This window comes from Mycobacterium sp. NGS49 (assembly GCF_059812565.1).
Genome location: NZ_JCALCX010000016.1, coordinates 1 through 111436, shown reverse-complemented (window position 1 = coordinate 111436; position 111436 = coordinate 1). Strand labels below are relative to the sequence as shown.

The following is a 111436-nucleotide window of genomic DNA, read 5'->3' as shown; positions in this document are numbered from 1 at the left end:
ACCGCTGCTCTGCCAGTTGAGCTACGCCCCTATTTCCGGGGCTTACATGACGCGCGCGCCCCCCGTTCGGTGATCGCGAACCGACGGACAGCGCGCTTGTGATGGGAAAACCCCGAGGTCCGAGTGTACATGTGAGCGGGAGTCAGATACTAATTAGCCGGTTCTGACGACCTGCCCGGTTTCCTTGTCCCACTTGAGCTGGATGGAGTTGTCCCCTTCGTGGCCCATCAGGGTCGTATAGGCCTCCAAGACCAGCACGCCATCCTGGTTGTGACAGAAGTTCTTCGTCATAACGATGTCGGCGCCGAAACGCTCGTTCACGGATTCGACGCGCATGCTGCCGTACAGCTTGTCGCCGACATGGATCGGCGCGTGGTAGACGAACTTCTGGTCCACCTGGACGATCTGCATGGTTTCAAAGCCGACGTCGACGTTGCGGAAGAAATCGTCCTGAATGAGTTTTGCCAGAATCGACACGAAGGTCAGGGGCGCGATGACGGTGGGGTAGCCGAGTTCGGCGGCGGCCTTCTCGTCGAAGTTGGCCCCGTCGCTGGACTTCACCGATCGCGCGAACGCGCGAACCTGTTCCCGGCCCACCTCGAAGTAATCGGGATAGACCCATGTCATCCCGCGGATATCGGTTTTGAGGGCCATCCGCTAAGCCAGCTTCGCCGAGGCGACAGCCCGGCCGAAGATCTTCTTTCCGCCGGTGGTGGCGGTCAGCGCGACGGTCACTGACTTGGTCTCCGGGTCCACGGACTTCACCCGGCCGCTGAACACCAGCTCGGCACCCTTGCCGTCATTGGGCACCGGGACCACCGCGGTGAACCGCACGTTGTACTCGGTGACGGCACCCGGATCGCCCACCCACGACGTGACATAGCCGCCGCCGATGCCCATCGTCAGCATGCCGTGGGCGATCGCGGTGTCCAGCCCGACCATCTTGGCGATCTCGTCGTCCCAGTGGATCGGGTTCAGGTCACCCGAAACGCCGGCGTAGTTGACGAGATCCTGACGGGTCAACGGGTAGGTCCGCTCCGGGAGCTGGTCACCCACCTGCACCGAACTGAACTCACGCAGAGGCATCGGCAAATCCTACTTCCCCGTCTTCACCGGCACGGCCCGCCAAGGTCGTGTAGGTCTCCTGGACAATCTCACCGGCATCGTTGGTGATGATGTTCTTGGTCACGATGATCTGGGTGCCGTGCGCCTCACGCACCGCATCCACGTGCACGTCGCAAAACAGCTTTTCACCCGCGACGATCGGCTTGTAAAACTTCAGCACCTGGTCGACCTGGACGATCTGCTGATCGGTGACCGCGATGTTGGCGTCCCTGAAAAAGGCCGACTGTGCTTTATAGCCGAAAACGGAGATGAAACACAACGGCGCCGCCAGGCCGGCGTAGCCAAGTTCGGCTGCCGCGTCTTCCCCGAAAAAAGCCGGATCGTCATTCTGGACGGCAATCGCGTATTCGCGGATCTTTTCCCGTTCCACCACGTAATGGTCGGGGTACCGGTAATGCATCCCGACGATCTTTTCGGACAGGGCCACAGTTCTCGAACCTACCTAGTCGACTCTCTGTAATTGGGTGTGCGCGCTTTTAGCGCGTTTCGCGGTGCCCCTGGTGCTTGCCGCAGTTCGGGCAGAACTTTTTCAGCTCGAGCCGGTCCGGGTCGTTGCGGCGGTTCTTCTTGGTGATGTAATTGCGGTGCTTGCACACCTCGCACGCCAAGGTGATCTTCGGCCGCACGTCGGTACTGGAAGCCATGACGGTTCTCTCTCAAATCTCTCGAAGTCTCAATATTGAATTGTCGTGCTGGTGGTGTCTTGTAGCGATGGCCGGACTCGAACCGGCGACCTAACGATTATGAGTCGTTCGCTCTAACCAACTGAGCTACACCGCCTCTGGGGCCGCGCACCTGCTCGGCGTCCGCCGAGCCCCCTAACGGAATCGAACCGTTGACCTTTTCCTTACCATGGAAACGCTCTACCGACTGAGCTAAGGGGGCCGTTCACCCGTGGCGACGAGACCTGCCGCGGGCCAAAAAGAGGGTACAGCCTGGCACACAGCGTCTCCAAACCACGTGCGCCCGGCTACGGCCGGGTGCTCACCCAGGGTCGCTGTTGCGGTGCAGAGTCCAGGCGCTGAGATCACTGAACTCGTCGTACTCCCCGGACTCGGGGTCGGCGTTATCCGCCACATCCACTAACGCCCGCATGGCCAGGTTGACCGCCTCGCGCGCGTCGGCGACGTGGTAGCGGCGAATGATCTCTTCGACCAGGTCGACGTCTAGCAAGATTTCGACCCTCTTCAACATGGACTGATATTAGCGGCTTAAGCCCAGGTAGGCACCGCCAAGAAGGCCGAATCTGTGGCATTTTCGGACGACCCCATAGTCTGGTGGTCGTGTCAGATTCGGACCGGTTGTATTTCCGACAGTTGCTTTCCGGCCGCGACTTCGCGGCCAACGACCCGATCGCGGCGCAGATGCGCAACTTCGCCTACCTGATCGGCGACCGCGACACCGGTGACTGCGTGGTGGTCGATCCGGCCTATGCCGCCGGGGATCTCGTCGACGCGCTCGAGTCCGACGGCATGCGCCTGTCCGGAGTGCTCGTCACGCACCATCATCCTGATCACGTCGGCGGATCGATGATGGGTTTCGAGCTCAAGGGCCTGGCCGAGCTGCTGGAGCGGGTGAGCGCACCGGTGCATGTGAACACCCACGAGGCCCGGTGGGTGTCCCGTATCACCGGAATTCCGATGAGCGACCTCACCACCCATGAGCACCGGGACAGAATCAGCGTCGGCGACATCGAGATCGAGCTGCTGCACACGCCGGGTCATACTCCGGGCAGCCAGTGCTTCCTGCTGGACGGGCGGCTGGTCGCCGGCGACACGCTGTTCCTGGACGGCTGCGGACGCACCGATTTCCCGGGCGGCGATTCCGACGAGATGTATCGCAGTCTGCAGCAACTCGCTGCGCTACCGGGTGACCCGATGGTGTTTCCCGGGCACTGGTACTCGGCCGACCCGAGCGCCTCGCTGTCGGAGGTCAAACGGTCCAACTACGTGTACCGGCCCGCCAATCTCGACCAGTGGCGAATGATGATGGGCGGCTGACGGCTCGGCGAACACAGATGGCTTTACTGCGCACGGCCGATAGCCCCGTCAGCAATACACAGCAAGCCCCTTTACGATCAGTTCAGCTGAGTTCCAGATCCGAGGATCAAGCGGAGGGTTAATTCCATGGGGTGGGTCCAAGGAAGCTGGCGGGAGAGCTGGCAGGGCATCGACAACGTCGAGTCCAGCACCTGGTTGGCGTGGGCGGCGTGGGGGGCGCTCGCCCTCGGCGTCGTCGCGCTGATCTTCACTCACCGCCAGCTGCAGCGAAACCGGACACTGGCCGCGGAGAAGACGCGACCGCACGTCGCCATGTTGATGGAGCCGCACGTCGCGGACTGGCACGTCATCGAGTTGGTGGTGCGCAACTTCGGGCGGACCGCGGCCTACGACATCCGGTTCAACTTTCCCAATCCGCCGACCGTCGCCGAGTACGAGAACGCCTCGGACGGCTACGCCGACGTCGTCGAATTGCAGCTGCCGCGGCAGTTGCCGACGTTGGCACCCGGGCAGGAGTGGCGGATGGTGTGGGACTCCGCACTCGACCGGGCGGAGATCGGGCATGGCGTCGAATCTCGCTTCGAGGGCACCGTGACCTACTACGACCGCCCCGAGCGGCCCCGCGGGTGGAAATTCTGGCAGCGCGACCGCCGTCCGCTGGAAACCAAGGTGGTGCTGGACTGGGATGCGCTGCCACCCGTGCAGCGCATCGAGCTGATGACGACGCACGACCTGGCCAAGCGGGAGAAGCAGAAGCTGGAGCTGCTGCGCAACCTGTTGACGTACTTCCACTACGCAAGCAAGGAAACTCGCCCGGAGGTGTTCCGCAGCGAGATCGAGCGGATCAACCGTGCGGTCCAGGAAACCCAGGACCGGTGGCGGACCCGGCAACTCGACGAGCCGACCGACGTGAGTCTGCGTTGGGGCGACGCCGAGAGCGAACTGGGTAAGCATCGCAGCCAGCGGGTGTGAGCCCGCGGGCACGATCTGGTTCAATCGACTGTCCGTAGCGAAGGAGTCACCACCCATGAGCGGTCCGGTCGTCTATACCAGCGACGAAACCATCGGAGTCATCCGGATGGACGACGGCAAAGTCAACGCGCTCGGGCCGACTATGCAGCAGGCCCTCAACGACGCGCTCGACCAGGCCGATGCCGACAACGTCAAGGCGCTGGTGATCACCGGGAACCAGCGGGTGTTCAGCGGCGGCTTCGATCTGAAGATCCTGACCTCCGGTGAGGTACAGCCCGCGATCGACATGCTGCGTGGCGGCTTCGAGCTGTCCTACCGGCTGCTCTCCTACCCGAAGCCGGTGGTGATCGCCTGCACCGGCCCGGCGATCGCGATGGGTTCGTTCCTGCTGTGCTCCGGTGATCACCGGATAGCGGCCCACGCGTACAACATTCAGGCCAACGAGGTCGCGATCGGGATGGTGATTCCGTGGGCCGCGCTGGAGGTGTTGAAACTTCGGCTGACCAAGTCGGCGTACCAGCAGGCCACCGGCCTGGCCAAGACGTTCTTCGGTGAGACGGCGCTGGCCGCCGGCTTCATCGACGAGATGGCCCTGCCGGACCGGGTGATCGTGCGCGCCGAGGAGGCAGCGCACGAATTCGCCGGGTTGAACCAGTCAGCGCACGCCGCAACCAAACTGCGGGCGCGCTCGGACGCGCTCAAAGCGATCCGCGCCGGGATCGACAACATCGAGAAGGAGTTCGGGATCTAAGGGCCTCTGGCCAGGCATTGCCTCGGTGGTGCGGCTGCCCGAACAGCCGCTGCACACCGGCGCCTCCTCCATCTAAAATTTTGACACCCTCGCGCCCCCGCGTCATTGGAACTGCCGGAACCGCTCCAAATATTCGACCCAGTTCCACGTCGCGAGAAAAGCCTGCGCCGCCTCGCGCCCCTTGTCGTACAGCGCCTCGGCATCCGCGCGCGAAATGCTGAAATCCAGGAAGTTGACCGCAGTCGAGTCGACCCGGATGGCTCGGGCGCTCACCCACGGCTGGTTGAGATAAGTCTGGTCGTGGCCGACGAACATGGTGGTGATCAGCTGCTCGAGCAGCACCGACGGCGGGCCCAGGAGTCGCAACGCGCCCACCCCGGGAATCAGCTGGTCGTTGCCTTCGGGCAACTCGGGCACCACCGTGATGCCGAAGGTGGGCCAGCGCGGCGATCTGCGGTCCGGCCGGTCGAAGGAGTCGATGGGAAAGTTCGACAGCACGCCGCCGTCCACCAGGGTGGATGTGCGCCCGGCGGCACTGGTCAAGCTGACCGGCCGGAAATAGAACGGGATCGACATCGAGGCGCGCACCGCGTCGGCCACCGGCTGCTCGTCGGGATCAAGTCCGTACAGCCTCCGGTAGTCCCAGGGCAGCCGCACCAGCTGACCGGTCGTCAGGTCGGTGACGGTGACCACCAGCCGGTAGCGGCGCTCGGCGGGCATCTGCCGGTCGCTGAGCGCCAGATCGCCGAAGGTCTGCACACCCAGGTTCTTCAGCTCGCCGCGGATCCATGCGTGGGCGAAATCGCCTCGGTACATGCCGTTTTCGCGTAGCAGACCCCACGCCGGGCCGACGACGGGCAGCTGCCCGACGGCACCGGTATCGCGGAATTTCTCGTACGGCAGGGTGAGTGCGAGCTCTTTGATCTGAGCGGTGGTCAGCTGGTCACCGTTGGAGGAAGCGGCCAGGATCGATCCCACCAGCGAACCCGCAGAGACACCGGAGACCCGCTTGAGCGAGTAGCCGGCGTCCATCACGGCGACCACGGCGCCGACCAGTCCGACACCCTTGACTCCGCCACCCGAGAGAACCATGTCCACGGGTTTGCGCCGCGTGGTCCCGCCCCGCCGCTCCGCCATCAGCGCCCCTTCAGTCCTGGGCCGAAGTCCATTGGTAGGGAAGGAATTTCCCGTCGAACGTAACCACGACCCGGTCACCCGATTCGTGCGATTTCTTCTGCAGGTCGACGCTGAAGTTGATGGCGCTCATGATGCCGTCGCCGAACTGTTCGTGGATCACTTCCTTGATGGCACCGCCGTAGACCTGGAGTGCCTCATAGAACCGGTAGATGGTGGGGTCGGTGGGCACGGCGGTGGGCAGCCCGCCCCGCATCGGCGGTGCCGCCAGGACCGCGACGGCGGACTCGTCCAGCCCCAGCATCTCGACCAAGACCTTCCCCTGATCCGCGGGGATCGGTTGCTGGCCCAGCAGCGCCGACGTCGTCCACAGCAGCGGCCGCTCGATGGCGTCGGCCAGTTGCTGCCAACTGAGCCCCTTCGACAGCCGGGCAACGACGATCTGTTCGGTGATCTCGTTTCTGTTCACGGACCCAGCATGCACGCTGGGGCCGACAGTGCGGGACTCGGCTCAAGCACCGCGTCATTCCACAAGGCGCCGAAGGTTTTTCAGGCTTTCATCCAGGGAACGCCCCACCCATCGCGACGCGACGCGGTCGGCGATCAGCCCGAGCAGCCCGCCTTCGGAGTTGTACGCCAGGCGGAACGTCACGGTGGTCCGCCCCTGCCCCGCATCACGCAGCCGGAACCGGCCCCGCTGGGTGACGCCGGTGATGTTGATCCAGGCGAGGTCGCGCGCCCTGTCGAGCTCCACCACTTCGGCGATACCCCCCACCGGGATCGAGCCCACCTTCCACAACACGGTATAGCGGGCGCCGATCCGGACCGGGCCTTCGGTCAGCGTCTCCCAGCGCTCCAGGTGAGCCAGAAAGGAGGGGTAGCGGTCGGGGTCGCTCAGCACTTTCCACACGGTGTCGCGGTCCGCGTCGACGACGATCCGGCGTTCGACGCGCATCAGCCGATCACCGGGAATCGGCGTTCGGCCGCGAGCCGGTCGACTCCGGCCTGCAGGCTGGCGATCACTTCGTCGTAGACCGCCTGGTCGTCGTCGTGCATCTCGACCGGCTCCTGCACCTCGATGACGATCTTGGCCGGCAACGGGATATGCCCCAACATGTCGCTGATGTTCAGCCCCCACGGTAAGGCCAGCGAGATGGGCACACTCTTCAGGCGCACCACCTTGTCGAGCAGCAGCAGTTTGGCCAGCCACTGCGCACGCCCGAGGAACAACGCGGTCTCCTGGCCGCCGACGCTGGCCACCGGCACGATCGGCACACCGGTCTCGCGGGCGAGCCGCACGAAGCCTCTGCGGCCGCCGAAATCGACGACGTGCCGCTGCCACGAGGGACGGAAAACCTCGTAGTCGCCGCCCGGATACACCAGCACGGCCGCACCGGAATCCAGTGCCAGACGGGCATTTTCGGGGCTGGCCGCAACGGTGCCGAACTTGCGCAGCCAGCGCAGCGGCGGGTAGAGCGTGACCAGGTTGTGCGCCAGCTGATAGAAGGGGCGTTCCACGCCGAAATACGAGCAGAACGCCAGCGTGAAGACGAACGTGTCGGGCGGTACGTTGCCCCCGCTGTGGTTGCCGACCAGCAGTACCGGCCCGGCCGGGGGTATGCGGTCGAGGCCGCGAACATCGGCGCGGAAGTAGAGCGAGGCCAGCAGCCACGTTCCGGGCAGCTGGTCGCGGATGAAGTCCGGGTCGCGCTGGTCCAGGTCCGCCTTGGGCACCCGGTCCATGAGCTGCCTGCTTGCCCATCCGAGGGCATCCGCCATGCCGGCCATCGTTTCAGCCTGGCACACGGCGCGCGCCTTCTCCTGGCCGCCCACCGGGCCCCGCCCCGCGCCCCGTTGCCCACCCGTAGCGCCGCCGGTGTCGGCGGGGCGGTCTAGGGTGGCCCGCAATGGCGCTTCATCTCCACCGTGCCGAACGGACCGATCTGCTTGCCGACGGTCTCGGCGACCTGCTGGCCCGGCCGCTCCCCGACCCCTTCGCGCAGGAGCTGATACTGGTGCCGGCACGCGGGGTGGAACGCTGGCTCAGTCAGCGGCTCTCCCACCGGCTGGGCGCCGCGCCGGATCGCGGCGACGGGGTCTGCGCGGGCGTGTCGTTTCGCAGCCCGGCGTCGCTTATCGCCGAGATAATTGGCACCGTCGACGACGACCCCTGGTCCCCCGAGGCCATGACCTGGCCGCTGCTGCAGGTGATCGACTGTTCGTTGACCGAGCCGTGGTGCCGGACCCTGGCAAAGCACCTGGGGCACTTCGACATCGGTGATGAAGCCGAATTGCGCCGGGGACGGCGGTATGCGGTCGCTCGCCGCCTGGCCGGGCTGTTCGCCTCGTATGCCCGGCAACGCCCCGGACTGCTGATCGACTGGCTGGACGGCAACGTCGGCAACCTGGATGCCGACCTGCACTGGCAACCCGAGTTGTGGCGCGCGCTGGTCGCGGAGATCCCTGCAGACCCTCCGCACATCCGGCACGCCAAGACACTCAGCCGGTTGCACGAAGGTCCGGCGGCTCTACCGTCCCGCTTGTCTCTGTTCGGCCATACCCGCCTGGCGCGCACCGACGTGGAACTGCTCGAAGGGGTCGCCGTCCACCACGATCTGCACCTTTGGCTGCCGCACCCCAGCGACGCGTTGTGGCGGGCGCTGGGCGGCGTGCGGGGCACCGTGGCGCGGCGCGCGGACACCAGCCATCGGGAGGTCGGGCATCCGCTGCTGGCGACGTTGGGACGGGATCTGCGTGAGCTGCAAAGGAGCCTGCCGGCCGATCCCGCGACCGACGAGGCGCTCGACGAGCCCGAGCGCCTGGACACCCTGCTCGGCTGGCTACAGGCTGACCTCGCCGCCAACGCTGTCCGGCCGAACGGCCGCATGCTGTCGGACAATGACCGGTCCGTACAGGTGCACAGCTGCCACGGGCCGGCCCGGCAGATCGACGTATTGCGGGAGGTCCTGCTCGGCCTGCTGGCCGATGACCCGACCCTCGAGCCACGCGACATCTTGGTGATGTGTCCCGACATCGAGACCTATGCACCGTTGATCGTCGCCGACTTCGGCCTGGGCGATGTGGTGAGCGGGGCGCATCCCGCACATCGCCTGCGGGTTCGGCTCGCCGATCGGTCACTGCTGCAAACCAATCCGTTGCTGGGTGTGGCGTCGCAGTTGCTGGCTCTGGCCGCTGGCCGGGTCACCTCGAGCGAAGTGCTCAACCTCGCCCAGTCCGCGCCGGTGCGCACCCGGTTCGGCTTCAGCGACGACGACCTGGAGGGCATCACCCGCTGGGTGCGGCAGTCGAACATCCGCTGGGGCTTCGACCAGGAACACCGGATGCCGTTCGGCGTCGACTTCGTGCACAACACCTGGCGATTCGGTCTCGACCGGGTGCTGGCCGGGGTCGCGATGTCCGAGACGGCACACACCTGGATCGACTCGACGCTGCCCCTGGACGACGTCGGCAGCAACCGGGTCGAGCTGGTGGGCCAGTTCGCCGAGTACGTCGACCGGCTGCAGCGCGCCGTCGACTCGCTGACCGGAGCGCAGCCGCTGCGGCAGTGGCTGACCGCCCTGGCCGACGGTATCGGCCTGCTGACTCAGACCGGCGAGGACGACGCCTGGCAGACCAGTCAGCTGCAGCGCGAATTCGCCGACGTGTTGCGCACCGCGGGTACCCGCGATCGGACCTTGATGCGCCTGCCCGACATCCGCGCCCTGTTGCACAGGCACCTCGCCGGACGTCCCACCCGCGCCAACTTCCGCACCGGCACCGTGACGGTGTGCACGATGGTGCCGATGCGCTCGGTCCCGCACCGGGTGGTCTGTCTGGTGGGCCTCGACGACGGCGTTTTCCCGCGGCTCGGTGTCGTCGACGGCGACGACGTACTGGCCCGGCAACCGTTGACCGGCGAGCGCGACATCCGCTCCGAGGATCGGCAGTTGCTGCTCGACGCCATCGGGGCGGCCACCGGCAACCTGGTCATCACCTATACCGGTGCCAACGAGTACTCGGGCCAGCGCCGGCCCCCGGCCGTCCCGCTGGCCGAGCTGCTCGACGCCCTGGACATGACCACCGGCGAGCCGGTGCGGTCGCGGATCGTGGTCGAACATCCGTTGCAGCCCTTCGACATTCGCAACGTGGAGCGCGGTGCGCTGGTACCGGGTGTGCCGTTCAGTTTCGATCCGACGGTGCTGCGCGCGGCCCGCTCCGCAACCGGCGAACGGTCCGAGCAGCCGAAGCTGGTCGGTGGTCTGCTGCCGGCGCCGGCGCCGGAGGACGTCGCGCTCGCCGATCTCGCCGCCTTCTTCAAGGATCCGGTGAAGGGCTTCTTTCGGGCCCTCGAGTACACGCTGCCGTGGGACGTCGACGGTGTCGAGGATGCCATGCCGGTCGACAGCAACGCGCTGGATGAGTGGACGGTCGGCGACCGGATGCTCGCCGACATTCTGGGTGGGCTGGCTCCGGACGCCGCACGCCAGGCGGAGTGGCGGCGCGGCACCCTGCCACCGGGTCAGCTGGGCTGGCGCAAGGTGACCGAGATTCGCGACCAGGCCGCCCTGCTGGCGTCGGCGGCACTGGGACACCGCCGAACCGACAGCGCCACCTACGACGTCGACATCGATCTCGGTGGACGGCGCGTGACCGGCACCGTGTCCGGGGTGTTCGGTGACCGCCTGGTGTCGGTGACCTACTCCAAACTCGACGGCAAACACCTCCTTCAATCGTGGATCCCGTTGCTGGCGTTGCACGCTCACGAACCCGGCCGGGACTGGTCGGCCGTCTGCATCGGCCGGCCGAAGCGCGGCACCACGCCGCGCGAGGAACACCTGGGACGTCCGGGACCGGCCGCCCTGGACGTCCTACGGGACCTGGTGGCCATCTACGATGCCGGGCGCCGCGAGCCGATCCCGTTGCCCATCAAGACGTCCTACGCGTGGGCGGTGGCCCGGCACTGCGGCGACGACCCGGTCAAGCAGGCGGAATACCGGTGGCGAAGCGGTCGCTACCCCGGCGAGGATGAACAACCGGCGCAGGTACGTGCCTGGGGCCGCCACGCAAGGCTCACCGACCTGATGCAACCGCTGCGCCCGGACGAGCAGTCCGCCGGAGAAGAACATCGCCTGGGCGCCTTCGCCGCGCGCCTGTGGCTGCCGCTGCTGCAGGCGGAGTCGCGCGCCGAGCGGAGGCTGCGGTGATTCCCCCATTCGATCTGCTGGGCCCACTGCCCGCCGAGCGGTCGACCACCGTGCTGGAGGCCAGTGCGGGAACCGGCAAGACTTTCGCGTTGGCCGGTCTGGTGACCCGCTACGTCGCCGAGGGCCACGCGACGCTCGACCAGATGCTGCTCATCACCTTCGGCCGGGCGGCAAGTCAGGAGCTGCGAGAGCGGGTGCGCTGCCAAATCGTGGACGCGGTAGCCGCTTTCGGCGACCATTCGATCGCCGCCGGCAACGATCTGGTGGCGCACCTGATCGACGGCACGGACGCGCAACGCAACGCACGCAGGCAGCGACTGCGGGACGCCCTGGCCGGCTTCGACGCGGCCACCATCGCCACCACCCACCAGTTCTGCCAGCTGGTGCTCAAATCCCTTGGTGCCGCCGGAGATACGGACGCCGGAGTCACCCTGCTCGAAGACCTCAACGACTTGGTCACCGAGATCGTCGATGATCTCTATCTGGCACATTTCGGGCGGGAGCGCGATGACCCCGCGCTGACCTATCGCGAGGGGCTGCACATCGCGCGCACGGTGGTCGCCAACCCGTCCACCCAGCTGCGGCCGCGCGACCCGGAACCGGGTTCACGCGCCGCGCTCTGCGTCGCCTTCGCTAAAGACGTTCTGGCCGAACTGGAACGACGGAAACGACGCCGGGGCGTGCTTGGCTACGACGACCTGCTCATCCGGTTGGCCGCGGCGTTGGACACCGACGACTCGCCCGCCCGGGCCCGGATGCACCAACGCTGGCCCATTGTCATGGTCGACGAATTCCAGGACACCGACCCGGTTCAGTGGCAGGTGATCGACCGGGCCTTCAGCGGGCGGTCCACGCTCATTCTCATCGGCGATCCGAAGCAGGCGATCTATGCGTTTCGGGGCGGCGACATCGTCACCTACCTCGATGCGGCCAGGACCGCCGGTGACAAGCGCACGCTGACAACCAACTGGCGCAGCGACAGCGCACTCGTCGAGCGGTTGCAGGCCGTAATGCGCGGAGCCGAACTCGGTGACCCCGCGATCGTCGTGCACGACGTTGCGGCCTCGCACCACGGTCATCGCCTCGCCGGTGCTCCGCACAACGATCCGTTCCGGCTGCGGGTGGTGCGCCGGGCAGCGCTGGGCCGCAAGGGGACCCAGAATCTGCCGATCGACGAACTGCGCGAGCACATCGGCCGCGATCTCGCCGCCGACATCGGCGCACTCTTGGCCGGCGATGCGACGTTCGACGGCAAGCCTTTGGAAGCAAGGCATGTCGCGGTCATCGTCGAGAGCCACAAGGATGCCCGCGCCTGCCACCGCGCACTCAGCGAGGCCGGTATCGCCGCCGTCTACACCGGCGACTCCGACGTGTTCAGCTCCGAGGCCGCCGACGACTGGCTGTCGCTGCTGGAAGCGTTCGATCAGCCGCACCGTCCCGGTGTCGTCCGCGCGGCCGCGACCACGATGTTCTTCGGGAAGACGGCCCACGATCTGGCGGCCGGCGGTGATGCGCTCACCGACGACGTCGCCGACACCCTGCGGGAGTGGGCGGACCATGCCCGCGACCGGGGCGTCGCCGCCATCTTCGAGGCCGCACAGATGAGCGGCATGGCCGACCGCGTGTTGTCGTGGCACGGCGGCGAGCGGCATATGACCGACCTGGCGCACGTGACGCAGCTACTGCAGGAGGTGGCGCACCGGGAGCGCTATTCGCTACCCGCGCTGCGCGACTGGCTTCGCGGTCAACGGGAGGAACGGGCCGGCGCCACCGAACGCAACCGCCGGATCGACAGCGATGCCGCCGCGGTGCAGATCATGACGGTCTGGGTGAGCAAGGGCCTGCAGTATCCGGTGGTGTACCTGCCGTTCGCATTCAACCGCAACGTGGGTGACCGCGACCTGGTGCTCTTCCACGACCGCGGAGACCGGTGCCTGCACATCGGCGGCAAGGACAGTCCCGACTTCGCTGCCGTGGAGCAACTCGGCCGCAAGGAAATGGCCAATGACGACAGTCGGTTGACCTATGTCGCGTTGACCCGGGCCCAGTCACAGGTGGTGGCGTGGTGGTCGCCGGCTCACGGTGAGCCCAACGGGGGCCTGTCGCGGCTGGTGCGGGGCCGGCGTCCCGGAGAGTCAGTGGTCCCCGACCGCTGCGAACCGTCCAAGATCACCGACGACGAGGCCTGGGAGCGACTGAGGCAGTGGCAGGACGCCGGCGGACCGGTCGTGGAAGAGTCCGTGATCGCCGCAGCCCCCGCGATGTCCGGCCACGCCGCGCCAACCGACCTCGGCACCCGGCACTTCCACCGCGCCATCGATACGGCGTGGCGACGCACCTCCTACTCGGGCCTGATCCGCGCCGGGGAGCAGGCCGTCGGGGTGAGCAGCGAACCCGAGCTCACCGAGCTCGACGACGAAGTCCACGACATTCCGCTCACCGGGGCGGCCTCCGGGTCGAACGTGCCCTCGCCCATGGCCGAGCTGCCGACCGGCGCGCAGTTCGGCACGCTGGTGCATGCGGTACTGGAAACCACCGACCCCTTCGCGGCCGACCTCGCCGCCGAACTCGGGGCGCAGATCGGTGTTCACAAGACGTGGTGGCCGGTCGACGTGCCCACACCCCAACTCGCCGCGGCGATGGTCCCGATGCACGACACTCCCCTGGGTCCACTGGCGGGCGGGCTGACACTGCGGCAGATCGGCCTACCGGACCGGTTGCGCGAGTTGGACTTCGAATTTCCCCTCGCCGGTGGCGACGTTCGCGGCGCCGCCGCAGAGGTGCGGCTCGCGGACGTCGGGGGGTTACTGCGCTCCCATCTTCGGGCCGACGACCCGCTGGCTTCCTACCCGGACCGGTTGACTGGTGACGCACTCGGCGGGCAGGCGCTGCGCGGCTACCTCAGCGGTTCGGTCGACGTCGTGTTGCGGGTTCCCCACAAGTCGGGGCAGCGCTTCCTGGTCGTCGACTACAAGACCAACTGGCTCGGCGAGCCGGACCGGCCACTGACCGCCGCCGACTACACGCCTCAGCGGATGGCCGAGGCGATGCTGCATTCGGACTACCCACTGCAGGCGTTGTTGTACAGCGTTGTCCTGCACCGGTTCCTGCGCTGGCGGCAGCCGGGTTACCAGCCGGCGCGCCAGCTGGGCGGTGTGCTGTATCTGTTCCTGCGCGGGATGTGCGGGCCCGATACCCCGGTGCTGGACGGCCATCCGGCCGGGGTGTTCAGTTGGGCACCGCCGCCGGAGTTGGTGACCGACCTATCCGATCTGCTGGACGCGCGCAGGGCGGCCGCATGACTGCCGAGCCGATCGACCCTGCCGACCGCCGGCTGGCCGTCAGCGCCACCGGCCTGTTGCGCACCTTCAACGAAGCGGGCGTACTCGATTCTGCCGATGTTCATGTCGCGCAGCGCCTTACAGCCATGGCGCGCGAGTCCGACCCCGCGGTCGCGCTGGCGCTGGCGCTGGTGGTGCGTGCGTTGCGCGGCGGTTCGGTGTGTGTAGACCTGACGTCGGTCCAGGCGCAGGTCGCCGTCTCGGGCCTACCCTGGCCGGCGCCGGCGGAGTGGCTCGCGGCGGTGCTGACCAGTCCGCTGGCCGGCCAACCGGCGGTACTGCGCGTGTACGACGGCAAGCTGCTTTACCTGGACCGGTATTGGCGCGAGGAGCAGCAGGTTGCCGACGATTTCTCGGCCCTGCTGTCCACTCCCGGACGGTCGGCGGTTCCCGGCATCGACCGGTTGTTCCCGCCGGGCTACGAGGAACAACGGGAAGCCGCCGGCATCGCCCTGCGGCAAGGACTGACCGTGCTGACCGGCGGTCCGGGAACGGGCAAGACCACCACCGTGGCCCGCCTGCTGGCGCTGTTCGCCGAGCAGGCCGAGCTGGACCGAAGGCCACCGCTGCGCATCGCGCTGGCGGCTCCGACGGGCAAGGCGGCCGCCCGGCTGCACGAGGCCGTCCAGCTCCAGGTTAGCGAGTTGGAAGCGGTTGACCGGCAACGGATCTCGGGACTGCGTGCGACCACGCTGCACCGGCTGCTGGGCAGCCGGCCGGACACGTCGTCCAGGTTTCGTCATCATCGGGGCAACAGGCTGCCGCACGACGTGATCGTGGTCGACGAGACGTCGATGGTGTCACTGACCATGATGGCGCGACTGCTGGAATCGGTGCGCGCGCAGACCCGGCTGCTGCTGGTCGGCGATCCCGACCAACTGGCGTCCGTGGAGGCCGGTGCCGTGCTCGCCGACCTGGTCGACGGGCTCGGATCGCGCGCCGACGCCCGGGTTGCGGCGCTGCTCACCTCACATCGGTTCGGGGAGTCGATCGGCCGGTTGGCATCGTCGATTCGCGACGGAGACGCCGATCTCGCCATCGACCTGCTGCGGACGGGCGGCACCCACATCGAATGGGTCGACACCGAGGACCCTACCGAGACGCTTCGCAGAGTGCTTGTGCCGCATGCCCTCGCGTTGCGGCAGGCCGCGATGCTGGGTGACGCGAAGGCCGCCCTGTCCACCCTCGACGAGCACCGGCTGCTGTGCGCGCACCGCCGTGGCCGCTACGGGATCGCACACTGGAACCGCCAGGTGGAGCGGTGGCTGGTGGAGGCGACCGGTGATCCGATCTGGTCGCCGTGGTATGCCGGAAGACCGGTGCTCGTGACGAACAACGACTACGGATTAGGGGTCTACAACGGCGACACGGGAGTGGCCGTCGTTGCCGGGGCGGGCCGGCAAGGCACGCTTCGAGCGGTCATAGCCGGGGCTGACGAGCTCCTGGAGTTCGCAACGAGCCGGCTGTCCGATGTCGAGACGATGCACGCCATGACGATTCACAAGAGTCAGGGCAGTCAGGCCGGCGAGGTGACTGTGCTGATGCCGCCCGAAGATTCGCGGTTGCTGACGCGGGAGTTGTTCTACACCGCCGTCACGCGGGCCAAACGGAAGGTACGGGTGATCGGTCCGGAAGTCTCGGTGCGCGCCGCGATCGGGCGGCGGGCGGTACGGGCCAGCGGGCTGGCGCGGCGGCTGGCCGGCCACGATGATTGACGACGACGGCACCGCCGGCACGTCCCGGCGACCCCACATCATGCGACTCGCCATATGCGTGGCCTTCCTGCTCACCATGTTCTATCTGGTGGCGATCGCGCGAGTGATCGACGTCGACGCGGTGCGCCGCACGGTTACGGCGACGGGACCGATGGCGCCGCTGGTGTACGTTCTCGTGTCGGGTCTTCTCGGCGCCATGTTCCTGCCGGGTTCGATGCTGGCCGCAGGCAGCGGGCTGTTGTTCGGTCCCGTGCTGGGTCTCTTCGTGACGCTCGGCGCGGCAATGGGCACGGCCATCGTCGCAAGCACTGTCGGCCGTCGGGCCGGCCGGGACAGCGCACGAGTACTCGTAGGCCCCAAGCGGGCCGAACGAATCGACTCGGTGATCGAACGAGGCGGGTTGTGGGCGGTCGTAGGCCAGCGCTTCGTTCCCGGTATCTCTGACGCCCTTGCCTCCTATACCTTCGGAGCTTTCGGAGTTCCGCTGTGGCAGATAGCAATCGGATCCTTCATCGGCTCGGCGCCGCGAGCATTCGTCTACACCTCTCTGGGGGCGTCGATCCGCGATCGCTCGTCGCCGTTGGCCTATGCAGCGATCGCGGTGTGGTGCATCACGGCGGTTCTCGGCGTGTTCGCCGCGCGGCACACGTACCGGCATTGGCGCAGCCACCCCGGCCGGGACGACGAAGACGGTGCGGTTACCGATGCAGGGGACGCGTAGCGCCCCCCAAGTCGGGTCGGGCGGTCGGGAGGAGTACTGCGACGTCGTTGTGCAGTTGCACCAAGCCGCTGTCGAGAGTTGCGAGTTGCCCGCTGTTGCTGCGCGCGAGCTGAGCAAGGTAAGCATCGGTCACCTGCCGGTGACCCACCACACCACCGAACCCCACATCGGCGAACGAGATTCGGTCGGGCCAGAATTCGTGGCGGTCCAGCGCCTCAATCGCAACCACCACATCACGCGCTGCCGATGCGGATTGCCCCGATCGAAGGAGAAATCGGACGAGGCTTCCCTGCGTCACCGGGCAAGTGGCGATGGCCGCGTCCGATGCCGCCAGCCAATCGGTAGCGGCATCATGATGCACGTGTTCGGCGACGGCGAGTGCGACGAGTACGTTCGCATCCAGCAGCGCCGTCACTCCTCGTCCTCCAGAGAGCGCACATCCGCTGACGTAACGACCCGACCGACGCTGACCACCGGGAACCCTGTCCTCGGATCTTCCGAAATCCTTGCTGAATTTCCGGACGCCAAGCCGCGTCGAACTAGATCGGCGACCGTTTCGCTCAACGTACGGTGAGTGTCGCGAGCTATGGCCTGCGCCAGTTTATGCAGTTCGTCGGGCAGATCGATGGTGGTTCGCACGCCCGATCTTATCATCACCGCATCATGATGCAGAGGTGCGCAGCGGCTCGCACTTCACTATCCGGATGTTGCTGGCGGTGTCGGCAGCGTGCTCCGATGAAAGCGTCGATTACGCGGTCCGGGCGCCCCGACGAAGCGTTCACCGCGATCATCAAGGACGGCCGCCTGGTCAAAGGGGCGGTCAGTAAGCCGAACGCACCGCTGACACGAACTGGGTGCGCGGGGACGCGTCCTCCACCCCATCGGGTACGCCGCGCCCGTAACCGGCCATCAACTGCGCAGACTGGGTCACCGTCGCCTCCCAACCGTGCCGGCGCAACCATTCGCCCACGTCTTCGCGCTCCTCGAAGTACCACAGCTCGTCGGTGCGGGGCATCTCGCGCTGCGGATCGACCTTGGCCATCACCGCGCGGATCCGATCCACCCGCTCCCGCTGCTGCGCGCGCACACCCTCGTCTAGCCAGTCCGCTCCGGGCGCCTCCACCGCAATCCGGCTGCCGGGTGCGGCGAGCGTCTGAATGCGTTCGAACAACAGCTCGTGAGCGGTCGCGGGCAGATACGGCAACAAACCCTCAACCGACCACGCACTGGGAGCCGATGAATCAAACCCATTGTGCTGCAAGGCTGCTGGCCAGTCGTCGCGCAGGTCCACGGCCACCGGAACGCGCCGGCAGGCCGGCGCAAAACCGCGCTCGGTCAGCGTTGAGAGCTTGAAGTCCAGCACCCTGGTCTGGTCGAGTTCGTAGACCGTGGTGCCGTCCGGCCACGGCAACCGCCACGCCCGCGCATCCAAACCGGCCGCCAGGATCACCACCTGGCCCACGCCGGCCCGCGCCGCATCCAGGAAGAAGCTGTCGAAGAAAGCCGTTCGGGCGGCCATGTAGTCCACCATCGACTGCATCTGCACGGGCAGTTGAGGTTCGGCTTCCAGCAGCTCTTCCGGTAATTCCGGAGCGGCGAACCAGTTCCAGATCCCGTCGCCCACGACGTCCAAAAAGACCCGCGCGAAGGGATCGCTGATCAGCGGATTCTCACTCTCGGTCTCCGCCGCGCGTGCCGCGGCCACACCCAGCGCCGTAGCGCCCACGCTCTCGGTGATCTCCCAGGTGTCGTTGTCGGTCCGCGCCATGCCCATCCTCCTCTTCGCAACACACAATGCTGCCGACACTACGTGAGCAGCATGGGAACGAATCGGCACGTTAAGTTGTCGTAGAAACGCCGACGGCGGCACCGGAGAAGACGGATCTCGAGGATCTTGAGGGACTTTGCACATGCGAGTTGACGGCCGCGACATCACCGTGTCCGGCAGCTTGCTGCAACCACTGACCCGACGCACCAACGACATCATCCGGCTGGCACTGGCCGCAGCGGCCCTCGTGGCGGTGATCACCAGCTCCCTGATCACCCGCCCTCGTTGGGTGGCGCTGGAGAAATCGATCTCTGAAATCGTCGGAGTCCTCACCCCGACACAGTCCGACCTGGTGTACCTGGTGTACGGCATCGCGATTCTGGCGCTGCCGTTCGTGATCCTGATCGGGTTGATCCTGTCCCGGCAGTGGAAACTACTCGGCGCGTACGGGGCCGCCGCGCTGATGGCCGTGCTTCCGCTGTCCATCAGCAGCAACCGCATCGCGGCGCCGCGATGGCACTTCGACCTGAACGAAAAGCTCTCCACGGTTCCGGCTCAGTTCCTCGACGACCCGCGCTGGATCGCGATGCTCGCGGCGGTGCTCACCGTCTCCGGTCCCTGGCTGCCGGCCCGTTGGCGGCACTGGTGGTGGGCACTGCTTCTCGCCTTCGTCCCCATCCACCTTGTCGTCAGCGCCATCGTGCCGGCCCGCGCGGTCGTGGGCCTTACGGTGGGCTGGCTCGTCGGCGCATTCGTGGTACTGGTCGTCGGCACTCCGGCGCTCGAGGTGCCGTTGGACGGCGCGGTCCGCGCGATGGCCCGGCGCGGGTTTCTGGTGTCACGGCTCCTGGTGGTCCGGCCGGGTGGACCGGGGCCGCTGGTGTTGTCCGCCGAATCGACCGACCCCGCCGGCCGTGCGGCGGTCGAGTTGTACGGCCCGCATCAGCGCAGCGGCGGCGCAGTGCGCCAGCTGTGGCGCAAACTGCGGTTGCGCGGTTCGGAGACCGCACCCTTGCAGGCGTCCATGCGCCGCGCCGTCGAGCACCGCGCGCTGATGGCCATCGCCATCGCCGACACCGGCGTTGCCAACAGCTCGACCATCGCGCTGGCGGCGCTGGACCGCGGCTGGACGATGTATGCCCGCGAACCCGTTGAGGGGGTGCCGCTCGACGAATGCGCCCACCAGACGCCGGTCGCCGCCGTCTGGGCATCGCTGCGTGTGCTCAACGACCATCAGATCTCACACGGCGACCTGCGCTGCAACGAGATCACGATCGCCGACGGCAAGGCGCTGTTCGGCGGGTTCGGCGCCGCCGAGTACGGCGCCACCGACGCCCAACTGCAATCCGACATCGCTCAACTTCTGGTGACCACGTCCGCGCTGTACGACGCGGAGTCCGCGGTCGGCGCGGCGATCGAGTCCTTCGGCAAGGAAACCATCTTGACCGCCTCCCGCCGACTCACCAAATCTGCTGTGCCCAAGCGGATCCGGAGATCGGTGGCGAACCCCAAGGCTGTGATGGCCGAAGCGCGGGCCGAGGTGAAACGCCAAACCGGTGCCGATGAGATCGAATCCGAGACCATCACCCGGTTCAGCCGCAGCCAGTTCATCCAGCTGGTGCTGATCGGTGCACTGGTCTATGTGGCGTACCCCTTCATCAGCACCGTGCCGACGTTCTTCCACGAACTGCGGACCGCGAACTGGTGGTGGGCGCTGTTGGGCCTGGCGGTATCGGCGCTGACGTATATCGGGGCCGCGGCGGCGTTGTGGGCCTGCGCGGACGGAGCCGTGACCTTCTGGAAGCTCTCGATCATGCAGGTGGCCAACACTTTTGCGGCGACGACCACGCCGGCCGGGGTCGGCGGCTTGGCGCTGAGCACCCGATTCCTGCAGAAGGGCGGACTGACCGCCCTACGCGCTACCGCGGCGGTGGCGCTGCAGCAATCGGTGCAGGTGATCGTGCACCTGGCGCTGCTCATCTTCTTCAGTGCCGTGGCGGGAACATCGACGGACCTCTCGCATTTCGTGCCCAACGCCACGGTGCTGTACCTGATCGCCGGTGTGGCGCTCGGCATCATCGGCACCTTTCTATTGGTGCCCAATCTACGGCGTTGGCTGGCAACGGAATTGCGCCCGAAACTCGGCGAGGTAACCCGCGACCTCGCCGATCTGGCCCGCGAGCCCAAACGCCTGGGCCTGATTGTGTTGGGCGCTGCGGGAACAACCCTGGGCGCGGCCCTGGCACTGTGGTCGAGTGTCGAGGCCTTCGGCGGCGGGACGACGTTCGTCACCGTCACGGTCGTGACCATGGTCGGCGGGACGCTGGCTTCGGCGGCACCCACCCCGGGCGGCGTCGGCGCGGTGGAGGCCGCGCTGATCGGTGGGCTCGCCGCCTTCGGAGTGCCCGCCGCGATCGGTGTGCCCTCGGTGCTGCTGTACCGAATTCTCACCTGCTGGCTCCCGGTGTTCGTGGGCTGGCCGGTGATGCGCTGGCTCACCAAGAACGACATGGTCTGAGCGCCAGTACTATTCGGCAGCACCACCCCCGGAGACGTCGATCATCACGGTCACATACCGCCGGCTGTCGCCCGCCGCTGCGGTCAGATAGATCAGGTAGTACCCGTCCGGCACCGACCGCGCAACCGCGATCGGGACCTCGACCTGCGCCGCACCGTCGTCGGCGAATCGTCCGGTGACCGACTCGACGGCGATCGCGGTCCCGTAAGACGTACCGCTGACCGTGTATTCCGACGGTCCGTCGATCATCCGCTGCGCGTCGAGCCTCATCGTCCCCTTGGTCCCGGGCGCAATCGCCACCAGCGGATGCGGAACATTGATGGTCACAGCCGAACTACCCGCCGAGAACGACGGCGGCGCCGACGCCGCACCGGTACCCCAGCCGTTGAGCCGGGCCCCGAGCGAAAAGGCAACGTCGCCGCCGGTTTCGATGAACGATTCCGGCAGGTAGGTCCGATCGCTCGGTACACCGTCGATGCGCATGTCTCTGATGTACTTCAGCCGGTTGAGCCCGGAGGCGCCCGGGGCGGTGATGCGAATGGAAGACCCAGTCGGCAGGGCGATTACCGCACGATCGAACAACGGCGTGTTGACGGTGAGTATCGGAGTGCCCGGGGTACTCGGGTACAGTCCCAGGGCGGCCCAGACGTACCAGCTGGACATCGCGCCGAGGTCGTCGTTGCCCGGCGCGCCGTCCGGCGTCGGCCCGAACAGCCCACGGACCCGGTCGACGGTGCGCTGGGTCTGCCACGGCTGACCGATGTAGTTGTACAGCCACGGCACGCCGAAGCCCGGCTCGTTGCCGGCCCACAGGTAGGGTTCGTTGGGACCGACGTTGAGCCGCTTGGTGAATCGATTGAGCCGGTCGGCGGCCGCCTTGCGGCCACCGAGCGCGGTAACCAGCCCGGCGACGTTCTGCGGTACCAGCCAGAGATACTGTTCGGCGTTGCCCTCGTCGAAACCGGGCTGGCCGAAGGCCGACCCCGATCTGAAGAACCCTGGCCCGTCGCGGAAGAGTCCGCTCGGGCCCCGCGGTGAGATGTAACGCGTCGTCGGATTGAACAGGTTCTGCCAGTACTGCGCCCGGTTCTGAAACTCCGCAGCGATGCCGTCCTGACCGAGAGCGGCCGCGAATCGGGAGATGGCGAAGTCAGCGATCGACCACTCCAGCGTGATCGAGGCACCAGGACCGAATTGGGTGAGCTGAGGGAGGTAACCCAATTGCAGGTAGGCGCCGATGCCCGGCCGCTGCAGGTAGCCGTCTCGGCCGACACCTCCCGCGGTCGCACCGTCGACCATGTAGCGCAGTGCGGCCTGCACGTCAAAGTCCTTGGCCCCGAACATATATAGGTTCACCATCAGCGGGACCACACTGTCGCCGGTCATCTGGCTGGTGGCGGCATTGGCCAGCGCCCACCGGGGAAGCGCACCGCTGTGTTCGGCGTCGGTGACCAACGATTGGGCCATGTCCCCGGCTTCCTTCGGGAAGAGCAGGCCTTGCAGCGCGGCCAAACTCCGGTAGGTGTCCCAGTCGGAGAAATTGGCATAGTGCGTGCGGCCCGCCGCCACGCTGTGGATCACGCCGTCGAAACCGATGAAAAGGCCGTCGGCGTCGTTGAAGGTGTTGGGATGCAACAGTGAGCGGTACAGGCACGTGTAAAAGGTCGTGACGTCGCCGGGGCTGCGGCTTGCCACCGTGATGCGCGACAACGCCTTGTTCCACGCGCCCGCCGCGGCCGCGCGGATGCCGTCGAAGGTTCCCCGCTCGGCGGCCAGATTGCTTCGAGCGCCCGCGATACTCACGTAGGAGATTGCGGTCCGCACCTCGAGCACGGCGCCCGCGGGAAACTCCACATAGCCACCGCTGTACGGCGAATTCGCCTGCCGGGCACCCGCGTACACCGAATAGCCATCCCAGGTCCCATGGGCGACGAAGGGCTGGTTGAACTCCATCGCGAAGTACACCGTGTAGGTGTTCTGCTTGTCGCAGAACGAGCCGCTGGTCGCCCATCCCGTGATCGTGGTGTTGTCCTCGCCGATCTGGATGGCCGCACGCGAATTGCCCGCCAGCGAAGCACCCGAGCGCACATGCAGCAGCGCCGGCTGGTTGTCCCGCGGATAGCTGAACCGGCCCACCCCGCTGCGAGTGGTCGCGGAGAGTTCGGCTTTCACCCCGGTGTCGGGAAACCGCACCGTGTAATAGCCCGGCACACCGGACTCGGTGTTGTCATGGGCGATTCGTTCCCAGGCGCGCCAAGGCCGGGAGCCCACCGGGCTGGTCGTGGGCAACATCGAGATGTCGCCGAAGGCCGGGCAGCCCACCGACGCGTGGGTCATGCTGAATCCGGTGGCACGCTCGTTGGCGTGGTCGTAACCGGCGTAATCGTCGACGGTATCCGGCGAGTACTGGACCATGCCGAACGGCATGGAGGCTCCGGGAAAGTTGTTGATCTCCCCCACGATGTCACCGCCGGTACCCGTGCCGACCAAGGTGTCGACATGTCGGACCGGGTCGGTCACCGCTGATGGTTCGCCATCGTAAGCGGTGGGGGACAGTAGGAAGAAAGGCACGAACAGGGCCAGCGTCGCGACGACGGCGACGATGACTCTCGGGCCTGCCAGGCCTTTTGCCGACCTACTGGACCGCATAGATGTCTCTTACTGCACGCGGTGTGTTCCAGTGGCCTTTTCGTCAAACGACGCGCCTGGTCCTGCGAAACAAACCGACAGCGTCTCGCCCGGTTCGGCTACTCTCATCTCCGACGTCACCGGCACAGATACCGGTGCCAGAACTTCTGGAGATGCGATAGATGAAGGACCTCACGGCGGTAGTCGCGACTGTGGCACTGAGCCTGACCCTGGTGGGCTGCCACACCGAAACCAAGACCGAAGTCAAGACGTCGACTTCCACGAGCACGTCGACCTCCACGTCGACGGCCACCTCCTCGGCGACCACCAGCGCAACGCCGGGAGCGCAGACCAACAAGACCATCGCCGACTACATCAGGGAAGCGAACATCAAAGAAACCCCGGTGCACCACGGTGACCCCGGCTCGCCGACCATCAACCTGCCGGTACCCAACGGCTGGCACACGGTCCCCGAAGGACAGGGCGCGCCCTACGGCGGCATCGTCTTCGACGCGCCGGCCGACCCTAACGACGCCCCCACCATCGTGGCGATCGTCTCCAAGCTGGAAGGCAACGTCGACCCGAAGAAGATCCTGGAGTACGCGCCCGGCGAGTTGAAGAACCTGCCCGAGTTCGAAGGCGGCAGCGCGAACGGACGGGAGTCGACACTCGGCGGATTCCAGGCGTGGCAGTTCGGCGGCTCCTACACCAAGAACGGCAAGAGGCGCACGGTTGCCCAGAAGACGGTGGTAATCACCGGGCCGAACGGTCTTTTCGTGCTCCAGCTCGACGCCGATGCGCTCGATGCCGAGGCCGGTCCGCTGATGGACGCAACGGCCGTCATCGACGACCAGACCACGATCACCCCCTGATCGTCCCGCCGACGCCGAGCGCCGCGGAGCGCCTCCCGTCCCGGGCCGCGATTGTCTACGGTGAAACCCATGACAGAACAGTCGTACGCGGTTGACGTCGGGCATCCACCGTCGGCATTGCTCAAGGCCGTCAATCCGGCCTTGAGCTTCTTGCTGGGCACGCCGCTGGGTGGTTCGTTCCTCAAGCCGTTCATGGTGCTCAATTTCACCGGCCGCAAATCGGGCAAGCAATTCAAACTCCCGGTCAGCGCCCATGTCATCGACGGTGACCTCTACGCGCTGGCCAGTGCCGCCTGGAAGTTCAACTTCCGCGGCGGCGCCCCCGCCCGGGTGGTCCACGGCGGCAAGACCATTGACATGCGCGGCGAACTCGTCGAGGACCGAAACCTCACGCGTGACCTCTACGTGCGCTGCGCGCGGTCCTATGACGTCAAGGCCGCGCAGCGTCAGATGGGACTGAAGTTCCGCGACAACCGGATGCCGACACCCGAAGACTTCGGCGAGGCGATCGAACGGCTGAAATTGGCCGCGATCAAATTCACCCCGGCCGCCTGAGCAGCCACCTTTGCGATTGTGGAAACGGGCCGTGCGAAGTTGGGCGCCGGCCTGCCAGCTGTGCGCCGTCCTGGTGGCGGACCTGCTCGCCGGCTGTTCGGACACCCCGCCCAGCCGAATCTCCTATGCGGGCACGCCCTGCCCGCAGCCCAACTTCCCGGGCGTGCCGCAGGCCGACCTGGGTTCGAATTACAGCTGCGGCTTTCTCACCGTGCCGGAGAACCGTGACGATCCCAAGAGCCGTACGATCCGGATCCTCGTCGCACGGGTGAAAGCCGCCGGCCGGGCACCCAAACCGGACCCCATCGTCTTCCTGGCCGGCGGCCCGGGCGGCGCAGGAACACTGAACGCACCGAGTGTGGTGGCCGCGGGAATGAACGCCGACCGCGACGTCATCTTCGTCAATCAGCGCGGCACGGTGCACAGCGACCCGCACCTGAGTTGCCCGGAGATGGACGACTTCACAAGCCGCGCAGTGCAATTGGTCTTGCAGGCGCCGGGGACCGCAGATCTCGACGCCGCCGCCGTCAGCGCCTGCCGCAATCGGCTGGCATCCTCTGGTGTCGACTTCGCGGCCTTCAACACCAGAGAGAACGCCGCCGATATCGCCGACCTTCGGGAACAGCTGCGCATCGATGAGTGGAACGTCTACGGCGTCTCCTACGGCACCGACCTGGCGCAGCAACTGTTGCGGAACCACCCCGAGGGCATTCGGTCGATGGTCCTGGATTCGGTGGTCGCGCCGCAGGTCAACATCGTCGACCACTGGTGGGAAGCGCCGGCAAGCGGGCTGGCCGCGATTTTCGCGGCCTGCGCGGATCAACCGGCGTGCGCTACCGCCTACCCGGATCTGGCCACCGTCTTCCTCGACACCGTGAACAAGTTGACCAAGGACCCGATCGAGGTGACCACGTCGGCGCCGACGGGTGAGCCGACGCGCGTCACCATCGACGGATCGAAGGTGGTCCCGCTGGTGCTGGAATGGAGCGCCGACCCCGCCAAGGCCGTCGACATCCCCCGGATGATCCACAACCTCTCCCGCGGTGACGGCGTCCTGGCCGGCGCCGGTATAGCGGCCGGCGCCCCGTCCGGATCCGAGCGTGGCCTGTTGGGCGCCGGGCTGGCACTGGGCGCGTACTGCCAGGAGATGGCCAACTGGACCAATCCCGATCAGGCGCTGTCCCAGGCGCGTCAGGCGATGCCCGGTCTGCCCGACTCGGTGCTGCGGATCACCCCGACCGGCAGCTGGATCTTCCGCGAGTGCCAGGCATGGGGCCTGGGCAGGTCGGACACCGCCGACACCCTGCCGGTACGGAGCAAGGTTCCCACCCTGATCCTGTCGGGTTCGTTTGACGCCAGCACCGCGCCGCAGTGGGTAAGGCAGGTGACGCCCGGCCTCACCAACTCCCTCGCGTTGCGGTTCCCGGGCGTCGGCCACGGCCTGATACCGACGTCTGCCTGCGCCCAGCAGATCATGACCGCGTTCGTCGACAACCCCCGCACCGATGTCGACCAGTCCTGCATCGCGTACATGAACATGCCGACCTTCAGCCTGCCCGAGGGATGAAGACCACCATCGTCCCCGACGCGATGACGCAGCGGTTCCGGCGCGCACGCACGTGGACGATCGGATCCGACCCGGGGCTGCTGCGGCTGAGGCTGGCCATCCGCACCACGATCGCGTTGGCCTGCTCCCTGCTGCTGATGTATGCGCTGACGAGCGCGGCCCACCAGCCGTTGACGGTCGCGCTGCTGGGCGCCATGATCACCATGATCGCGGCGCGGTCGGTCAACGAGCCGGACCCGCGCCGGCAACGGATCACGATGGCGCTGCTGCCGTTGCCGGCGGCGCTGTCCATCAGCGCCGCCGCACTCCTCTCGCCCTACCAGTTGTTGACCGACATCGTGTTCGTCGTCGTCGTCTTCGTCGCGGTCTACGTGCGTCGCTTCGGCGCCCGCGGGCAAGCGCTGGGGATGGTCGCGTTCATGGCCTACTTCTTCAACCTCTTCCTGCACGCCGGTGTGCACGAGTTGCCGTGGATGATCCTGGCCGTCGTGGTGGGCACCGTATGCACATTCGTCATGACCGCCTACCTACTGCCCGATCGCCCAGAACGCCTGCTGCAGGCCAGCATTCGCTCACTGCGGGCGCGGATGGCCATCGTCGTCGATACCACCGCCGATGTCCTGCGGGTGGGCCTGGACGAGCGGCGCCGGCGCCGGCTGCGCGTGCGCGTCGCCCGGCTCAACGAGACGGCGTTGATGGTGCAGGACCAGATCGAGGATAAGGCCAATCCGGCCGCCCTGTGGCTGGGAGATGGTGGCGATCACCTGGCGCCGTGGCTTTTCGATGCCGAACTCGCGGTGGAATGGATTGCGATCGCCGGGCAACGCCTCGTGTCGGAGGCATCGGCGATTCCGGCCGCCACGCGGGCCGAACTCGCCGCGGCGCTCAACGAACTCGCCTGGGCCATCGGGGTTGTCGACCCGTCCGGGCTGCGCCACGCGGCGGATAGGGCACAGCACATCGTGGATCGGCAACCCACGTTGCCCGGGGAGCCTGACCAAGCCGCGGTGCGTCGCCTTGCCCTGGCCATCGTCACCGCTGCGACGGCGACATCTGAAGTGGGAGAACAGATCGAACACGCCGTCGTCGAAGGCGTCGCCGCCCGGGATGCAGACGACCCCGCGACCGATCCCGAGGGCGACGGCGACGCGCAAGAGCCTCCGAGCCGGTTGCTCCCCACGACCCGGCAAGCCATCCAGGCGTCGGTGGCGGCGTCGTTGGCGATTGTGACCGGTGACCTGGTGTCACCGGCGCGCTGGTACTGGGCGGTGATCGCGGCGTTCGTGGTGTTCGCCGGGACCACCACTTGGGGTGACACCCTCACCAAGGGCTGGCAACGACTCGTGGGCACCGTGCTGGGCGTGCCATGCGGCATTCTGGTCGCCACGCTCGTCGAGGGCGATCGCACCGCTTCGCTGGTGATGATCTTTGTCTGCCTGTTCTGTGCGATGTATTTCATGCAGGTCACGCAGAGCCTGATGGCCTTCTGGATCACCACGATGCTGGCGCTGCTGTACGGACTGCTCGGTCAGTTCAGCTTCGACGTGCTGCTGGTGCGGATCGAGGAGACCGCGGTAGGCGCGGTGATCGGGGTTGCCGTCGCGATCCTGGTGCTGCCCACCAACATCGGCACCGTGCTGCGCAGCGACACCCGCGAGTTCCTGGCCGAGCTGTCCGCTTTGATCGGGACCTGCATCGCGACCATGTTCGATGCGCAGCCACCGGAGAGTCCCACCGAACAGGCGCGCCGCCTCGATCGCAAGCTGCAACAGGTTCGCGCCACCGCCAAGCCGTTGTTGGCCGGCGTCGCGGGATTGGCCGGCCGGCGCAGCGTGCAGCGCAGGCTGCGCTTGTTCCGGGCTTGCGACCGCTACGCGCGGATCCTGGTCCGCCGCAGTGCGCAGTCACGCAACCCGGACTGCCCGCGGGAAATCGCCGCCGCGGTGGGGGCTGCGGCCACTCAGATTCAGCACAACGTCGATTCGTTGGTCGCAACCCTCGACGGCGCCCGGACCGGCGCAGTCGTCTCCGCGGCCGATGCCTTGGACGCCGCCGAGGCGCTGACGCGACAGCATGACAGCAACCCGGCGGCTTCCGGGCCCGAAACGCAACGACACCCCTCAGTGTTTCACCCGTTGCGTCAGATCGACCGCGCAATCGTTGCCGCGGCAGCCCACCTCGATACCGAGGCAGGAATCAAAAGACCATTGCCCGAGCAGAACTGACCTCAGGGGAACGGCCACTCTCGCCGGAGGATATCGGCCAGTTCGAGGGCCACCAGGCTGAGCCTGGCCTGCACCTCGGGCCGTTGCTCCGGCGGCATACTATCCACCTCGTTCTGCACGATGGTCGTCTGCCGCTGTAACTGGGCCAGCTGCTGGTTTCGCTGCTCCGGGGTGAGATTGTCCCAATTGGCATGCAATTCGGAGGTCTGCCGTTGCAGCTCCTGCACATCGGCCAGCGCATCTCCGGACGGAGGTTGCAGCGGATTGACACGCGCCGGCACGGGCGGCGCGGTGATATCGGCCTGCGCCGGACTCGCTGTCACCAAGGCACCGGCTGCCAGCGCAGCCATGGCGATCGTCGCGATCTTCATGCGTCTCACTGTGCGGCTTCTCGCTTGCCAGATGCTCGCGGATTTCTTGCGTGACTCTTGCGTCTCCGCGCTGCGTCGTCGTTACCATCGCCCCATGGTCGCCCCGGCGGAGCTGCGGGCCACGGCACCGATCTGGTGAAACGAGCAGCCGCCGGATCAGGGCGGGTTCGGCGACGGCGGTTACTGGGTGGTGAGCAAACATCGCGACGTTCGCGAGGTTTCGTTGCGCAGCGACATCTTCTCCTCGGCCGCGAAGTCCGTGGTGCCGCGCTACACCCAGGAGGCGGCGCAGACCCAAATCGAACTCGGCCGCGCGTCGATGATCATGATGGACGATCCGGAACACAGCCGGCTGCGCAAAATCGTCGCGCGCGGGGTCACCCCCCGCGCAGTGGAAGGGTTGCGCGCCGATCTCACCGGGCGGGCCCGCCAGATCGCTGAACGGGCCGCCGCGCAGGGTTCGGTGGGAGTCAATCGGGTTCGTCGTCCTCGGGTGTGAACAGTTTCTCCGGGTGGTGGAAGGTGTTGATGCGGGGTTGGCCGCGGTCCAGATGGGCTGGCGGGAGCCATTCGGTGTCGCCGTGGGCGTTTTTGCGGGTGGTCCAGCCTTTTTCGGCGAGGCGGTTATCGCATCCGCAGGCAAGGGTGAGGTCGTGGATGTCGGTGCAGTGGGTGGTGGTCCAGCCGGTGATGTGGTGGGCCTGGCAGTGGTAGGCCGGCGCGTCGCAGCCCGGCCTGGTGCAGCCACCGTCCCTGGCCAGCAACATCATTCTCTGTGCGAGGTTGGCGAAGCGCTTGGTGTGGAACAGGGCCAGCGGCTTGGCGTGGTCGAAGATCGCTAAGTAGTGGTGGGCCTCGGCGGCCCAGCGGATCAGCTGGGACATCGGCACCCGGGTGCCGCCGCCGGTGCGGGCGCGGCCGGCGCCGGCTTCGAGGTCTTGCAGGGTGGTGGTGACGATGACGCTGACAGGTAGGCCGTTGTGGGTGCCCAGGGTGCCGGAGGCCAGCAGGCTCTGCAGCCCGGTGACCATGGCGTCGTGCTGGCGTTGGGGTTGGCTGCGGGTGTCGGGCTCGGCGGCTTGATCGTCGGGCTCGGTGGCGCCGGGGGCGGCCAGCTTGGCCCACGCCGCTTCGATCAGGGCCCGTAGCTCGGGGGTGATCAGGCCGTTGATGCGTGACATGCCGTCGCATTCCTGCTTGCCCAGGACCAGGCCGCGTTTGCGGGCGCGCTCCTCTTCGGTGTAGTCGCCGTCGGGGTGCAGCAGGGCCATGACTTCGTGGGCGTATTTGGCGACCTGGTCGGGGCGGAAGTCACACGCCTTGCCGGCCAGGTCTTTCTCCGCGGCTTCGCGGGTGCCCGGGTCCACCTCGGCGGGCAGGTGGGCCAGGAAGCCGCGGATCACCTTCACATGCGCGTCGCCGATCCGGCCCTGGCGTTGGGCGGCGGCGGTTGCGGTCAAGGTCGGCGGCAACGGTTCCCCGGTCAATGCCCGTCGCTGGCCCAGGTCGTCGGCTTCGGCGATGCGCCGGTGGGCGTCGGGCTTGGTGATGCGTAGCCGGTCGGCCAGCGCCGCCGGGAGTTTGCCGCCGAGTTCTTCTTCGGTAGCTTGGGCGGCCAGCGCGTTGATCAGCGCGTGCCGCGGCACCCGCAACCGGCACTCGACGGTCTCCAGCCGTTCCAGCGCCCGCATCCACTCGCGGGTGGTGAAAGCCTCAAAGGTCAACCCGCACAACCGGTCCGCGACAGCATCGAGGGCGTCGAAGACCGCCACGATCTCTTCGCGCGAACTCGCTGCCATACCTCAGATTCTACGAAGACCCACCGACAAGCGCGCCTCGCCCAGACGCCGACAGATCAAGCCACACAGCACATTTCGCTCACCGCGAACGGCCTAAGTCGCCCGGTACTTCCGCGCCCTGCTCTCGCGCTCCCACAACACACCGTCCCGTGCGCCGGGGCCCTGCTTGGTGAGTTCGCGTTTGAGGATCTTGTTGGTCGCGGTCCGCGGCAGCGAGGCGGTGATCCACACATACCGGGGCCAGGCCTTCGGCGACAGATCGCGTTGAGCAGCGAGGAAATCGGCGAACTGCTCGGGCGTCACGGCAGCGCCATCGTTGAGCACCATCGCCGCCATCACCTGGTCACCGACATTCTCGTCCGGCACCGCGTAGACCGCGACCTGGTTGACCTGTGGCAACCGCTGCAGCACCCGCTCGATCGGGCCCGCCGCCATATTCTCACCGTCCACCCGCAACCAGTCGGCAGTGCGGCCGGCCAGGTATATCCAGCCATCGGAATCGCGGTACGCCAGGTCACCCGACCAATACATGCCGTGACGCATCCGCTCATCGGTGGCGCCGGGGTCGTTGTAATAGCCGGTAAACCCGCCGGCGCCATAGGTATTCACCAGTTCGCCGACGGCCTCGTCGAAATTGACGAGCGTGCCGTTCCGATCGAAAATCGCTGGCGCGCATTCGGTTACGGTGTCCGAGTGGTACACGCTGACGCCGGGGTACCCCTTGCCGATGGATCCCGGTGGCGTGCCGTCCTCGCGCATCACGACCACGGCGAACTCGCTGGAGCCGAAGCTGTCCACCACCCGGCAGCCGAAACGCCGCGCGAACCTTTCGAGATCGTGCTCGGTGGCTTCGTTACCGAACGCCGCACGTAGCGGGTTGTCCGCGTCATCGGGCTGTTCAGGAGTGGCCAGCACCAAGGCCAACGGCTTGCCGACGTAGTTCATATACGTCACTCCGTAGCGGCGGATGTCCGCCAGGAACCGCGACGGCGAGAACTTGGCCGGCACCATGGTCGCGCCGCAGGAGATCGCCACCGCCCACCCCGCCGCCACCCCGTTGGAGTGAAAGAGCGGCATCGCGAGGTAACACACGTCGGCGGAGGACAATTCGAACCGCTCGACCAGGCTGGCACCGCACATGACGCCCATCGCGTGCGCAAACCGCACCGCCTTCGGATCACCGCTGGTGCCGGAGGTGAAGATGATCACCACCGGGTCCGCACCGCTGACCTCAACGGGCAGCTGCGGTTTCGCGGCTGCCACGGCATCCTGGTAGACGGCCCCGTCGACGTCGAGAACGGTGACATCGCGCAAGTCGAGACCGTCGAGCAGGCCGCGGTGCTCGGTGTCGACGAACAGCAGTTGGCAATCGGCCCGGCGGATGTCGGCTGCCAGCCCTTCCCCGCGGCGGGTCGTATTGATGCCGCACAACACATACCCGCCGACAGCTGCCGCCGCCATGGACCGCAGCATCGCGGGGGTGTTACCCAGCAGAGCACCGACGTGCAACGGGCGGTCGGTTGCCACCAGCGACAGCGCGAGCGAGGCCTCCGCGGCCGCCTCCTGCAGGTGCTCTCGCCACGTCCACCGCCGGTCACCGTGCACCACCGCCAAGCCGTCGTCGTCCATCCGGGAGCGCAGCAACTGCTGAACGGTTTCGAAAGGCATCACCCAACAGCCTCTTTGGTGTAATACAACAAAGTCACTGGTTGGCCGGGAAGATCGTGGAACACCGGCGACACCCGCATACCGATGCGTATCTGCCCGGGATCGACGTCGACCAGCTCGGTGCTGACCCGGGGCCCGACATCCCATTGGACGACCGCAAGCAGTTGCGGCACCCGTCCGGCCCAGGGTGGGCCGGTCGGGCGACGCGCAACGGTGTAGGTGTAGAGCGTTCCGGCGCCGTGTATTTCGCGCCACTGCAGATCGTCGGCGAGGGTTCCCGGCGCGAGCGTCCGCGGGTAGAAGACGTAACTGCCCGACGACGGCGAGTACTGGATGCGAATGCGATGTTCGCGCAACGCGTCCCAGTACGGCTGCGAAACGGGTGTCGGCTCGGGCAACGGTAGCGATTGCGTCATCTCAGTCGCCCCCCAACACCAGCGCGACCTGCTCGCTCATGATGCCGCCGGTGCCGGTCACGAACGCCGTGTCGCAGTCGCGCACCTGCGCCTGTCCGGAGCGGCCCATGATCTGGCGAGCCCCGTCGACCACATGGTGCATTCCGCCGGCCATACCCGCCTGTCCGAACGACAGTTGCCCGCCTGCAGTGTTGAGCGGGAAGTCCCCGCCGAAGGTGAGGTCGTGCTCGGAGAGCCAGCCCATCCCCTGCCCCTTGCCGCAGAATCCGGCATCTTCCAACGTCATCAGCACGGTGATGGTGTAGCAGTCGTAGATGGAGGCCATATCGACGTCGGACCGGTCAAGTCCCGCCATCACGAAGGCCTTCTCGGCGGCACGGGCTACCGGGGTGTGCAGGAGATCGTCGGCATAGGTGGGCGTCTTGAAGCGGATGTGCTCCCCGAAACCTTTGATCCACACGGGTCGGTGGCGAGCACGACGGGCCACGTCGGCATTGGCGACCAGCACCCCGGCACCGCCCTGCACACGCATCACCGTTTCCAGCATGTGAATTGGATCGGCGATCACCGGACTGTGCAGCACGTCGTCGACGGTGATCGGCTTGCCGTGGAACACCGCGGGCGGGTGGACACCGGCGTTGGTCCGCTGATCGACGGCGATTCTCGCCAAAGCCCGCTCGTCATAACCGTATTCGGCCGCATAGCGCTGTGCGATCTGCGCATACGGAGCGTTCTGGCCGACATTGCCGTAGGGGATCTCGAATTCCGCCTGCGGTGAGCCGTAGTTGTTGCTCGACGCGCCGTACCAACCGAGGCTGCGCGCGGGCCGCAGCTGGGACCGCGGGATCTCCTGCGATCCCGGCACCACCGCCAGCACCGCGTCGCAACTGCCCAATTCGACCGCCGCAGCGGCGCGCCACACCATGCCGGCCGCGGTCGCCCCGCCCAGGTCAACCCGGTCACCGAAGTCCAGTGGGAGCCCCAGGTACTCCGAGAGCGTGGCCGGCGCGAACATGTCCGATTCCGCAATGCCGTGGCACGACAGGCCGTTCACCACGTCGGGCTGCACACCGGCGTCTTCGATCACCAGCCTGGCCAGTAGCGCGTACTGATCGAGGGTGAACGACGGTGGCGCACTCTGGTGCCGCTGCGGCGGCAACTCGGCGATTCCGATGATCGCGGCCTCGCCCCGCAGGCCGGTCACGGGGTGTTCCTGCGCGGCAACCGGACGGTCGCGGTACCCGGCATCAACACGTCGTCGCCGCGCCGGCAGGAGATGTCGAGGTCTACCAATGCCTCGGCATCCCGGGTGCCGGTGACGACCCCGCCGAACCGAAGTTCCTGGCCGGGATAGGCGACCGCACGGTTCTGCACCGAGAAGGACACCAGTCGGCCCGCACCCCCGATCCAATCGGTGAGTGCCCGGGACAACAACGCCGCCTGCAGGGGCCCCTGCACCAGCACGTCGTCGTAGCCTTCGACATTGCGCGCCCAGTCCTTGTCATAATGGATGCGATGCCCGTTGTACGTCGCGGCACTGAACAAGAACATCTGGGTCTCGGTGACGGCGACGGTCAACACCGGTATCGCATAACCGATCTCGATGTCCTCCAGATAGATCTGCCCGGTCATGCGGGGCGCGCGATCATCGACATACCGGCCTCGGCGAGCAGCTCGCGGTGCTGGTTGCGGTATTCGCTGCGCCAGGTCACCAACACGAATCTTCCTGATCGGCCTTGCTTCTCCACGATCGAGGAGATGGTGCGCACCATCTCGACTTCGTCGCGGTGGTAGGCAGGCGCGCCGAAGGTGATGCTGTCGCCGCCGGCCATGCGCCGCGGGGCCCGCGGAAACGCCAAGCCGCCCGTCACCGCACCGGATGACCCGTCGGGCCGCAGGTCACCCAATGCACTCACGCCGAGGATCGCGTACTGCAGGAACAGCGGCGGACAGATCACGTCGCGGTAGCCGCACGACCGCGCGTAGTCGGTGTCGAACCACAACGGGTTGAGGTCGTCGACGGCCGCGGCCCAGCGTTGCCAGTCCCGCTTGTTCACCTCGCCGGTGGCGATGGCGACCACGGTGCCCACCCGCGCAGCGGATTCCGGGTCAATCAGGCTGTCCACTATCCCCCCAATCCATCTCGCCTTCGAGCCATTTCGCGGCCACATCGGTGCCGCCACCCCAGGTCGACAACACCCGGGCGCGCTCGGAGAACAGGTGCAGGTCGGTGTCGACGACATACCCCATCCCACCGTGCAGCTGGTGGGCGTCCAGGGTGATCTGCTTGACGGCCCCGGCGTGCATCCTGGCAATCGCGGTTTCCCGGGTTGCGGTGTGACCGCGACCGATCCGGAACACTGCCGAGTGGGCGGCCAGCCGGGCGGCGGAGAGCGCGATGCGCATGTTGGCCACCAAGTGCTGGGCCGCCTGGAAAGAAGCGATCGGCCGGCCGAATTGCTCGCGTATCTTCGTGTAGTCGACGGTGCGTTGCAGCACCGCCTCGCCCACCCCGACCAGATCCAGGCACAGCAACGCCACCGCGGCATTGGCTACCCGGCGCAGCTCGACGGGGCCGATGCCCACACCCAGAATTCGGGATTCATCGTCGACCGGCACGTCGTCGAACGTGACCGCGGACGCGCGGTGTCCACCCATCATCGGCAGCGGTTCGATGGTGATCCCCGGCGCGGCCGCATCGATCACGAAAACCCCGGTAGCCGAGCCGATTCGGGCGGCGACGACGATCAGGTCGGCCACGTCGGCGTCGGCGACGAAGTCGGCCACGCCGGACAGCCGCCACCGGCCGTGTCCGTCGTCAACGGCGCGCACCAGTGTAGCCAGCGCCGCCGCGTCGCGCGGGTGCCACAACGCCGTTGTCGCGCGGGCATTTCCGGATGTCAACGCCGGCAGCCAGGCGGCGCGCGGGCCCGGCCCGGCCAACCAGTCAATGGCCAGCGCCGCCTGCACGGTGCCGTGAACCGCGGTGGGGCACAGCGAACGTCCGGCCTCGACGCAGAAGACGCCGAGATCGTTCAACCCGCCGCCCGAGCCGCCGTGCGCGTCCGAGATCCCCAGCCCAAGCACGCCGGCCTCGGCCAGCGCCTTCCACAGCGCCGGCGAACTGTGGTCCACGCGTGCCAACACTCCGCGGCACATCGCGGCCAGGTCGCGCTCATCCTGATCGGGAAGCAGTCGCATCCGGTCACCGACCGTAGGAGGGCATGCCGTAGCCGCGCTGGGCGATCACATCGCGCAACACCTCGTTGGCGCCGCCGCCGAAGCGCATCAGCGGCGACACGCGATAGAGGCGCTCGAAGTATCCGCCCAGCGGCGCCTGCGCACTGCGATGTGCCAGCAACCCGTCCGGGCCCAGCAGGTCGAGCGCCAAATCCGCAATGCGCTGGCGTAATTCGCTGGTGAAGATCTTCTCCACGCTCACCTCAACCGAGGGTATGCATCCGTCGTCCAGCATGGATGCCGCCTCGTAACCCATCAGCGTGGCGACTTCGACGTCGGCCTCGGCCTGAGCCAGGCGGCGGCGGAAGGCCGGCTGGTGTGCGGGCACCGACCCGTCGCGCAGCGGTGCCGCCGCCAGTGCCACCAACCCGCACAGGGCCCGCCGCAGATCGCCGGCGTTGGTCAATGCACCCCGCTCCAGATCCAGTGCCCCGGTGATGTAGGCCCAGCCCTTGTTCACCTCGCCGATCAGGTTGCCGGCCGGTACCCGGACATCCTGGAAGAACGTCTCGTTGGTGCGGTAGCCCGACCACGCGTACAACGGCCGCACGGTCACACCGGGACTGTCGATCGGCAGCATGATCACCGAGATACCGCGATGCCGTTGCGCATCGGGGTCGGTACGCACGCAAAGCCATTCGTGCGTGCAGCGCTGAGCCCCGCTGTTCCAGATCTTGGCGCCGTTGATCACCCATTCATCGCCGTCGCGGACGGCCCGGGTGCGCAGGCCGGCCAGGTCGGTGCCGGCATTCGCCTCGGAATAGCCGACGGCGCAGATTATTTCGCCCTTCGCGATGGCCGGAAGGAACTCCTTCTTGTTCTGCTCGGTGCCGTGGCGCATGATCATCGGCGCTACCGAGGTGACCGTGAGATCCGGCCCGGGCACCCCCCAGTATTCGAATTCGCTCATCAGCAAGTGTTGGTGCATCGCGGTCAGTCCGAGGCCGCCGTACTCGCGCGGCCAGTTCAGTCCGAACCAACCGCGTGCACCGATCTTGCGGCGGAATGCAGTCAGCTCGCCGCCCTGGAACTCGAGGTCGTGCTCGGCCATCTCGGCGCGCAACGCGGGGGTGACGTTCTCGCGCAGGAACTGCCGCACCTCGGCCAGCCAGGCCCGCTGCTCGTCGTCGAGCTCGAACTCCACAACCGCGACACTAACCCCGGCCGCACGGTCGCTGACGGCGTGGCCCGTATGTATGGAGATAGAGCACCGGACCGTCGGGTAGTCGGCCGCTGGGGAGCAGGTCGAGCAGCGCTGCCACCGTCTTGGCGGTGTAGACGGGTTCGAGGTGGAGGTTCTCGCTGTCCCGTGCGATTCTCAGGGCGTGCGCGCCCCGGCTGGTCGGGTGGCCGTAGCCGGCGCCCAGCCAGTCACGCAACAACATCAGGCGCGCTGCCGGCGGCGGTGTGCCGGGCAGGCGTGCACCACGGCTTTGCAACAGGCGTGCCGCCCTGCGCGCGAGCGAGGTGATCGAGCGATGATCGAGCCTCAGCTTGTCGTTGACGACCACGCCGATCACCCGGGTGTCGGCAAGACCGGCCAGTGCGAGGCCAAGGTGCAGGCCGGCGATGGTGCCGCCCGATCCGACCGCGGTGACGACGGACGCCGGCTGCGGCATGGCGCCCGCTTCCACCTGTGCGGCGATTTCGAGCGACGCTTCGACGTACCCGAGCACGCCCAGGGGTGACGACCCGCCGGCGGGGAGCAGGTAGGGCCGGCGGTGCCGGAAGTACAGGTAGGGCGTGGCCGCGATCGCCCCAAACTTGTTGTGGGTGAAGGACATGTCGGCGCCCGAGGCGCGCAAGCGGTCGAGTTGAGCCTCGACATGCTCGTCGACCGGCTGATCGATGAGTGCGAGCGCGGTCCGCAGGCCGAATTCCCTGGCGTACAGCGCGGTGGCCAGACCCCAGTTGGTGCCGAGTGCGCCGAACGTCAGGATGGTCCGGCATCGCCGCCTCTTCGCCTCGGGCAGCAGCCATTCCAGCTTACGTACCTTGTTGCCGCCCCAGCCCCCGGTGCCGTAGGCGCCGTCATCCTTGATCCAGAGCGGAGGACCGTCATCGGTCAAGCCGGAGAGTGGACGCACCGGCGTGGGTCCGTCGCCGAGGTTGACGCGGGGCAGTGTGCCGCTTAACTGGGGGAAGCGTTCATGCAGGTAGGCGGTCACTTCGCAACCGCGGGCACCGATCGGGCCGGCGATCCCACCCGGTTGAGCGAGCGGACGCTGGCCCGGGCGCCCCGGTGCGGAATGAAGATGACGTGCTTGAGCTTCTGACGTTCGCCGGCGGCGGTGGTGGTGTCCAGGTCGGTGCGGAGCAGGATCTCACGCAGCACGACCCGCATTTCCATCATGGCGAAGGTGGCGCCGAGGCAGCGGCGGTTGCCACCGCCGAACGGCAGCCAGGTGCTCGGAGTCAGCGTCGCGCCGAGCATCCGATCCGGTTCGAACCGCTCGGGATCCGGATATACCGCGGCGCTGGCGTGCACCAGCACCATCCCGGGGACCAGCATGACGCCGGCCGGCAGTCGGTAACCGGCCAGGTCGACCGGCTCGGTGAGCACCCGGCCCACATCGAACACCACCGGCCGGACGCGCAGCGTCTCCTTGGCCACCGCGTCGAGGTACTCATCCCCCGCCTGGTCACCGGCCGCGCTCGCATGCGCGGCCTGCACCGCCTTGGCGAGGATGGCGGGGTGCCGAGTCAGGCGTTCCAGCGCCCACGACAGCGCGGTCGCGGTGGTGTCGTGGCCGGCCACCAGCAAGGTCATCAGCTGGTCACGCAAATCCCGGTCGGTCAGACCGCTGTCGGCTCGAACCAGCATGGCCAGCGTGTCGGTCCGCTCCGACAGGTGCGGATCGGCGCGGCAGTCGGCGATCTCGGCGTAGAGCAGGCGGTCGGCCTCGGCGATGGTGCGCCGCAATCGCCGCCACGGCCACCGCGCGAGCAGCTTCGGGTTGGCGATGGCGATGCTCTCCCATGGCCCGAGGTTGAGAAGCCGCGGCATGATCGTGCGCAGCGCGGTCAGGCGGTGGGGGTCGGAGGCACCGATCACCGTGCGCAGAATCACCTCGAGGGTGATCTCAGACAGCTTGGGCGCCAAGGCGAATGGTTCCCCCACCGGCCAACCGGCGATGTTCTCCGCTGCGATGACGGCCATCAACTCGGCCTGTCGGGCCACCGCGTCGCGGTGGAACGGCGGCAGCATCAGCCGGCGCCGCTCGCGGTGCACGTCGTCGTCAATCACCAGCAACGAGCTGTCACCCAGCAGACCGCGCAGGATCCTGTTGGCTTCACCGGCATGAAACACGCCGGGATCGCCGGCAAACACGGTCTTGATGTCAACCGGGTCACCCAAATAGACCATGGTGCCCACCAGCGCCACGCGCAGGGTGAATATGCTGCCATAGCGGCGCTGGCAGGCAGCAACGATCGACGGCCCGCGTCCCATCATCAGCGCGGCCAACACCCAGCCGGGCAAGCGGGGACCGGGTGGCAGCGTCGCAGAGTTTCCCGTCGGCATTGTTCGATCGTCGACGCCGAGGGCTACCGGGTCAACTGCCGCGCATGGCGTACCAGCTCAGCCGATCGCAACCATCTGGTCGATCTCGTCGGTGGGAAGCTCTCCGTCGACGATCGCGGTCACCATCATGGTGCTCAAGCTGATAGCACCCCGATAGTTGGTCAGGAAGGCGAGATCGGCGGCGTCCCGGCCGGTGGCGATACGCACCAACGACTGCCTCGGAGCCAACAGTGTGCCGTCTACCGCCCACCACTCGCCTGCGACGAATGCCTCGGCGACCGCGTGAAAATCCATGGGGTACAAGCCAGGAGCGTATACCGACACCATCCGGGCCGGTACATTGACCGCCCGCAGCAGGGCGACCACCAGGTGCGCGAAGTCGCGACAGACGCCGGCACCGGCAAGCAGCGTCTCCACCGCACCGTCGATCGGATCACTGCTTCCGGGAACGTAATTAAGCCGGGAGCCGACCCACAGCGACACCCTCTCCAGCAGCGCCGTCGAGTTCAGGTAGTTCCCGAACTCGGTCGCCGCGAACCCGTACAGCTTGTCGGACTCGGCGTATCGGCTTGGTCGCAGATACATCGAGAGATCGTGCTCGGCGACGGGCGCCGGCCCGGTCGACCCTACGATCGTGGCCTCGTAGCGGACCGCCAGGTTGCCCGCAGGGGCGTCCAAGATATGGATCCGGTTGCCGTGCGTACCTTGGATCTCGCGTGCCTCGACCGGACGCCCGTCCAGCACGAACGACAATTGTTCTGACACTTCAGCATTCGGATGCGGTGCTACCGCGATCTGGAACTCCAGCCTGGCCGGCTCGCAGATCTGGACCTCCAGCGCCGACCCGACATGACGCTTCATCACCAGATCCCGCTGCGGTGCATCAATCGGCCAGGACCGGATCTGCAGCGCCATTGTGCTGGTCGATCTCCGCGCCCAGCCGCCCGTCGAGCGATTGGCTTTCCGCACGGGCCGCGCGCACGATGTGATCGCCGGCCCGGAACGTCTGGGTGGTCAATTCCGACGGCATGATCGGAAGGTCCGCGGCCTGGCGCAACAACATGAGCGCCAGCGTGCTTGAAGTTCGGCAGGGCACCACCAGGAGGTTCGCGCAGGCATGGCTGCCGCTGACCACCATGAGACGTTGCCGGGTGACGCCCCCGCCCGGCAACGAACCCTTTGCACCACAGAGCGAATCCAGATCCGGCGACGCCTGCAAGGACGTCCAGTTGACACTGATCGCGACGACCTGACCCAATCGTGGCGACAGAACCTCGATCAGCTCGGGAAGCTCGCCGGCGATGGAGGCCGAGTGCGGCCACCACGCCCCGTCCAGGGCCGCGCCCAACTCCGTTGCCAGGGTGAGCCGGACCGGGCTGGCCAAGCGCCGGGCGGACAACCCGCTGTACGTCACGAGAAATCTCGTTGCAGCACTCGGAATTTCATAGACGACCCTTCTTCCGGCTGAGCCAGTACATCAAGGTGAGGATCGACAGAATGAAGCCAATCACACACGATCGTTAAGCTGTAGGGATACGGGCAGATCGGCGTTGGCTAATCGAACGTTCACCATAGATGCTACACCGTGGGTGAGTAAGTCGGCGGTTCTTTCGCGGCGTCGTCAGATACCGCTCGTGACAGCATGATTCGATGGCCAACCGACGAAGGAAGGCGCGCCTGCGTGATATCGGGCTTCGATCGTGGGATTTCGGCGGCGACCCGAAGGTGACGACAGGCGGGACCGACCGTGCTAGTCTGACGGGGGATGCTTCTCGGCATCCGTTCAGAATGAGAGAGTAGATCAACGTATGACACAGGGAACTGTGAAATGGTTCAACAGCGATAAAGGTTTCGGATTCATCGCACCCGACGGCGACACCGGAGACGTGTTCGTTCACTATTCCGAGATCAGCGGGAATGGTTACCGTTCGCTGGAGGAAAACCAACGGGTTCAATTCGAGATCGGCCAAGGCGCCAAGGGTCCCCAGGCTACGGGAGTGACCCTCATCTAGCCAGACAGATTCTTCACACATGGGCCGGCAGGCGATGTCCTGCCGGCCCATGTTTGTCCGGTGCCGACGCCAGCAGCCCCTGCGCCATCTGTTGCGCATACCGGTCATAAGCGCCGCTGCGCCAACGGTTTACGATGCCGATCTGGCGGCCTAACTCTCTTCGAACGTCACGGAACCGCGGGATGGTGTCCTGACCACGGGTGTGCCGATTCCAGTTGAGCGGCAACGCGAATCAATACGTCTTCCCGTCCGTATCCGGCGACGAGCTGAATGCCGATGGGCAGCCCACGGGCATCACGGTGCAACGGCAGGCTTATTGCCGGCTGGCCGCTCATGTTGAACGGCGGTGTGAACGAGGCGAATTCGCCGCCGCGGCGCATCGGCGCGGTCGGATGCTGCGGGTTGTTCTCGAACTCCGCCAGTGCGGGCGGCGGTTCCGACACCGTCGGCGTCAGCAACAGGTCCCAGCCGTCGACCCACCACTGCTGCAACGCGCGGCGGAACGCATACACCGCGTTTTCCGCCGCGGCGTACTCCACCGCGGTCACCTGCTTGGCCCGCTCGATCAGCACCCAGTTGACCGGCTCGATGTCCTGGGCCGTCACCTCACGACCGAGCGTCTCACCGAAGCCGCGCGCCGCCATCGCCATCTGCGTCACCCACAACGCCATGAACTTCTGCTGCAGGGTGGGATCTGCCAGACACGACGGCCATGCCGGTTCGACGTGGTGCCCCAGGCCTTCCAACATCGACGCGGCCGCACGCACTGCGGTAACGCAGTCATCGTGCAGGAAACCGCCGCGCGGGTGGACGTCAAGCAGTCCGATGCGCAAACGGCCCGCGTCGGCGCCGAGTTCGTCCAGATAGGGCCGCTGCGGCTCGGGCGCGATGATGGTATCGCCGACACCGGGACCGCGCACGGCTTCGAGCAGACCGGCCGTGTCGCGCACCGTGCGGCTGACGCACAGTTCCACGCCGAGTCCCGCTTCGGCGCGCTTGGGCCCCACGGTGATGCGGCCCTGGCTCGGTTTCAAACCGACCAACCCGCAGCAGGACGCCGGAATCCGGATGCTGCCGCCGCCGTCGGAGGCGTTGGCGAACGGCACCATCCCGACCGCAACGGCGGCGGCCGCACCACCACTGGACCCGCCCGGCGTCCGGTCCAGCTCCCACGGGTTTCGCGTCGGCCCCCAGGCCAGCGGCTGGGTGGTCGGCAGGCTGCCCATTTCGGGGCTGTTGGTCCGTCCGGCGATCACCAGCCCGGCCGCCTTGAAGCGTGCCACCAGCGTGGTGTCGGCGGTGTCGATCTTGCCCGCCTGTTTGAGCGCCACATTGCCATTGGAGAGCGTCTGCCCGGCGAAGCTGGTGTAGAGGTCCTTGAGCAGGAAGGGCACGCCGCGGAACGGGCCGTCGGGCAAGCCGGGGCCGGCGGCGACCGACCGGGCGTGCTCGAACCATTCGATGACCACCGCGTTCAACGACGGGTTGGACCGCTCGATGCGTTCGATCGCGGCTTCCAACAGCTCGCCGGGCGTCACCTCACCCTTGGCCACCAGCGCCGCCTGGTCCGTTGCGTCCATCCAGCGTGTCTCTTCGGCGAGCCCAGTCATGGCACTCGGTCTACCACGACAGAGTCCGGCACGACACATGCGCTCGCCGGTAGCCGCTGTCCGGTCAATGCGCCGGCGAACGGGACAACCGAACCGGTGATCCCCAGCCGCGCATCTTTCTTTCGAGTTATCGCTCGATTCGCAGTTCGCCGCGCGCCCCATTAGGCTCAAGGAACACCGGACTTAGCGGGGGGAACGCTGATGACTGTGCTGAACAGGCTATTTGTGTCCGCTGGCAAACATTCGCTGGCCACCTTGGCCGCTGCCGCCGCGCTCGTTGGATGCGCCACGTCGGCGACCGTGACACCGCCCGCAGCGCAAACGACGCACACCACCGTCAAACCACCACCCAATACCGTTGCGCCACCACCGCCGCACATCAGTCCGTTGGCCAAGGATTGGAAAACCTACGGCGACACGGTGTACTTCGGCTGCCCCACCGAATTCTCCGTCGGCAAAACCGCTATAGAAGACATCCGCCCGAAAATCCTCGATCCGGCCAGCGCGGATCTGATCGTGCCGGCGGTGCCTATGGTTGCCACAGGCGAGACCGTCACCGGCGCAATGTGCGCCCTGTCGAACAACGTCAGCGACATGAAGGTGGTCTACGTAGTCGCGACTATAACTCTCGGGGCCGCCAAGGCCACCGCGTACTTGTTCGACCTCAAATCCAGTCAGCCGCTGGTAACCAGGGATCTGCTCCCGCCCACGCCCGAACTCGCACTCGCCCCCGCCAAAGACTGGCGGCTTGCTCCGACTACCACCGGCGTGGCCTGGGTCAACGCTTTCAGCGACGGGCGCGGCGCCCAGTCCGCCCCGAAGACGACCGTGTTGTCCAATACCGACCTGGCCACGCTGTGGGACGATGCGCAGCAGGGCCGCGTCTGGCCGGACGTCCTGTCCTTCCCGCGCGGCCCGGGCGCCGAATTGCGGCTGCCCACCGGCCAACCCGTCTACCAGGACGACGACGTCGCGACCATCGATGCCGAATTATCAGACGGGCCCGACAAACTCGTGCAGATCACGCACTGGGAATCGCACAACCCGCCGGTGATGTCCACCACTTTCTTCGACCTGACATCCCGGTCCCTGGTGAAACTCGTTGACACCGAACGGATTTCCGGCGGCGCGCTGGCGGCAACACTTTCGGACGGAAAGCTTTTCATCGACGGGCGCGGCTCGGCTAGTTCTCAGTTCGGCTACGGAGTCTGGAATCTGCGCACCCAGCACTGGGATCTGCTCACCGCGCGGGACGAGGCGAAGAAGCAACCGATCTCGAAGCTGGCGTTCTTCAGCGACCACCTGTACGTCACCAATTCCGGCAGCACGTATTCCGTGCTTGCGCTGCCCGGCACCAACCCGGTCGCACCGAACTGGTCCGACCGGCCGTTCGGCCGGATATCCGGCTGGACCCTGGTATGCCGCGGCGAAACCGCCCCCCAGCAGAACGGGGACTGCCGGGAAATTCTGTTGGTGCGCGACAACGACGGCCGCTACCCGGGTCCCTGGTTCTGAGCCATGAAGGCCTCCACCAGCCCGAGGTCGTAGGACCCCGCGTCGGTGCCGACGCCGCCCGCAACCTGCGCCGCGGTGGCACAGCCGAGACGTGCCGATTCGGTGAGGTCACGTCCCAGCGCGCGACCGAGGATGAACCCCGCCGAGAACGCGTCGCCACATCCGGTGGTGTCGACGACGTCGACGGCGTGCGCGGGCACCGCGATGGTTTCGTCCGCAGCGACGACGAGAGCGCCGTCGGCGCCACGGGTGACCGCGACGCAGCCGGCGCCGGCTTCCAGCAGGGCCCTGGCGCCGGTCTCCAGATCGGTGGCACCGGTGCAGCCGAGAACCTGCTCGTCGTTGGGCAGCAGGTAGTCGGTGTGCGGCAGGGCGTCCGCGATCCACGCCAGCAAGCCCGGGTTGCCACCGGCGAGGATGTCGACCGACGTCGACAACCCGTGGTCTTTGGCGCGCTTGAGCAGTGTCGCGGCGGCCGGACCGCCGAGGAATTCCGGGCCGCCCAGATGCAGGTGGGATCCGCGGGCGATGTCGTCGAGGTCGAGGGCATCGAGACTGAGGGTGGTGTTGGCGCCCGGACAATGCCAGGCGGGCCGGTCGCCGTTGGGGCGCACTGGGATTACCGACGCCGAGGTCTGGCTTGCCGCGGCGCGCACCAGGCCGCCGACGTCGACGCCGTTGGCACCGAGCAACCCCAGCAGCACGTCACCGAGCGCATCGGCGCCGACGGCTCCGTAGGAACGGACCCGGGCGCCCAGGCGGCTCAGGACGACAGCGGTGCCGCCCGCGGTACCGGCCGGGGAGATTTTGATGGTCTCGACCAACTGCCCGTCGGAGCCGTCCGGAATGGACGTGACGCCGATGACGTGAGTGTCGAGGACGTGCACGCCGACAACGGCAATGTCGACCTGGCTCAGCATGTGTCTTCCTTCCTGATGCGGGACCCGCCGCGGCAGCCGGAATGTTCCGGAGCCTAATGGTTGTTGACGACGACACCGGCATAGGGAAGGAATGCACATGACCGACCGTGTCGCCATCATCACGGGCGCCTCGCAAGGAATCGGCAGCGCTCTGGTCGACGGATACCGCCGACGCGGCTACGCCGTGGTCGCCAACTCGCGCCGCATCTCGCAGAGCAGCGATCCGCTGCTGCTCGCGGTGCCCGGCGACGTGGCGCGGCCCGGTGTCGGCGGCCAAATCGTGGAAGCGGCGCTGGAACGGTTCGGGCGGGTGGACACCGTCGTGAACAACGCCGGGATCTTCGTCCCCAAGCCGTTCACGGAATACACCGACGAGGACTACGACGCCGTCACCGGGGTGAATCTACGCGGCTTCTTTGAGGTTTCGCGTGCCGCGATCGCAGCGATGCTGACCCGGGAGGAAGGCGGCCACGTGGTGAACATCTCCACCAGTCTGGTCGACCATCCCAATTCCGGGGTGCCCGCGGTGCTGGCGTCGCTCACCAAGGGCGGCCTCAATGCGGCGACCAAGGCGCTGGCCGTCGAGTATGCGGGCCGGGGCATCCGCGTCAACGCCGTCGCACTGGGCAATATCCGCACACCCATGCATGACCCGTCGATCCACGACGTGCTGGCGAAGATGCATCCACTTGGCAGACTGGGCGAGATCGGCGAAGTCGTGGACGCGGTGCTGTACCTGGAAGGCAACTCGTTCGTCACGGGCGAGATCTTGCACGTCGACGGAGGCCAAAGTGCCGGGCACTGAACTCGAAGACGTCGTCCGCGCGGTGTTGGACCGGTGGAAGGCGGGGATCGACAGCCACGAACCCGATCGAGTGGCCGAGCAGTTCACCGAGGATGCCATCTTTCAGGGGCTGCGCCCGTACAGCGTTGGGCGACAGGGTGTTTCCGATTATTACGACACACAACCGCGCGGCATGACGGTGTCCTACCGCGTGCTGGAGACCCGAGCTGTCGCGGCCGGCGCCGTACTCGGTTACCTGTACGCCGACTTTTCTTTTCCCGATGGGTCCGTCACCAGCGTGCGGATCGGCGTGCTGGTCACCCGAGGCGTCGACGGCTGGCGCATCGCGTATTACCAGGCTTCCCGAACCGACTGATTCTCAGCTCTTTTCAGCCCGCCGCGCCCGGGCGCGTCGCTTGCCTTCGTGCATCGCAGCGACCCGGGCGACCGGGATGGAGCGGCCCTGCTCGATGAGATCGCTCGGCAACCGTTGCGGCGCAGGCATCGACTCGGCCCAGGCGTCGCGCCCGCAGAGGGCATCGATCGCGGTGTGCACCGTGAAGTCAGCCGGGTTCACCCGATCCAGGTCCGACCAATCCAGTGGAAACGACACCGGGGTTCCCGGGCGCAACCGCGGGCTGTACGGGGCCGCAACTGTGGCGCCACCGGCGCGCGTCGCATCGACGAACACCTTCCCCGCGCGGTCCTCCACGATGAAAGCCGTTGTCGCAGAATCGGGGTCGAGCGCCTCGGCCCGAGCGGCCAGCGCCCGGGTGGCCGCCGCGACGTCGTCGACGGGCGCGTGGCTGTCGATCGGCACGAAGACGTGCAGGCCTTTGGCGCCGCTGGTCTTGACCGCGCCTGCCAGACCGCAATCCTGCAGCGCGTGCCGGACGAGGTGGGCCACCTTGACCACCGCGGCGAAATCATCGTCGGCGGGCGGGTCGAGGTCGAGCACGAGGTGCGTCGGCCGATAGATGTCGTCGGCCAGACCCAACGCGGGGTGGTACTCGACCGCTCGCTGATTGGCGAGCCACAGCAGGGTGCGCCGGTCGTCGCACACCGGGTAATGCACCTGGCGGTGGGAGGCGTCCGCCCAGATCGCAACCGTGCGCACCCACTCCGGGGTGTACTTCGGCACGTTCTTCTGCATGAAGGGCGCCCGTCCGCGCAGCACTCTGAGCACGGTGAGCGGTCGTCCGGCCAGAGCCGGCAACATCCTGTCTGACACCGCGTCGAGGTAGTCGACCAGATCGCGTTTGGTGGCAGCGGCATCGGGACTCAGCGGCTGATCCAGATTTGTCAGCTCAACCCCCGCGCGCTGCTCGCCGGCGCTCATATGCAAAGCGTATGCGCTTGTTCTCGGCCGGCTCCGAACCGCGCGCCGCGCGCTATCGTTGACCTTGCATGCAGTTCGCTTCAGAACCATGCAGTTCGCTAGAGGACAGAGTCAGATGATCGCAGCCAAGATGTTCATCGCAGCAGCGCTGACCGCAGGGGCGTTGGTGGCGGCCCCACCGGCCCAAGCGGACTACGGCCCCGGCGATCCGCCCTGTCCGGCCACCGGATGCCAGCCGCCACCCAAAGCCACCCCGCCACCCGTTCGGGGCGTCCTGGGATGCGTGCGGGGTGTCTGCATCCCCAATCCCCGTCCGCCCTGGCAGCGCCGCTGACCTGAAGAGCTCCCGGCGTCACTGGTTTCGCGGCCGGGGGCTAACGTCGGCGCCATGGGCGCTTTGGCTGGCCGGGTTGCACTGATCACCGGAGGGGCCCGCGGGCAGGGGCGCGCACATGCGCTGGCGCTGGCGGCCGAAGGTGCCGATATCGTCGCCGCCGATGCGCCCGGGCCGATGGCGGACCTGACCTACCCGCTCGGCACCGAGGATGACCTGCGCGAGACTGCCAGGCTTGTCGAACAGCTGGGACGGCGCTGCCTGCCGCTGACCGTCGACGTGCGTGACTCGCCGCAGGTCAACGGTGCGGTCGAACAGACGGTTCGCGACCTCGGCCGTCTCGACATCGTCGTGGCCAACGCCGGCATCGTCAGCACCGGGCCGTTGGATCAGGTGAGCGACCAGATGTGGCGGCAACTCGTCGACACCAACTTGACCGGCGTGTTCCATACGCTGCGGGCGACCATCCCGGTGTTGCGGCAACAGCGATTCGGCAGGATCGTGGTGACTTCCTCGATGGGCGGCCGGATGGGGATCCCCGATCTGGCCGCCTACAACGCCACCAAATGGGGAATCATCGGACTCGCCAAGTCCGTGGCCCTGGAGGTCGCCAAAGAGGGCATCACCGTCAACGTCATCTGCCCGACGACCACCCAGACGCCGATGGTGCAGCCCGCCGGTGGCGAAGACGTGCCCGATGATCTGGTGCGGCGCATGATGAGGGCCAATCCGATACCCCAACCGTGGCTGCAGCCCGACGATGTCAGCCGGGGCGTCGTGTACCTGGTCACCGACCCGGGGGTCATCACCGGCAGCGTGTTAGAAGTTGGGCTGGGCGGCAGCGCCCGCATCCACTGATCAGAACCTTTCCGACTCGCCACCTGACATGGAAGGCTCAGCACATGCCTGACCTCGCAGACCCTCGCTTTCTGGATGACCGTCTGGCCCACTGGGCTGCCACCAAGCCCGACGACGAGGCGATCGACTATCTGGACCGGAAGTGGACCTGGGCGCAGTGGAACGATCGGGTGCGCCGGCTGGCCGGTGCTCTGAGCGCATTCGGTATCAAGCGCGGAGATGTGGTGGCGTTTCTGGACAAGAACCATCCGGCGTGTGTCGAGCTCACCTTTGCCGCGGCGTCGTTGGGCGCGGCCAACGCAATCATCAACTTCCGGCTTGCGGCCGACGAACTCGACTATGTGCTCAACGATTCGGGCGCCAAGGTGCTGATCGTCGGTGCCGAGCTGAAGCCGAGTATCGACAAGATCCGCGGCGACCTCACCCATGTCGAGCACGTCATCACGGTCACCCCCGAAGGCGGGGACGGCGACGAATACGAAGCCCTGCTGGCCGGGGCGACGCCGGTGGGAAGAGCCGACGATGTCGAACCCGACGACGTGTGCATCATCATGTACTCCTCGGGTACCACCGGGCGCCCCAAGGGAGTCCAGCTGACGCAGGCGAACATGATCGCGCACACGATCAACGCCCACGAGGGTTTCGAATTCGAACCCGGCGACAAGAGCATGGTGTCGATGCCGCTGTTCCACGTCGGCGGCTCGTCCTATGTCCAGTTCGGCATCCACGACGGGGTGCCCAGCGTGATGACGCGTGACGTCGACGGCATCACCTTGGCGGGCGCGATCCTCAAGGGCGCCAACAGAACATTCCTGGTGCCCGCGGTGCTGGCGAAGGTGCTGGAGTCCGGTGCGGACGCGGTGAAGCTGTTCGGCGCGCTCAAGACGTATTCGTATGGCGCGTCACCGATGCCGCTGCCGCTGCTGCGCGCGGCGTTGGAAGCATGGCCGAACACCGACTTCATCCAGGCTTACGGGCTGACCGAATTGTGTGGTGTGATCAGCCATCTGCTGCCCGAGGCCCACCGTGCCACCGACCACCCGGAGCGGCTCAGCAGTGCCGGAACGCTGGTGCCGGGTGCGGAGGTGCGCGTCGTCGACCCGTACACGCTGAAGGACGTGCCGACCGGCGAGCAGGGTGAATTGTGGTTCCGTTCACCGCAATTGATGAAGGGCTATCACAACAGGCCGGATGCGACGGCCGAGGCGATCACCGAGGATGGCTGGTTCCGCACCGGCGACATCGGGCGCGTCGACGACGACGGCTACGTCTTCGTCGAGGACCGGCTCAAGGACATGATCATCTCGGGCGGCGAGAACATCTACTCGATCGAGGTGGAGCAGGTATTGGCCGAACATCCGGCGGTCGCCGACGTCGCGGTCATCGGGGTGCCCGACGACAAGTGGGGCGAGGTGGTGAAAGCCGTTGTCTCCCTTGAGGGTGAAGCCACCGCAGAGGAGATCATCGCCTTCGCCCGCGAGCGGCTTGCGGCCTACAAGTGCCCGAAGACGATCGACTTCGCCGATGAATTGCCGCGCAACCCGACCGGCAAGATCCTCAAGAAGGAGTTGCGCAAGCCGTACTGGGAGGGTCGCGACCGCGCGACCGTGTGAGCAGCGCGCCGCGGCCACCTCCGACGCGGGGTTTGCACCCCCGAACTGGGCGCTCCCGCGAACGATTGACCGTGCCCGATTTCGGGTATCTCCCGCAACAATCCCGGGTGGGGATTCGGCAGAACGTGAAACGAGCGGCGATGGTCGGCTGGCTGGACAGATTGCAGCAACGCAATCGCACGGTGGGCGTGGCCATCGCGGTCATCTACAAATACGTCGACGATCAGGGCGGCTATCTCGCGGCGCTGATCACCTACTACGCCTTCGTGTCGCTGTTTCCGCTGTTGTTGCTGCTGACTACCGGCCTCGGGGTGTTGCTCGCCGGCAGACCCGACCTGCAGGCACAAGTGTTGCAGAGCACACTGAGTCAGTTCCCGGTGATCGGCAGCCAGTTGCATCAGCCGGAGGGACTCAGCGGCGGAGCGGGCGCGGTGGCGGTCGGCGTTTTCGGTGCGCTCTACGGAGGTCTGGGCGTCGGGCAGGCGTTGCAGAACGCGATGGATTCGGTGTGGGCAGTGGAACGGCACCAGCGTCCCGACGTGATCCGATCGCGGTTGCGTAGCTTGCTGCTGCTGTTGGTTCTCGGTTCGGCGGCGATCGCGACTACCCTGCTCTCCGCCTTCGCCCATGCCAGCAGCACGCTGGGCGTGTTCGGCAGGATCGGCGCCACCCTCGCCGCGGTCGCGATCAACGCGGTCATCTGCCTGGTCGCATTTCGGGTCACCACCGCACGGGAACTCACCTACCGGCAGGTGTTGCCAGGGGCCATCGCGGCGGCCGTCGTCTGGCAGATACTGCAGTGGTTCGGTGCCGGCTACATCGGGCACGTCGTGCGCACCTCCAGCGCGACCAACAGCGTGTTCGCACTGGTCCTCGGGATGCTGGCCTTCCTGTTCCTGATTTCGTCGACACTGGTGCTGTGCGCGGAGATCAACGTCGTGTTGGTCGAAAACCTGCACCCGCGCTCGTTGCTCACGCCCTTCTCCGACGACGCGGACCTCACCGCGGCCGACCGGAAGACCTACGCCAGCAAGGCCAAGGCCGAGCGGGTCAAGAGCTCGCAGCGCGTCACCGTCAGGTTCGACGATTCCGATCCCGAGTCCACTAAAGTACCCTGAGTCGTCGGTGCCGCTATCCCGTTGCGGTGCAAAGAGATACCGAAGGAAAACATGGACTTCCGGGCTTTCGTCGAGCCACAACAAGGCGCCACCTACGCCGACCAGTTGGCAGTGGCCCGCGCCGCCGAGGACCTCGGCTTCGATGCGTTCTTCCGCTCCGATCATTACCTGGCCATGAGCGGTGACGGTGGTCCGGGACCGACCGACTCGTGGGTGACGCTGGGCGCGATCGCCCGCGAGACATCGCGCATCCGGTTGGGCACGTTAGTGACGTCCGCGACGTTCCGCTACCCGGGACCGTTGGCGATCGCCGTGGCACAGGTTGACGAAATGAGCGGCGGCCGTGTGGAATTCGGCCTGGGCAGCGGCTGGTTCGAAGCCGAGCACCAGGCATACGGGATACCGTTTCCGTCGGTGCGGGAACGCTTCGACCGGCTGACCGAACAACTCGCCATCATCACGGGTTTATGGAGATCAACGGAGGGCGAGACGTTCGACTACGCCGGTGAGCATTACACGATCACCGGCTCACCGGGGCTACCCAAACCGGTGCAAGACCCGCATCCCCCGATCGTGATGGGGGGCACCGGCGCCAAACGGACGCCCGCGCTGGCGGCGGAGTATGCGGCCGAATTCAACGTGCCCTTCGCGACCATCGATGTGGTGCGGACACAATTCCAGCGAGTGGCCGATGCGGTCGCGGCGGCTGACCGCGCCGCCGACTCGATCGTCTACTCGAGCGCCTTCGTGCTCTGCGCCGGCCGCGACGAATCCGAGGTGGTCCGTCGCGCAGCGGTGATCGGGCGCGAGGTTGACGAGATGCGGTCCAACAGTCCCCTGGTCGGCACGCCGAACGAGATCGTCGACAAATTGGGGCCGTGGGGTGAGTTGGGCGTGCAACGGGTCTACGCGCAGCTGCTCGACATGTCGGACTTGGCGCACCTGGAGCTGTTGGCCAGTGAGGTGATGCCGCAGCTGGGGTAGCCCTCAGCCGTAGAACGCGTCGATGGTCTCCTTGTTGTTCTGCTCGACGACCGACCGCTTGAGCTTCAACGACGGCGTGAGTTCCCCTGTGTCGACCGATAATTCGTGGTCGATCAGCTCCCACTTCTTGATGGTTTCCCAGCGGTTGAGTTCGCCGTTCAGCTGCTGCACATATCCGTCGACCATCTCGCGCACCTGGGCGTTGCGGGTGAGTTCGGCGAACGACGTTTCCGAGATTCCTTGTTCCTGAGCCCATTTCGTCAAAGAGTCGTTGTCCAGGGCGATCAGCGCAACGCAGAAATTGCGGGCTTCCCCGAACACGATGAATTGGCTGGCGTAGGGGCACAGCGCCATGAACTTCGCTTCGATCGCCGGGGGCGCGACGTACTTGCCCCCGGACGTCTTGAACAACTCCTTGATGCGGCCGGTGATGGTGAGGAACCCGTCGGAATCCAGGCTGCCGCGATCACCGGTGCGCAGCCACCCGTCGCCGGTCATCGCCTCTGCGGTCTTGTCGGGCAGGTGGTGATAACCCGTCATGACCAGTGGGCCGCGCAGCTGCACTTCCCCGTCGTCGCCGATGCGGACGTCCGTGCCGTCGAACGGCAACCCCACGGTGCCGAGCTTGTAGTTGTCGGGACGGTTGATGAAGCCGGCGCCGGCGGATTCGGTGAGTCCGTAGCCCTCCAGCACCAGTACTCCGGCGGCGTGGAACCATTCGGCGATCTCACGGTTGAGCGGCGCCGAGCCGGATACGAAGAACCGCAGCCGGCCGCCGAAGACGTCGCGAACCTTGCCGAACACCAGGCGGTCGAACAGCTGATACTGCAGCTGGAGAGCCAGCGGCACCGGCCGGCCGTCGCGGCGGCGACGCGACACCTCCAGGCCGGCCCGGAAGGCCTGCTCGAACAGCCGGGCCTTCATGCCGCCGCCGCTCTGGCTGGTCATGACGATCCGAGCGTGCGCCTTCTCGAAGATGCGGGGCACGGCGGCCATGAAGGTCGGTTTCACGGTGCCCATGTTCTCGACGATCTTGTCGACGCGGCCGTCGACCGCGCTGACGAACCCACATGCGAGCTGGCTGGCGAGCAGTACCTTGCCGAAGGAGTGGGCCAGCGGCAACCACAGCACATGGAGGTCGTCGTCGCCGAGCAGGCCCTCGCCGCGGATGAACTCCGCCGCCGACGTCCATGACCGGTGCGCGAGCCGAACCCCTTTGGGGCGGCCGGTGGTTCCGGACGTGTAGATCAGGGTGGCCAGCGATTCGCTCGTCACCCCGGCCGCGGCGTCGACGACCGAGGCCGGGTGCTCTTGCAAGTGAGCGGCTCCGCGGCGGGCGAGTTCGTCGAAGGTGATGACCCAGTCGCCGTCGCCCTCGCCGTCCATCAACACGATCAGGCGCACATCGGGCAGGTCGCCGCGATTGTCGGCGAGCTTGGCGACCTGGGAAGCGTCCTCGGCGAACACGATCTGCGACTCCGAGTCGGCCACGATGTAGGTGGCGTCGGCGGCGTGCGTGCTGGGATAGACCGTCGTGGTTGCCGCACCGGCGCACATGACGGCGAGGTCGGCCAAGATCCACTCGTACCGGGTGCCAGACATGATTGCGACGCGCTGTTCGGGTCCGATGCCTGCGGAGAGCAACCCGGCCGCGAGCTCCAGGACGCGATCCGCGGTCTCTTGCCAGGTGACCGGCACCCAACGGTCGTCGCGCAGGAGCCGGAACGCCTCCTTGCCGGCCGACGCGCCGACCCGATCGAAGAACATCTTCGCCAAGTTGGTCGATGTCTTGGGTTCAGTGATTACCGACGGCACTGTCATCCCTCCTTGTTACCTCTCTTCGAGGCAAGTATGGAAGGTGCTGCCGCGGCGCGGCGCCGGATGCCACGTTTGGCACGAACCTGGTGGTGGCAGGTACAGGATTCGAACCTGTGAAGCTTTCGCGACGGATTTACAGTCCGCTCCCATTGGCCGCTCGGGCAACCTGCCGCCTAGCAGGGTACAACGACCGGGTAGACAGTTCACAAACGGGCAGCACTGAAGAAGGGACGCAACGCATGGCGGACTCATCGTTCGACATCGTCAGCAAGATCGACCGGCAGGAAGTCGACAACGCGCTCAACCAGGCCGCCAAGGAACTGTCCACGCGCTTCGACTTCCGCGGCACCGACACCAAAATCGCCTGGAAGGGCGAGGAGGGCATCGAGCTGACCTCGTCCACCGAAGAGCGGGTCAAGGCAGCGCTCGACGTTTTCAAGGAGAAGCTGATCCGTCGCGACATCTCGCTGAAGTCCTTCGAAGCGGGCGAACCGCAGCCTTCCGGCAAGACCTACAAGTTGACTGGCACCCTCAAGCAGGGCATCAGCAGCGAGAACGCCAAGAAGATCACCAAGCTCATCCGCGACGAGGGTCCCAAGACCGTCAAGACCCAGATCCAGGGCGACGAGGTGCGGGTGACCAGCAAGAAGCGCGACGACCTGCAGGCCGTTCAGGGCCTGCTCAAGCAGGCCGACCTCGATGTGGCGCTGCAATTCGTGAACTACCGGTAGCCGGCGCCGACCCTGCGGGTGCCGCCTTCGATTCTGCGCTAGGGGTGGGTCCGCCCGGCGTGTCGCCGCCCTGAGCGCAATCTCAATCCGACCAGGCCGAAGTCTTAGGCTGGTGACGGCATCTCCCTTAGACAAGCGAGGTTCACGATGACCGAGACGGATTACGTCGACGTCCTGATCGTCGGGGCCGGCATCTCCGGTCTCGGCGCCGCTTATCGCATCCTGCAGCGCAACCCGGGGCTCACTTACACCATCCTGGAGCGTCGGGAGCGGATCGGCGGCACGTGGGACCTCTTCCGCTACCCCGGGGTGCGGTCGGACAGCAGCATCTTCACGCTCAGCTTTCCCTACGAGCCGTGGACCCGCGAAGAAGGCGTCGCCGACGGTGACCACATCCGCGAGTACCTGACCGATATGGCCCGCAAGTACGGGATCGACGAGCACATTCAATTCCGCAGCTATGTGCGCGGCGCGGACTGGGATTCGGCCACCGACACCTGGACAGTCAGCTTCGAGCACGACGGCGTCACCAAGCAGTGCCGCAGCCGGTTCGTCTTCTTCGGCAGCGGTTACTACGACTACGACGCGGGCTACACCCCCGACTTCCCCGGCATCGAGCAGTTCGGCGGCACGGTCATACATCCCCAGCACTGGCCGGAAGACCTCGACTACACGGGCAAGAACGTGGTGGTGATCGGCAGCGGCGCGACGGCCGTGACGCTGATTCCCGCGATGGCCGAAAAGGCCGCCAAGGTGATCATGCTGCAACGTTCGCCGACGTACCTGATCTCGGCGTCGAAGTACAGCAAGGTCGCCTGGCTGAGCCGAAAGCTGTTGCCGCGCGGGGTTGCTCACCTGACCATCCGGTTCTACAACGCCTTGATGGAAGGCGTGCTGTGGTTCCTGTCGCGTAAGGTGCCGCCACTGATCAAATGGCTGCTACGCCGGACCGCGGTCCAGAATCTGCCCGCGGGCTACGACGTCGACACGCACTTCAAGCCCCGCTACAACCCTTGGGATCAGCGGCTGTGCCTGATCCCCGACGCCGACCTGTACCAGGCCGTCGCCGACGGGAAGGCCGAGGTGGTCACCGATCAGATCGACCACTTCGACGCCACCGGCATCACTCTGACGTCCGGGCGGCACCTGGCTGCCGACGTCATCGTCACCGCCACCGGCCTCCGATTGCAGGCCCTCGGCGGCGTCCGGATCAGCATCGACGGCATCCAGATCAACCCCACGGACCGCTTCGTCTACAAGGCCCACATGCTCGAAGACGTGCCCAACCTGTTCTGGTGCGTCGGGTACACGAACGCCTCCTGGACGTTGCGGGCCGACATGACCGCGCGGGCGACCGCCAAACTACTGGCTTACATGGCCGAGCACGGCTACACCCACGCCAGCCCCCATCTCGGCGACCGCTCGATGACCGAGAAACCGGCCTGGGACATCCAGGCCGGGTACGTCAAGCGGGCGCTGCACGCCCTGCCGAAGTCCGGCACCAAGCGGCCGTGGAACGTTCGGCAGAACTATTTCGCCGATGCGATCGACTACCGGTTGGACCGGATCGAGGAGGCCATGGTGTTCGGACGGGCGGGCGACCGGGCGGCGCTGGCGGGCTAAGCGGACTCCCCGATGGAGATCTTCTTGCCGCAGTTCGGGCAGAACTTCTCGGCGTGGTGATGCTGCGCGCCGCAGTTGACGCAGAAGTGCGGTTCATCGACATCCACCGCAGGGACAAGCCCAAGCGATCGCACGCTGCCCGTTGCCTCATCCTCGGCCGAGTTGGCGACCTCGGCTTCGGCGCGACGCTGCCGCCGGCTCCTGAGGACCATCAGCGTCACCCAGCCGCCGACGGCCAGCACCAACAGTACCCCACTTGCGATGTACCACAACAGATTTGACCGCTCGAAGATCGAAACGTCGCCGTACTGCTCGCGCAGATTGGCCGCGCTGGTCTTGAGGTCGGCGGCGCCGGGGTAGTCGGGGGAAAGCACCAGGGCTTCGTCGAAGTCCTTTATCGCGTCGCTGTAGCGGCCGGCGTAGTAATGGTCGAGCCCTTGGCGGTAGGACCGGTCCGCGGGTCCGAGCGTGGCCTTGACGGCCTTGGCCATCATCATGCTGGCCAGCGTCTCGGCGGGCGTGACGAAGTTGAACGGCTGGGATTGACCCGCAGGGCCGAAGCTGTTCACACCGATCACCTTGCCGTTGAGGTCCACCGTCGGGCCCCCGCTCATCCCCTCGGCGAGGGCGGCGTCGATCTCATAGGCCGGGCTGGACTTCACCTTCGCCTTCTTGCTCACCTTGCCGCTCTTATTCGTCGGGTCCAGCGACGGACCGGTGAGCCGCGCAGTGGGCTCCGGGTAGCCGACGGCCAGCACCGGGGTGCCGACGCCCACCTCGCCGTCGGTGGCGAGCTCGGAGGACGGCAGATTGCGCTTGTCCACCTTCAGCAGCGCCACGTCGCCCTTGCTCAGTGGCCGGAAATCCACGACGCCGGCCGGCATTTTCGCGGCGATCTTCGTCCCAGTGCCGTAGATCAATGTGAGGTTGAGTTCTGGCCCCTTATCCGGCAGCGTGCCTTCCACCCGGGCATTCTTTGCCAGGTACTGCAGCGTCGCCATCGGGTCCCGGCTCACCGGCGAGTCGGGGTACTGAGCCTGGAACTCACCGGCGGCGCGCTTGAGTATCAGCTCCTTTGCCGTGTCCGGATCGACGCAGTGCCCTGCCGTGGCCACCCAGCCGTCCGGGTTGACGACGAAGCCTGTGCAGGTCCAGGTGACGACGAAGGGTGCGTTCGACCCCTCACCGAAGAACGACAGCGTCTTGCCATCGGGCAACCTGACCATGCCGTACGCCTCGGCACTGAGGAACATCACGGCCGGCCGTATCCGGGCCGCCGCCACCTGTTCCGCGTTGGTCTGCGGTCGCCCGTCATCGGCCGCCGCAGTGGCGGGCCACGACACCGACAGGACGAGGGCGGCCACGGCCGACAACGCTCGGCAAGAGATCACCACTCCACCATCCAGCGGCACAGCGGCACCGGGAAGGGCCCGAAGTCCTTTGCCGAGAGGTCGTTGGTATTCGCCGGTGACCGCAATAGGCTGACGTTCATGTCAGCTGAGAAGCGCGAACCCAAAGTCGTTGTGCTCGGTGGCGGTTCCTGGGGCACGACCGTAGCCTCAATCTGCGCGCGCCGCGGGCCGACCCTGCAGTGGGTGCGTTCGGAGGATACCGCCAAGGACATCAACGAAAACCACCGCAACAGCCGCTATCTCGGCAACGAGGTAGCGCTGAGTAGCTCGCTGCGCGCCACCACCGACTTCGCCGAAGCGGCCAATTGCGCCGACGTCCTGGTGATGGGGGTGCCGTCGCACGGCTTCCGCGGGGTCCTGACCGAACTGGCCAAGGAGTTGCGACCGTGGGTCCCGGTGGTCTCCCTGGTCAAGGGGCTCGAGCAGGGCACCAACATGCGGATGTCCCAGATCATCGAGGAGATCCTGCCCGGGCACCCCGCAGGCATCCTGGCCGGACCGAACATCGCCCGCGAGGTGGCCGAGGGTTACGCCGCGGCCGCGGTGCTGGCCATGCCGGACCAACACCTGGCCACCCGGTTGTCAACTCTGTTCCGCACCCGGCGTTTTCGCGTTTACACCACCGACGACGTCATCGGGGTGGAGATGGCCGGGGCGCTCAAGAACGTGTTCGCGATCGCGGTCGGCATGGGCTATTCGCTGGGCATCGGCGAGAACACCCGGGCGCTGGTGATAGCGCGGGCGCTGCGCGAGATGACCAAGCTGGGCGTGGCGATGGGCGGCAACGCCGAAACCTTCCCCGGCCTGGCCGGACTGGGTGACCTGATCGTCACCTGCACCAGCCAGCGCAGCCGCAACCGCCACGTGGGGGAACAACTCGGTGCCGGCAAGCCCATCGACGAGATCATCGCATCGATGAACCAGGTGGCCGAGGGCGTCAAGGCCGCCAGCGTGATCATGGAGTTCGCCGACGAGTTCGGGTTGAGCATGCCGATTGCGCGAGAGGTCGACGCGGTGATCAACCACGGCTCCACCGTCGAGCAGGCTTACAGTGGCCTGGCGGCCGAGGAACCCGGACACGAGGTGCACGGCTCGGGGTTCTGAACCCGGGCGGCATCAGGCGCGGTACCTAGAACCTTCGGGTTCGCTATGCGCCGAGCGCGACCGGTGGCCGCTGCCGGCTGCCCCCCACCGTCGATCAAAGGTTCCCACTAGGGCCCCCGAAACATCGGCGTTTCGGAGCGAGTCGTATTCGCTTGTCCGTCGTCGTATTCGCTTGTCCGTCGGAGCGTTACAACTGCACATCGCCGTCAGTTACCTCGATCATGCCGCACACCAATCGATTACCGACTGGCGACAGCAGGCCCTTGTCCACATGATGGCCTTTGCGTCCCGTAGACGCCGTTCGCTCCCGCCCGGGGCATGGCAGAAACCACCAGTACGCCTGGCGACTGGCGTCCTATTCTCCCGCGAAGGTGTTGTTCAGCATGTCGTGATCGGCTTACAACCTGTGGTACTCGTAGGTCGGGCCGCCGGGCAGCGCGTTGCCCCCACACTCGAGGGCAGCTGTTTGTGCGTACATCCACGGTGGGGCTCCCCCGGGTGGAGTCGCTATGTTCGGCGCTCAGCATGAGCCGGGGCCGTATCCGGCGGGCAACAACCCCCGCAGCTGGTCGTCGGGGCCGGCGCCGGCCGTCGAAGCCATACCGATGGCGGCCGCCACACCTACCGCCATCACCACTAGCGCTCGAATCATCGCTCGTCTTTGCTTAGTCGGCTTCCCAAGGGCTAAGCCCTAGAGCACGGGTCCGGCGTGTTGGCCGACTCATGAATGTTCACAGCGCCGTTCTTCTGGAGCGGGCTGAAGCGCCTGAACACGTCCACGACGATCATCCTCTCCGTCGCCGCGTCGCCCTACTTCCAATGGACATAACCGCCGTTGTCGTTCACCTCCTCCAGACACCACATGAGGCCTTGAAGATCCCCACCGACCGGCAACTGACGGCGAATCGATGCCACCTCCTGGTCGAATGGCAGCGTCAATTCCCAGAACTCGCTTGCGTCCCATTCGCTCGTGCGTGTCGACCCGATCAGCGTCGAACCTGGCCCTTCGACGACAAACCCGAAGTAGTAGAGCACTCGGGCCCGTCGCATTCGCATTAGGCCCTCCCCCAGTCCCCAATCACGCTGTCTCCGAACCGAAAAACGCGCCCTGCGACCGTGTGTTCCGCCGATCCAGCGCTGACGAGACAGCAGAACCGCCGCGACGACAAAGGACTTTCGGTCCTTTTCCCGCACCGAGTAGACAGTGACGATGGTGTATGGACTCTGAATCGGGGGACGGAACGCGTGATTGAGCAACGAACCGACCAGCCCAGCCGCAGCGGTATGCGCCCAGTCCTGCTCACACTGGCCTTCGTGGCGGCCGTGCTGGTGACCATCGGCGCCATCGTGTTGGCGAAGTCCCTGCATCGACATGAGAGTCCGCACAGGGTCACCGCGACCGTGCCGGTCGGCCGTGGGGCATCGCGTGTGGCGGTCGACCCGGGCATACACGCGGTGCATGTCGCCAACTTCGGCGAGCACACCGTGGTGATAGACGCACAGACGCGCACCGTCACCGCAACCCTGCAAGTCGGGCGGTGGCCGAATGATGTGGCGGTGGATTGGGGCACCCACACGGTCTACGTCTTCACCTCAACCGAGCCGATGTCGGTGATCGACGGGTCGACGCACACCGTCACCGCCACTGTCGGCGGCGCGCTGAATGGTGTGACGGTCGATCCTGGCACGCACACCGTCCACGCAGCCACGGGCAATGACACCGTGTCCGTGCTCGACGGTTCGACGCACGCGGTCACCGCCACCGTGCACGTGGGCCACGGCCCGCAAGGCGTTGCGGTGGATCCACAGACCCACACCGTCTACGTCGCCAACGGCAGCGACCAAACGCTGTCGGTGATCGAAGCGCGCTAGGGATTGCAGCGTCAAATGGACGCCATCATTCCTGCCAATACCCGGTCCACAGCTGGAGGGAGCGACTCAGATGAAGGCAGCGCACGAACGTCAGCCGAACCGGACCCGGCAACACCGGCGGCCCGTGCCCGTCCCGGTGCAGACTTGCGTGCTCGCGGTCATCGGGACCGTCGTGTTGGCCCCATTCCTGTCTGGATGCCGGGGACCGTCCGGAGGTCAGGCGTCGAAGGCGAGTTCCCCCTCGGCTGCTGCGCCGTCAAGTGGGCAAACCCAATACAAGGTTGCGGCCACCATTCCCGTCGGCAAGGGCCCGGGCGGGGTGGCGGTGGATCCGGCAACCCACACCGTCTACGTCGGCAATCTGGACTCTGACAGCGGCGACGGGACGGTCATTGTGATCGACGGGACGACGCGGGCGGTGACCGCGACTGTGCCGGTGGGCAGGCACGCGGGTGCGGTGGCGGTGGATCCGGGCAGTCACACCGTCTACGTCGTCAACTCCACGGACAACACCGTGTCGGTGATCGACGGCGGGAACAAGACGGTCATCGCCACCGTGCCCGTCGCACCCGGACCGTCCACAGTGGCGGTCGATCCGGGCACCCACACCGTCTACGTCGGCAGCTCGGATCCCCACGGCGGCGCCGGCGCGGTGTCTGTGATCGACGGGTCGACGCACACCGTCACCGCTACCGTTCCAGTCGGCAATTTAGCGGGCGAAGTGGCGGTGGATCCGGGCAGCCACATCGTCTACGCCACCAATTCCGGCGATGACACCATGTCACTGATCGATGGGTCGACGCACACCGTCACCGCGACCATGCCGGTCGCTCACTGGCCCAAAGCCGTTGCGGTCGACCCGGGCACCCATGTCGTCTATGTCGCTACCAGCGACCCCGAGACCGCCCCCAACGACACGCAGCCGCCGTCGCGCAGTGGCAGAGTCTCAGTGATCGACGCGTCGACCCGCACGGTGACCGCGACCATTCCCATCGGCAAGGACCCGGACGGGTTGGCGGTGGACCCAGGAACCCACACCGTCTACGTTCCCAAATACGCCAACGACACGCTGGCGGTGATCGACGGGTCCACCCGCACAGTCACCGTCACCGGCCCTCTTACCGGGGCATCGCTGGGGCACGGCGTCGCGGTAGATCCGGGCACACACACCGTCTACGTCACCAACTTCAACGACGGCACTGTGTCTGTGATCGCAGCCGCTGGCCAGCGCTAGCAGTTCTTGAGGCAATCGTTCAGGCACGAAAGCTCTTAACCTGCAAGACATTACGTGTCACCGCAACAGTTCTCGTAGCACCGCTCGCTACAACTTCCCTCACTACAGCGGTGAGTCGGAGATGTCAGGGTCGGCGCCGACTGTCGGTGCAAAGCCAAGAACAGCCGCTGCCACCGCTGCCGTGGCAAACAACGTGCGCATCATGTCGTGGACATTTCCGGCTCAGGTCGTGGGCCAATAGAGGCTTTCGACACCAACGGTCACACCCTCCGTCACTCGCGCGATGATAGGCGAGCGCGCAAGCCGGCTCACATGTTTACCGGCACGTCGTAGACATTGACACGGGACCCGTCCCGCATGCTCGTTTCCCAGACGACGACGTGGCCAAGACCGTGTGGTTGCGTCGGGTAACCGGAGGTGAAGGCGAAAGCGAACCACCTCTCCCATAACTGCTGTGTCGCTGTAGTGAAACCGTGGTCCAGCTCTGCGCCATCGGGGCCCTCGACCGAGTAGGAGACTGTTCCCTCGAAAACGTTGGCGGCACCGAAGATCTTCAACGGCGACGTCACGGACTCTCCCGGAGCCGGGGACTCCACCAGAATCTTGGGTGTGACGGCCTCCAGGTCGCCACGCTTGAGGTTGAGCGCACCTTCGATGGGCTTTCCGTTGATTGTGATCGTCACCTGACGGACATCGTCGAACTGCGTGAGTGTGAAGACGACCTGGGCGAGACGCAGTTTCCCGGCCGCGCCGCCCGACTGGAAGTCGTCGGAGAGGTCGGCGGTCGCGGCGCCGTCTGCGAGCGCGAGTCCGAGCAGCTTTGTGCCGGCCGGGATGTCGGTCGACATACCGGCGCTTCGCTCGAAGTCGTTGGGCCCGTCCAGAAGTGCTTGCAGCGTTTGGTCCTTGCGGGTATCGGCCACCGACCGGCCGGCGGTGGCGACCTTGTCCGCCCGCATGAAATACACCCGCACCGAGCCGCCGTTGGCGGCCGGTGCCGTCGCCGGCGCCGTCGGATTCGGCGACGTCAACGCCGGCTGTCCGCGATGGCTGCAGGCCGCACCCGCAAGCAATAAGGTGACGGCCGAGAGAACGCAGATCGTCCGCCTCATGGGCTGAGAATGCCATCGCCCGTCACGGTCGAAAAGGGGCGAACGGCCCCACTTACGCCCCCGTGCGGCAGGCATCCGCACAATCGATGACCGTCGTTTCATCGGCGACTTACTGTGACACCAAGCGACAAGAAGCGGGGAGCGCCAGATGCGGTTGACAGGGTCGGCAGGCCTCCTGCGGGCATGGCTGGTGTTCGCAGCCGCAGTGTTCGGGACAATGCTCATGCCGACTGCGGCGCGGGCCGACCCGCCCGGTCGCCTCTTCTATGAGATGGCCGTGACGGGCCCCGACACCCGGAGCCAGGGCTGGAATGGTGTGCTCTACGACGCCAACGGCAACCCTGTCCAGGCTCAGTACGGGCAAACGGTGACCACGCCCCTCGGCGACTTCGTCGATGTCCCGTGCGAAACCCTTTGGGCCGCTTGCGGAATGATCCGCGTCGACATGGCGGAATGGATGAAGGTCCACCCGGCCAACACCCCGGTGGTCGGCGGGTCCAACGACTGGCTCTACCGGATGTATGTGAGCGGCGAGAGTTCTGCCGATCCGCAGTGGAAGAGCACTCTCGTGCGCGCCGGCACAGAGATACCACCGGCCTCCGCGCCGGTCGATACGCCGATGGGTCCGTTCCGCACCGGGGGCGTCAACGCGGTTGGCTGGGTGCGCGCGGGCTGGTTTCCGGTGAGCTGGCAACCGCCACCCCCGCAGCAGTAGATCGAGAGTTCGGGCCCGCCGGCGCGGGCCGGAAGTCTCTCGAGTTCGGGTTCCAAAGCCCCTTCTCGAACACCACCAGCACGCGGCAACGTGGACTGCTGGGGATCCATGGCCCGATCGAGAGGCGTGACATGACTCGCACATTGGGGACCGCGGCGGTAGCGGCGGCGGTCAGCTTATTCACCTGCGTTCCCGCGGCGGCAGACCCTGTCCCGTCGGTGATCGGCGGCACCTCATGGCGTTTCGTCGAAGTCATGGGCGCGGCGCCTCCTGACACCGTACGGCCCACGCTGAATATGTCGGTCGATGGCGCGGCGACCGGCGACACCGGCTGCAACCAGTTCGTCGGACGCTACGTTTACGTCGCGGCGGATCTGAGCTTTTCCGATTTGGCCTACACCAAGATGTCCTGTGGGCCTGACGTCATGCGGGTGGAAAGGGCTGTGCAGACCGCCCTTGCGCGAACCAACCGGACGGCCACACCCCCGGGTGAGCTCGACCTCGTCGACTCCGAGGGGACGGTGCTCGCGCGGCTGACCCCGCTGACGTGATCGCTTGCGTGCGGCGTAATCAGCCGCGCGCCATCTGCTCCAGCCGGCGGATGCGGTCCTCGATCGGCGGGTGCGTGGAGAACAGCGACCCGATGCGCTCACCGGCCCGGAACGGGTTGGCGATCATCAGGTGCGCCTGGTTGGCCAGCTGCGGCTCGGGTGGCAACGGGGCCATCTGAACCCCGCCGGAGATCTTGCGTAACGCCGACGCCAGAGCAAGCGGGTCTCCAGTTAGCATCGCGCCCGACTCGTCGGCCTGATACTCCCGGGATCGCGACACGGCCAGTCGCACGACGGTCGCGGCGATCGGCCCGAGCAACGAAACCAGCAGCATCGCAAAGGGATTGACGCCACCTTCGCGATTGCCGCCGAACGCGCCGAACCACATGGCCATGTTGGCCAGGGCGGTGACCACCGACGCGAGCGCGCCGGCGACGCAGGAAATCAGGATGTCGCGGTTATAGACGTGTGACAGCTCGTGGCCCAGCACGGCGCGGAGCTCACGCTCGCTGAGGATCCGCAGGATGCCGGTGGTGCAACATACCGCGGCGTTGCGCGGGTTGCGGCCGGTGGCAAATGCATTGGGTGCGTTGGTGTCGCTGATGTACAGCCGCGGCATCGGCTGGTGGGCCGCAGTGGCCAGCTCGCGCACAATCCGGTACATCGCCGGATACTGCAACTCCGAGACGGGTACCGCGTGCATGGCGCGCAGCGCCAGTTTGTCGCTGTTGTAGTACGTGTAGACGTTGATTCCGACTGCGAACAGTGTGGCGATAATCAGTGCCGTCCGGCCGAACAGCGAGCCGACGAACACAATCATCGCCGACATACCGACCAACAGCAGGACCGTCTTCAGCCTGTTGGCATGCGGATGCCAGGTCATTGGTGTGTCCTCCTACGACTTGATTACAGCCGATCAACGCCCGGGAGGACGGTTCAGGTTCCGTTCGGTTCGAACCTGGTCAACCCTGCCGGCTGACGGTGTAGTCGACCAGTGCCTGCAGTGCCGTGCGGCCGGGAGATTCGGGCAGCAGGTCCAGCTCGTGATGCGCACGGGCCGCGTACCCCGCCAACGTCTCCTTTGCCTTGGCCATGCCCGACGACGCCCGTAGCAGGGCGAGCGCCTCGAGCACCTCGTCGTCGTCGAGGATGGGCCCGGCCAGCAACTCGCGCAGTCTTGCGCCTTCGGGCTCGGTCTGCTGCAGCGCGTACAGCATCGGCAGGGTCCGCACCCCTTCGCGCAGGTCGGTGCCGGGCACCTTGCCTGATTCGTCGGACTCACTGTCGATGTCGATGATGTCGTCGGCGATCTGGAAAGCGGTGCCGACGATGCCGCCCAACCGGCTCAGCCGTTCGATCTGCTCGCCGTCGGCGCCGGAGAACATGCCACCGAACCGGCCTGCGGCGCCGATCAGGCTGCCCGTCTTCTCGTGCACCACCCGCAGGTACTGCTCGATGCGGTCGACGCCGGCCGGAGTACCGCGTGTCTCCCGCATCTGGCCGGTCACCAGCTCGGCAAACGTATCCGCGACAATGCGCACTGCCTGTGGGCCCAACCGGGAGACCAACCGCGACGCCGTCGCCAACAGATAGTCACCGGCCAGGATGGCCACGTTGTTGCCCCAGCGCGCGTTGGCACTGGGCGCGCCGCGGCGGACCGCGGCCTCGTCCATCACGTCGTCGTGATACAGCGTCGCCAGGTGGATCAGCTCCACCACCGCGCCGGCCAGGGTGACGTCCGGGTTGTCCGGGTCCGGCCCGGTCTGCGCGGACAGCACCGTGAACAGGGGGCGGAACCGCTTGCCACCGGCCAGGAACAGGTGCAGCAGGGACTCGGTCATCACCTCGTCGGAACCCCGCAGCTCAGCGTCCATGAGCTGCTCGACACGGGCGACACCGTCACGCACAGTCGCGGCGAAACCGGCGTCGCCGAAGTCAACGCCCGCCACCACCGTCGCCGGAGTCCTCATTGGACCAACATACTGGGGGACGTGGAGAATGTAGTCCCCAGAGGCCTGCGCGCCCAGGTGGTGGTGGTGGGCGCCGGACCGGCCGGCGCGGCGGCGGCGGCCTGGGCCGCCCGGACGGGCCGGGATGTCCTGGTCATCGACTCGGCCGGCTTCCCCCGCGACAAGGCCTGCGGCGACGGGCTGACGCCCCGCGCGATCTTCGAGCTCGAGCGGCTTGGGCTGGCCGACTGGCTGTCCGGCCGCATCCAGCACCGCGGCCTGCGGCTGAGCGGCTTCGGCGGTGAGGTGAAGGTGCAGTGGCCGGATCGATCGTTCCCGTCTCACAGCAGCGCGGTGGCCCGCCTGGAGCTTGACGAACAGATCCGCAAGGTCGCCGAGAAATCCGGCGCGCGCATGTTGCTGGGAACTAAAGTCGTTGCAACGCATCATGATTCGTCGCGGCGCGTGACGTCCCTGACGTTGGCCGATGGCAGCGAGGTCAGGTGTGACCGATTGATTGTCGCCGATGGCGCACGCTCCTCGCTGGGCCGCAAGCTGGGCCGGCGCTGGCATCAGGAGACGGTGTACGGCGTGGCGGCCCGCGGGTACCTGGCGACCGCGCGCAGCGACGACCCATGGCTGACGTCGCACCTGGAACTGCGCTCCCCCGACGGCGCCGTGTTGCCGGGCTACGGCTGGATCTTCCCGCTCGGCAACGGCGAAGTGAACATCGGCGTGGGGGCGCTGTCGACCACCAAGCGTCCGGCCGATCTTTCGCTGCGGCCGCTGATCCGGTATTACACCGACCTGCGGCGCGACGAGTGGGGATTCGAAGGGCCGCCGCGCGCGGTGGCGTCGGCGTTGCTGCCGATGGGCGGGGCGGTATCGGGTGTGGCCGGCCCGAACTGGATGCTGATCGGCGACGCCGCGGCCTGCGTCAACCCGCTCAACGGGGAAGGCATCGACTACGGGCTGGAGACCGGCCGGCTGGCCGCCGAGATGCTGGGGGCGTCCGACTTCTCCCGTCTCTGGCCGTCGTTGCTGACCGACCACTATGCCCGCGGTTTCTCCGTGGCACGCCGGCTGGCCCTGCTGCTGACCTTCCAGCGGTTCCTCCCGGCGGCCGGTCCGATCGCGATGCGCTCCAACATGCTGATGCGCATCGCCGTGCGGGTGATGGGCAACCTGGTTACCGACGAGGATGCGGACTGGGTGGCGCGGGTATGGCGCGGCGGCGGTCGGATGTCGCGGCTGATCGACCGGCGACCGCCGTTCAGCTAAGGGTGCCGAGCAGACGCAAGGGTGCCGAGCAGACGCAAAATCGCACGGAATGACGCGATGCCGTGCGATTTTGCGTCTGCTCGCGCCCCTGGGGTGAGCGCCACTGGGGTGAGCGCCACCGGGGTGAGCGCCACCGGGGCGCCCCTCGCTATATCAGGCTGGTTGACATATATCAGGTAGGTTGATATCATTGGGGCATGACTTCACCAGTGGATTTCGAATTCGAACAGGCCTACCGGGGCGAATCCGCCCAGCTCGGCGAGGGCGTCCGGCCCCCGTGGAGCCTGGGGGAACCACAGCCTGAGCTGGCCGCTCTCATCGATGGGGGCAAGTTTCACGGCAATGTCCTCGACGCGGGCTGCGGAGAGGGCGCCATCTCGCTGGCCCTGGCCGAGCGCGGGCACACCACCCTCGGCCTGGACGCCTCACCCACCGCGATCGAGCTGGCCAAGGCCGAGGCGCAGCGGCGAGGCCTGCGCAACGCCAGCTTCGCGGTCGCCGACATCAGCGACTTCGCCAGCTACCCGGCCGGATCGGACGGGCGGTTCAACACCATCGTGGACAGCACGCTTTTTCACTCGATGCCGGTCGAGCTGCGCGAGGGCTATCAGCAGTCGATCGTGCGCGCCGCAGCCCCGGGCGCGTCCTACTTCGTCCTGGTCTTCGACAAGGCCGCGCTGTCCCAGGGACCCGTCAACGCTGTCACCGAGGAAGAGCTGCGCGAGGTCGTCGGCAAGTACTGGGTGATCGACGACATCCGACCCGCCCGCATCCACGCTCAGGTTCCCCCCGACGCGCCCGAGCTGCCCGGCTTCGAGGCCCACGACGAACCCGACGGACGCAAGTCGGTGAGCGCGTGGCTGCTGTCCGCTCATCTTGGCTGATCACCGACCCAGTGGCCGGTGTATAGTCCGCCTAATGAAGGCATGGAGGCTGGGTGCTTTCGCGGCCGTGGCGGTCGCCGCTATCGCATTGGCGGCGCCTGCCCAGGCCGACGATTATGACGCCCCTTTCAACGCTCAGCTGCACACCTACGGCATCTACGGCCCGCAGGACTACAACGCCTGGCTGGGCAAGATCAGCTGTCAGCGCATCGAGCGCGGGGTGGACAAGGACCCCTACAAATCCGCTACCTTCCTGCAGCGCAATCTGCCGTTGGGCACCACCCAGGGTCAGGCGTTCCAGTTCCTCGGCGCGGCGCTCGACCACTACTGCCCGGAGCAGGTCGGCTTCCTGCAGCGCGCGGGCACTTAGGGCGCCGGCCGCACCGAGCCTCGCGTCAGAGCGGCTTGTACCCGGCGTGCAGTGCCACGATGCCGCTGGTCAGATTGCGCCACCGCACCGCCGACCAACCCGCCCGCGTGATCTCCTGCGCCAACGTCGCCTGGTCCGGCCAGGCCCTGATGGACTCCGCCAGATAGACGTAGGCGTCGGGGTTACTGGACACCGTCCGCGCCACCCGCGGCAGCGCCTGCATCAGGTACTCCTTGTACGCGGTGGCGAACAATGGGCTGGTGGGAGTGGAGAACTCGCACACCACCAGCCTGCCGCCGGGCTTGGTGACCCGGGCCATCTCGCGCAGACCGGCGGGAAAATCCGCCACGTTGCGCAACCCGAAGCTGATCGTGACCGCATCGAAGACGTCGTCGGCGAACGGCAGCCGAGTCGCGTCGCCGGCCACCTTGGGCACGTTGCGGGCGCTGCCCGCGGCCAGCATGCCGACCGAGAAGTCGGCGGCCACGCACCATGCGCCCGACTTCGCCAACTCGACCGTCGACACCGCGGTGCCGGCGGCCAGGTCGAGCACCTTCTGCCCCGGACCCAACTTCAGTGCGGAGCGGGTGGCGCGCCGCCAAAACCGGTCCTGACCCAGCGAGAGCACGGTGTTGGTGATGTCATATCGGCGGGCGACCCCGTCGAACATCGACGCGACATCCCGGGGATCCTTGTCGAGGTCAGCGCGGCTCACGACTCCAAACGCTACCCGGCCAATCGGAACTCGGGCACCTGACGTCACCGGGTGGGCGGCGGACCGCGCCGCCGGAGGCAGCGCCGCGACGGGTTCAGGCCCGGCGGCGTGGGCGCGCCTGCGCCCGGGCAGCCGGTGACAACACCGCCTCATAATGGCCGAGCAGTTCGTCACAGATCACCGACCAGCTGCGGCCGAGCACGCTGCGCCGGGCGGCCTGAGAATAGCGCTGCCGTTCGGCCAGCAGGTGGTCGACGGCCCCGGGCAGCCGCGACTCGAACTCCGCGACCGGCAGCAAAAGGCCGGTGCGGCAAGGGGATACCAGGTCGCGCGGTCCGCCGGCGTCGGGGGCCACTACCGGCAACCCCGACGCCAGCGCTTCCTGCACGACCTGACAGAACGTCTCGTGTTCGCCGGGATGCACGAAAACGTCCATGCTGGCATACGCCGCGGCGAGCTCGTCGCCGTACAGCGCGCCCGTGAATATGGCTGTGGGCATTGACTTCTGCAACTTGACGCGGTCGACACCGGCGCCGACGATGACGAGTTGCACCGCACCGCCGGCGGCCAGCACCGCGAGCCGTTCGACGTGCTTCTCCGGCGCGAGGCGACCGACGAAGCCGACGATCGGCCTGCCGTCCGGAGACCACCTGCGCCGCAGCGTCTCGTCGCGGGCAGACGGCACGAACCGAATCAGGTCGACGCCGCGCGACCACTTGTGTACCCGCGGAAAGCCCTGCGCGGCAAGGGCTTCCATGGTCGGCGTGGACGGCGCGAGGGTGCGGTCGGCGCGGGCGTGCAAATGGCGGAACCACGCCCACGCCGCCCGGGTGGTCATCGGAATGCCGTAGCTCGCCGCGAAACCCGGAACGTCGGTTTGGTAGACGGCGACCGTCGGAACCCCGAGCCGGCGCGCGGCCAGCAGTGCGCCGTAGCCGAGCAGCGCCGGTGAGGCCAGGTGCACCACATCGGGATCGAAGCCGCGCAGCACGCGAAGGATTCGCGGCGTGGGCACGCCCAGCGGCAGCGTGGTCACTTTGGGAAACATCCGCGACGGCGTCCGGTGGATCCGAACACCGTCGTGCAGGCGGTCGGCACGGGGCTCACCGGGCGGGTTGTCCGGGGCGATGACGAGGGCTTCGTGGCCGGTGTGACGCAGATGCTCGAGCACCCGGACCACGGAGTTGCTCACACCGTTGACCTGCGGGAGGAACGACTCGGCGACGATTGCTACGCGCACGCCACCACAGTGGCAGGACCCGCTGTCGGCCAGGTTGCCGCCGGGGATACGCGACGCGAAATCTGCTCGGCCTTACGTATCGGCTTTATTCAGCCGCTTGTCCAGCACCGCCAGCAGAATCAACGCGGCGGCACCGATCAGCCAGGCCACCACCGCGATGGACCCGGCCGGAATGATCGCCAGACCGGCGTTGCGGTGCTGCACCCGGACCAGGTTGGGGTCCTTCTTGTTGTATTCGACGTAGATCCGCATGCCGGTGGCGAGTTCGGAGGGATACAACACGCCGAGTTCCGGCCGATAGGTGATGCGGTCGGGGGTGACGAACTCGATGGTGGAACGCCGTGGCCCGGCGCTGAGCACCTCGGCCTGCGCGACTCCCATGCTGCGTTGGATCGCCAGGTCATTGCGCCACGCTCCGGCCACCAGCAGCACCGACTGCAGGGTGACCAGAAGGACGACGATGAACACCGCTATCCGCGCCCACCGCACCACCATCCGCGGGCGAGTGTCCGGCAACTCCTCGGTGCTGCCGTGAATCATCATGCGCAGCAAGCACTTCAGCGATCCGACGGCTTTTCTCACAACGCCGCCTTGATCGCTGCGTGCAGCCGCCGCAGCGAAGACCGGTCCGCTTTCACCTCGAGTACCCGCATGCCGGCGCCGGGCTCGTCGAGGGCGGCGGCCAGCTGGTCCACCTCGATCTGCCGGCTTTCCACGTGGTATGCGCGGCACAACGCGCCGACATCGACGTCGTGCGGGGTGCCGAAGACCCGGGCGGACACGTCCGAGAACCTCGGGTCGCCCTGCTCGAGCAGTTCGAAGATGCCGCCGCCGTTGTCGTTGGACACCACGATCGTCAGCTGCCGCGGGGTGGGTTCGGTGGGCCCGATCAACAGCCCCGAGCTGTCGTGCACGAAGGTGAGGTCACCGATCAGCGCAATGGTGCGCGGTGGGTCGTGCGGATTGCCGATGCGTTCGAAAGCCAGCGCGGCCCCGATGATGGTGGACACGGTGCCATCGATCCCGGCGACCCCGCGATTGGACCGCACCCGAACGCCCCGGGTGTCTACGCCGACCAGCGCCGCGTCGCGCACCGGGTTGGACGCGCCCAATACCAGCTGGTCGCCGGGCCGCAGCGCAGCGGCGACCGCCGCCGCGACATGCAGGCCGGTGGTCAACGGGTGCTCGGCCAGCTGGGTGCGCACAGCGGCGACGGCCTGCTGGTTGAGCTCGGCGCAACGGCGCAACCACCCCGGGTCGGGCTCGCCGGTGGTCACCGCCCGAGTGCCGGTGGCCTGGGAGTTGCCTGACACGTCGGGCCAACGGGGTCCCGTCGTCAGCGCGAACACCGGCACCGCGGAGTCGGCCAGCAGCGCCGACACCGGGCGGTGCAGGGTCGGGCGGCCCAGCATGATCACCTGCTGCGGTCGCAACAGCGGCAGCGCGAGGGGATGCAGCGGGTTGGCCGCCGGCGGCGCCGTGGGCTCGGCGACGGTCGGCAGCGCCGCCAGGTTGGGGTGCACACCGGCGCCGTGACCGGCGATGACCACGGTGTCGGGCGTGAGGTCGATGTCGAGCGGCTGATCGAAGGTGACCGGCGGCGTGTAGGTCCACGGCCGACCGTCGGGGCGGCCCGCCGGGGTGGGCGCATACATGTGCTCGGGGTCGGGCACCAGAGGTTCGCGCAGCGGGATGTCGAAGTGCACGGGACCGGCATTGGCGGTACGGGAACCCATGGCCGCCGCCAACACTCGGCACGTTGCCGAACGCCAGGTGGCGTTGAGCGCGGGCAACTTCTCGGCGGCATCCTCGGCCAGCCCGAGGCTGATGGTCGCGCGCACCTGTGAGCCGAAATAGCCGAGTTGTTCCATCGTCTGGTTGGCGCCGGTCCCCAACAGTTCGTACGGCCGGTTGGCGGACAGCACAATCAGCGGGACCCGTGCGTAGTTGGCCTCGACCACGGCCGGGCCGAGGTTGGCCACCGCGGTGCCCGACGTCATGGCGATACAGACCGGCGCGTTCCCCCCGATGGCCAGCCCGATCGCCAGATAGCCGGCGGTGCGTTCGTCGATGCGCACGTGTAAGCGCAACCGACCGGCCTGGTCGGCGTCCTGCAGCGCGAACGCCAGCGGCGCGTTGCGCGAGCCGGGGCACAGCACCACGTCACGGACGCCGCCGCGGACCAATTCGTCGACGACGACGCGGGCCTGAGTCGTCGAGGGGTTCACCTCTACAGGGTGTCACAACCGGCAGTTGTCATCGGCTGGCACGGCACATTCGCCACACCAGCATCTTCGGCTTCGCCGAGGCTGCGCCGGTGGCATCGGGACTGCGTCTCGCGTGTGTCCGCACCTATGAAGCCAGCACTGGTCGCAGACTCGGTTATCACCGAGGATCTCGGGTTGACGCCTCAGTTGCCGGCAAAGAACTTCAGCATCGCGGCGTTGACCGCCTCCGGCCGCTCCAGAAACCCCAGGTGTCCGGTGTCGGGGATCTGCAGGTAGCGGCCGTTGGGCAGCGCGTCGGCGACTTCGCGGCCCAGGTACGGCGGCGTGATGACATCGTCGGAGAAGCCGATCACCAGGACCGGAGCGGCGATGTTGCGGTAGGCCGGCAACCGGTTGGTGTGCGGAGCGATGTCCAGCTGGCAGCGATAGCCGGGAGTGAGCTTGGTCGGCCACATGCTGAACATCGCGATCCAGTCCGCGATCGCCGCGTCGTCGTTGAGCGTCTTGCGGGAGAAGTTCTCCAACAACCGGGTCTTCGCGTCGTAGGTGGCGGGCAGCCCGACGCCGGCCGCACCGAGGTCCGCCTCAGCCTGATGGAAGAACTGGCGGGTGCGGTCCAATCGGCCGCGGGTGGCCATCAAAACCGCCGAACTCACGAGTTCAGAGCGGACCACCATGAGTTCCTGCGCGACATAGGAGCCCATCGACACCGCGACAATGCGCACCGGGCCGATACCGAGGGATTCGATCAGGGCCGCGGTGTCGGCCACCACGGTCGCCGTGGTGAAACCCTCGGCGTTCTCGGTGGCGCCGATGCCGCGATTGTCGAAGGTGACGCAGCGATACCCGGCCGCCAGGAACGCCGGAACCTGGTGCAGGTGCCAGGTGCGCCCGGCACCACCGCGACCGGAGATGAAGACAACCGGCTCACCGGTCCCCTTGTCGTCGTAAGCCAGGTTGATCACCCGATCGACGGTACAAGCAACGGGTAACAGGCCTTGACCCGGTCGATCCACCACTGACGCCGATCCGCCGGCGCCCGCAGCGCCTGCAGCCGAGCCGGATCGGGTATCACCGGCCCGACCGAAAGGAACCCCTCGACCGGCGCCACCGGCTCGGTCACGTCGTCGACGAACAACCGGCCGGTCCCCAGCCCGCAGGCGTGCCGCAGGTCCGGCAGGGCGGCTGCGGCAGCCAGACCAAGGCCTATGCCGACGGCCGAGTCCAGCGCGCTGGACACCACGACCGGGATGTCGATCTGCTCGGCGACCCGGAGCATCGCCGAAATTCCGCCCAGCGGAGCAACTTTGAGTACCGCGATGTCGGCGGCACCGGCACGGACGACGGCCAGCGGATCGTCGGCCTTGCGGATGCTTTCGTCGGCGGCGATCGGCACCTCGACCCGGCGGCGCAGCTCGGCGAGTTCGGCGACGGTGGCGCAGGGCTGTTCGACGTATTCCAACGGGCCGTCGGCGGTCAGCGCCGACGTCGCCCGAACCGCTTCCTCGACGCTCCAGCCGGCGTTGGCGTCCACCCGCACCGTCGGCATCAGCTCCCGCACCGCGTTCACCCGCTCGACGTCGTCGGCCAGGCCCTGCCCCGGCTCGGCGACCTTCACCTTGGCGGTGCGGGCGCCGGGGAATCGGGCCAGCACGTCGGGCACCTCGGCGGCGTCGACGGCCGGGACCGTCGCATTGATCGGGATGCGGTCGCGCCGCGCCGGCGGTGGCTCGCGGTAAGCCGCCTCGATCGCCGATGCCAGCCAGTGCGCCGCCTCGGGCGGGCCGTATTCGACGAACGCACCGAATTCGCCCCAGCCGGCGGGGCCTTCGATCAACGCCAGTTCGCGGGTGGTGATGCCGCGGAACCGCACCCGCATGGGCAGGACCACCACGTGCAGGCGGTCCAGCAGATCCTGCAGGTCAGGCATCACTGCCCGTAGACCTGCCTACCGGCCAGGAATGTCGCGCGCACCTGCAGGTCGGCGATCTGCTCGGGAGGAACCGTGCGCGGGTCGGCAGACAGCACCACCAGGTCCGCGTACTTGCCCACCTCCAGCGAGCCGGTCACGTCGTCGGCAAACAGCTGCCAGGCGGCGTCGATGGTCTGCGCCCGGATCGCCTGCTCAACCGTGAGCCGCTCCTCCGGGGCCAGCACCCGTCCGGAGGGAGCCACCCGGGTCGCGGCCACGCTGATGTTGCGCAGCGGCTCCTCGGGCGTCACCGGCGGGTCATTGTGCAGCGAGATGCGCATCCCGGTGGCTACGGCGGAGCCGGCGGGCATCCAGCGGGAGCCGCGCTCGGGCCCGAACAGCCCGTCGACGATGACGTCGCCCCAGTAGTGGATCTGGTCGACGAAGATGCTGCAGGTGACCCCGAGCGCGGCGGCGCGCTGCAGTTGCTCGGGCCGGATGGCGCCGACGTGCTCGAGTCGCAACCGATGGTCGTCGCGCGGATGCTGCTGCAGCACTTCTTCGTAGACGTCGAGGATGGTGTCCACGCCCGCGTCGCCCTGCACGTGGCAGGCCATCTGCCAGCCGTTCGGGAAGTAGGCGCCGACGATCTCGGTCAACTGCTCCTTCGTGTAGTTGGCGCAGCCGCAGGAGCCGGGCGTGATGCCGGCCGAGCGGGTGGCCGCGGTGTCCAGGTACGGAAACGACAGCGCGATATTGCCGATCCACGGCGAGCCGTCCACCCAGATCTTGATGCCAACCTGGCGCAGCATGTCGTCGCCCTCGCCCGGGGTGGCATCGGTGGCCATCTGCGCGTTGGAAACCTCGTAGGTCCGCAGTCGCACCGTCAGGTCGTTGTGCAACTGCTCGACCAACGGCTTGAACTTCGGGTCGAAAGCCATCTCCGAACAGGTGGTCAGGCCCGCGCGGTTCAGGCGCGCACACTCGGCGCGCAGCATGTCCGGATAGCTGCCGGCTTGGACAGCTCCGCCCAGTAGCGGGAACACGGCGCCGATCTCCTCGGCGGTGCCGTCGAGATCGCCGTTCGCATCATGGCCGTACTTGGCGCCTTTGGGGTCGGGCGTGTCGCGGGTGAGGCCGTTGAGCTCAGCGGCACGCGAGTTGAAGTACGCCTTGTGGCCGGAGTTGTGAATGATCACCAGCGGGCCGTCCGGGGCGATGTCGTCCAGCCAGCTCAGCGTGGGGTCGGGCAGGCCAGGTTGCAGCAGGGCGTCCCAACCGTTGAGGTAGGCGCCGTCGGCTCCGCGGCGGGCGGCTTCTCGCCGGATGGTGTCGACGACCTCATCCGGGTCGCGGATGGTGACCGGCCGGATGTCGATGATCCGGTCCGAGAGGGCGATGGCCTCCATCAGGGGGTGTCCGTGCGCCTCGACGAATCCCGGCATGACGCAGCCGTCGCCCACGTCGATGGTCTGGGTGTCCGGTCCGATGAACTGCGCGACGTCGGTCCGCTCCCCCACGGCGATGATCCGGCCGTCGGCGATGGCAAGCGCCTCGGCGGTGGGGCGGTTTTCGTCGACGGTCAGTACGGTTCCGGTGATGACCGTGTCAGCTGCGCTCATGTGGGCAAATCCTACTGACCGAGGGCGCGAAAAAGCCGAATTGCAACACGTTCTAGTCTTGCTTCATGAGTCGCGCCAGCGACGATGCAGTGGGGGCACCTCCCGCTGGCGGGGGACGAAGCGATGAGGAGGAGCGGCGCCATGAGTGTCGATTTGTTGCGCAACCCGACCCACAACGGCCACCTGCTGGCTGGCGCACTCAAGCGCCACAAGAACCGGCCGGTGCTCTTCCTCGGCGACACCACGCTGACCGGTGGTCAGCTCGCCGAGCGGATCAGCCAGTACGTGCAGGCATTCGAGGCCCTCGGCGCCGGTTCCGGCGTGATGGTCGGACTGCTGTCGCTCAACCGCCCCGAAGTCCTGATGATCCTCGGAGCCAGTCAGACACAGGGTTATCGGCGTACCGCCCTGCACCCACTCGGATCCCTGGATGACCACGCCTACGTCCTCTCCGACTCCGGTGCCAGCGCGCTCATCATCGACCCCAACCCGATGTTCGTCGAGCGCGCGCTCGGGTTGCTGGAGAAGGTGGACTCGCTCCAGCAGATCCTGACCATCGGCCCGGTGCCCGAGGCGTTGCGCGGGGTGGCGGTGGATCTGTCCGCGGAGGCGGCCAAGTTCGAGCCCAAGCCGTTGGTGGTGGCCGACCTCCCGCCGGACAACATCGGCGGCATGGCCTACACCGGCGGCACCACGGGCAAGCCCAAGGGCGTGATCGGCACCACCGGCAACATCGCCGCCATGACCCAGATACAGCTGGCGGAATGGGAATGGCCCGAGCACCCGCGGTTCTTGATGTGCACACCGTTGTCGCACGCCGGTGCGGCATTCTTCACCCCCACCGTGGTCAAGGGCGGCGAGATGGTGGTGCTGGCCAAGTTCGACCCGGCTGAGGTGCTGAGAGTCATTGAGGAACAACGCATTACGGCCACCATGCTGGTGCCCTCGATGCTGTACGCGCTGATGGACCACCCGGACTCACACACCCGCGACCTGTCGTCGCTGGAGACCGTCTACTACGGCGCCTCGGCGATCAACCCGGTGCGCCTGGCCGAGGCGATCCGCCGCTTCGGCCCGATATTCGCCCAGTACTACGGCCAGTCCGAGGCACCGATGGTGATCACCTACCTGGCCAAGGCCGACCACGACCAGAAGCGGCTGACCTCGTGTGGGCGTCCCACGCTGTTCGCCCGGGTGGCATTGCTCGGCGAGGACGGCAAACCGGTACCGCAGGGTGAGCCGGGTGAAATCTGTGTCAGCGGGCCACTTTTGGCGGCCGGCTACTGGAACAAGCCGGAAGCGACGGCCGAAGCTTTCAAGGACGGCTGGCTGCACACCGGCGACATGGCCCGCGAGGACGAAGACGGCTTCTACTACATCGTCGACCGGGTCAAGGACATGATCGTGACCGGCGGCTTCAACGTCTTCCCGCGGGAGGTCGAGGACGTCATCGCCGAGCACCCGGCCGTCGCACAGACGTGCGTGGTCGGCACACCCGACGACAAGTGGGGTGAGGCCGTGACCGCGGTGGTGGTGCTGCGCGCCGACGCCGCCCGTGACGAGGCATCGATCGAGACGATGACGGCCGAGATCCAGGCCGCGGTCAAGGAGCGCAAGGGCTCGGTGCAATCCCCCAAACGCGTGGTCGTCGTCGATGCGCTGCCGTTGACCGGGCTGGGCAAGCCCGACAAGAAGGCGGTGCGCGCGCGGTTCTGGGAGGGCGCCGGCCGCGCCGTGGGCTGACCGGCTACCCACCGTGAAGCTGGCTTCACGGTGGGCGACCCTGGTTACGCTGGCGGTCATGAGCGAGCACATCAAGCCGCCCTGGTGGTTCAAGCCGCTGAACAAGGTGTTCATCCAGATGTCGAAGCTGGGGATCAGCTTCGGCGGTGAGAGCCCGGTCGTGTTGACGGTGCCCGGCCGCAAGTCCGGCAAACCCCGATCGACACCGATCACGCCGATGAACTTCGACGGCCAGCAATACGTCGTAGCCGGTTTCCCGGGCGCCGACTGGGTGAAAAACGTCAGGGCCGCAAGCGAAGTCACGCTCACCCGCGGCCGTAAGAGCGAACGCGTCCGGTTGGTCGAGCTCTCGGCCTACGACGCCAGGCCGGTATTGCGGGCGTTCCCCACCGAAGTGCCGACCGGTGTGAGCTTCATGAAGCGCGCCGGCCTCGTCGAAGACGGGCGCCCTGAGGAGTTCGAGGCGCTGGCGGGGCGCTGTGCGGTCTTCCGCTTCGACACCTGATGCTGCGCGCACTGATCGCCTTGGCGCTTGCCGCGGGTGGTTGCCTGACCGGGGCGCCGCCCGCGGTGGCCGCACCGGGATGTGCGCCCGACGGCGGCACTCCCCCACCCGGTGCCGCCACCCGGCAGATCGGCGACGTCGACGGGGACGGCCTGCCCGACACCCTGTGGGTCGGAAAATGGCAGACTGCGGACGGGGCAATGACGCGGGCCGTCGGCGTCGTCACCGCCAGCGGGGCCAACAGCGACGTTCCCGTCTCCTCAGCCAGCCCGATACCGCTGCGCGCCTTGGCGGTTGACGTGCAGGGCGGCCACCAGGTGATCGCCAGCCTGGGTCGCAGCGCGCCGCTGTACGCATTCGTCGACTGCCGGTTGCAGACCGTCTTGGACACCCATTACGGCAGGCCGTTCGTCTTCGACCTGGAGAACCTGACGGGTAACGGCACCGGAGTGGGTTGCGATGACGTCGGCGACGGCCCGCATATCGTCGCGCTGCAGGCGCTGGGCAGCGGCAGCCAATGGACCGTGCGGCGAACCGAGATCGACGTGACCGGGATCCGGGCCGCCACCGGGAGATCCGATACCCTGACGGCCACGTCCGCGTACGACCCCGTGGTGACGACCGCCCAGACGATCAGTTGCGGCGAGCGCAACATCGACCAGGATGGAGTCCAAGAGCCTTGAGCGACAAACCTTTCGACGCAGCGCAGTGGCGAGTCGTCGACGGCTTCGACGATTTGACCGACATCACCTATCACCGCCACGTGCACGACGCGACGGTACGGGTCGCGTTTGACCGTCCCGAGGTGCGCAACGCTTTCCGGCCCCACACCGTCGACGAGCTCTACCGGGTGCTCGACCACGCGCGGATGTCGCCGGATGTGGGAGTGGTGTTGTTGACCGGTAACGGGCCCTCGCCGAAGGACGGCGGGTGGGCGTTCTGCTCCGGCGGGGACCAACGCATCCGCGGGCGCAGCGGCTACCAGTACGCCAGCGGCGACACCGCGGACACCGTCGACGCGGCGCGCGCCGGCCGTCTGCACATCCTCGAGGTGCAGCGGCTCATCCGGTTCATGCCGAAGGTGGTGATCTGCCTGGTCAACGGGTGGGCGGCCGGCGGGGGGCACAGCCTGCACGTGGTTTGCGACCTCACCCTGGCCAGCCGTGAACATGCGCGTTTCAAGCAGACTGACGCCGACGTCGGCAGCTTCGACGGCGGCTACGGCAGTGCCTATCTGGCCCGTCAGGTGGGCCAGAAGTTCGCCCGCGAGATCTTTTTCCTGGGCCGGGCCTACACCGCCGAACAGATGCACCACATGGGGGCGGTCAACGAGGTCGTCGACCATGGCAAGCTCGAGACGGTGGCCGTGCAGTGGGCGGCCGAGATCAACGCCAAATCGCCTCAGGCACAACGGATGCTGAAGTTCGCGTTCAACCTGCTCGACGACGGCCTGGTGGGCCAGCAGCTCTTCGCCGGAGAGGCCACCCGGCTGGCCTACATGACCGACGAGGCCGTGGAGGGCCGCGACGCCTTCCTGGAGAAGCGGCCGCCGGACTGGAGCCCGTTCCCGCGCTACTTCTGAGCGCGGCGGAATTTGCAGGAGCTCAGGCTCGGCGAAGGCGCCGCCAGGTCGCGGCCGAAGACGTCATTCGGCGCCCGCCTAAACTCCCACCGTGAGCAAGAGTCCGCTGCGCCGCCTGTCCGACCAGATCGTGCTGGCCAGCATGCGCCCGCCGATAGCGCCTCAGGTGCTGCTCAACCGGCCGGCGATCAAGCCCGTCGAGCTGCGCGGCAAAAGGATCCTGCTCACCGGAGCCTCGTCGGGCATCGGGGCAGCGGCGGCGGCACAGTTCGCCGAGCGCGGGGCCATCGTGGTCGTCGTCGCCCGGCGTCAGGACCTGCTGGACGAACTCGCCGACCGCATCACCACCACCGGCGGGGCGGCGATGTCGATGCCCTGCGACTGCTCGGACATGGATGCCATCGATGCCCTGGTCACCGAGGTCGAACAGCGCATCGGCGGCATCGACATTCTGATCAACAACGCCGGCCGGTCCATCCGCCGTCCGCTGGCCGAATCGCTGCAGCGCTGGCACGACGTCGAACGCACCATGGTGCTCAACTACTACGCGCCGCTGCGGCTGATCCGCGGCCTGGCGCCGGGCATGATCGACCGCGGCGACGGGCACATCATCAACGTCTCCACCTGGGGCGTGCTCAACGAGGCCGCGCCGCTGTTCTCGGTCTACAACGCCTCCAAGGCGGCCCTGACCGCGGTGACCCGGATCGCCGAAACGGAGTGGGGCCCCAAGGGCGTGCACTCGACGGCGCTGTACTACCCGCTGGTCGCCACCCCGATGATCGCCCCGACCAAGGCGTACGACGGGATGCCCGCGCTGACATCGCAGGAGGCGGGCGAGTGGATGATCACCGCCGCCCGCACCCGGCCGGTGCAGATCGCACCCCGGATGGCGATTGCGGCCAAGGCGCTCAACACCGTCGGGCCCCGTTGGGTCAACACGTTGATGCAAAGACGCAACAACCAGCACGGCTGAGCCAGGAAGGATCCCGATGACCGATATCTGGACGACCATCGCCGCCGAACGCGGTGCCCTTGCCGACGACCTGGCTGCGCTGACCCCGGCCCAGTGGGAGACGCCATCGCTGTGCGCGGGATGGACGGTGCGCGACGTCGTCGCGCACCTGTCCGCGACCGCCTCGATGAGCCCGGTGAAGTTCTTCGCCGGCATGGCCAGGGCCGGATTCAACTTCGCGAACTTCTCCAAGGGCGAGATGGCCAAGCATCGCGGCGCCGACCCGGCCGCCACCCTGGCCGACTTTCGCAGCCTGCAACACTCCACCTCTGCACCGCCGGGCCCCAAGACGTCCTGGCTGGGCGAGATCGTGATCCACGGCGCCGACATCCGGCGCCCGCTGGGCATAGCGCACACCTACCCGCCGGGCGCGGTTCGGCAGGTGATCGACTTCTACAAGGGCTCGAACATGCTCAGCGGCGCCAAGAAGCGCATCGCCGGTCTGGCCCTGCACGCCACCGACGAGGACTGGCGGCACGGGCAGGGCGAGGCGGTCGAGGGCCCGCTGCCGGCGTTGCTGTTGGCCATGACCGGCCGGCGCGCGGCGTGCGACGATCTGACCGGTCCCGGCGTGGCAACCCTGCGCACCAGGTGCTAGACACGAGAGCATGGAGATCCTGGCGAGCCGGATGCTGCTCCGGCCGGCGGACTATCAACGCTCGCTGGCGTTCTACCGCGACGAGATCGGGCTGGCGATCGCCCGTGAATATGGCGCCGGCACAGTCTTTTTCGCCGGTCAGTCGTTGCTGGAGCTGACCGGCTACGACGAGCCTGACCATTCTAGGGGGCCGTTCCCCGGCGCGCTGTGGCTGCAGGTGCGCGATCTGGCCGCAACGCAGGAGGAACTGAGGGGCCGCGGGGTGCCCATCGCGCGCGAGGCGCGCCAGGAACCGTGGGGTCTGCGCGAGATGCACGTGACCGACCCCGACGGGGTCACGCTGATCTTCATCGAGGTCCCCGTGGGTCACCCGCTACGCACGGACACCCGGCAGTGAGCGGGGACGAACCGAAGGTGAATTGATCGGTAACATTCGGCAACGACTCGCGATATTCCTGCATTTCCCCTAGTCATTCGTTCGACAAGGGTTACTCCGACCACAAGAATCAGGGCCTGTGAACATCCAGCTGTTCCTTTTGATCATCGTCGTGATCACCGCACTTGCGTTCGACTTCACCAACGGATTCCACGACACCGGCAACGCCATGGCGACCTCGATCGCCAGCGGCGCGCTCGCGCCGAAGGCTGCGGTGGCGCTCTCGGCCGCGCTGAATCTGATCGGCGCCTTCCTGTCCACGGCGGTGGCGGCGACTATCGCCAAGGGCTTGATCAACGCGAGCCTGGTCACGCTGGAGCTGGTGTTCGCCGGGCTGGTCGGCGGCATCGTCTGGAACCTGCTGACCTGGCTGCTCGGCATCCCGTCGAGTTCCTCCCACGCACTGATCGGCGGCATCGTCGGCGCCACCATCGCGGCGGTCGGCGGACACGGCGTGATCTGGAAGGGCGTGGTCTCCAAGGTGATCATCCCGGCCGTCATCGCGGCATTGCTGGCGATAGTCGTCGGCGCGGCGGCGACCTGGCTGGTCTACCGGATCACTCGCGGCGTCTCCGGCCAACGCACCGAGGCCGGGTTCCGCCGCGGCCAGATCGGCTCGGCGTCGCTGGTCTCGCTCGCGCACGGCACCAACGACGCGCAGAAGACGATGGGCGTGATCTTCCTGGCCCTGATGTCCTACGGGTCGGTCAGCAGGACCGCGTCCATGCCACCCCTGTGGGTCATCGTGTGTTGCGCTGTCGCCATGGCGGCCGGCACCTATCTGGGCGGCTGGCGGATCATCCGCACGCTGGGCAAGGGACTGGTCGAAATCCAGTCGCCGCAAGGGATGGCCGCCGAATCATCTTCGGCCGCAGTGATTCTGCTGTCAGCCCATTTCGGCTACGCGCTGTCCACGACGCAGGTCTGCACCGGGTCGGTACTGGGCAGCGGGGTAGGCAAGCCCGGAGCCGAAGTCCGCTGGGGGGTGGCCGGCCGGATGGCGACCGCATGGCTGGTCACTCTCCCGCTGTCGGGGCTCGTCGGCGCGCTCACCTACTGGATCGTGCACCTCATCGGCGGCTACCCGGGCGCGATCGTCGGCTTCGCCTTGTTGGTCGCGGTCTCGACAGCCATCTATCTGCGGTCGCGCCGGGTGAAGGTCGACCACAGCAACGTCAACGCCGACTGGGAGGGTCATCTGACCGCTGGCCTGGACAACGCGGAGGAACTGCCGCCACCACCCGATCCGGGCCCTAATCCGCCCCCGGACGTGCCCCCGGACCGGACGACGCCTCCGGTGCGGCAATCCGGCTCCGACGGCCAGGTCCCCGCCCGGAACGTCTCATGAACGGCTGGTTCAACTACGAAGCCACGGGCAAGATCCTGGTTTTCAGCCTGCTCGCGGGCGCGGCACTACCGGGACTGTTCGCCCTGGGCGTGCGACTGCAGGCCGCCGGCAGCGGCGGCCTGGACTCTAGCGGGCCCGACGGCAGGCAACGCCCGTTGCTGGTGGCCATCGCGTGGGCTATTTACGCGCTCGTTCTCGTGGTGGTCGTCGTGGGCGTGCTCTACATCGCCAGAGACTTCATCGCCCACCACACGCACTATCCGTTCCTGGGCGCCAAACCGTAACGAGGAGTCCTCGTCAGGCAGGTTTTGGGGTCGGCGCGGGGGGTAAGTTGGTCGCACAATGAACCGATTTCTGAGTTCAATCGTCTCGTGGCTGCGCGCGGGATACCCGGACGGCATTCCGCCGACGGATTCCTTTGCCGTGCTCGCGTTGCTGGCGCGGCGCCTGACCAATGACGAAATCGTCACGGTGGCCAACGAACTGACCCGGCGCGGCGAACTGGACATCGACAACATTGACATCGGCGTCGCGATCACCCAGCTGACCGACGAACTGCCCGCCCCCGAGGACGTCGAGCGCGTCCGGAAGCGACTTGCCGTCCAGGGTTGGCCGCTGGATAACGCGCGCGACAACGGAGAGCACGCATAGCGGTCCTGCGGGCCCTGCAGGTCGCACCCGGGTCGGCGACCCGGCAGCTGCTGCCCGCCCTGCACCGAGTTCTCGACGGCAGGGATTCCGCGCTCGTCGCCGTGCCGGAGCATGAGGTCGAGTCCATGGCGCGCGCCTTACGGGTGGGTGAGGAGATCGACGACGATGTCGCCTTGGTGGTGACGACGTCGGGCACCACCGGCGCACCCAAGGGGGCGCTGCTGACGGCAGCCGCACTGACCGCGAGCGCAGCCGCCACCCACCGGCGTCTCGGCGGACCGGGCCGCTGGCTGCTCGCCGTACCCCCGTATCACATCGCCGGGTTGCAGGTGCTGATCCGCAGTGCCCTCGCGGGTGCTGAGCCGGTCGAGCTGGATGTGTCCGGTGGCTTCGATGTCAGCGAGTTGCCAACTGCCATAAGCCGTCTGGGTTCTGGACGGCGGTACACCGCGCTGGTGGCCGCTCAGCTGGCCAAGGCACTGGCCGACCCCGCCGCCACGGATGCACTCGCCGAGCTGGACGCCATCCTGCTGGGCGGCGGACCGGCGCCGCGACCGGTGCTCGATGCCGCCGCCGCGGCCGGCATCACGGTGGTCCGTACCTACGGGATGAGCGAAACGGCGGGCGGTTGTGTCTACGACGGCGTTCCGCTGGACGGGGTCGGACTGCGGGTACGCCCGGACGGCCGGATCGTGCTGGGCGGCGTCACCCTGGCCAAAGGTTACCGCAACCCGGTCGATCCCAACCCGTTCACGGCGGGCTGGTTTGTCACCGATGACCTTGGTTCCGTCGATGATTCGGGTGTGCTGACGGTGCTGGGCCGGGTCGACGACGCGATCAGCACCGGCGGATTGACGGTGCTGCCGGGACTCGTCGAGGCCGCCCTGTGCACCCACCCCGCGGTCGGCGACTGTGCGGTGTTCGGGCTGGACGACGCCCGCCTGGGCCAGCGGGTGGTCGCCGCCGTCGTGATCGGTGGCAATTCGGCGCCGCCGACGCTCGAGGAATTGCGCGCCCATGTCGCGCGCACCCTCGACGCCACCGCCGCACCGCGTGAGCTGCATGTGGTCGCCGAGCTGCCGCGCCGCGGCATCGGCAAGGTCGACCGCCGGGCGTTGGTGCAGCGGTTCGGCCAATAGGCTGCTGCTGTGAAAATCGCCCGCCGGGAGATGTTTGCGGTCACGGCCGCGGCGATGCTGGTGGCCGCCGCGTTCGTGCTGCCCCGGCTGAACATCGGCGTCAAGCCCCGCTCGGACATCGGTTTGGAACGGTTCGCCATGCGTGCCGGTGCCGCCCCGATCTTCGGCTACTGGGACATCCACGCCGGCTGGGGTACCGTGGCCGCGATCCTCATCGCGGCGGCCACCGTCTGGTGGGGCCCGTCTGTGGCGCAACGGGTTTCCTGGCGGATGCTGGTTGCCGGCAGCTGGGCGACGGCGGCGGCGTGGGCGTTTTCGCTGGCGATGATCGACGGCTGGCAGCGCGGCTTCGCGGGCCGGTTGACCACCCGGGACGAATACTTGTGGGAAGTGCCCGGCGTCCATGACATTCCCGCGACGCTGCGCACATTCGCCGGCCGGATCGTCGACTTCCAGCCGGATTCCTGGACCACCCACGTGTCCGGGCATCCGCCGGGCGCGCTGCTGACATTCGTGTGGCTGGACCGCATCGGCCTGCACGGCGGGGCCTGGGCCGGTTTGTGGTGCCTCTTGGTGGGCTCCGGCGCAGCGGCGGCCGTGCTGGTCACCATCCGGGCACTGTCGGACGAGAACACCGCGCGCCGCGCGGCCCCGTTCGTCGCGGTGGCCCCGACGGCGATCTGGGTTGCGGTATCGGCCGACGGATACTTCGCCGGGGTGGCGGCCTGGGGCATCGCTTTGCTGGTGGTGGCCGTGCACGGCCGGGTGCGCCACCCGGCGCTGTTCGGGGCGGCAGCGGGACTGGTGCTCGGCTGGGGGATCTTCCTCAGCTACGGCCTGGTGCTGATCGGGTTGCCGGCCCTGGCGGTGCTGATCTCGGCGCAGCACTGGCGGGCGGTGTTGCGGGCGCTGGGGCCCGCCGTGCTGGCGGCGGTAGCGGTGGCGGTGACCTTCGCGGTGGCGGGATTCTTCTGGTTCGACGGCTACAACCTGGTGCAGCAACGCTATTGGCAGGGCATCGCGAAAGATCGGCCCTTTGCGTACTGGAGCTGGGCCAACCTGGCGTGTGTGGTCTGCTCCATCGGATTGGGTTCCGTCGCGGGGATCAGCCGGGTATTCGACAAGGCGGCGATCCGTCGCCGTTGCGGCCTGCACCTGCTTTTGCTGGCCGCGCTGACCGCGATTGTCTGCGCCGACCTGAGCATGCTGAGCAAGGCCGAGACGGAACGGATCTGGCTGCCGTTCACGGTGTGGCTCACCGCGGCGCCGGTGTTGCTGCCGGCCCGCTCGCATCGGATGTGGCTGGCGCTCAATGCCACCGGAGCACTGCTGCTCAACAGCGTCATCTTCACGAACTGGTAGCGAGTCAGCCCAGCGCGCGCGTGATGCGCGCGAAGCGACTGTCCGGTCCGCAGGCCCGGCGCACCGCCGCCACGTCGTCGATGACGTCGACGTCAGCCAGCCGCTGCAGCAACGACACCTCGACATCGTTGTCGCGCAATGCCTTCAGCGTCAGATCACCGGTATCCGGCTGCGACATCGGCACCCCGCGCAGACATTGAGCGGCGGCGGGATTGCTTAACCCGAGCACCCACCAGCCGCCGTCGGTCGCCATTCCCAGCACGGCCGGCGTCTTCAGTAACCGTTGCGCGCAATCCGACAGCAGCTCGGCGCTCACCTGCGGCGTGTCCATCCCGATCTGCAGTACCGGATAACCCGCGCAACCGGCGTCGGCATGGGCGTTCGCGAGGCGGTCGGCGAAGTCCTCGCCCCGCTGCTCGACGACGGTGAAAGACTCCAGCCGTTGCCGGATTTCGTCGGCACTGGCCGCGGCGGTCAAATCGCCGGTCAGGGCGACCATTCGCGCGGCCACCGGGGCCGCGGCCACCGCATCCAGCGTGTCGAGCAACGCGGCGGCGGCGATCTCGGCGGCAACGCGGTCACCGACGGCCGCCGCCAGCCGAGTCTTGGCGCGCCCCGGCTCGGGCGCCTTGGCGACGACCAGGACCGTGACCGGCACCGTCACGAGATCACCTTCCAGAAATCCAGGATCGCAGTGACGCTGCCGCGCAGCGACCCGCTCACCTTGGATTTGCCGCCCGTGCGCGGGCCGTAGCTGACATCGACTTCCACCACCCGCCAGCCCGCGGCCGCGGCGCGCACCAGCAGCTCCAGCGGATAACCCGACCGCCGGTCGGCGACACCCAGTTCGAGTAGCGCCTCGCGCCGGGCCACCCGCATGGGCGCGATGTCGTGCACCGGCAGACGATGGCGGGTGCGCAGCCGCCAGCTCATCACCTCGGTACCCACCCGGGCGACCCACGGCCAGTGCAGGCCGGGTACCGGGCGGCGCCGGCCGGTGACCATGTCGGCGCCGCGGTCCAACTCCTCGACCAGCCTGGGCAGATCGCCCGGATCCAGCGAGCCGTCGGCGTCGATGACCGCCACGATGGGTGTGGTCGCGGCAACCACTCCCGCGTGTACCGCGGCACCGTAGCCGGGCCGTGGTTCGGCGACCACCCGCGCGCCGTGCCGGGCCGCCACCGCGGCGGTGCCGTCGGTGCTGTTGTTGTCCACCACCAGTGCCTGATAGCCGGCCGGGATAGCGGCCAGCACGGCTGGCAGCGACTCCTCCTCATCGAGGCAGGGCAAGACCACAGTCACGTCGACGGACACGGCTTCCCACCCTAGTGGGGAGCGATCAGTTCACGCCCCCGCTGCCGCTGCCGCCCGACGGCGCCCGGGGCGCCAGGGTGGGCACCTTCGGGACCTGCGGCGCCTGCGTCTGCGGCGCCCTGGGCTGGGGCGCCTGCGTCTGGGGCGCCTGCGTCTGCGGCGCCTGGGTCTGCGGCGCCTGCGTTTGCGGCGCCTGCGTTTGCGGGGCCTGGGTCTGCGGCGCCTGCGTCTGCTGGGTCGGGGCCTGGGTGGGCTGTGGCGCGACGGTAGTCGGTTGCGGTGCGACGGTGGTGGGCGCAACCGTCGTCGGGGCCGCCGTGGTGGGCGCAACCGTGGTCGTCTTCGGCGCCTGAGTGGTCGGCGGAGTCGTCGGCGGCGTGGTAGGCGGCGTCGTCGGAGGCGTCGTCGTCGGCGGCGTCGTCGGCGGCGTGGTGGGCGGCGTGGTAGCGGGCGTCGTCGGCGGCGTGGTCGGCGGCGTGGTCGGCGGCGTCGTGTACGTCGGCGTGGGCGCCGTCGTCGGCGGCGTCACAATCGGCCAGGTCGGCATGCCGGGCTGCCAACCCGGGTAGGGCGGAATGAAAACCGGTACCGGCACGGGCGCCGGAACGGGAACCGGAGCCACCGGCGCGGGCGCAGGTACGGGCGCCGCGGGGGCCGGGCGCGGAACATTCTGGACAGCGGGAATGCTGCCGCCCTGGAATCCCATGGTGGGCAGGTCGGGCGGTGGCGGGGGAACCGGTGCCTGTTGTTCGGTGGGTAGCAGCGGCATGAACTTGCCCGGCTGGGCGTTCTGATGTCCCTCGACGGGCAGTGTGGACGCGGTCGGCCGGACGGTGACCGCAACCGCGACGGCAAGCGACGCGAAGCCGAGGACGGCAAACCCCATCACCGCGTTGCTGATCAGCAGCCGCCGCAGATTGTGCGGCTGCCCGGCGGCCGCCTCTGGATCGTCCTCGTCGAAGCCGTCGTCGTACTCGTCGTACTCGTCGCCGTACTCGCCGAAGCCGTCCGTGTCGACCGGAAGAATGTCGTACTCGCTGGCCTGCGAATACGCCAGCTGCTCGTCGCCCGTGCCGGGCTGCCCAGCGTCGGGAGAGGACATGTAGGCGGTCGCATCACCCGGGATCTGCGCAGCCATGGTCGCGTCGGGGGAGACCGTCGGAGCGGCCATCGTCGCGTCCGGTGAGACCGCCGGGGCGGCCACCGTCGCGCCGCCGGCGAATCCCTGCTGACCATGGAGGTGTTGGGCCAGGCCCTGGTGCGCCATCGTCGCTCCCAGCCCGGACGCGTCGGGCGAGGAGGTCGGACCGCCCGGTCCGCCGCCCGGGAACGCCGACCCGTCGGGGGACGAGGTGGGAGCACCACCGGGCGCCCCGAACCCCGCCCCATCGGCGGGTATCGCCGGGGCCGCCATCGTCGCGTCGGCGGCCGCCCCGTGTGCCAGCGCGAAATCGGCATCGGGCGGAATCTGCACGCTCATGGTCGACGCGGACTGCAGATGGTCGGCGAACATCGCGGTCTGTTCAGGCGACGTGCCCACCACCAGCACATCGTTCGGGCTGCCGGCCTGCCCGGGAATCTGGGACATCAGCGTGTCGAAAGTGGCACCGGGATCGCTCTCCACCGGTGTGGAAGCCATGATGGTCGGAGGTGCATCCGGGTCCCCGGACACGGCCAGGCTCGCCGTTTCGCTGCCGACGAGCAGCACCGCCGCGGCGGCACCCCGTCCCGGCGCCAGCAGCGCGCCGGCAGCCTGCGACTCCGAAACCACCTCGACGTTGCGCACGCGCGCGTAATCCAGTGCTTGGCGCAGCTGGTCAGCCCGATACGGGTCGGACCAGACCAAGCGAGTCGCGACCAGCCGGTGGCCTTCGTCACCCAGCAGCCGATCTGTGCCGACGACCGTCTCGGTCAGGTCCGCGACCGGGTTGTCCGACAGGTCGACCGTGGACTGGTCGATTACCTGGTTACCGCGCCCGGCCGCCTCAACCAGAGCCAGGCGTGCGACCTGGCCGGTGACGGCCACCCCCAACACGACATCCATCTACGGCTCCCCTTCGGCCGGCCACCCCACAACCAGCAATGTCCCGGCATCATTACACTTCGTACTGACGGAAGTATTCGTCATTCGGGCGTTCAGGCACCCCCTAGACCGCAGCGTAATCGGATTTCCACCCCACCGGGATGCTCACCCAGGATCCCGCCCACGTTCATAACCTGCTCACAGCCGCTGCCGTACATCCGAATGGAGAATATGTTCGCAAGGGAACAACGCAATGGGCCCGGCAGGGGGTTCCCGTGCGACGCCACCGAACCTGCCCCGGCAGTACCCGACCTCGATCCCTGGGGGGCATCGTGAGCCTGAACACCGACGACACGCCGACCGGCCCCATCGTAGGCGCGCGACAGGCCCCTCCCGGCCCGCCCGGCACGGGCGGCCCGGGTTCCGACGCTCGCGCGCGCCTCACGCGGCGGCGCAACTTCGTCCGCGACTTCGCCGCCTGCTGTCTGCTGGTGCTGGCCCTGCTGTTCCCGTGGAACCTGTTCTTCGGTCTCTGCATCCCGGGCAGCAGCGTGGTGTGGTGGGCGTTGCTCACACTGGTGACGCTGCTGTCGGTGGTTTCGCTGGTGGCAACGCGGCGAGCCGGTCCGGACTCCGGCGCACGGCTTCGCCTCATCCTGAACACTCCCTACTTTCTGCTGATTGCGGGTTTCGTCGGATACGACGTGTTCGAGTCGATCCGCTCGGGTGGCACCGTGCACGTACCCGGCGGCGTCGGGCCGGGCGCATGGCTGGGTGCCGCGGGCGCGGTGTTGGCCGCGCAACCGCCGCTGACCCGTCCCGACACCGACGAAGACAGCTACCACAGGTGGCTGCGCGCCGCCCGGCTCATCGGCTACGCCTCCATGTTCGGGGCGTCCCTGAGCGCCGGGTTCAACCTGTGCTGGCGGGTGCGCTACGCGCTGCAGAACACCGGCGGCTCAGAGTCTTTCGGGACCCGCAACACCACCGTCATCCTGACCGCGGTGGTCTACGGTGCGGTGGCGCTGGTGGCGGTGCTGGTGGCCTCGCGCTGGATACTGCGCAATACCCCGGCCTCCCGGTTCGCCATCTTCGCGCTCGGTGTCTCCGCACTGCTGGCGGGGATGCTGGTGTGGCTACTTCCCGCCGGCCGTGAGATCGATGCGTTTCACGGCATCGAGCAGAACACCTCGACGGCGGGGGTGGGCTACGAGGGGTATCTGGCCTGGGCCGCGGCCGCGGCCCTGTTCCTGCCGCTGACGCTGTTCAGTGCGCCGGAGGTGCGCAAAGACCGCGAGGTGTGGCGCAACGCGATCCGCAAAGGGCTGACGCTGATCGCCGTCTGGTGCGTGGGCTCGGCGCTGATGCGGATCACCGATCTCCTGGTCGCGGTGATGCTCAACTACCCCTCCTTCCCGTACAACTCCCTGACGCTGGCGGCCTTCGGTGGCACGACCGCGGCACTGGCGCTGTGGATTCGCGTCAAGCTGGCGTCCGGGGCGCTGCGCTCACGGTTGATCACCTGGTTGAGCGGCTTGGTGTGCGCCTTGACGATTTCCCGGGTGATCCTGGGCGTCGTGCTGGCCCCCCGCTTCGAGCAGAAGCCGGCCTACAACCCCGTCTACGGGAACGATCTCGCCCAGCAGATCAGCAGCACCTTCGATGTGACGCTGTGCGGTCTGGCCATGTTCATCCTCGCGGCCGTCATCGCCGCCGGGCAGATCCGTAAGCCGCGGCGGCGGTTACGGCGGCGACGGCCGGTGTCGCGCCCGACCGCCGGGATGCGGCCCCCGGTGCCCGTGCCCACCCGGCCCGGCGCTCCCGCGCCGCCGTCAGAGGCCAGGACGACGCAGTTTGGCGCCCAACCAACCCAGCACGACGCACCCACGACGGTGCTGTCCGCGCCGGGCCCCGCGCCGCGGATCTTCCGGTCCGCAGAAACCACCGGACCGGTGCGTCCGAAGATCTTCCGGCCGCCCGGCAAGCCTTCGTAGGCTGCCCGGGCGCCGCTACCGCAGCGGGGCGAAAGCGAACTCGCGCAGTCCCGCCAGCGGCTCGACCGAGGCCCGGAAGCCCAGCACGTCGGCCGCACGGGCGGGATCGGCGACGATGTGGCGCACGTCCCCACTGCGGTATTGCCCGGTGATCACCGGGGACAGCCCGCCGCCCCGCGCTTCGCACAACGCGGCGGCCACCTCGCGGATGGCAATGGGACGCCCCGAGCAGACGTTGGCCGGGGTGAACCCGCCCGGGTCCGCGGTGATCGCGGCGAGGTTGGCGGCGGCGATGTCGTCCACGTGCACGAAGTCACGCATCTGACCACCGTCCTCGAAGACCCGCGGCGGTTCCCCTTTCTCCAGTGACGAGCGGAAGATGGCCGCCACTCCCGAGTAGGGGGTGTCGCGGGGCATGCCGGGCCCGTACACGTTGTGATAGCGCAACGCGACCACCGAACCGCCGGTGGCCTCCGACCAGGCCAAGGCATAGTGCTCCTGCGCGGTCTTGCTGGCCGCGTACAGGCTGCGGGGGCGCAGCGCAGCGTCCTCGTCCACCAACTGCCAGCCGACCGGTTCGCCGCAATGGGGACAGCGATGCTCGAAGACTCCGGCGTCGAGATCGCTGCGCCGCCGCGGCTGCGGGTCGACCGACCCGTGCTCGCCGCACCGGTAGCGCCCCTGCCCGTACACCACCATCGACGACGCGAGCACCAGTCGCGACACCCCGGCGGCGAACATCTGCGCCAGCAGCACCGTCGTGCCGTAATCGTTGTGCCAGCCGTACTCCGGTGCGTCGGCGGCATTCACCCCGGCACCCACCATCGCGGCCTGGTGGCACACCAGATCGACACCGGCCAACAGCGCAGCGAGCGCGTCGGCGTCGCGCACGTCGACGCGGTGACAACCCGGCGGCAGCACGGCATCCGCGCCGTGCGCGGCGGGCAGCAGGATGTCGACGCCCACCACCTCATGGCCGGCAGCGCGCAGCGCCGCATCCACCCGGGAACCGATGAAACCGGCCGCGCCGGTCAGCAGCACCTTCATGGCAGCTCGAAAGGCAATGGGACCCCGGCGTGCCGCAGGCAGTGCGAGCAGGTGCGCTCACCCTCGACACGACCGATCCCCGTTCGTACCAGTTGCTTGAACATCTCGATGTTCTGCCCGAACTCGGCGAACACATCGACACCCTTCACGCCGTCACCGACAGCCACACCTGCGTCCACATCTGTGATCAAAGCTATTGCGGCATAACATAATTCGAGTTCGCGAGCGAGGACCGCCTCCGGATAACCGGTCATGTTGACCAGGGTGAACCCGGCCGCGGCGAACCACTGACTTTCCGCGCGGGTGGAGAACCGGGGACCCTGGATCACCACCATGGTGCCGCCGTCGACCACGTCGGGCAGGGCGGTGAGGGCGGTGCGCAGCGTCGGACAATACGGGTCGGCGAAGCTGGTGTGCACCCCGCCGGATTCGAAGTAGGTGTCCGCCCGGCCGCTGGTGCGATCGACGAGCTGGTCGGGTACCACCACGGCGCCGCGCTCGATCGCGGGATTCAGGCTGCCGACCGCGCAGGGGGCGATCACCCGCCGGACGCCCAGGGCGCGCAGCGCCCACATGTTGGCGCGGTACGGCACCGTATGTGCCGAGTATTCGTGCTTGGCGCCGTGCCGGGGCAGAAAAGCGACCTCATGCTCGCCGACGGTGCCGATCGTGATCGGCGCGCTGGGCTCGCCCCACGGGGTGGTCGGGCGAACCGTGTGGGTGCCTGAATCGAAAAACGTATAGAAGCCGGTACCGCCGATCACTGCGAGCACCCGGCCAATGTTATGCATAGGGCAGGATGCGGTGGTGGCCAGTTTTGCCCAGTGGATCACCGGGGCGCGTCCGCGCACGCTGCCGAACGCGGTAGCCCCCGTCATCGCCGGCACCGGGGCCGCGGCCTGGCTGCACGGCGCGGTGTGGTGGAAGGCGCTGCTGGCGTTGGCGGTGGCCGTCTCGTTCGTGGTCGGGGTCAACTACGCCAACGACTACTCCGACGGCATCCGCGGCACCGATGACGAGCGGGCCGGCCCGATGAGGTTGGTGGGTTCGCGGCTGGCATCCCCGCGCGCGGTGCTGACCGCGGCGCTGGTGAGCCTTGCCGCCGGCTGTGTGGCCGGCCTGGCGCTGGCGTTGGTCAGCGCGCCGTGGCTGATCGCGGTCGGCGCCGTATCGGTGCTGGGTGCCTGGCTCTACACCGGCGGATCGCGGCCGTACGGCTACTCGGGGCTGGGCGAGGTCGCGGTGTTCGTGTTCTTCGGGCTGGTTGCGGTCCTGGGCACCGAGTACACGCAGGCCCTGCGGATCGACTGGGTGGGCATGGTGCTGGCTGTCGGCATCGGCGCGCTGTCCTCATCGGTACTGGTGGCCAACAACCTGCGGGACATACCCACCGACGCGATTTCCGGGAAGATCACCCTTGCCGTCCGCCTCGGCGATGGCCGCACCCGCGTGCTCTACCACACGCTGCTGGCCATCCCCGGGCTGCTGACGCCGGTGCTGATGCTGGCCACCCCGTGGTGCGCGGCAGGTCTGCTGGCCGCGCCGCTGGCCGTGCGCGCCGACCGTCCGGTCCGATCCGGCAGGCGCGGACCGGAGCTGATCCCGGTACTGCGCGACACCGGGCTGGCCATGGTGGTGTGGGCGGTCGCGGTGGCCGCCGCGCTGGCTCTCGCGCGGTAAAGCCACTGTCAGGCCCCAGGCCTACCGGCCGCCCATCGTGCTCTGCCTGTCCAAGTTGCGCTGAATCGGGCCGGATCCGACCCGATTCCACCACCTCGTCCTCGACCCCGGTGCACGCGCGATGCGGGCACGCCTAGAGTCGATCACGCCCCCGGCGGCATCGAGAATGCGGCGGCGGCGGGAAGGACGCGGCAATGATGGAGATCGCCACAGCCACTGGCCCCACGAACATCGGACTGCTCAGTGTCGGTGCATACCGCCCCGAGCGAGTCGTCACCAACGACGAGATATGCGAGAACATCGACTCGTCCGACGAATGGATCTACTCACGCACCGGAATCAAAACGCGCCGGTTCGCCGCCGACGAGGAGTCCGCTGCGTCGATGGCGGCCGAGGCCTGTCGTCGCGCACTGGCCAACGCCGAGTTGGCCGCGGGTGACATCGACGGCGTCATCGTCACCACCAACACCCACTTTCTGCAGACTCCGCCGGCCGCCCCGATGGTCGCTGCCGCGCTCGGCGCCCAAGACGTCCTCGGTTTCGACATCTCGGCGGGGTGCGCCGGGTTCGGGTACGCATTGAGCACGGCCACCAACCTGATCCGGAGCGGGGGGGCGCGCAAGATGCTGGTGGTCGGCACCGAGAAGTTGTCCCCGACGATCGACATGTACGACCGCGGCAACTGCTTCATCTTCGCCGACGGCGCCGCCGCGGTGGTGGTGGGCGAGACACCGTTCCAGGGCATCGGACCCACCATCGCGGGCAGCGACGGCGAACAGTCCAGTGCCATTCGCCAGGACATCGACTGGATCACGTTCGCCCAGAACCCCAGTGGCCCAAGGCCGTTCGTGAGGTTGGAGGGGCCTGCGGTTTTCCGCTGGGCGGCATTCAAGATGGGCGACGTCGGGCGCCGGGCACTGGAGGCAGCCGGGGTCGGACCCGATCAGATCGACGTCTTCGTCCCGCACCAGGCCAACACCCGGATCAACGACCTGCTGGTCAAGAACCTGCAGTTGCGGCCGGACACCGTCGTGGCCAACGACATCGAGCATGCCGGGAACACCTCTGCGGCTTCCATACCGCTGGCGATCGCCGAACTCATGGACAGCGGGGCGGCCAAACCGGGTGATCTGGCTCTGCTCATCGGGTACGGCGCGGGTCTCACCTATGCCGCTCAGGTCGTGCGGATGCCGCTGCACAGCGACGGCTGAGCATCACTGCTCGTCCGGATCCGTGGCGACGGGCTCGCCGCGCAGGCGGGCCCGCAACTGCTCACGTTCGCGGCGGCGGCGCTCACCGGCCACCGCGAGCGTGGCGGTTGCCCGCCGGCGCAGCGGGGTGAACACCCAGATGCCCAACGGCATGGCGATGATCAGACCACCCAGGGCAGCCACCACCAGCGGGAAGTCGGTCACACCCAGCAGGTGCGCCAGCCCGTAGATCGCGGCGGTGACCACCACGAACAACAGCAGCCGGGCCATCACGTAGAGCAGCACCGCCAGGACGCCCCGGCCGGCACCCAAACCGTCATCCGTCTTGTCGCTACGCGCTTCTGACACGGTCTGAGCCTACGACGCGGGTATATTTGCCCGAAGGAGGTGTCGAGTGCTCTACCTGCTCGTCGTCCTGGTACTGGGGACGTTGATCTATCTTGGCTGGCGCGCGGCGCGGTCGCAGACCCGCCCGCCCAAGACCCGGGTGATCGGACCCGACGATGATCCAGAATTCCTGCGCCGGTTGGGTGACAACAAGCCGCGCTAGACGAAGTTCGGATTGGCGCGCCGCGGATCGCCCGGGAACCCGTCGGCGACCGCCGCTGCCAACTCGGCGATGGCCTCGCGGGTGTCCCGCTTCAATCGGTCCAGGTTGATTTCGGCGCCTTCCTCCAGGTGGGCGTCGAACGGCACCACCCGCACCGCACGGCACCGCCGCTCGAAGTGGTCGATCACCTTCTGCATGTCGACCTTGCCCGAGCGGGACCGCAAACCGTTGATCACCGCGATCGAGTTGCGCACCAGCTCCTCGTAGCCATGTGCCTCCAGCCAGTCCAGCGTCGCCGAGGCGCTGCGGGCGCCGTCGATCGATCCGGAGGCCACCACAATGAGCACATCGGACTTGGCCAGGATGGCCGGCATCGCCGAGTGCAGCAGCCCGGTTCCGCAGTCGGTGAACACCAGGCCGTAGAAGCGCTCCAGGATCTCCACGGCGCGGGTGTAGTCGTCACCGCTGAAGGCCTCCGAGACCGCTGGATCGCTTTCCGAGGCCAGGATTTCCAGCCCCTCCGCGTTCTGCGAGGTGTAGCTGCGGATGTCGCTGTAGCGGTCGATGCTGTCCGCGTCCCGCAGCAGGTGGCGCACCGTCGCCGGTGTCTCGAGCGGAACCTTCTGGCTCAGCGTGCCGCGGTCCGGGTTGGCGTCCACCGCGACCACCCGGTCGCCCCGGACGGAGGCGAAGGTGGATCCGAGCGACGCGGTGATCGTGGTCTTGCCGACACCGCCCTTCAACGACAGCACCGCGATGCGGTAGCAGCCGCGCAGCGGGCGGTTGATCTGGGCGACCAGGTTGTTGTGCCGGGTTGCGCGGGGGCTCTCCCCCAGGTTGATCAACTGGCCGGACAGCACGTAGAGGGCGCGGCGCCAGCCCTCCGACGGCGGCGGCTTGACCGGCCGCAGCAGCATCGTGGTGGACAGCTCCGGATACGGCGCGTGCGGTAGCGGCTCCGGGCGGAACTGGGGCCGGTCCTGGGCGGGGTGCTCGGGCGGGCCGGGGTAGTAGGCGCCGTAGGCCGTCGGGTCGACGCGCGGGACCCCGGTCACCGGTCCCGTCGTCGGACCGGGATCCCACTGGGGGCGTTCGCCTTCCACGGACGGTGGCGGCGCCACGCTCGCGGGGTCGGGGGCAGGGGTGCGCCGCTCGGTGCGGAATCCGGCGAATGCCCGGGTAGGCGCCTCGCCGATCGGGTCCGCGGGTAGCTGCGACTCTGCGGTCGGTTTGTCCGGACTGACATTGGGACCGCCACTACCTTCGCCGTGGCCCGGGTAAACCCGCTGCGTCCCCGCGCCCGGCGTTGGATGCTCTGACACTCCCAGTCCCCCTTTGTTGGCCCCGCCCGGCCCGTTGCCCGGACGGTTGCAGTCGGTCAGCCCACCCCGGCATAGGAGTGCAGGCCGACCGTCACCAGGTTAACGAAGAACAGGTTGAAGACCATGGCGACGAAGCCGACGACGTTGATCCAGGCGGCCTTGCGGTCCCGCCAACCGGCGGTTGACCTGGCATGCAGGTAGGCGGCGTAGACCACCCATGCGATGAAAGACACCGTTTCCTTGGGATCCCAGCCCCAGTAGCGGCCCCACGCCTCCTCGGCCCAGATCGCCCCGAAGATGACGCCGAACCCGAACACCGGGAAGGCGAAGATCGTGGTCCGGTAGGCGATCCGATCCAGCGTCCGGGCATCCGGGAAGCGCTGCACCAGCCGCGGCAGAGTGCCTTCGGCGCCGGAGTCACCCAGCCGCGAGGTGCGCATCAGGAACAGCATGCTGGCGATGCCGGCGACCAGGAACACCCCCGAGCCGAGGCTGACCACCGACACGTGAATCGGCAGCCAGTAGGACTGCAGGGCCGGCATCACCGGTGCGGCGCTGGCGTACAGCCACCGGCCGGACACGGTCAGCAGGATCAGCACCGGGAGCAGTAGGAAGACCCACAGCGGGCGGTACTGCGGACGGCGCAGCACGACCGCGCCGGCGATCAGCCCCGACATGCAGGTCAAGTTGATGAACTCGTACATGTTGCCCCACGGCACCCGCATGGTGGCCAGGCCCCGCAGCACGATGCAGGCGAACAGCAGGCCGATACCGAGGTAGAGGACAGCCAGGCCGGCGCGGCCGACGCGTTCGTCCAGCGGTCGCTGCGCTGTGTCGGCGACGATGCCCGGGGCGGCGCTGTCGGTGTCGACAGTGCCGGCCGGCACCGGTTCCAGGTTCCGCGTCCGGGCGTAGGCCAGTTCGTAGGCCAGCAGCAGCAGCGCCACCACCAGTGCCACCACCGCCGAGGTGAACGCCCAGTCCGAGTACCGGGCCAGGCCGATGTTGATGTGCTGGGTGTTCATGTCACGTCCACTTTCGTTTCGGCTCGCTCGGCGTCGGGGGCGCCGAACCCGGCCACCAACCGCTCGGTCAGCCGTTCGAACTCGTCGCCCCATCCGGAGTTGTCGGTGCGTGCCAGACCGCCCAATTCGACGTCAACCGTATCTGGAGTGCCGGTGACCGGCGTAAGGCGAACCCACACCCGGCGCCGCCGCACCAGCAGCGAGACCAGCAGCCCGGCCATCATCGTGATGGCGAAGACCAGCACCCAGACCTGGCCGGGATCGTAAGAGACCTGCAGGTTGACGAACGGCACCGCGCCGTCGAAGCGGACTGTCGTGCCGGCCGCGGGACCCTGGTCGATCCGCACCTGCTCGCCGACCCGCAGATTGACCCGCTTCTCCTTGACCAGCCGGCCCTGCTCGATCAGCCGCGGATCCAGGTTGAACAACGACTGCGGCCGCCCGGTGTCCAGGCCGGTGTCGCCCCGGTAGATGTCGATGGCCACCGCCGGGTCGTTGAGCGCGGGAAACCGCGACGACAACAAGGTGCCGTCGAGCTGCTCGGTAGGCGCCAGCAGGCCCTGGATGGCGATCTGGTGTTGCCGGCGTTCCTCGGCGCTGCGATAACTGCCGGCCGGCGGATCGATGCGCGCCACCCCGGAGGACAGCAGGGTCTGCGGATTGTCGGGCCGCCATTGCATGGTCGAGGTGCGGGTCTTGCCGTTGGGGAACGTCACCGTGAAGGTGGGGGCGTAGCCGTGGCCCTGCAGGTACACCCGGTTGCCGCCGATGCGCAGCGGGTGGTTGACCTCGAGCCGGTAGGGCCGCCAGGTGTTGGACGTCAGGTCGTCACCGGCCTGGTAGGCGATATCGGCGGCGAACGAGGTGGCCTGCCCGGACGGCAGGTAGTTCGCCTGAAAGTTGTTGACCCGCAGGCAGACCGGGTGCAGCGAGGTGCCGTCGACGGTGTTGCCGGCGCGGAATGAGTCAAATGCCGCCGGGGACGCCGAACAGAAGCCCGGACCGCCGTCGGCGATGACGATGACGTTGCCCTCGTAGCCGAACAGCTTGCCGACGGCGACGGCGACCAGCAGGCCCAGCAACGAGAAGTGGAAGACGAGGTTGCCGAATTCGCGCAGGTAGCCCTTCTCGGCGGAGACTTCGACGGTTGCCCCGTGGTGCCGCGTGGTGGTGCGCCAGCCGCGCAGCCGGTCGGTGACCGTCGCGGCGAGGGCTTCGGGATCGCCGGCCGCCCGGGCCTCGGCGTGCTTGGGCAGGCGGGACAGATTGCGCGGCGCGGCCACCGGGGTGGCCCGCAGGCTGCGGGCGTGCTCGAAGATGCGCGGCGTCAGGCAGCCGACCAGCGATACGAACAGCAGGACGTAGATGGCGGTGAACCAGAAGCTGGAGAACACGTCGAAGGCCTGCAACTCGTTGAGCCACGGCCCGATCATCGGGTGCACGCGCAGGTACTCGTCGACCTTGGCGGCGTTCAGGCTGCGCTGCGGCAACAGCGCTCCGGGAATCGCGGCGAGCGCCAACAGGAACAGCAGCACCAGCGCGGTGCCCATCGACGTCAGCGACCGCCAGGTGTTGCGCACTTTCCCCGCGACCGCTCCCCCCGCGAGCAGTCGCAAAATCGCACCAAAACCTCCGGTTTTGTGCGATTTTGTGACTGCTCGCGCCATTAGATCGGCAGCCTGATATCGGAGACGAAGGCGTCGCGCAGCCAGGACACGAAGTCGTTCCACGCTCCGGTGACCAGCGCCGCGCCCACCGCGATCAACAGGATGCCGCCAAGCACCTGAATCGCGCGGGTGTGGCGGCGCAACCAGCCCAGCCCGGCCACCGCCCTGGCCGAGCCGAAGGCCAGCAGCACGAACGGGATGCCCAGGCCGAGGCAGTACGCAATCACCAGCGCGATGCCACGGGCGACGTTGGCGCCGTCGGTCGCGGAGGCCACGGTGATCACCCCGGTCAGCGTCGGCCCCAGGCACGGCGTCCAGCCGAGCGCGAAAACCGCACCGAGCAACGGAGCCCCGGCGACCGTGGTCCACTGCCGCGGGCTGAACCGGGCCTGACGCTGCAGTGCCGGGATGAGCCCCACGAACACCAGACCCATGACGATGGTCAGCACGCCGCCCACTCGCTGCAGCAGCAGCTGATTGGTGATCAACGTGGTCGTCATGCCCAGTACGACGACCGTGCCCAGCACGAACACCGTGGTGAACCCGGCAACGAACAGCGCCGCCGATCCGGCGACCCGCCAGCGCGCCGCCGGCGGCGCCTTGACGGTGCCGCGACCGTCCGGTTCGTCCACGCCGACCACCGCAGCCAGATAGGACAGGTAGCCGGGCACCAGCGGCACCACGCACGGCGACGCGAACGACACCAGGCCCGCCAGCAGGCACGCGCCGAGCGCCACCAACAGTGGCCCGGCGGCAGCGATGTGGGCGAACCCGGTCACTGCGGTCCCGACGTCGCTTTGGCCGGCGACTCGGCGGCGACTCGCTCGACCACCGGCTTCAGGTCCTCGGCGAGCAGTTCGCGCAGGAACACCGCGGCCACCCGGTGCTGACGGTCGAGCACCAGCGTGGAAGGAATGACGGTGGTCGGGTACTTGCCGCCGAACGCGATCAAGGTGCGCATCGGCGGGTCGTAGATCGACGGGAACGTCACGTGCCGATCGTTGACGAAGTCCTGGGCCGCCTCGCGGCTGTTGTCGCGGACGTCGATGCCGAGGAACGAGACGCCGGCATCGCGGGTCGCGTCGTAGACCCGCTGCAATTGCCCGATCTCGGCGCGGCACGGGCCGCACCACTGGCCCCACACATTGACGACGACGACCTGACCCGCAAAGTCGTTCAACGAGATGGTCCGTGTTGGGTCGACCAGGCTGGGCCCGGAGAGTGGGCCGGGACGGCCGCGGCCGGCCGGCGGGTCGTAGAAGATATCGGTCTTCCCGCCCGGCGAGACGAACTCGAAGGTGCCCCCCTGCGCCACGGCGTCCCGCCCGGAGCAGCCCGTGAGCAGCCCCGCCAGCATGGCCGTGGCGATCAGAAAGAAGCGCACGGTCATCCGGCCGCCGGTTCTGCGTACTCCACGCCGACCAGTCGGTCGCCGTCGTAGACCAGCGAGGTCACCGACGCCAATCCGCATTCCCGGCGCCGGGGGTCGTGCCAGAGCCGCCGGCCCGTCACATACATGCGCAGCGTCCACACCGGCAACTGGTGGCTGACGCACACCACCTCGTGGCCGGCGGCGCGGGCGCGCGCCTTGTCGGCGGCGGCCGCCATCCGGGCGGCGATCTGGCTGTACGGCTCGCCCCAGGACGGGATGAACGGGTTCCGCAGCTGCCACCAGAATCGCGGGTCGCGCCAGGCGCCGTCGCCCGGACCCACCTTGCGGCCCTCGAAGAAGTTGGCCGACTCGATCAGGTCGTGGTCGGTGTCCACCGGCAGGTTGTGCCGCGCGGCGATGGGAGCGGCGGTTTCCTGGGCGCGCTGCAGCGGCGAGGCGATCACCGCGACGATGTCGCGGTGCGCCAGGAAGTCGGCGACGGCGGCGGCCTGTGCGGCCCCGTTCTCGGACAGGCGGAAACCGGGCAGCCGGCCGTAGAGGACGCCGGCCGGGTTGTGCACCTCGCCGTGGCGCACCACGTGGACCCGGGTCTGTTCGGCCATCAGGATCGTTCCTCCCGCGCCGCGGCCGCGGCCGCGGCCGGCAGCGCGTCCGCGATCCGCTCGAAGGCGCTGTCGTCGAGCGCCGCCGAGACGAACCACGCCTCGAAGGCACTGCACGGCGGGTAGACGCCCGCGTCGAGCAGGGCATGAAAAAACGCCGGATAACGCCAGGTCTGGCTGGCCCGCGCGGAGGCGAAGTCGGTCACCGGAGCTTCGCCGAAGAACACGCTGAGCATGTTGCCGGCCCTCGGAATCTGGTGTGGCACACCGGCATTCGTCAGTGCATCAGCCAGCAGCGCGGCCAGCCGGCCGGCGTTGGCGTCCAGTGCGGCATACACCGCGTCGTCGGCCGCCCGCAGCGTCGCCAGCCCGGCCGCCATCGCCACCGGATTACCCGACAGTGTGCCGGCCTGATACACCGGCCCGAGTGGCGCCAGTCGCTCCATCACCTCGACGCGGCCGCCGAACGCCGCGGCGGGCAGGCCGCCACTCATCACCTTGCCGAAAGTGAATAGGTCCGCCTCGACGGGATCGATTCCGTACCAACCACTTCGGCTCACCCGGAAGCCGGTCATCACCTCGTCGGAGATCAGCAGCGCACCGTGTTCGGCGGTGATCGCACGCAATGCCGCGTTGTAACCCGGTGTCGGGGGGACCACGCCCATGTTGCCGGGGCTGGCCTCGGTGATCACCGCGGCGATCTGCTCGCCGAACCGTGCGAAGGTCTCCCGGACGGCGTCGATGTCGTTGTAGGGCAACACAATCGTGTCGGCCGCGGCGGCGCCGGTGACACCGGGCGAGGACGGCAGCCCCAGCGTGGCCACCCCGGAGCCCGCGTCGGCCAGCAACGCATCCGCGTGGCCGTGGTAACAGCCGGAGAACTTGACGATCTTGGGCCGGCCGGTGAAGCCGCGCGCCAGCCGGATCGCGCTCATGGTGGCCTCGGTGCCGGAGTTCACCAGCCGGATCCGCTCGACGGGGGCGACCCGCCCGATGATCTCGGTGGCCAGTTCGGTCTCGGTGGGCGTCGGGGCGCCGAACGACAGGCCGTGGGCCGCTGCCCTGGTGACGGCATCGACGACGGCCGGGTGGGCGTGGCCGAGGATCATCGGTCCCCAGGAGCAGACCAGATCGACGTAGCTGTTGCCGTCTGCGTCGGTCAGCCGGCAGCCGCGGGCCTCGGTGATGAACCGCGGAGTGCCGCCCACCGCGGTGAACGCCCGCACCGGTGAGTTCACCCCGCCGGGTATCACCGCGCAGGCGTCGGAGAACAGCTGCGCCGAGGCGCGCACCTGCGCGGTTGCCTGGTCGGTGAGCTGCTCGGACCCCATGCCGACCAGTGTCCCAGCCGCGCCGACCGGTTCAACTACAGGGTGTAAGAGTTATTCATGCAATTCCCCCAAGGCCTCGCCCGGTTCAACCGGTATGTCACCAACCCCATCCAGCGGATGTGGGCCGGCCGGATCCCGCTGCACGGCATTCTCGAACACGTCGGCCGGCGTTCCGGCGCCGCCTACCGCACCCCCCTGGTGGTGTTCAACGCCGACATCGGCGGCAAGCCCGGTTATGCCATCTTGCTTACCTACGGCCCAAATCGCGACTGGCTCAAGAACATCAAGGCCGCGGGCGGTGGCCGGCTGCGCCGACACGGCAAGACGGTCGGCGTGACCGACCCGCGAGTCGTCAGCAAGGCCGAGGCGGCCGGGCACGTGACCAGCGCCCGGCGGGTGTTCGCCAGGCTGCCGTTCGAAGAAGCCGTGCTGCTCACCAAGAGCGAGTGACGCATCTCACGGAGATTCGGGAGCGGGCCGTCGGCCTTCGGGGCAGCCCCGCGAACGCGTTGGTCAATTTCGCGGGCCACACCGTCTCACTGCTGGCGCTGATCGGCCGCCACGACGGCAAACGCGTGGTGGGCGTGGCCTTCGATTCGATCGGCCGGTTCGCCCAGAGCGGGATCCTGCGAGACCGGATGATTCCGCGGGTGCTCGCGGCTCCCCCGGACGCGCTGCTCGACGATTCGGGACGGCTTGACCCGGCAGCGCTCGTGGCCTGCGCCCTGCGCGACGAGAAGCCGGGCGGACATGGCGACCGGGCCGCCGCGGCCGCCGCCCTGGAGCTGGCGTGCTGGGACTTGAACGCCAAACTCGACGACGAACCCGCCTGCGCGAGCATCGCGCGTCGGTACGGGCGCGATGCTCTGGGCTCCGTACCGGTGTATGCGGCCGGGGGTTACTACTACCCCGACCAGAACCTCGCCGCGCTGCGCGCGGAGATGCGGTCCTATCTGGACCTCGGTTATGACGCGGTGAAGATGAAGATCGGCGGTGTGCCGAAAAGCGAGGATCTGGCCCGCGTCGAGGCCGTCATCGACGTCGTCGGCGACGGCAGCCGGGTAGCGGTTGACGCGAACGGCAGGTTCGACCGGTCCGCCGCAACGGACTGGGCCGCGGCTCTGGCCGGGTACCGGCTGCGCTGGTACGAAGAACCGGGCGATCCGCTGGATTTCGAGCTGAACCGTGCGGTGACGGATTGCTACGACGGCCCGGTAGCCACCGGTGAGAACCTCTTCTCGCTGCCCGATGTGGTCAACCTGGTCCGCTACGGCGGCATGCGGCCGGGCCGCGACATCTTCCAGATGGATGCGGGTCTGAGCTACGGGCTGGGTGAGTACGTACGGATGCTCGAGGTGCTGGAGTCACACGGCTTCGACCGCCGCTTCGCCTTCCCGCACGGCGGTCACCTGATCAACCTGCACATCGCGGCCGGGCTCGGTCTGGGCGGTTGCGAGTCCTATCCCGGCGTCTTCCAGCCCTTCGGCGGCTATCCCGACCGTTGCACATTGCGCGACGGCATGATCACGCCGACACCGGCACCGGGTTTCGGGCTGGAGTGCAAGAACGGCCTGGCCGAAGCGATCAGCGGGCTGACGGCTTAGGAGCGCAAAGATGAAGATCGCCGTAATCGGTTGTGGTGCAATGGGTTCGATCTATGCCGCCAAACTGGCCGCCGCGGGCAACGACGTGCTGGTGGTGGACCGGTACCGGCCCGGCATCGATCAGATCGCCGAGCACGGGCTACGGGTCACCGGGCCGGATTATGACCAGACGGTGCGGCTGCGGGCCAGCACCGCCGCCGTGGCAGAGACGATGGATCTGATCGTGCTGGCCGTCAAGGCCGCTGACGTGACAACGGCTGCGCAGCAGGCCCTTCCGATGCTGGGCGAGGACACCGTGGTCTTGACCATCCAGAACGGGCTGGGCTCGGCGGAGACCGTGGCCGGCATCGTCGGTGCCCGGCGCCTCGCGGTCGGGATCGCCAGCGGGTTCGGTGCCGCCCGGGTGGCGCCCGGACATGTCCACCACAATGCGATGCGCGCCCTGCGGTTCGGCGCCCATTGGGAGCTGCCGCATCCGGCGGTCGAGTCGATCGCACGGGTCTGGGCCGAAGCCGGCTTCGACGCCGCGGCGGTCACCGACATCGCCGCGATGCAGTGGGAGAAGCTGATCTGCAACGTCGCCTACAGTGCACCGTGTGCGCTCACCGGGATGACGGTCGGCCAGGTGCTGGACGACCCCGAGATGGGCCCGGTCAGCCGCGCGGCGGCGACGGAGGCGTGGCGGGTGGCCTGGGCGTCCGACATCGCCATCGAGGTGACCGATCCCGTTTCGCACGTCCGCGCGTTCGGCGCCGCCATGCCGGATGCGAAGCCTTCGGCGCTGCTGGATCACGAGGCGCACCGGATCAGCGAGATCGACGTCATCAACGGCGCCGTGCCGCGGCAGGGCGCGCGGGTGGGTGTCGAAGCCCCGGTGAACGCCACGCTCACCGCGTTGGTCAAGTCGATCGAACGCCGTTGGGCTGCAACGGCATAAGCCGTTACAGGATCGGCCGGCCGCCGGTCACGGCTACCCGCGCACCGGAGACGTAGCTGGCGTCGTCGGAGGCGAGCAGCACATAGACCGGCGCCAGCTCGGCCGGCTGCCCGGCGCGGCCCAGCGGAACGTTGTCCCCGAACGACTTGACCTTCTCGGGGGGCATGGTCGCGGGGATCAGGGGTGTCCAGATCGGGCCAGGCGCCACACTGTTGACGCGAATACCCTTGGGCCCCAACATCTGAGCCAGGCTGGCGGAGAGGTTCGCGACGGCCGCCTTGGTCGCCGCGTACGGGGCCAGAGTGGGATTCGGGGAGTCGGAGTTCACCGAGGAACTGCCGATGATCGAAGACCCGGCCGTCATGTGCGGCAGGGCGGCTTTGGTGAGGTAGAAGTATGCCCCGACGTTCAGCCGGAACGTGTGGTCCCACTCCTCGTCGGAGATCTCCTCGAGGCTCTCATGGGTCATCTGGAAGGCGGCATTGTTCACCAGCACGTCGATGCGGCCCAACTCCGCAACGGCTCGATCGACCACCGCGCGGCAATGTTTCGGGTCGGAGAGGTCTCCCGGCACCAGTACGCACTTGCGTCCGGCATCCTCGACGTAGCGCGCGGTGTCCCGGGCGTCGCCGTCCTCGTTCAGATATGCCAGCAGCACATCCGCGCCCTCCCGGGCGAATGCAATCGCGACGGCGCGACCGATCCCGCTGTCGCCGCCGGTGATCACCGCACTCTTCCCGGTCAGCTTGCCGGATCCGGCGTAGCTGTTCTCCCCGCAATCGGGAACGGGTTCCATCTCTGCCTGAACGCCCGGTACGGGTTGTTGTTGCTCTGGAAATCCCACTAGCCGTTTCTCTCCTTGGAGCTCAGGCGTGGTTGAGTAGCCGCTCCCGACACCGACAAGCCTGCCCACCGGCGGACGTGGCGATCCAAGTGTCCAGCCGCATAATTCATTTGGTGCGGGTCAGATCCGTCGTGGCCGGCCCCTCGAGGAGGCTGCCGTCCGGCGCGAACCGCGATCCGTGCAACGGGCATTCCCATGCTTTGTCCGCATCGTTCCAATTCACGATCCCACCGAGATGGGTGCACACCGGCGACACTTCGTGCTCGACACCTTCGACGACGCAGCGCGCCCGCAGGTTCCACGGCGGTCCACTGACCACGCCACCCTCGTCGCTCCTGGGTTCGGGCCGCCCGATGCGCGTTGATGGCGTGACCCACCCTCTGGCCAGGTTGAACCCCACCTCGAGGTTGGCGCTCAAAGCAGTCGTCAAACCGGACAATTCGTGCGGACTCCAACTGGCGAACGCACCCGCCCAGTCCATCCGGCCGCCCAGGATGCGACTGGACAGCGCGAGCGCGGCCGCCGGTCCGTTGGTCATTCCCCATTTGTTGAATCCGGTTGCCACAAAAATCTTTTCGTTGCTCGGCAGGATCGGGCCGACGTAGGGCAACTGATCGATCGGGGTGTAGTCCTGCGCCGACCAGTAATGAGTCTTCACCGCCCCCGGAAAGTGGTTCCGGGTCCACTCGTCGAGCTCGGCAAGCGCTTTCGACGGACTCTTCTTGCGCCCCACCGGGTGTCCGGCTCCGCCGACGATCAGCACTTCCTCCCCGTTCCCAGTGGGGGCATAGCGGACCGAGCGGGTCGGCGAGTCGGTGGAGATCATCATCGCCCGGGTGATCTCGCCCGGCACCCGGTAGGCCATGCAGTAGGACCGACTCGGTTTCAGCCTGGCGAAGAAGCCGCCGCGATCGAGTATCGGGATGCCGGTCGCCAGGACCAGTTGCCGGGCGGACACCTCGGCGTCCGCCTCGGTGCCGTCGGCGGTTTGCTCTCCCCCGCCGGTGTCGACGTGCAGCCGCAGTCCATCCCCGCTGCCCGACACCTTGCGCACCCGCGCACCCTCGGCAAGGCGCCCGCCGCGGTCCAGCAGCTCGACGACCAGGCTGTCCAGGAACGGGACGGGGTCGAATTGCGCCTGGTCCGGTAGCCGCACGCCGCCGTGAAACGAGAACGGCACGTCGGCCCGGTCGTCCCAGCTGACCGGCAGACCGACGGCACTGCACGCCAGCCACTCCGCGCGCGCCGACGGCACGCCCCGGGCCGACTGCGCGTAGGTGTACGCGTCTTCCCGCTGGACGTCTATTCCGTGGGTGTCGCAGTGGTGCAACACCCATTCCATGCCTTCGCGGTTGCCTTCGACATAGGCTCTCGCCGTGCTTCGGCCATGCCGCGCAATGATTTTGCTCAGGTGGGTACTCTGCAGCAGGCTCAGCTTTGCGGTGGTGTTCCCGCTGGCTCCCGCGCCGACGGCACGGGCTTCCAGGACCAGTACGTCCTTGCCGGCCCGCGCCAGCAGCACGGCTGTTATCAAGCCGGTGATGCCCGCTCCGACCACCACCACGTCGGCGGATCCGCCGACGTTCCCGGAGGTCTTTCCGTCCCAGGGCTTTTGGCCGCGGTCAGCTAACCACAGTGACACCATGGGATACCAAGTACCCAGAGCGGACGGGCTGAAACAGCGGGCGGAGACGCCGGACAGCGCGTTACCGAAATGATTTCCGAACCATGACTTTTCGCTGCACGACACATTTCTTCGTCTTTGGTCGATTTCGGCCCGGCCAGGTTTCGGCCGATATCGCCGGGGTATCAATGCATCACGGCGGGAGTCGTACGCTCCTCGCCGTCGTCCGATGAACTAGATCCAACTGGTTCGAACCCGATTCCGGTCGTTCGCGACCGAAAAGGAGAATGACATGCGTTACACGATTGCTGCCTGCTGCGCCGCTACGGCACTGACCTTCGGCGGTGCAGGTATCGCAAATGCCACCGTCGACCAGGCTCCGGTTCCGTCTTCGACGACCACCACGCTGGCCGACACCGACAACAACCAGCAGAAGGAAGACAACACCGGCCTGTGGGGCCTGACCGGCCTGCTCGGCCTGGCCGGACTCGCCGGGCTGGCACGGCGCAAGCACAACGACGCCACCATCCAGACGGGCGCCGCAACTCGCCGACCCACGGTGTAGCGCTTTCGTCGAACGCCTCCGTCAGCGGCCACCGCCGACGGAGGCGTTTGGCGTCTCCGGGGCCACTGCTGAAAACCACATACACTGCGGCGCTTGATGTTTCATCATTGCGTCGTTTTCGCAGCGAGTTCCGCGGGTACTAGCAGTGATTGCTACACACGAAAGGCCACGATATGGATGCATTGACGTTTCTCCGCCAGGATCACAAGAGCGTCCTGGGCATGCTGGAGGTACTGGACGGGGCACCGCAAGGTGACGGCGCCCAGGCGAGTGGACTCGAGACGATGGTGAACAACCTGATCATCGCGGAGTCGCAACACGAGGCGGTCGAGGAGCAGTTCTTCTGGCCGGCCGTGCGGCGCGCTGTCGAAGGCGGCGACGAGCTGGCCGGCCAGGCAATCGCGCAGGAAGACGCCGGCAAGAAGTTGCTACAGCGACTTCAGGACAGTGACCCGGGCGAGCCGGACTACCACGAGGCCCTCAAGGAGTTCGTCGAGGCGGGCCGCGAACACATCATGTTCGAGCAGAACGTGGTGTGGCCGCGCTTTTCTGCTGCGGTAGACCGGCAGGAACTCGAGGAGCTCGGGGGAAAGCTGGAGACCGCGAAGAAGGTGGCGGTGACCCGGCCACACCCGAACACACCGTCGGACTCGTTGACACAGAAGACGATCGGCATGGGCGCCGCCGTCGTCGACCATGTGCGCGATGCGGTCACCGGCCGCGCGGCCGACAACCCCCCGGATCCCCAGATTCA

The 111436-nt window shown here is 67.6% G+C and carries 110 protein-coding genes, 4 tRNA genes and 2 pseudogenes (1 of these 116 cut by a window edge); 54 read left to right on the top strand and 62 right to left on the bottom strand.

Going from position 1 to position 111436, the window contains the following annotated elements; all coding sequences use genetic code 11:
• The 8 genes from AC5Y7D_RS18430 to AC5Y7D_RS18395 all read right to left on the bottom strand — a co-directional run.
• A tRNA-Trp gene (locus AC5Y7D_RS18430) sits at positions 1-31 on the bottom strand (it extends 42 nt beyond the left edge of the window).
• A gap of 122 nt (positions 32-153) precedes the next feature.
• Positions 154-654, bottom strand: a complete 501-nt coding sequence (hadC, locus tag AC5Y7D_RS18425; RefSeq protein ID WP_499926460.1) for a (3R)-hydroxyacyl-ACP dehydratase subunit HadC — start codon at positions 652-654, stop codon at positions 154-156.
• Positions 655-657: 3 nt separating this feature from the next.
• Positions 658-1086, bottom strand: a complete 429-nt coding sequence (gene hadB, locus AC5Y7D_RS18420) for a (3R)-hydroxyacyl-ACP dehydratase subunit HadB (RefSeq protein WP_499926458.1) — start codon at positions 1084-1086, stop codon at positions 658-660.
• Positions 1073-1552, bottom strand: a complete 480-nt coding sequence (gene hadA / locus AC5Y7D_RS18415) for a (3R)-hydroxyacyl-ACP dehydratase subunit HadA (RefSeq protein WP_499926457.1) — start codon at positions 1550-1552, stop codon at positions 1073-1075. Before hadA ends, hadB begins: the two co-directional genes overlap by 14 nt.
• A gap of 49 nt (positions 1553-1601) precedes the next feature.
• Positions 1602-1769: a 50S ribosomal protein L33 gene (gene rpmG / locus AC5Y7D_RS18410; protein ID WP_036352522.1), complete on the bottom strand. Its 168-nt coding sequence runs from the start codon at positions 1767-1769 to the stop codon at positions 1602-1604.
• Positions 1770-1831: 62 nt separating this feature from the next.
• Positions 1832-1905, bottom strand: a tRNA-Met gene (locus tag AC5Y7D_RS18405).
• Between the two features lie 32 nt (positions 1906-1937).
• Positions 1938-2010 (bottom strand) — tRNA-Thr (locus tag AC5Y7D_RS18400).
• A 99-nt stretch (positions 2011-2109) separates the two neighbouring features.
• Entirely contained in the window at positions 2110-2319 is a 210-nt protein-coding gene (locus AC5Y7D_RS18395; RefSeq protein WP_499926455.1) for a type II toxin-antitoxin system VapB family antitoxin, read from the bottom strand.
• 89 nt (positions 2320-2408) lie between these two features.
• Here AC5Y7D_RS18395 and AC5Y7D_RS18390 point away from each other — a divergent pair, with 89 nt between their 5' ends.
• The 3 genes from AC5Y7D_RS18390 to AC5Y7D_RS18380 all read left to right on the top strand — a co-directional run bounded on the left by AC5Y7D_RS18390 (position 2409) and on the right by AC5Y7D_RS18380 (position 4848).
• Positions 2409-3125, top strand: a complete 717-nt coding sequence (locus tag AC5Y7D_RS18390; protein ID WP_499926453.1) for an MBL fold metallo-hydrolase — start codon at positions 2409-2411, stop codon at positions 3123-3125.
• Between the two features lie 126 nt (positions 3126-3251).
• Complete coding sequence (locus AC5Y7D_RS18385) at positions 3252-4097, top strand: DUF8453 domain-containing protein (RefSeq protein ID WP_499926452.1); 846 nt, start codon at positions 3252-3254, stop codon at positions 4095-4097.
• Positions 4098-4152: 55 nt separating this feature from the next.
• Positions 4153-4848 carry a crotonase/enoyl-CoA hydratase family protein gene (locus AC5Y7D_RS18380; RefSeq protein WP_499926450.1) on the top strand — a complete coding sequence of 232 codons (696 nt, stop codon included), beginning with the start codon at positions 4153-4155 and terminating at the stop codon, positions 4846-4848.
• Between the two features lie 102 nt (positions 4849-4950).
• Here the strand turns inward: AC5Y7D_RS18380 and AC5Y7D_RS18375 are convergent, their stop codons facing one another.
• From AC5Y7D_RS18375 to AC5Y7D_RS18360, 4 genes are read right to left on the bottom strand one after another with little or no spacing between them, the layout of a single operon-like run.
• On the bottom strand, positions 4951-5985 hold the full coding sequence (locus AC5Y7D_RS18375; RefSeq protein ID WP_499926448.1) for a patatin-like phospholipase family protein: 1035 nt from the start codon (positions 5983-5985) through the stop codon (positions 4951-4953).
• 10 nt (positions 5986-5995) lie between these two features.
• A complete protein-coding gene (gene cynS / locus AC5Y7D_RS18370) occupies positions 5996-6451 on the bottom strand; it encodes a cyanase (RefSeq protein WP_499926446.1) in 456 nt (151 codons plus the stop codon).
• Between the two features lie 54 nt (positions 6452-6505).
• A complete protein-coding gene (locus tag AC5Y7D_RS18365) occupies positions 6506-6937 on the bottom strand; it encodes an SRPBCC family protein (RefSeq protein WP_499926445.1) in 432 nt (143 codons plus the stop codon).
• Positions 6937-7770 carry a lysophospholipid acyltransferase family protein gene (locus tag AC5Y7D_RS18360; RefSeq protein WP_499926543.1) on the bottom strand — a complete coding sequence of 278 codons (834 nt, stop codon included), beginning with the start codon at positions 7768-7770 and terminating at the stop codon, positions 6937-6939. The genes AC5Y7D_RS18365 and AC5Y7D_RS18360 overlap by 1 nt, the downstream gene beginning before the upstream one ends.
• Before the next feature lie 119 nt (positions 7771-7889).
• Here AC5Y7D_RS18360 and recC point away from each other — a divergent pair, with 119 nt between their 5' ends.
• The 4 genes from recC to AC5Y7D_RS18340 are packed head-to-tail and all read left to right on the top strand — an operon-like array spanning position 7890 to position 16963.
• Positions 7890-11186 (top strand): exodeoxyribonuclease V subunit gamma, encoded by a 3297-nt coding sequence (gene recC, locus AC5Y7D_RS18355; RefSeq protein ID WP_499926443.1) that lies wholly within the window; start codon positions 7890-7892, stop codon positions 11184-11186.
• A complete protein-coding gene (recB, locus tag AC5Y7D_RS18350) occupies positions 11186-14488 on the top strand; it encodes an exodeoxyribonuclease V subunit beta (protein ID WP_499926542.1) in 3303 nt (1100 codons plus the stop codon). The genes recC and recB overlap by 1 nt, the downstream gene beginning before the upstream one ends.
• Entirely contained in the window at positions 14485-16242 is a 1758-nt protein-coding gene (recD, locus tag AC5Y7D_RS18345) for an exodeoxyribonuclease V subunit alpha (protein WP_499926441.1), read from the top strand. Before recB ends, recD begins: the two co-directional genes overlap by 4 nt.
• Positions 16235-16963, top strand: a complete 729-nt coding sequence (locus AC5Y7D_RS18340; RefSeq protein WP_499926439.1) for a TVP38/TMEM64 family protein — start codon at positions 16235-16237, stop codon at positions 16961-16963. The genes recD and AC5Y7D_RS18340 overlap by 8 nt, the downstream gene beginning before the upstream one ends.
• Here AC5Y7D_RS18340 and AC5Y7D_RS18335 read toward each other — a convergent pair.
• The 3 genes from AC5Y7D_RS18335 to AC5Y7D_RS18325 all read right to left on the bottom strand — a co-directional run bounded on the left by AC5Y7D_RS18335 (position 16941) and on the right by AC5Y7D_RS18325 (position 18731).
• Positions 16941-17378: a TA system VapC family ribonuclease toxin gene (locus AC5Y7D_RS18335; protein ID WP_499926438.1), complete on the bottom strand. Its 438-nt coding sequence runs from the start codon at positions 17376-17378 to the stop codon at positions 16941-16943. The two genes, AC5Y7D_RS18340 and AC5Y7D_RS18335, sit on opposite strands and share 23 nt — an antisense overlap.
• Positions 17375-17602, bottom strand: a complete 228-nt coding sequence (locus tag AC5Y7D_RS18330; RefSeq protein ID WP_499926436.1) for an antitoxin — start codon at positions 17600-17602, stop codon at positions 17375-17377. Before AC5Y7D_RS18330 ends, AC5Y7D_RS18335 begins: the two co-directional genes overlap by 4 nt.
• A 181-nt stretch (positions 17603-17783) precedes the next feature.
• A complete protein-coding gene (locus AC5Y7D_RS18325) occupies positions 17784-18731 on the bottom strand; it encodes a class I SAM-dependent methyltransferase (protein WP_499926434.1) in 948 nt (315 codons plus the stop codon).
• Positions 18732-18873: 142 nt separating this feature from the next.
• Between AC5Y7D_RS18325 and AC5Y7D_RS18320 the strand changes: the two genes are divergently transcribed.
• A complete protein-coding gene (locus tag AC5Y7D_RS18320) occupies positions 18874-21249 on the top strand; it encodes a lysylphosphatidylglycerol synthase transmembrane domain-containing protein (protein WP_499926432.1) in 2376 nt (791 codons plus the stop codon).
• Between the two features lie 9 nt (positions 21250-21258).
• Here AC5Y7D_RS18320 and AC5Y7D_RS18315 read toward each other — a convergent pair whose 3' ends face one another.
• Positions 21259-23898: a GH92 family glycosyl hydrolase gene (locus AC5Y7D_RS18315; RefSeq protein WP_499926430.1), complete on the bottom strand. Its 2640-nt coding sequence runs from the start codon at positions 23896-23898 to the stop codon at positions 21259-21261.
• A 161-nt stretch (positions 23899-24059) separates the two neighbouring features.
• Here AC5Y7D_RS18315 and lpqN point away from each other — a divergent pair, with 161 nt between their 5' ends.
• The 4 genes from lpqN (at position 24060) to AC5Y7D_RS18295 (ending at position 29096) form a co-directional block, all read left to right on the top strand.
• Positions 24060-24749 (top strand): envelope biogenesis lipoprotein LpqN, encoded by a 690-nt coding sequence (gene lpqN / locus AC5Y7D_RS18310; protein ID WP_499926428.1) that lies wholly within the window; start codon positions 24060-24062, stop codon positions 24747-24749.
• Between the two features lie 69 nt (positions 24750-24818).
• Positions 24819-25304, top strand: coding sequence for a PNPOx family protein (locus AC5Y7D_RS18305; RefSeq protein WP_499926426.1), 486 nt, complete (start codon positions 24819-24821; stop codon positions 25302-25304).
• Positions 25305-25335: 31 nt separating this feature from the next.
• Positions 25336-26871 carry an alpha/beta fold hydrolase gene (locus AC5Y7D_RS18300; protein WP_499926424.1) on the top strand — a complete coding sequence of 512 codons (1536 nt, stop codon included), beginning with the start codon at positions 25336-25338 and terminating at the stop codon, positions 26869-26871.
• Between the two features lie 23 nt (positions 26872-26894).
• Positions 26895-29096, top strand: a complete 2202-nt coding sequence (locus AC5Y7D_RS18295) for an FUSC family protein (protein ID WP_499926540.1) — start codon at positions 26895-26897, stop codon at positions 29094-29096.
• Positions 29097-29098: 2 nt separating this feature from the next.
• Here AC5Y7D_RS18295 and AC5Y7D_RS18290 read toward each other — a convergent pair whose 3' ends face one another.
• Positions 29099-29467, bottom strand: coding sequence for a hypothetical protein (locus AC5Y7D_RS18290; protein WP_499926422.1), 369 nt, complete (start codon positions 29465-29467; stop codon positions 29099-29101).
• Positions 29468-29498: 31 nt separating this feature from the next.
• Here AC5Y7D_RS18290 and AC5Y7D_RS18285 point away from each other — a divergent pair.
• Positions 29499-29930, top strand: a pseudogene (locus AC5Y7D_RS18285) (hypothetical protein); the annotation flags it as partial.
• Between the two features lie 7 nt (positions 29931-29937).
• Here AC5Y7D_RS18285 and AC5Y7D_RS18280 read toward each other — a convergent pair.
• From AC5Y7D_RS18280 to AC5Y7D_RS18225, 12 genes are all read right to left on the bottom strand, one after another.
• Positions 29938-31266 carry an HNH endonuclease signature motif containing protein gene (locus AC5Y7D_RS18280; RefSeq protein WP_499926421.1) on the bottom strand — a complete coding sequence of 443 codons (1329 nt, stop codon included), beginning with the start codon at positions 31264-31266 and terminating at the stop codon, positions 29938-29940.
• A 93-nt stretch (positions 31267-31359) separates the two neighbouring features.
• Positions 31360-32934, bottom strand: coding sequence for a fatty-acid--CoA ligase FadD1 (gene fadD1, locus AC5Y7D_RS18275; RefSeq protein ID WP_499926419.1), 1575 nt, complete (start codon positions 32932-32934; stop codon positions 31360-31362).
• A complete protein-coding gene (locus AC5Y7D_RS18270) occupies positions 32934-33350 on the bottom strand; it encodes a Zn-ribbon domain-containing OB-fold protein (protein ID WP_499926417.1) in 417 nt (138 codons plus the stop codon). Before AC5Y7D_RS18270 ends, fadD1 begins: the two co-directional genes overlap by 1 nt.
• A gap of 1 nt (position 33351) precedes the next feature.
• Positions 33352-34554: a thiolase family protein gene (locus AC5Y7D_RS18265; RefSeq protein WP_499926416.1), complete on the bottom strand. Its 1203-nt coding sequence runs from the start codon at positions 34552-34554 to the stop codon at positions 33352-33354.
• On the bottom strand, positions 34551-34982 hold the full coding sequence (locus AC5Y7D_RS18260; RefSeq protein ID WP_499926415.1) for a MaoC/PaaZ C-terminal domain-containing protein: 432 nt from the start codon (positions 34980-34982) through the stop codon (positions 34551-34553). Before AC5Y7D_RS18260 ends, AC5Y7D_RS18265 begins: the two co-directional genes overlap by 4 nt.
• Complete coding sequence (locus tag AC5Y7D_RS18255; protein ID WP_499926538.1) at positions 34979-35467, bottom strand: MaoC family dehydratase; 489 nt, start codon at positions 35465-35467, stop codon at positions 34979-34981. The genes AC5Y7D_RS18260 and AC5Y7D_RS18255 overlap by 4 nt, the downstream gene beginning before the upstream one ends.
• Positions 35460-36551: an acyl-CoA dehydrogenase family protein gene (locus AC5Y7D_RS18250; protein ID WP_499926413.1), complete on the bottom strand. Its 1092-nt coding sequence runs from the start codon at positions 36549-36551 to the stop codon at positions 35460-35462. Before AC5Y7D_RS18250 ends, AC5Y7D_RS18255 begins: the two co-directional genes overlap by 8 nt.
• A 4-nt stretch (positions 36552-36555) precedes the next feature.
• Positions 36556-37734 (bottom strand): acyl-CoA dehydrogenase family protein, encoded by a 1179-nt coding sequence (locus tag AC5Y7D_RS18245; protein ID WP_499926411.1) that lies wholly within the window; start codon positions 37732-37734, stop codon positions 36556-36558.
• Between the two features lie 10 nt (positions 37735-37744).
• Positions 37745-38758, bottom strand: a complete 1014-nt coding sequence (locus tag AC5Y7D_RS18240; protein ID WP_499926409.1) for a 1-aminocyclopropane-1-carboxylate deaminase/D-cysteine desulfhydrase — start codon at positions 38756-38758, stop codon at positions 37745-37747.
• The gene (locus AC5Y7D_RS18235) at positions 38755-40113 is read right to left on the bottom strand and encodes a cytochrome P450 (protein ID WP_499926408.1); all 1359 of its coding nucleotides are present in this window, start codon (positions 40111-40113) and stop codon (positions 38755-38757) included. Before AC5Y7D_RS18235 ends, AC5Y7D_RS18240 begins: the two co-directional genes overlap by 4 nt.
• Before the next feature lie 57 nt (positions 40114-40170).
• Complete coding sequence (locus tag AC5Y7D_RS18230; RefSeq protein WP_499926537.1) at positions 40171-40974, bottom strand: transglutaminase-like domain-containing protein; 804 nt, start codon at positions 40972-40974, stop codon at positions 40171-40173.
• A 22-nt stretch (positions 40975-40996) separates the two neighbouring features.
• Entirely contained in the window at positions 40997-41527 is a 531-nt protein-coding gene (locus AC5Y7D_RS18225) for a DUF5994 family protein (protein ID WP_499926406.1), read from the bottom strand.
• Between the two features lie 394 nt (positions 41528-41921).
• On the opposite strand from AC5Y7D_RS18225, the gene AC5Y7D_RS18220 reads away from it, so the two are divergent.
• Positions 41922-42125: a cold-shock protein gene (locus tag AC5Y7D_RS18220; protein WP_499926404.1), complete on the top strand. Its 204-nt coding sequence runs from the start codon at positions 41922-41924 to the stop codon at positions 42123-42125.
• A gap of 167 nt (positions 42126-42292) precedes the next feature.
• Here the strand turns inward: AC5Y7D_RS18220 and AC5Y7D_RS18215 are convergent, their stop codons facing one another.
• The gene (locus AC5Y7D_RS18215) at positions 42293-43735 is read right to left on the bottom strand and encodes an amidase (protein WP_499926402.1); all 1443 of its coding nucleotides are present in this window, start codon (positions 43733-43735) and stop codon (positions 42293-42295) included.
• 201 nt (positions 43736-43936) lie between these two features.
• Here AC5Y7D_RS18215 and AC5Y7D_RS18210 point away from each other — a divergent pair, with 201 nt between their 5' ends.
• Positions 43937-45250, top strand: coding sequence for a hypothetical protein (locus AC5Y7D_RS18210; RefSeq protein ID WP_499926400.1), 1314 nt, complete (start codon positions 43937-43939; stop codon positions 45248-45250).
• Here the strand turns inward: AC5Y7D_RS18210 and AC5Y7D_RS18205 are convergent.
• On the bottom strand, positions 45229-46170 hold the full coding sequence (locus AC5Y7D_RS18205) for a carbohydrate kinase family protein (RefSeq protein ID WP_499926399.1): 942 nt from the start codon (positions 46168-46170) through the stop codon (positions 45229-45231). The genes AC5Y7D_RS18210 and AC5Y7D_RS18205 overlap by 22 nt on opposite strands.
• Before the next feature lie 91 nt (positions 46171-46261).
• Between AC5Y7D_RS18205 and AC5Y7D_RS18200 the strand changes: the two genes are divergently transcribed.
• Both AC5Y7D_RS18200 and AC5Y7D_RS18195 read left to right on the top strand, forming a co-directional pair.
• Entirely contained in the window at positions 46262-46975 is a 714-nt protein-coding gene (locus tag AC5Y7D_RS18200) for an SDR family NAD(P)-dependent oxidoreductase (RefSeq protein WP_499926397.1), read from the top strand.
• Positions 46962-47330 (top strand): nuclear transport factor 2 family protein, encoded by a 369-nt coding sequence (locus AC5Y7D_RS18195; RefSeq protein WP_499926395.1) that lies wholly within the window; start codon positions 46962-46964, stop codon positions 47328-47330. Before AC5Y7D_RS18200 ends, AC5Y7D_RS18195 begins: the two co-directional genes overlap by 14 nt.
• Positions 47331-47333: 3 nt before the next feature.
• Here the strand turns inward: AC5Y7D_RS18195 and ligD are convergent, their stop codons facing one another.
• Positions 47334-48293, bottom strand: a complete 960-nt coding sequence (gene ligD / locus AC5Y7D_RS18190) for a non-homologous end-joining DNA ligase (protein ID WP_499926393.1) — start codon at positions 48291-48293, stop codon at positions 47334-47336.
• Between the two features lie 115 nt (positions 48294-48408).
• On the opposite strand from ligD, the gene AC5Y7D_RS18185 reads away from it, so the two are divergent.
• The 5 genes from AC5Y7D_RS18185 to AC5Y7D_RS18165 all read left to right on the top strand — a co-directional run bounded on the left by AC5Y7D_RS18185 (position 48409) and on the right by AC5Y7D_RS18165 (position 53200).
• Positions 48409-48627, top strand: a complete 219-nt coding sequence (locus tag AC5Y7D_RS18185) for a hypothetical protein (protein ID WP_499926391.1) — start codon at positions 48409-48411, stop codon at positions 48625-48627.
• Positions 48628-48681: 54 nt separating this feature from the next.
• Positions 48682-49485 (top strand): mycofactocin-coupled SDR family oxidoreductase, encoded by an 804-nt coding sequence (locus tag AC5Y7D_RS18180; protein ID WP_499926389.1) that lies wholly within the window; start codon positions 48682-48684, stop codon positions 49483-49485.
• A gap of 44 nt (positions 49486-49529) precedes the next feature.
• Complete coding sequence (locus AC5Y7D_RS18175; protein ID WP_499926388.1) at positions 49530-51098, top strand: long-chain-fatty-acid--CoA ligase; 1569 nt, start codon at positions 49530-49532, stop codon at positions 51096-51098.
• A 140-nt stretch (positions 51099-51238) separates the two neighbouring features.
• Positions 51239-52216 (top strand): YihY/virulence factor BrkB family protein, encoded by a 978-nt coding sequence (locus tag AC5Y7D_RS18170; RefSeq protein ID WP_499926535.1) that lies wholly within the window; start codon positions 51239-51241, stop codon positions 52214-52216.
• A 51-nt stretch (positions 52217-52267) separates the two neighbouring features.
• On the top strand, positions 52268-53200 hold the full coding sequence (locus AC5Y7D_RS18165) for an LLM class F420-dependent oxidoreductase (protein WP_499926386.1): 933 nt from the start codon (positions 52268-52270) through the stop codon (positions 53198-53200).
• A gap of 3 nt (positions 53201-53203) precedes the next feature.
• Here the strand turns inward: AC5Y7D_RS18165 and AC5Y7D_RS18160 are convergent, their stop codons facing one another.
• Entirely contained in the window at positions 53204-55021 is a 1818-nt protein-coding gene (locus AC5Y7D_RS18160) for an AMP-dependent synthetase/ligase (protein ID WP_499926384.1), read from the bottom strand.
• Positions 55022-55105: 84 nt separating this feature from the next.
• Positions 55106-55189 (bottom strand) — tRNA-Tyr (locus tag AC5Y7D_RS18155).
• A 68-nt stretch (positions 55190-55257) separates the two neighbouring features.
• On the opposite strand from AC5Y7D_RS18155, the gene AC5Y7D_RS18150 reads away from it, so the two are divergent.
• Both AC5Y7D_RS18150 and AC5Y7D_RS18145 read left to right on the top strand, forming a co-directional pair.
• Positions 55258-55749 carry a YajQ family cyclic di-GMP-binding protein gene (locus tag AC5Y7D_RS18150; RefSeq protein ID WP_499926382.1) on the top strand — a complete coding sequence of 164 codons (492 nt, stop codon included), beginning with the start codon at positions 55258-55260 and terminating at the stop codon, positions 55747-55749.
• Between the two features lie 147 nt (positions 55750-55896).
• Positions 55897-57372: a flavin-containing monooxygenase gene (locus AC5Y7D_RS18145; protein ID WP_499926381.1), complete on the top strand. Its 1476-nt coding sequence runs from the start codon at positions 55897-55899 to the stop codon at positions 57370-57372.
• On the opposite strand, the gene AC5Y7D_RS18140 is transcribed toward AC5Y7D_RS18145, so the two are convergent.
• Positions 57369-58763, bottom strand: coding sequence for a trypsin-like peptidase domain-containing protein (locus AC5Y7D_RS18140; RefSeq protein WP_499926380.1), 1395 nt, complete (start codon positions 58761-58763; stop codon positions 57369-57371). The genes AC5Y7D_RS18145 and AC5Y7D_RS18140 overlap by 4 nt on opposite strands.
• Positions 58764-58862: 99 nt before the next feature.
• On the opposite strand from AC5Y7D_RS18140, the gene AC5Y7D_RS18135 reads away from it, so the two are divergent.
• Positions 58863-59888 (top strand): NAD(P)H-dependent glycerol-3-phosphate dehydrogenase, encoded by a 1026-nt coding sequence (locus tag AC5Y7D_RS18135; protein WP_499926378.1) that lies wholly within the window; start codon positions 58863-58865, stop codon positions 59886-59888.
• Positions 59889-60408: 520 nt separating this feature from the next.
• Here AC5Y7D_RS18135 and AC5Y7D_RS18130 read toward each other — a convergent pair.
• A complete protein-coding gene (locus AC5Y7D_RS18130; protein WP_499926377.1) occupies positions 60409-60540 on the bottom strand; it encodes a hypothetical protein in 132 nt (43 codons plus the stop codon).
• Between the two features lie 158 nt (positions 60541-60698).
• Positions 60699-60944: a hypothetical protein gene (locus AC5Y7D_RS18125; RefSeq protein WP_499926375.1), complete on the bottom strand. Its 246-nt coding sequence runs from the start codon at positions 60942-60944 to the stop codon at positions 60699-60701.
• A gap of 189 nt (positions 60945-61133) precedes the next feature.
• On the opposite strand from AC5Y7D_RS18125, the gene AC5Y7D_RS18120 reads away from it, so the two are divergent.
• Together AC5Y7D_RS18120 and AC5Y7D_RS18115 are read left to right on the top strand one after the other, a co-directional pair.
• Positions 61134-61760: a YncE family protein gene (locus AC5Y7D_RS18120; protein ID WP_499926374.1), complete on the top strand. Its 627-nt coding sequence runs from the start codon at positions 61134-61136 to the stop codon at positions 61758-61760.
• A gap of 70 nt (positions 61761-61830) precedes the next feature.
• Entirely contained in the window at positions 61831-62994 is a 1164-nt protein-coding gene (locus AC5Y7D_RS18115; RefSeq protein ID WP_499926372.1) for a beta-propeller fold lactonase family protein, read from the top strand.
• A 308-nt stretch (positions 62995-63302) separates the two neighbouring features.
• On the opposite strand, the gene AC5Y7D_RS18110 is transcribed toward AC5Y7D_RS18115, so the two are convergent.
• Positions 63303-64106, bottom strand: a complete 804-nt coding sequence (locus tag AC5Y7D_RS18110) for a GerMN domain-containing protein (RefSeq protein WP_499926371.1) — start codon at positions 64104-64106, stop codon at positions 63303-63305.
• Positions 64107-64254: 148 nt separating this feature from the next.
• Here AC5Y7D_RS18110 and AC5Y7D_RS18105 point away from each other — a divergent pair, with 148 nt between their 5' ends.
• A complete protein-coding gene (locus AC5Y7D_RS18105) occupies positions 64255-64821 on the top strand; it encodes a hypothetical protein (RefSeq protein WP_499926370.1) in 567 nt (188 codons plus the stop codon).
• A 131-nt stretch (positions 64822-64952) separates the two neighbouring features.
• Positions 64953-65372 carry an META domain-containing protein gene (locus AC5Y7D_RS18100; protein WP_499926368.1) on the top strand — a complete coding sequence of 140 codons (420 nt, stop codon included), beginning with the start codon at positions 64953-64955 and terminating at the stop codon, positions 65370-65372.
• Positions 65373-65391: 19 nt separating this feature from the next.
• Here the strand turns inward: AC5Y7D_RS18100 and htpX are convergent, their stop codons facing one another.
• Positions 65392-66255 (bottom strand): zinc metalloprotease HtpX, encoded by an 864-nt coding sequence (gene htpX / locus AC5Y7D_RS18095; protein WP_499926367.1) that lies wholly within the window; start codon positions 66253-66255, stop codon positions 65392-65394.
• A gap of 79 nt (positions 66256-66334) precedes the next feature.
• Entirely contained in the window at positions 66335-67342 is a 1008-nt protein-coding gene (gene grcC1 / locus AC5Y7D_RS18090) for a nonaprenyl/(2E,6E)-farnesyl/geranylgeranyl diphosphat synthase (RefSeq protein WP_499926366.1), read from the bottom strand.
• A 45-nt stretch (positions 67343-67387) separates the two neighbouring features.
• Here grcC1 and menJ point away from each other — a divergent pair, with 45 nt between their 5' ends.
• From menJ to AC5Y7D_RS18075, 3 genes are all read left to right on the top strand, one after another.
• Positions 67388-68602: a menaquinone reductase MenJ gene (gene menJ / locus AC5Y7D_RS18085; protein WP_499926533.1), complete on the top strand. Its 1215-nt coding sequence runs from the start codon at positions 67388-67390 to the stop codon at positions 68600-68602.
• A 197-nt stretch (positions 68603-68799) separates the two neighbouring features.
• Positions 68800-69486, top strand: coding sequence for a class I SAM-dependent methyltransferase (locus AC5Y7D_RS18080; RefSeq protein ID WP_499926364.1), 687 nt, complete (start codon positions 68800-68802; stop codon positions 69484-69486).
• A 34-nt stretch (positions 69487-69520) separates the two neighbouring features.
• On the top strand, positions 69521-69856 hold the full coding sequence (locus AC5Y7D_RS18075) for a DUF732 domain-containing protein (RefSeq protein ID WP_499926362.1): 336 nt from the start codon (positions 69521-69523) through the stop codon (positions 69854-69856).
• Positions 69857-69881: 25 nt separating this feature from the next.
• Here AC5Y7D_RS18075 and AC5Y7D_RS18070 read toward each other — a convergent pair whose 3' ends face one another.
• The 7 genes from AC5Y7D_RS18070 to AC5Y7D_RS18040 all read right to left on the bottom strand — a co-directional run bounded on the left by AC5Y7D_RS18070 (position 69882) and on the right by AC5Y7D_RS18040 (position 77573).
• Positions 69882-70571 (bottom strand): demethylmenaquinone methyltransferase, encoded by a 690-nt coding sequence (locus AC5Y7D_RS18070; RefSeq protein WP_499926360.1) that lies wholly within the window; start codon positions 70569-70571, stop codon positions 69882-69884.
• 94 nt (positions 70572-70665) lie between these two features.
• On the bottom strand, positions 70666-71811 hold the full coding sequence (locus AC5Y7D_RS18065; protein ID WP_499926358.1) for a glycosyltransferase family 4 protein: 1146 nt from the start codon (positions 71809-71811) through the stop codon (positions 70666-70668).
• A gap of 72 nt (positions 71812-71883) precedes the next feature.
• Complete coding sequence (locus AC5Y7D_RS18060) at positions 71884-72354, bottom strand: DUF3592 domain-containing protein (RefSeq protein WP_499926531.1); 471 nt, start codon at positions 72352-72354, stop codon at positions 71884-71886.
• Positions 72355-72389: 35 nt separating this feature from the next.
• Entirely contained in the window at positions 72390-74039 is a 1650-nt protein-coding gene (gene menD, locus AC5Y7D_RS18055) for a 2-succinyl-5-enolpyruvyl-6-hydroxy-3-cyclohexene-1-carboxylic-acid synthase (protein ID WP_499926357.1), read from the bottom strand.
• A 182-nt stretch (positions 74040-74221) separates the two neighbouring features.
• Entirely contained in the window at positions 74222-75004 is a 783-nt protein-coding gene (locus tag AC5Y7D_RS18050; RefSeq protein WP_499926355.1) for an alpha/beta fold hydrolase, read from the bottom strand.
• Positions 75001-75969 (bottom strand): o-succinylbenzoate synthase, encoded by a 969-nt coding sequence (locus tag AC5Y7D_RS18045; protein ID WP_499926354.1) that lies wholly within the window; start codon positions 75967-75969, stop codon positions 75001-75003. Before AC5Y7D_RS18045 ends, AC5Y7D_RS18050 begins: the two co-directional genes overlap by 4 nt.
• Entirely contained in the window at positions 75969-77573 is a 1605-nt protein-coding gene (locus tag AC5Y7D_RS18040) for an amidohydrolase (protein ID WP_499926352.1), read from the bottom strand. Before AC5Y7D_RS18040 ends, AC5Y7D_RS18045 begins: the two co-directional genes overlap by 1 nt.
• A gap of 71 nt (positions 77574-77644) precedes the next feature.
• On the opposite strand from AC5Y7D_RS18040, the pseudogene AC5Y7D_RS18035 reads away from it, so the two are divergent.
• The 13 genes and pseudogenes from AC5Y7D_RS18035 to AC5Y7D_RS17975 all read left to right on the top strand — a co-directional run.
• Positions 77645-77713, top strand: a pseudogene (locus tag AC5Y7D_RS18035) (16S rRNA (guanine(966)-N(2))-methyltransferase RsmD); the annotation flags it as partial.
• 1 nt (position 77714) lies between these two features.
• Positions 77715-79316: a fatty-acid--CoA ligase FadD8 gene (gene fadD8 / locus AC5Y7D_RS18030; RefSeq protein ID WP_499926350.1), complete on the top strand. Its 1602-nt coding sequence runs from the start codon at positions 77715-77717 to the stop codon at positions 79314-79316.
• Between the two features lie 58 nt (positions 79317-79374).
• A complete protein-coding gene (locus AC5Y7D_RS18025; protein ID WP_499926349.1) occupies positions 79375-79821 on the top strand; it encodes a nitroreductase family deazaflavin-dependent oxidoreductase in 447 nt (148 codons plus the stop codon).
• Positions 79821-80504 carry a hypothetical protein gene (locus AC5Y7D_RS18020; RefSeq protein WP_499926348.1) on the top strand — a complete coding sequence of 228 codons (684 nt, stop codon included), beginning with the start codon at positions 79821-79823 and terminating at the stop codon, positions 80502-80504. Before AC5Y7D_RS18025 ends, AC5Y7D_RS18020 begins: the two co-directional genes overlap by 1 nt.
• A complete protein-coding gene (locus AC5Y7D_RS18015) occupies positions 80501-81403 on the top strand; it encodes a 1,4-dihydroxy-2-naphthoyl-CoA synthase (protein ID WP_499926347.1) in 903 nt (300 codons plus the stop codon). Before AC5Y7D_RS18020 ends, AC5Y7D_RS18015 begins: the two co-directional genes overlap by 4 nt.
• A gap of 91 nt (positions 81404-81494) precedes the next feature.
• On the top strand, positions 81495-82376 hold the full coding sequence (locus tag AC5Y7D_RS18010; RefSeq protein WP_499926345.1) for an SDR family oxidoreductase: 882 nt from the start codon (positions 81495-81497) through the stop codon (positions 82374-82376).
• A gap of 16 nt (positions 82377-82392) precedes the next feature.
• The gene (locus tag AC5Y7D_RS18005; protein WP_499926343.1) at positions 82393-83013 is read left to right on the top strand and encodes a maleylpyruvate isomerase family mycothiol-dependent enzyme; all 621 of its coding nucleotides are present in this window, start codon (positions 82393-82395) and stop codon (positions 83011-83013) included.
• A gap of 10 nt (positions 83014-83023) precedes the next feature.
• The gene (locus tag AC5Y7D_RS18000) at positions 83024-83410 is read left to right on the top strand and encodes a VOC family protein (RefSeq protein ID WP_499926341.1); all 387 of its coding nucleotides are present in this window, start codon (positions 83024-83026) and stop codon (positions 83408-83410) included.
• Between the two features lie 118 nt (positions 83411-83528).
• Positions 83529-84797, top strand: coding sequence for an inorganic phosphate transporter (locus AC5Y7D_RS17995; protein WP_499926340.1), 1269 nt, complete (start codon positions 83529-83531; stop codon positions 84795-84797).
• Positions 84794-85081, top strand: coding sequence for a hypothetical protein (locus tag AC5Y7D_RS17990; protein WP_499926338.1), 288 nt, complete (start codon positions 84794-84796; stop codon positions 85079-85081). The genes AC5Y7D_RS17995 and AC5Y7D_RS17990 overlap by 4 nt, the downstream gene beginning before the upstream one ends.
• A gap of 58 nt (positions 85082-85139) precedes the next feature.
• On the top strand, positions 85140-85448 hold the full coding sequence (locus tag AC5Y7D_RS17985; protein WP_499926336.1) for a DUF3349 domain-containing protein: 309 nt from the start codon (positions 85140-85142) through the stop codon (positions 85446-85448).
• Positions 85449-85507: 59 nt separating this feature from the next.
• Positions 85508-86587, top strand: coding sequence for an o-succinylbenzoate--CoA ligase (menE, locus tag AC5Y7D_RS17980; protein ID WP_499926529.1), 1080 nt, complete (start codon positions 85508-85510; stop codon positions 86585-86587).
• Between the two features lie 9 nt (positions 86588-86596).
• Entirely contained in the window at positions 86597-87949 is a 1353-nt protein-coding gene (locus tag AC5Y7D_RS17975; RefSeq protein ID WP_499926334.1) for a hypothetical protein, read from the top strand.
• Positions 87950-87953: 4 nt separating this feature from the next.
• Here AC5Y7D_RS17975 and AC5Y7D_RS17970 read toward each other — a convergent pair whose 3' ends face one another.
• The 3 genes from AC5Y7D_RS17970 to AC5Y7D_RS17960 are packed head-to-tail and all read right to left on the bottom strand — an operon-like array spanning position 87954 to position 91307.
• Positions 87954-88607 (bottom strand): TIGR04282 family arsenosugar biosynthesis glycosyltransferase, encoded by a 654-nt coding sequence (locus tag AC5Y7D_RS17970; RefSeq protein ID WP_499926528.1) that lies wholly within the window; start codon positions 88605-88607, stop codon positions 87954-87956.
• A 2-nt stretch (positions 88608-88609) separates the two neighbouring features.
• Positions 88610-89263 (bottom strand): glycosyltransferase, encoded by a 654-nt coding sequence (locus AC5Y7D_RS17965; RefSeq protein WP_499926332.1) that lies wholly within the window; start codon positions 89261-89263, stop codon positions 88610-88612.
• 25 nt (positions 89264-89288) lie between these two features.
• Entirely contained in the window at positions 89289-91307 is a 2019-nt protein-coding gene (locus AC5Y7D_RS17960; protein WP_499926331.1) for a DUF7159 family protein, read from the bottom strand.
• Between the two features lie 311 nt (positions 91308-91618).
• Here AC5Y7D_RS17960 and AC5Y7D_RS17955 point away from each other — a divergent pair, with 311 nt between their 5' ends.
• The gene (locus tag AC5Y7D_RS17955) at positions 91619-93280 is read left to right on the top strand and encodes a DUF7937 domain-containing protein (RefSeq protein ID WP_499926329.1); all 1662 of its coding nucleotides are present in this window, start codon (positions 91619-91621) and stop codon (positions 93278-93280) included.
• A gap of 15 nt (positions 93281-93295) precedes the next feature.
• Here AC5Y7D_RS17955 and AC5Y7D_RS17950 read toward each other — a convergent pair whose 3' ends face one another.
• Both AC5Y7D_RS17950 and AC5Y7D_RS17945 read right to left on the bottom strand, forming a co-directional pair.
• Positions 93296-94327, bottom strand: a complete 1032-nt coding sequence (locus tag AC5Y7D_RS17950; protein WP_499926327.1) for an NAD-dependent epimerase/dehydratase family protein — start codon at positions 94325-94327, stop codon at positions 93296-93298.
• Positions 94324-95118 (bottom strand): S-methyl-5'-thioadenosine phosphorylase, encoded by a 795-nt coding sequence (locus AC5Y7D_RS17945; RefSeq protein ID WP_499926326.1) that lies wholly within the window; start codon positions 95116-95118, stop codon positions 94324-94326. The genes AC5Y7D_RS17950 and AC5Y7D_RS17945 overlap by 4 nt, the downstream gene beginning before the upstream one ends.
• Positions 95119-95134: 16 nt before the next feature.
• On the opposite strand from AC5Y7D_RS17945, the gene AC5Y7D_RS17940 reads away from it, so the two are divergent.
• Together AC5Y7D_RS17940 and fabH are read left to right on the top strand one after the other, a co-directional pair.
• On the top strand, positions 95135-96007 hold the full coding sequence (locus AC5Y7D_RS17940; protein WP_499926324.1) for a 1,4-dihydroxy-2-naphthoate polyprenyltransferase: 873 nt from the start codon (positions 95135-95137) through the stop codon (positions 96005-96007).
• A gap of 194 nt (positions 96008-96201) precedes the next feature.
• Positions 96202-97218: a beta-ketoacyl-ACP synthase III gene (gene fabH / locus AC5Y7D_RS17935; RefSeq protein ID WP_499926322.1), complete on the top strand. Its 1017-nt coding sequence runs from the start codon at positions 96202-96204 to the stop codon at positions 97216-97218.
• 3 nt (positions 97219-97221) lie between these two features.
• Here the strand turns inward: fabH and AC5Y7D_RS17930 are convergent, their stop codons facing one another.
• Positions 97222-97566: a DUF4229 domain-containing protein gene (locus AC5Y7D_RS17930; protein ID WP_499926320.1), complete on the bottom strand. Its 345-nt coding sequence runs from the start codon at positions 97564-97566 to the stop codon at positions 97222-97224.
• A 46-nt stretch (positions 97567-97612) separates the two neighbouring features.
• Between AC5Y7D_RS17930 and AC5Y7D_RS17925 the strand changes: the two genes are divergently transcribed.
• Positions 97613-97768 carry a hypothetical protein gene (locus tag AC5Y7D_RS17925; RefSeq protein WP_499926318.1) on the top strand — a complete coding sequence of 52 codons (156 nt, stop codon included), beginning with the start codon at positions 97613-97615 and terminating at the stop codon, positions 97766-97768.
• On the opposite strand, the gene AC5Y7D_RS17920 is transcribed toward AC5Y7D_RS17925, so the two are convergent.
• The 7 genes from AC5Y7D_RS17920 to hemL all read right to left on the bottom strand — a co-directional run bounded on the left by AC5Y7D_RS17920 (position 97765) and on the right by hemL (position 105108).
• Positions 97765-98964 (bottom strand): MinD/ParA family ATP-binding protein, encoded by a 1200-nt coding sequence (locus tag AC5Y7D_RS17920; protein WP_499926526.1) that lies wholly within the window; start codon positions 98962-98964, stop codon positions 97765-97767. The genes AC5Y7D_RS17925 and AC5Y7D_RS17920 overlap by 4 nt on opposite strands.
• Positions 98965-99146: 182 nt before the next feature.
• On the bottom strand, positions 99147-100115 hold the full coding sequence (ccsB, locus tag AC5Y7D_RS17915) for a c-type cytochrome biogenesis protein CcsB (protein WP_499926316.1): 969 nt from the start codon (positions 100113-100115) through the stop codon (positions 99147-99149).
• Complete coding sequence (locus AC5Y7D_RS17910; RefSeq protein ID WP_499926524.1) at positions 100112-101665, bottom strand: cytochrome c biogenesis protein ResB; 1554 nt, start codon at positions 101663-101665, stop codon at positions 100112-100114. Before AC5Y7D_RS17910 ends, ccsB begins: the two co-directional genes overlap by 4 nt.
• 116 nt (positions 101666-101781) lie before the next feature.
• The gene (locus tag AC5Y7D_RS17905; protein WP_499926315.1) at positions 101782-102561 is read right to left on the bottom strand and encodes a cytochrome c biogenesis CcdA family protein; all 780 of its coding nucleotides are present in this window, start codon (positions 102559-102561) and stop codon (positions 101782-101784) included.
• Positions 102558-103172, bottom strand: coding sequence for a TlpA disulfide reductase family protein (locus AC5Y7D_RS17900; RefSeq protein WP_499926313.1), 615 nt, complete (start codon positions 103170-103172; stop codon positions 102558-102560). The genes AC5Y7D_RS17905 and AC5Y7D_RS17900 overlap by 4 nt, the downstream gene beginning before the upstream one ends.
• The gene (locus AC5Y7D_RS17895; RefSeq protein WP_499926311.1) at positions 103169-103777 is read right to left on the bottom strand and encodes a histidine phosphatase family protein; all 609 of its coding nucleotides are present in this window, start codon (positions 103775-103777) and stop codon (positions 103169-103171) included. Before AC5Y7D_RS17895 ends, AC5Y7D_RS17900 begins: the two co-directional genes overlap by 4 nt.
• On the bottom strand, positions 103777-105108 hold the full coding sequence (gene hemL / locus AC5Y7D_RS17890; protein ID WP_499926309.1) for a glutamate-1-semialdehyde 2,1-aminomutase: 1332 nt from the start codon (positions 105106-105108) through the stop codon (positions 103777-103779). The genes AC5Y7D_RS17895 and hemL overlap by 1 nt, the downstream gene beginning before the upstream one ends.
• 57 nt (positions 105109-105165) lie before the next feature.
• Here hemL and AC5Y7D_RS17885 point away from each other — a divergent pair, with 57 nt between their 5' ends.
• From AC5Y7D_RS17885 to AC5Y7D_RS17875, 3 genes are read left to right on the top strand one after another with little or no spacing between them, the layout of a single operon-like run.
• Positions 105166-105558, top strand: coding sequence for a nitroreductase family deazaflavin-dependent oxidoreductase (locus tag AC5Y7D_RS17885; RefSeq protein ID WP_499926308.1), 393 nt, complete (start codon positions 105166-105168; stop codon positions 105556-105558).
• Positions 105555-106712 (top strand): enolase C-terminal domain-like protein, encoded by a 1158-nt coding sequence (locus AC5Y7D_RS17880; RefSeq protein ID WP_499926306.1) that lies wholly within the window; start codon positions 105555-105557, stop codon positions 106710-106712. The genes AC5Y7D_RS17885 and AC5Y7D_RS17880 overlap by 4 nt, the downstream gene beginning before the upstream one ends.
• Before the next feature lie 10 nt (positions 106713-106722).
• Entirely contained in the window at positions 106723-107649 is a 927-nt protein-coding gene (locus AC5Y7D_RS17875; RefSeq protein ID WP_499926305.1) for a ketopantoate reductase family protein, read from the top strand.
• Between the two features lie 4 nt (positions 107650-107653).
• Here AC5Y7D_RS17875 and AC5Y7D_RS17870 read toward each other — a convergent pair whose 3' ends face one another.
• Complete coding sequence (locus AC5Y7D_RS17870; protein ID WP_499926303.1) at positions 107654-108493, bottom strand: glucose 1-dehydrogenase; 840 nt, start codon at positions 108491-108493, stop codon at positions 107654-107656.
• A gap of 106 nt (positions 108494-108599) precedes the next feature.
• Positions 108600-110138, bottom strand: a complete 1539-nt coding sequence (locus tag AC5Y7D_RS17865) for an FAD-dependent oxidoreductase (protein WP_499926302.1) — start codon at positions 110136-110138, stop codon at positions 108600-108602.
• A gap of 271 nt (positions 110139-110409) precedes the next feature.
• Between AC5Y7D_RS17865 and AC5Y7D_RS17860 the strand changes: the two genes are divergently transcribed.
• Both AC5Y7D_RS17860 and AC5Y7D_RS17855 read left to right on the top strand, forming a co-directional pair.
• The gene (locus AC5Y7D_RS17860) at positions 110410-110682 is read left to right on the top strand and encodes a WGxxGxxG family protein (protein WP_499926300.1); all 273 of its coding nucleotides are present in this window, start codon (positions 110410-110412) and stop codon (positions 110680-110682) included.
• Positions 110683-110855: 173 nt separating this feature from the next.
• On the top strand, positions 110856-111436 hold a 581-nt coding region (locus AC5Y7D_RS17855), incomplete at its 3' end, for a hemerythrin domain-containing protein (RefSeq protein WP_499926298.1).

Excerpts from the sequence above, each read along its gene's own strand:
- hadC (WP_499926460.1), bottom strand. The coding sequence starts at position 654 with ATGGCCCTCAAAACCGATATCCGCGGGATGACATGGGTCTATCCCGAT.
- hadB (WP_499926458.1), bottom strand. The coding sequence starts at position 1,086 with ATGCCTCTGCGTGAGTTCAGTTCGGTGCAGGTGGGTGACCAGCTCCCG.
- rpmG (WP_036352522.1), bottom strand. The coding sequence starts at position 1,769 with ATGGCTTCCAGTACCGACGTGCGGCCGAAGATCACCTTGGCGTGCGAG.
- AC5Y7D_RS18395 (WP_499926455.1), bottom strand. The coding sequence starts at position 2,319 with ATGTTGAAGAGGGTCGAAATCTTGCTAGACGTCGACCTGGTCGAAGAG.
- AC5Y7D_RS18385 (WP_499926452.1), top strand. The coding sequence starts at position 3,252 with ATGGGGTGGGTCCAAGGAAGCTGGCGGGAGAGCTGGCAGGGCATCGAC.
- AC5Y7D_RS18380 (WP_499926450.1), top strand. The coding sequence starts at position 4,153 with ATGAGCGGTCCGGTCGTCTATACCAGCGACGAAACCATCGGAGTCATC.
- AC5Y7D_RS18375 (WP_499926448.1), bottom strand. The coding sequence starts at position 5,985 with ATGGCGGAGCGGCGGGGCGGGACCACGCGGCGCAAACCCGTGGACATG.
- AC5Y7D_RS18365 (WP_499926445.1), bottom strand. The coding sequence starts at position 6,937 with ATGCGCGTCGAACGCCGGATCGTCGTCGACGCGGACCGCGACACCGTG.
- AC5Y7D_RS18360 (WP_499926543.1), bottom strand. The coding sequence starts at position 7,770 with ATGGCCGGCATGGCGGATGCCCTCGGATGGGCAAGCAGGCAGCTCATG.
- recC (WP_499926443.1), top strand. The coding sequence starts at position 7,890 with ATGGCGCTTCATCTCCACCGTGCCGAACGGACCGATCTGCTTGCCGAC.
- recD (WP_499926441.1), top strand. The coding sequence starts at position 14,485 with ATGACTGCCGAGCCGATCGACCCTGCCGACCGCCGGCTGGCCGTCAGC.
- AC5Y7D_RS18340 (WP_499926439.1), top strand. The coding sequence starts at position 16,235 with ATGATTGACGACGACGGCACCGCCGGCACGTCCCGGCGACCCCACATC.
- AC5Y7D_RS18325 (WP_499926434.1), bottom strand. The coding sequence starts at position 18,731 with ATGGCGCGGACCGACAACGACACCTGGGAGATCACCGAGAGCGTGGGC.
- AC5Y7D_RS18320 (WP_499926432.1), top strand. The coding sequence starts at position 18,874 with ATGCGAGTTGACGGCCGCGACATCACCGTGTCCGGCAGCTTGCTGCAA.
- AC5Y7D_RS18315 (WP_499926430.1), bottom strand. The coding sequence starts at position 23,898 with ATGCGGTCCAGTAGGTCGGCAAAAGGCCTGGCAGGCCCGAGAGTCATC.
- lpqN (WP_499926428.1), top strand. The coding sequence starts at position 24,060 with ATGAAGGACCTCACGGCGGTAGTCGCGACTGTGGCACTGAGCCTGACC.
- AC5Y7D_RS18305 (WP_499926426.1), top strand. The coding sequence starts at position 24,819 with ATGACAGAACAGTCGTACGCGGTTGACGTCGGGCATCCACCGTCGGCA.
- AC5Y7D_RS18295 (WP_499926540.1), top strand. The coding sequence starts at position 26,895 with ATGACGCAGCGGTTCCGGCGCGCACGCACGTGGACGATCGGATCCGAC.
- AC5Y7D_RS18290 (WP_499926422.1), bottom strand. The coding sequence starts at position 29,467 with ATGAAGATCGCGACGATCGCCATGGCTGCGCTGGCAGCCGGTGCCTTG.
- AC5Y7D_RS18280 (WP_499926421.1), bottom strand. The coding sequence starts at position 31,266 with ATGGCAGCGAGTTCGCGCGAAGAGATCGTGGCGGTCTTCGACGCCCTC.
- fadD1 (WP_499926419.1), bottom strand. The coding sequence starts at position 32,934 with ATGCCTTTCGAAACCGTTCAGCAGTTGCTGCGCTCCCGGATGGACGAC.
- AC5Y7D_RS18270 (WP_499926417.1), bottom strand. The coding sequence starts at position 33,350 with ATGACGCAATCGCTACCGTTGCCCGAGCCGACACCCGTTTCGCAGCCG.
- AC5Y7D_RS18260 (WP_499926415.1), bottom strand. The coding sequence starts at position 34,982 with ATGACCGGGCAGATCTATCTGGAGGACATCGAGATCGGTTATGCGATA.
- AC5Y7D_RS18250 (WP_499926413.1), bottom strand. The coding sequence starts at position 36,551 with ATGCGACTGCTTCCCGATCAGGATGAGCGCGACCTGGCCGCGATGTGC.
- AC5Y7D_RS18235 (WP_499926408.1), bottom strand. The coding sequence starts at position 40,113 with ATGCCGACGGGAAACTCTGCGACGCTGCCACCCGGTCCCCGCTTGCCC.
- AC5Y7D_RS18230 (WP_499926537.1), bottom strand. The coding sequence starts at position 40,974 with ATGAAGCGTCATGTCGGGTCGGCGCTGGAGGTCCAGATCTGCGAGCCG.
- AC5Y7D_RS18220 (WP_499926404.1), top strand. The coding sequence starts at position 41,922 with ATGACACAGGGAACTGTGAAATGGTTCAACAGCGATAAAGGTTTCGGA.
- AC5Y7D_RS18215 (WP_499926402.1), bottom strand. The coding sequence starts at position 43,735 with ATGACTGGGCTCGCCGAAGAGACACGCTGGATGGACGCAACGGACCAG.
- AC5Y7D_RS18210 (WP_499926400.1), top strand. The coding sequence starts at position 43,937 with ATGACTGTGCTGAACAGGCTATTTGTGTCCGCTGGCAAACATTCGCTG.
- AC5Y7D_RS18205 (WP_499926399.1), bottom strand. The coding sequence starts at position 46,170 with ATGCTGAGCCAGGTCGACATTGCCGTTGTCGGCGTGCACGTCCTCGAC.
- AC5Y7D_RS18200 (WP_499926397.1), top strand. The coding sequence starts at position 46,262 with ATGCACATGACCGACCGTGTCGCCATCATCACGGGCGCCTCGCAAGGA.
- ligD (WP_499926393.1), bottom strand. The coding sequence starts at position 48,293 with ATGAGCGCCGGCGAGCAGCGCGCGGGGGTTGAGCTGACAAATCTGGAT.
- AC5Y7D_RS18185 (WP_499926391.1), top strand. The coding sequence starts at position 48,409 with ATGATCGCAGCCAAGATGTTCATCGCAGCAGCGCTGACCGCAGGGGCG.
- AC5Y7D_RS18180 (WP_499926389.1), top strand. The coding sequence starts at position 48,682 with ATGGGCGCTTTGGCTGGCCGGGTTGCACTGATCACCGGAGGGGCCCGC.
- AC5Y7D_RS18175 (WP_499926388.1), top strand. The coding sequence starts at position 49,530 with ATGCCTGACCTCGCAGACCCTCGCTTTCTGGATGACCGTCTGGCCCAC.
- AC5Y7D_RS18170 (WP_499926535.1), top strand. The coding sequence starts at position 51,239 with ATGGTCGGCTGGCTGGACAGATTGCAGCAACGCAATCGCACGGTGGGC.
- AC5Y7D_RS18165 (WP_499926386.1), top strand. The coding sequence starts at position 52,268 with ATGGACTTCCGGGCTTTCGTCGAGCCACAACAAGGCGCCACCTACGCC.
- AC5Y7D_RS18160 (WP_499926384.1), bottom strand. The coding sequence starts at position 55,021 with ATGACAGTGCCGTCGGTAATCACTGAACCCAAGACATCGACCAACTTG.
- AC5Y7D_RS18150 (WP_499926382.1), top strand. The coding sequence starts at position 55,258 with ATGGCGGACTCATCGTTCGACATCGTCAGCAAGATCGACCGGCAGGAA.
- AC5Y7D_RS18145 (WP_499926381.1), top strand. The coding sequence starts at position 55,897 with ATGACCGAGACGGATTACGTCGACGTCCTGATCGTCGGGGCCGGCATC.
- AC5Y7D_RS18135 (WP_499926378.1), top strand. The coding sequence starts at position 58,863 with ATGTCAGCTGAGAAGCGCGAACCCAAAGTCGTTGTGCTCGGTGGCGGT.
- AC5Y7D_RS18130 (WP_499926377.1), bottom strand. The coding sequence starts at position 60,540 with ATGATTCGAGCGCTAGTGGTGATGGCGGTAGGTGTGGCGGCCGCCATC.
- AC5Y7D_RS18125 (WP_499926375.1), bottom strand. The coding sequence starts at position 60,944 with ATGCGAATGCGACGGGCCCGAGTGCTCTACTACTTCGGGTTTGTCGTC.
- AC5Y7D_RS18115 (WP_499926372.1), top strand. The coding sequence starts at position 61,831 with ATGAAGGCAGCGCACGAACGTCAGCCGAACCGGACCCGGCAACACCGG.
- AC5Y7D_RS18110 (WP_499926371.1), bottom strand. The coding sequence starts at position 64,106 with ATGAGGCGGACGATCTGCGTTCTCTCGGCCGTCACCTTATTGCTTGCG.
- AC5Y7D_RS18105 (WP_499926370.1), top strand. The coding sequence starts at position 64,255 with ATGCGGTTGACAGGGTCGGCAGGCCTCCTGCGGGCATGGCTGGTGTTC.
- AC5Y7D_RS18100 (WP_499926368.1), top strand. The coding sequence starts at position 64,953 with ATGACTCGCACATTGGGGACCGCGGCGGTAGCGGCGGCGGTCAGCTTA.
- htpX (WP_499926367.1), bottom strand. The coding sequence starts at position 66,255 with ATGACCTGGCATCCGCATGCCAACAGGCTGAAGACGGTCCTGCTGTTG.
- grcC1 (WP_499926366.1), bottom strand. The coding sequence starts at position 67,342 with ATGAGGACTCCGGCGACGGTGGTGGCGGGCGTTGACTTCGGCGACGCC.
- AC5Y7D_RS18080 (WP_499926364.1), top strand. The coding sequence starts at position 68,800 with ATGACTTCACCAGTGGATTTCGAATTCGAACAGGCCTACCGGGGCGAA.
- AC5Y7D_RS18075 (WP_499926362.1), top strand. The coding sequence starts at position 69,521 with ATGAAGGCATGGAGGCTGGGTGCTTTCGCGGCCGTGGCGGTCGCCGCT.
- AC5Y7D_RS18060 (WP_499926531.1), bottom strand. The coding sequence starts at position 72,354 with ATGATGATTCACGGCAGCACCGAGGAGTTGCCGGACACTCGCCCGCGG.
- AC5Y7D_RS18045 (WP_499926354.1), bottom strand. The coding sequence starts at position 75,969 with ATGCCTGACCTGCAGGATCTGCTGGACCGCCTGCACGTGGTGGTCCTG.
- AC5Y7D_RS18040 (WP_499926352.1), bottom strand. The coding sequence starts at position 77,573 with ATGAGCGCAGCTGACACGGTCATCACCGGAACCGTACTGACCGTCGAC.
- fadD8 (WP_499926350.1), top strand. The coding sequence starts at position 77,715 with ATGAGTGTCGATTTGTTGCGCAACCCGACCCACAACGGCCACCTGCTG.
- AC5Y7D_RS18025 (WP_499926349.1), top strand. The coding sequence starts at position 79,375 with ATGAGCGAGCACATCAAGCCGCCCTGGTGGTTCAAGCCGCTGAACAAG.
- AC5Y7D_RS18020 (WP_499926348.1), top strand. The coding sequence starts at position 79,821 with ATGCTGCGCGCACTGATCGCCTTGGCGCTTGCCGCGGGTGGTTGCCTG.
- AC5Y7D_RS18005 (WP_499926343.1), top strand. The coding sequence starts at position 82,393 with ATGACCGATATCTGGACGACCATCGCCGCCGAACGCGGTGCCCTTGCC.
- AC5Y7D_RS18000 (WP_499926341.1), top strand. The coding sequence starts at position 83,024 with ATGGAGATCCTGGCGAGCCGGATGCTGCTCCGGCCGGCGGACTATCAA.
- AC5Y7D_RS17990 (WP_499926338.1), top strand. The coding sequence starts at position 84,794 with ATGAACGGCTGGTTCAACTACGAAGCCACGGGCAAGATCCTGGTTTTC.
- AC5Y7D_RS17985 (WP_499926336.1), top strand. The coding sequence starts at position 85,140 with ATGAACCGATTTCTGAGTTCAATCGTCTCGTGGCTGCGCGCGGGATAC.
- AC5Y7D_RS17960 (WP_499926331.1), bottom strand. The coding sequence starts at position 91,307 with ATGGATGTCGTGTTGGGGGTGGCCGTCACCGGCCAGGTCGCACGCCTG.
- AC5Y7D_RS17950 (WP_499926327.1), bottom strand. The coding sequence starts at position 94,327 with ATGAAGGTGCTGCTGACCGGCGCGGCCGGTTTCATCGGTTCCCGGGTG.
- AC5Y7D_RS17945 (WP_499926326.1), bottom strand. The coding sequence starts at position 95,118 with ATGCATAACATTGGCCGGGTGCTCGCAGTGATCGGCGGTACCGGCTTC.
- fabH (WP_499926322.1), top strand. The coding sequence starts at position 96,202 with ATGATGGAGATCGCCACAGCCACTGGCCCCACGAACATCGGACTGCTC.
- ccsB (WP_499926316.1), bottom strand. The coding sequence starts at position 100,115 with ATGAACACCCAGCACATCAACATCGGCCTGGCCCGGTACTCGGACTGG.
- AC5Y7D_RS17910 (WP_499926524.1), bottom strand. The coding sequence starts at position 101,665 with ATGGGCACCGCGCTGGTGCTGCTGTTCCTGTTGGCGCTCGCCGCGATT.
- AC5Y7D_RS17900 (WP_499926313.1), bottom strand. The coding sequence starts at position 103,172 with ATGACCGTGCGCTTCTTTCTGATCGCCACGGCCATGCTGGCGGGGCTG.
- AC5Y7D_RS17895 (WP_499926311.1), bottom strand. The coding sequence starts at position 103,777 with ATGGCCGAACAGACCCGGGTCCACGTGGTGCGCCACGGCGAGGTGCAC.
- hemL (WP_499926309.1), bottom strand. The coding sequence starts at position 105,108 with ATGGGGTCCGAGCAGCTCACCGACCAGGCAACCGCGCAGGTGCGCGCC.
- AC5Y7D_RS17885 (WP_499926308.1), top strand. The coding sequence starts at position 105,166 with ATGCAATTCCCCCAAGGCCTCGCCCGGTTCAACCGGTATGTCACCAAC.
- AC5Y7D_RS17875 (WP_499926305.1), top strand. The coding sequence starts at position 106,723 with ATGAAGATCGCCGTAATCGGTTGTGGTGCAATGGGTTCGATCTATGCC.
- AC5Y7D_RS17865 (WP_499926302.1), bottom strand. The coding sequence starts at position 110,138 with ATGGTGTCACTGTGGTTAGCTGACCGCGGCCAAAAGCCCTGGGACGGA.
- AC5Y7D_RS17860 (WP_499926300.1), top strand. The coding sequence starts at position 110,410 with ATGCGTTACACGATTGCTGCCTGCTGCGCCGCTACGGCACTGACCTTC.